Origin of the sequence: Nostoc favosum CHAB5714 (assembly GCF_020829495.1) — a bacterium.
GTDB classification, from domain to species: Bacteria; Cyanobacteriota; Cyanobacteriia; order Cyanobacteriales; family Nostocaceae; genus Nostoc; species Nostoc favosum.
This window is the reverse complement of sequence record NZ_JAIVFQ010000023.1, coordinates 1-93,397: the sequence shown is the minus strand read 5'-3', so window position 1 is coordinate 93,397 and position 93,397 is coordinate 1. Positions and strand designations below refer to the sequence as shown.

Genomic DNA, 93,397 nt, shown 5'->3' with positions numbered 1-93,397 from the left:
GCGCTTTCACCTCAGCACTTGAGGGGTAGGATTTACACCTACAAAGTCATTCAGTTTAGAGATAAAATCTCTAGGATAATCCTCCAAGACCTTTACAGGTTCTAGTTTCTATCCAACAAATCACACCCAACCGATTGAGTCTTGGCCACTGCGGTATTGATTTCCGATGACTATGCAGAATTTGTAACCAGTTAGCGCAGTGATGCGATCGCGCAAGCTAGACAGAACCTCTGTCCAAGTCAGGGGTTTCAAAAACACGCTGTTGGAGTAGAGGTAATCACATCCGTAGTCCCCGTAAATACACTCCAGGCGAGGAACAGGCAGAGTTTTACCCAACATTCTGATTTGATTCTGTTGCCACTCCAGTTTCAAGCAGTGTTGGTAGAGCGAGTTGGCTTGTTCAAGACTTAAGAAATCGGGATAGTAAGTGATGGGTAAAACTGGGGTTGATTCAGCAAATAAATTGAGTTGTTGCATGGTAGTTCTCTCAAATTTTGAAACTGCTGTTAGTTCTGTTCGGCTTTAAAAACCTCAACCAAAATACTTTCTGGATACAAACCAACTTTTCCAAATCTGGGGTCATGAATGCGTTCTATTTCTATGCCTTGTTTTCGACACAATGCACTTGCTTTTCTACCTTTAGTACCGGCTTCTTTTACCGATATTTCTAAACCTTGAAGATTGGCGAATCCAACAACACTGTATTTGTGACCGCATGGGGTATTTACCCTGTCTTGCTCAACTTCAACAGCTTTGAGTCTCGCTAAGATTTGAGTCTGTTGCTGTTGTTGTTGGAGTAAATGCTGTTCTTGCTCTGCCAAATGTTTAGCTAGAGCAGCAAGTAACTGTATTTGAGTCATCGCTGTTTCGCTATTTGAGGCGGGTTTTGTCCAACCCAATTTATCTTGAATCCATGCCCGAATGCCGATGGTGTTGAATGAACGGCATACTAATCGGGCTTGTTTAGTGCAGTATCGCCCTGCCTCGTAAGCGTAGTACTCTAGGATGATTGCGATCGCAGTGTCTGGGATACCACTGGTTCTCCAATCAGTTAGGTTCGCGGTATCAAAGCCATGTTGCATAAGCATTTGAGCCAGTTTGGAGGGTTCCAGGTTCGCGCTCTCTAATGCTTTACCGATAGCTTTATCACTAACCCCAGCAAGTCTTGCAGTTGCCCGAAGGCTAGCTTTCGCTTGACCATTAGCCTCAACTTCAATCTCTTGTTTTATCTGTTCGATTATTTCGGCAATTTCAATTTGTGACATAACTTTAATTGGGTGATAATTTTTGTTGTGTGATTAGAGAGACTTAAACATTTACTCGCACTAAACTTTTTTCCCCGACTAGTGAAAAATGATTAGATATAGTCGGTGATGGAGTTAAGGTTGGCGACATCAATTCAACAACGTAAAACCAAGAATTATTTACCAGCGCTATCCCCAAAATCAGCCGTTGCTTTGTTGCTTTATCGTGAGAACAGAACATCACTCTTTCGCCCAGAACAAAAGCAGATTTTTGCACGTTGAGGGTTTCTAACTGACCTGTGGAGATGATTTGATGCTGTGTTGCATGGAGTATTTCATTACCGCAATCAACGGAATAAAGCCAACATTCATGTTTCCATTGAATACCACAGCAATAGCCGAATGTTCTGGTGGTTCGGAGGTATACTCTCTCCAGTAAATTGACCTCAACAGGTGGAATTGTTCGACCCCAAGGTGGGGAGAGATACCAGCTTGTTTCAAGAGCAGTAATTAACTTAATCATGCGTTTTTCTGTTGTTGAGATAAAATTCTTTTGAGTCGCTCAAAGATAGGTGCAGCACATTGGGGAACAATGGTATTGCCTAGAGCCATCAACTGTTGTTTGTGTTGTCTTCTGATGCTTTGGTATTCTGCATAGAGTTGGCGATATTCTCGTTGGCTATTTGGCGTAAGCGCTGCAATTTCTCTACGACTGAGCCGACTGAAGCTGGGGATTGTGGCAGCGGCAAGCCAATCTGTAATTCCTGTGTAGGTAAGGAGACATTTGTCCAACCTTGTGGGAAGCCCATCATTGCCTCCACGAAATTTACACAGAGCGATACCTGCGGCACGCCCAAGGGCGAACGCTGGGAATTTAACTCAGTAGTGTGATAATCTCTGGAAGTCATCATCATCACCGCCGCCGACAGATGCAGCGTTTGTCCGCTTTTGTGTGTACTGACTCCAGGATGTTCCCCGTCTTGCGCTTTGGGAGTTGGTAGCAATAATCCAAACTCGTTCTCGCAAGTGGACGGCTCCCACCGAAGCTGCCGAAACAATTCCCCATTCAACATCAAACCCCAACGAGGTAAGCTGCCACAGTATGGAACGGAAAAATTGACTTCCCTCAGCAGTAATGAGTCCGGGTACGTTTTCCACAATCGCCCATCTTGATCGAACTTCGCAAAGGATTCTAAAGAATTCCCCGAACAGGTTGCGCTCGTCTTGGGATGCAAGGCGCTTTCCGGCGAGGCTGAAGGGAGGGCAGGGGAGTCCGGCGATGATACCGTCAATTTCTCTAACTCCGACTCGCAAAAGAGACTCAGTTGTAATGTCATGAATATCTGGAATAATTGGAATATGTGGAAAGCGCAGATTTAAAACTTGTTGGCAGTAAGAGTTAATCTCGCAAAATGCCACAGTTTCAAAACCACCGCTAATCAAGTGACCGAGGGTGAAGCCACCAATATCAGAACAAAGGTCAAGGACTTTTTGAGTTTCCAAGGGAGTGATTTGTTCTGTCATGTTTTTCTCCCTAACAAGTAATTAATTGCTTCTGGATCAAAAGAGGTGATACGTTTTTTAATTGATTGTGGTGGGTTATCAAAAAACTGCTTAAGATGCCATTTCCGAATCTGATAATGTCTAGCAGAGCGTTTTGTAGCTTTGAGCCATCCTCGTTTTACCCATCTTGTAACAGTTGAGAAATTCAATTGAAGAACTTGAGCAATTTCTTGACAAGAATAGTTATCAAGAGTGGGACGGGCTGAATAACCTAAGCTATTTAACTTCAGAGAAATTGCAATTGGTGTGCGTTGATATCCTCGTCTTTTTAAGATTGAAGCTATTTGTTTGACTGTATAGACTTCAGCTTTCGCCTCAATAATTGCTAGTTCTTCATCAGTCCATTTGATACTCATAATCTCACCTCCCCTATTGATGCAGATTTAGTATCAGAATATTCTTTGACAATCCGAGCGCTAATAGATTCAAAATCCACTTGAAAGATGTTCATATCTGTGACCATTTCCCCAGTGTTGTAGCGGTCTACTATGTGCTGTTTAATTGCGGATTGATTCAGCCCATCAGGGATATCGATGTGCGCTTCACTGATGATTTTTTCGACTATTGTGACAATGACTTTCATGGTTTTTATTCCTATCTGATTAATTCAGGATTCAGAAATAAAACTTCTTCTGAATCCTGACTTTCGATTTACACTGCCCCAGTCTTTACTGCCTGTAACTGTTGCATCCATGCCCTAATTGCTGCTAATTCATCAGCACCGTCAGCAACAGCATCAACAACCTGCTTCTGATAAGAAAATTCAGCATGATTGGGATATTCACACTTGTTTGAAGCCCAAGCCAAACACATGGTTTTGATTAGTTCATTAATCTGGTTAATATCAAGTAAACTTGGGCGGTCAACATCTTGAAATTGCAACCACTCTCTGACCAAATCAAGCGGATAATCAAGCAAAGTACGAATATTTTTTACTCGCAAGTCTTGTGTAGGTACTGCTTGAGGGACTACGCTAAGTTTTGGTGGAGTCAGTGGGGGTTCGGGAATCGAGTTTGAAGTTGCACCCAATAAAGATTGGATGTCACGAATGATAGTTGCCCAATTCAAATCTCTACTCCATTCCCTGTAAATCTTGGATTTGGTTGCAGCATCGTAAAGATTACAGAAAACCGTGTTCTCTTCGCCAGCATTAGCGACAATAATCAGTGCTTTGGAAAAATCTTGAATTAATGATGCAGCTAAAAGAAAGCTTTTAGCGAAGTTGGTTTCAATACCAGTTCTTATGATGTAAAGTTCATCAGCATTCACGACAATATCCAGCTTTAGGTTGTCCTTTCCTTTGAATTCTTTAGTTGTCAATCGCAGTTCTGACAGATACCCAGTTAACGCTCTTTGAGTCACGGGTATTTTCTTATCCTGGCTGATGTTGAACTTGTACCAAACGTAAGATTCCCCATCTACTTCCCCCTGGTTGACAAATAAATAGATAGGTTCGGGAGGGTTGCATAAACCTAGTTTGATTTCAGCAATCATGTTTTGTTGATCTGTGCAATAATTAGTGGTTTGTAAAACTAAAAATCCTCAGCAATCTCCAACAAAAAGCCGCATCCTGTGTTCTGTACTTGCACCAGTTCTTTATCCAGCAGTGTTTGAATGACTGAATTTGAAACTTTGCATTGGAGAGAGTGCAGAGGAACACAGCCACCGCAAAGCTGAATCGAACGGAGCAAATGATTGGCCCTACGGTCAAAATTGCTTGTAGAATTAGCCATTGTTTGCGCCTCTAGTTAGTATGGTTAACTGTCGGTTGAGAATGCTTATCTGTTGTTGATAAAAGTCAATCTCTGCGGTAATTTCGCGGAATAATTCTTCTGGCGTGAGCGGTTGGATTTGATCCTCTTGCAAGTACGATATTTCATCAGAATTCTTCTTAGGCATCAATACATAACGCCATCCTTCATCAAATTGTTCACCCAATTCTGTACCAGATGGGTAGTAGTAAAGTCCTAGAATCGTGCCTTGTTCTGTACGCTGATCCAAAGCAAAGCGAGGGTAGCCCCAGTGTTGGGGGATTGCGATTGTCGGTTGCATTGATTTAATGGAGGATTGGTGAATAAATAATTAGGGAAAGGGGGAAAGGGCAAAGGGGAAGGGAATGAATAAATTTCCCTTTAACCCTTCTCCTTTAACCTTTTCCCAGGCGAAGCCCAAGACTACGCCGTGACTAACTCCGCTCTCTCCAGCAGTCGTTGCAATTTATTGCCAGTTAGCTGTTCTAACGGTTGCTCTAAAAAATATTTATCAAAAATGGATTTGCCATCAGTAGACACATCCACCATCGACAGCGATCGCACTGCTTCCATTGCAGAATCACAGGCTATACGCTGGGTTTCGTCTGCTATGCGTGTGAACCACCAGCCGCCGTCAGTTTGCCCTACTTCACCTAGTTTGATGTCATTCTGGTAAATGCCGTCGTTGAGTATTTCAAACTCGTACTTTTCACATTCCGCGAAAATCTGCACCATGATTTCGTTACCAGTGGTCGCAGTTTCTTCAACCTCAGTTTGTGTGGGTACTGGTTCGTTGAGTGTTCCATCTTGGTGATGCCATTCAATGAAGCGGTTGCATCTTGCCCAGGTGTTAGCTCGGAATTTTTCAGTGCCGTTTACCATCACTACCCAAGGCTGGGTTAGATTATCGTCATGGCTGATGCTGGCTACCAGTTGATTACCAGCATAATATTCGTGATGGTCAAACGAGATTTCGACTATTGTGAGCGGTTCGGGAGCAACAGCTTGGGCTTGGGTTGCGATGTAGTCGTCGAGTTCGGCTTGAGCAAGGGCTTGGTTGTCTGGGGCAACAGAAGTGAGTTTCTGAATCTTGCTTGCCTGATATTCAGCGATCGCCTCCGGCGCGCGGGACGCGATCGCAGTAATCCAAGAATCTTTACAACGTTTGTCGCTTACTTCGACTGTGCAGCCCATCTCGCTGTAGATTTGCTTGAGACGGGCAATAGATTTCAGTTGCAGCTGTTGATGGCTGTAGATGATATAGGTCATAATTAAAATTCCCTGTACGAGTGTATGGGTTTTTCAAAAGGCGATCGCACGAAGTTTCTCAGGCTGTGGGCGGTCGTCTTTTGTTATGTACCTATATTACTATTTTGGTTAGTAAGAGTCAAGTAACATCCTGAATTTTCTGAGGTAATTTTACTAACGGGCATCCCAGAAAATCCTCAATTTTAATAGAAAGTGCTTGACATATACCTTCTAGCTTTTCAGTGGAAACTGTGGGTGCTGAGTTTCTTGGACTTGATTCTGGATATTCTCCGCGCTCCAAATGCTGAATTAATTGATAAGCACAACCAGCGCGTTTAGCCAGAGACTGCATAGACTCTGTACCTCGTAAAATTTTCAGTTTTCTGCCCAATTCCTTATTCCATCGAATAGACGCAATTAAGCTTTTATCGATAATCATTAATTCATTACCCAATTCACCAATTGCATTAGTAGACATGATACACTGATATTACTAATTTGATTAGTAAAAAAAGACAAAACTACCCAATTAAAGTATGACTGCGATCGCTCGTAGTCTTTGCAATGCAATCAAAAAGGAGGCGAATAGACAAAGAATGGTAAGCCTTCAAACCTTGCAAGGGATGTTTTACTAGAGGAGATGAACAATAACCCTAGTAAAAAACGTCGTAGAAAGGGCGAGGGTAATGGATCTATTCACTGGCGCACCATAACTAAAAACGGCATAAGGGGGAGGGAAGCGGGAGCATCTACTGGCGAACCATTACCAAGAAAGGCAGAGATTATCCCCAGGCTCACTATCACTACGAGTTTTGGAGCCAGGGGGATCGCAAGCGTCAAGTCGTCGAAGTATATTCCCAAGCGGTTGCTGAAGTGAGTTCAGGAGATGGAGCGGAAGAAGGCGGCGGTTAGGGAGATTTTGCAGGTGTTGGGGTCATGAAATCATCAAAGCAGAATTAGGGCAAACGCACGGTATTTTTGAAACCCTTACAGCATAAGGATATTGATGAAAAAATCGGCTAAATTGAGAAACGCCGAAATCCTTGCTATTAAAGGATTATTATCTTTGAGATACATTTGCCTTGATTTTAGCTACTATCGTAAATATACTGAATATTGCTAATATCAATCTGGAATCAGGTTCTGTATATTTGTAGCTTTGTATAGACACTACTTAGAATAACCGCTATGCACATTAGTATAACAGACGACTGGAAAAAACGTTTTCATGCGGCTTCTTGGTAGATTTTGATAGTTAGTTAAGGCTGACAGTAGAATAGCCAAAAAGTGAATACAACTTATTAAAAAGGTACTGTTTAGAGAAACAAGAGTTAAAACGACAGGTTATACGTTCTTTAAATTGTAGTTTAACTGTCCCTATCGAATTGAATCAGTAAGAAAACCTAAAATCGCTCAATTCCTAAAAAAAAATGAGGTGTTCTATGTCTTCTGTAATAAAGCCGAATGTTGACGAATTGCAAAAAGACGTTATCAATTTGCTACAGCATACCAGCAAACTCATGGAACGCGCTGGTAAGACGCTTTCAAATGCAAGCTCTCATAATCAGTATGTGGAATCTAAGAGGCTGTTTGAAAAGTCAGGAATGTTGTAAAAAAGCTCTCCCAGTATACGCTCTTGATAGATAACAAACAGCACTGAGAGAGTGGTATGAGTAAAGCTTACCCCAGCAACCTGAGTTGGGAGCAATATAAATTGATTAGTGACCTAATTCCGGAAGCGAAACTGGGTGGTCGAAAACGTGAAGTCGATATGTGGGCGGTTCTTAACGCGATTTTCTACATTTTGGTAGAAGGAGTCAGATGGCGATCGCTACCAGGAGATTTTCCCGCTTGGCAGACAGTGTACACATATTTCCGCAATTGGCGTAAAGACGGGACATGGCTACACATCCACGACAGCTTGCGAGAATGGACGAGAATTGAACACGAACGCCATCCGAGTCCATCAGAAGCGATAATCGACAGTCAAAGCGTTAAGAGTGCAGCGATGGTGAGTCAAGAAGTAGGCTTTGATGCGGGCAAGAAAATCAAAGGGCGCAAGCGATTTATGACAGTTGATACCTTGGGGTTAGTTTTACGGGTCTTGGTCACAGCTGCCAGTGTGGGTGAGCGTCAAGGGGGCAAACAAGTTCTCCAACGAGTCAAACAATCTAACACCCAGGTATCTCGTTTGACAACCCTCTGGGTAGATGGCGGCTTTGACGGTGAGGCGTTCATGCAGTGGGTAATGGATTTTTGCCGTTGGATTGTCCAGGTGGTTCTGCGACCTGAGCAAACCAAGGGCTTTGTATTGCTCAAAAAACGTTGGGTAGTGGAGCGTACTTTCGGTTGGCTGATGGGATGTCGGCGATTAGTTAGAGACTATGAGTTATTGCCCGAAACATCCGAGACGTTTATTTACCTTGCCATGATCCGGATCATGGTGAGGCGACTGGCATAAAATTTGACCCCTCAAAACTTTTCAAACACCCTCTAAGGGGTCGAGATTGGGAGGATGTGGAAGACACTGATTATTCCGATATTGAACAAGGCCGCTTATCACAAATCCTACAACAACTTCATCAAGTTCTAATTCAACCAATTGCCGATCTACTGCCCACAGAAGATACTGCCAAAGTTATCTTTATGCCTCAAGGATCTCTGTTTTTGATTCCCTTCCCAGCTCTGAAAGATTACTCGAATAAATATTTGATTGAAAAACACACAATTCTCACTGCTCCTTCAATTCAGGTATTGGAGTTAACACGCCAACAACAAGCAACAGTTCAGCAAGCTGCTCTTCAAGAGGTATTAGTGCTAGGAAATCCAACTATGCCACTTCATCTAAGACCTTTGCCAGGGGCAGAAGAGGAGGCAATAGCGATCGCAAACCTTCTTCAGACTCAAGCTATTACGGGAGGTGATGGCACTAAAGAGAGAATTGTAAATAAAATGTTACAAGCAAAAATTATTCATCTAGCCACTCACGGATTACTAGATAATGATCGGGGATTGGGTAGTGCGATCGCCCTAGCTCCTTCTGATAATGATAATGGTCTGCTTACTGCTGAAGAAATCTTAGACCTTAATCTAAAAGCGGAATTGGTAGTTCTCAGTGCCTGTGATACAGGACGGGGACGATTGACAGGAGATGGAGTGATTGGATTATCTCGATCCTTTATTTCTGCGGGTGTTCCTAGTGTGCTGGTATCTCTGTGGGCTATACCGGATGCGCCCACAGCGTCGTTAATGACTGAATTTTATCGTACTTGGCAACAGCAACCAGACAAAGCCGTTGCACTGCGTCAGGCAATGTTGGTAACGATGCAACAACACCCTAATCCAAGAGATTGGGCTGCTTTCATCATTATTGGTGAGGCGGAATAGGCTTTGCTAGATGGCGTTGCATAAATGCAATTTCTCTAGGGAATACCAAACCACCCTCCTGTATCTCCTCCGGCACAACAGTCTCCCTGACAACCGGAAAAATTTTCGTCTGCCAGTCGCTTAAACTCGTCTACAGCACTGATATCTTGTTCCTCATAGCCCGCAGGGTGAAAAATTCTGCCAATGTATTTTCCTTGTAAACGAATTTGTCCAATGACATAAATGTCGTCTCCAACGCTGTAAACGCCCTGACTAGCATTGCGGGAGTAAATTGCAATATAACCTCCATCATTGCCTTGATAGCGATTGACCGTTGGCAAAATACGCTCTTGGTAGCCAGGGGACGGATGATTGATGATACCTCCCTCACCTACATATACTCGAAAATCTTCAGGAAGCATCCTGTTTTCCCAATCGATATTGTTTACCATCTTATTTTTTTGAACTTAAGTAGAAGTCTTTAAAATTTGAGGACAGGGTGCTGAATTACACCATGACAATTGTAGTTAGCCAAATGGTAATAGTTGTCCGAAATAATACTTAATTTTTTTATAATTTTTATGCCGCATCAGATAGTATTCTAGATTTTTACTTTGGTTAGCAAAATAATTTATCTTTAAGAAGAAAACTATATCCTCAAGGATTAAACATGCAGTATGAATCGTCTGATAAAAATTTAATACGCATGAAAATCCCAAATCCTCAAGGTGCTTCAGGAAAATATTTTGAACAAATTTCTCATACTTGTGTGATGACTGGAATGCAAATCCGCAAGGGTGACATTATTGATGCAGTAACACCAATTTTTCAACCTCTTGAAGCAGATCGCTCTATTAGACCCGAAGTTTATATTGGGAAACAGCAGGGAGGACATGGAGGCGGTGGAGATATTTTCTTACAATTCGGGTATGTAATAGTTGGTCTACGCTTTCAAACTGTGAATTACTACGGACACGGAGCTATCAATTCCCTCAGCCTGATTTGGCGCAGGTGGTTGAATGGGCAGGTTACTAATGAAGAACTTATCAGCGAACCATTGATACCTCAACTGCCATCTTACGTTAAGACATTTGGCTCTGCTGAAAAGGTAGAAGTGTATGTACCTGATGAATACGTGGCAATAGGTATTTGTGGAAAAGCTTCCAGTTATCTGAACACTCTGTCTCTCATAGCTGGTAAACCTGCTTTTAATATATCTGCAATTGTACGAATGCAAGATATTAACGCTCTTGTACGAGTAAACCTCCAACAGATGGAGCAAAAACTAATTGACGAGCAAAGAGATGCAGATGAAGCAGCCGAATGCGATCGCCAACGCATTCAGCAAGAGTACCAACAAAAGCTGGCCGACCAAGATGCAACTAATTATCAGTTAAGTTGTGAGTTTTCAGGGGGAATGAGAAACGCTACAGATGGGTTGTCAGTGGTAACAATTAATAATGATGATTCCGAAGCCTTCGATGGTAAGCTCCGTTTGCTGTATTCAAATCGCAGTTGTATCCGAGCTAATTTTGAATTAAAAGAGCAAGCTAATTTTGCAATCCTTTACCTCAGCCATCTCTCTTCTGGAATGGGAGGTAGAAAAGGGTATTCACCAGTGAATATTGAGGTTAATAACAAGTGTATAGCTGCTAACCATGACCCCCGAAGTGATAATTCTACTGTTGATCGCTTTGAAATTACTTCCTATCTTCATGTCGGCAGTAACGAAATAACCATCACCCTTGGCGATTCCACGACACACTACTGGATAGAATGGCTGAAATTATTAATAAATTTAACTCCTAGTTTCTAAAGCCCGATTGGGGTAAGAGTACTGTCAGTAGACTGAAAAGTTTTGCGATTGCTCTGTGATGGATAACAGTGAACTACTTTAACCTATACCGCAACCAACCAATCGCACACCACAGACGTACACCCCCAAGCAAAGTTAACCCAAACCTGCCACTGCCCCAGATAAGCATTCCAGTAAGGCTCACCATCAGCAACGCCGACAGCCTCGCCAACTTTTGAGACTAATTCACTGTAGAAGTTCCCAGCGCTATTTAGCCCAAGCTGCATTTTCACCATCAGCCCCTTCCATCGTTGAATAGCAATATTTTCTGGGGTATGTGGTGCTGTGTCAATGACTGGTGTAGTTGTACTTATATTATTGCTGACTGACACCGAATCCCTTGAAAATGCTTCATCCCGATTTAACCACTGCCCAAAAATCGAATCACGCTCATCATAAGGGGCAACGAATTGGTAAACACACTCCCGATTTTCACGCTTACCCAACCGACCGATATAATCGAGTTTCAAATCAATTTTGGCAAGTAATTTCTGTGCGATCGCAATCGGGGTCAGTTTTTCCGAGACACTGACATTCAGGTAATTCTTGATAACGTGCCGATGCGTTACAGCCAGTGCCTTAAACTCCACCATCTTCTCGTCGCTGCCACGTAGCTGAACGTCTGGTGTAAGAAACTGCAATAGATTCAGATTTTCCAGTAACAACACAGCCGGCAATAGCTGCCCCTTGTTAAAGTCAGGTTTCCAAATCGAATTTTCCCCAGCTTCTAACTGTGCCTTAGCCCGTTTAGCATCACGGTTCGTCAGATGATAAATAAATCTTTCCCTGAGTGCTGCCCAAAACATTCTGTACCAGTTGTTTGAGGTTTTTGAGAACAGATACCCGACGTTTTTGCACTTCAGTACCAGAGTTGAGAAGATGCCAGAATACTTGGTCGCACTCGTCAATAATTATGACATCATTAGACCAGTCATTGGGATTGAAACGGGCAAGGCTATCCTGATGCAGTGAATCAACACACACCCCATATCCCAACAATGTGCCTGTTTGATTCGTATGGACTTCAGTAACATAGTTAACACCGAAGCGATTACACAATGCTTCGCCCAGTTGGATACGATGGGTGATAATTAACACCCTGCGTTCTTGGTCATGGGCTTTAGCCACCTCAGTTGCCAGCCATTCGGTTTTACCAGTGCCTTTGGGGGCTTTGAGTATGATAAGTTTTTCGCCTTCGGGAACAAGCAGATGACCCAAGAATCTTTGGTTAAGTGCGATTGACGGCGGGTAAGTCAGCAGGGTGAACAGTTTAATCTCCCATAATTCCAGTGCAACAGCTGTGTTGTAGAGCGCGTCAAAAGCTGACTGTCCTTTGGCAACGATAAAATCATCAACCCCTTTCTCTTGGCCAAAAGGTAAATCAATCACTCGCAGCGAACAGCCCTCATTTACCAGTAGCCGTCCCATGCGACTGATGGCGGTTCTGACTCGCTGGACTGTCTCAGGTTTATTGTCCTGGTCAAAACAAATGTTGACAAGTCTCCCCTCTGTTGCAAAATGCTTCAAGTCGGGAATCAGAGAGGGTTTACCAATAGCAGTACCGTACTCATCAGTAGGTGTGCGGTATCCAGCATTGACACCGGGAATTGCGATCGCAGCATAACCAGCAGTCAATAATGCCCCCGCTTTTTTGACACCTTCTACAATTGTCACTGGTACATTGTGCCGCCAAACCCAGTGCCAGAAACCCCCAGGATGCTGTAGGTCTTCTTCTGTGATGGGGATGCCGCTACGATTGGAGACTTTCACCCAGATGCGATTTGGTACTAAGAGGAAAAAAGTGCGTGTCTCTTCTCTGTATGGGTGTTCGTACTTGATGAATTTGTGGATCTTTTGGCGATCTCTTCGGGGGTGGTCGGGTTTGAAACAGCCCCACATCATTAGGGCGTAGTTGTTGAGCGGGTCAACGCCATTGCACCACCAGCCGCCTAGTTCGATGTGCTGGTATTTCTTCAAGTCCCTGTCTCTGAGCCGTCCATCATTGCGACGGGAGATTTTGGGACTGTAGAGCAGATATTCGTAAGGTGTTGTCCCGTAGAGCGATCGCGCATTCAGATGAAAGATTTCTTCGTCAACGCAACTATTGAGCCATTCTTGTAAATGTTTTGCTTGAGAATCGGTTTCGATTATATTCATATCCCCTCCAGTATTTTGAAGCAATGCAAAGCTTGGGGTATTGAGTCATACCGCCTTTTAGGTTAGTTACGTAGACACAGATCAAAGAAACGTAGTTTTCAGTTCAGCAATCAACAGGACTTGTATTGGTAGTTGTTTTTTTCGTCCTATTGACTGCTTTTTAACCGGACTAAATAGTACAAATGAACTAATGAACTGTCATTCTACATGATCACTGGACTTGTCAGAATCATCTCCCACCTCCGGTATGTGGTCGGAAAGTCAGATTAATCCGAGTGCTAACAACTTTGTTGGTCTTGGGAACCTGATGCAGATGTGTGGACTGACAGCCGGGGTGCATCACGAGCAAGCTGCCGTGTTCGAGCCAGAAATCCGTTGGTCTGCCGCCGATGGCTTTGATTTGGAATTTGCGACATGACCCCAGGCTTATGCTGTACGTTCGCTCATTTTGTCAGGGTGAGAGGAATTAATGTCTTCTTGGGAAAGGAATAGAGCGATCGCGCTCTGGTGCACCAAATTCCTTTAGTCTGTAAGATATGCTGTTGGAGAGGGGCATACGTATAGTGGTCAGCGAGCAGGTAAAAATTAATTCCGAAAGAATTGATGATATTCCCGTGATCATGGAATGGCTAAAAAAGATGGAAATAGCCAAGTTTATTGACCAAAAGCTGAGTCCACCTCATGGAAACCACAAAGGACTGAGCTACGGGCAATTGAGTGTATTGTTATTAACATATATAATTACCCAGTCAGACCATCGGTTGTCGGCTGTGGAACCCTGGGTAGAAGCACAGCGAAAGATTTTAGAGTTAAGTACGGGGTGGTCGATAGGGGAAAAAGATGCCAGTGATGACCGATTAGCAAGGGTAGTCGAAGAGTTAGGTAAGCAGTCAGAGGCAAGGCAGGAAATAGAAGTAAAGTTGGGACGGCATTTGATTCGTGCCTACGAATTACCTACTCTAGTAGCACGAACGGACACAAGTAGTTTTAGTGTGAATCATCAACAGGTAGATTCCCCAGAAGAAAGTCTACTGCGTTATGGCTATTCCAAAGACTTTCGCCCAGACTTGTTGCAATACCGTCAATTACTGGCAACCCTCGACCCAATGGGAATGCCATTGGTCAGCGCCACTCTCGCTGGGAATGGAGCCGATGACCCATTATATTTCCCCACTTTTAACTCCTCCTCAAGTGCTGCGATCGCAGCATCATCGATTTTCCGCTTTGCCCCTGGTGCTTTCTTGATTTCTAATAAGCCTGACAGCCCATCAGTTTTGTACTTCTGCAACCATCTTGTGACCGTTGAAGTATCTCGTGCCAAGCGTTTTCCGATTTCTTGCTGTTCCTTTACTTGTCCGCTTTTGATCCACCACAACATAATAAGTTTTTCTTTCTGGTTTCCCAAGTTGGCTGTTTGCAGACGTTTTTTTAGTTCTTCTTCGCTCTCTGCGATTTCAATCTCAAAAGGACGGCTCATGAGTATTCAAAGATGATTTGGGACTAACACAAGCGTTCATTTGTGATCGCAGCAGAGTTAATTGACAACAGAACTACTCGAACAGCAGATTATAAGAGGATTCCTCTTAATTCTATACACTGGCTAAAATGAGCGGTTGGTAAGGCTTCTAGAAATCTTTTCGATCTACTGAATTTATAAAGAAGGGGAAGGGGAAAAGGTAAAAACCTCGCCTGATGTTAAGCGAAATAATCCTTATTTATGAGGAAGGTAAAAACCTCGCCTGATGTTAAGCGACCTGTTCATCCCTTTCCCCTTTTCCCTTTAACCTTTTCCCCTCTTTTTTATTCATCCGCCAGTTGTACAAAATACCCAATTAAATTCTGACGACTGATGCCAATATTGCTGTTTTACCCAACATAATTTTTGCTTCAATGTAAGTGATGTGTGCGACAAGTTGCTAAAAGCATCTACGCACTCTGTACATTCTTCCAACAATGCTGTGTGCTAGCTCTGTGCATTTAATCGAAGCTATGGGGTGCAGGATATCTACATCAACAATTAAACTATAAGAAGGTGAAAAGAATTATTTTTAAGGTCTGTTAAGTGTGTGGTTCAATCCCTTATCAATTCTTAAATTTAGAATTGCTGCATTTTGCGACAATCTAGCTTAACTAACTCTAGTAAGATCAAGTATATTTTCTGTGTTACAAGTATCGACAATACAAGAAATTGCATCCTTGACTAAAGTTTCGATTTTTTCCTTACTAATTGAAGGCTCAGAAAAGATGAAGTTTAAAATCATTGTGCCTTGGAATGTTGTAATAGCAGCACCAAAAACACCACCAAAAACTGCCTGTGCAGGTACAAAACTAATCTCTTCAAGTTGAAATAAACCATAATCACTGGGAATGTCTATTCGACCAATATTGGTAACACATACTGTCACGGGTGCTTCATTTGGGCGAGACAGAAGAGACTCGTAAATTTTCTTAGACATCAATACTATATTAAAGATATCTTCACTGACTAAACGGACTTTTATTTGTTGTCTGACATCCCGCGCTAAATCCCAAAAATATGTATTTGTGTCTATGTTATGTAAGGTGGTGATAGCCGAAGCTAATATACCTAAGTTTTCCCGATTAACTTCTGGCTTGAAGCGTTTTCTCAAATCAACAGAAGAACTGCAACTCAGGCGTAAATTTGCTTGATTTTTACTTCTAATTTCTCTGGCTACTGCCAACATCATCGCTGCACATAAAGCACCCTGTACCGTTGTTCTTTCTTTTCGGCAAAGTTCTATCAATTGTGCAGTAATTTTTTTATTAAGCTTTTTTTGAACCATGTTACAACGACGTGATTTCGTAGGAACATACTTCTCAAACTTTAGAGTTTCAGGACGATGTAAACTCAGTATTAGTTTGAAGCGCAACAATAATAAAATGCCCTTTATTGCTGCAATTTTTCCTTGCATTGATTTTGGCATCAATTCTTGAATATCTGGAAGTGGATGTAAGCTAGAAATCTTCTCTTCTCTTTCACCGTCTACTATTTTCTGGCAGAAAGTCAAAATTTCTGAATGCAACTGAACAGCTGATAATCCATCTGATATTGCATGGTGCAATGTTGTCAATAAATAATTTAATTTCTCATCTGGAAAAGTAATTAATACTGTACGTAATAAACATTTATCGCTGCCAATAGGTTGATTCAATTCTTCCAAAACAACTTCTTGCCACTGCTCGCTAGACTGCTTAGAAACTACACGCAAAGGAATTTTTATTGCCCCCAAGTCAAAACGAAGACTATCTAAAGTACCGACAATACAAGAATTAAGGCGCGGATGACGAGTTTGAATTAAGTCAAGAGCCTGTCTAACTATTTCTTCTTTTAAGCCTCCCTTAACGCGGCTAATCGTTACTATATTCGAAGAACCAGCACAACGGTTTAAAATTTCCATGCTTTGCTCGTTTTGAGCAAGTTTTCTGTTGCCTGTCATGATTAGTTGACCTAAATTAAATAGTAAAATTTACAGGGAGGGCTTTTAAGCCACGTAAAACTACGTTTTTTCGCCACTCTAGTTTGTCTGAAGCTAACTTTAAATCAGGGAATTGTTGAATAAGTGTGTTAACTGCAATTTGCGCCTGAATACGTGCTAGCCCAGCTCCCAAGCAATAATGAATACCATCACCAAAAGCAACATGGGGATTGGGATCTCGATTAATATTTAAGCGATCGGGATCTGGAAATTGTTCTGGATCTCGGTTAGCAGCCCCCAAGCAAAGAACTACCTTTTCACCTGCTTGAATTGTTTGGTTACCTATTTCAAAGTTCACGGTAGCAATACGAGTTGTTATCTGAACTGGGCTATCGTAGCGAAGTATTTCTTCTACTGCACTTTGGATCATCGTCGGTTCCCTTTTGAGTTGTTCTATTTGGTCGGGATGATTTAACAATGCGAGCATTCCATTGCCGATGGTATTTACTGTGCTTTCTTCACCTGTTGTAAATAACATGATGCAAGTTGCTAATAGTTCCTCTTGACTTAGCTTGTCAGTTTGCTCTCTAGCTGTAATTAAGGCACTAATCAAGTCTGCTTGTGGCTGTTTTTCTCGTTTGGCAATAAGAGCGCGTAAATACTCCTGAAACGCTTCTGTAACCTCATTCATGGCTTCAAATTCTTCTAGTGAAACCAATGAGTCTAAGATACGGGCGAAAACATTAGACCACTGATTAAGCTGGTCTTGATCTTCTTGTGGTATTCCCAACAGCCTACTAATCACCGTGACAGGAAGTGGAATCGCAAAGTCGGCAATAATGTCCATACTCCCCTTGTGCCGAACTTTGTCAAGCAATTCATCCACTATCTCCTGAATACGGGGGCGCATACGCTCAACAACTACAGGAGAAAATACTTTAACTACCAAACTACGTAATCTGGTATGGTCTGGCGGGTCCATATAAAATAAAAGTTGGCTGGCAGTATGGGCAAGGGCATTCAGATTTTTCCCCTTGTCTTGCAGATATTTGTTTCTTTCTTGTATTGATTTTGGCTTGTCCTGACTGCGAACATAACCACTTCTCAAAATTGCTTTGACATCAGCATAGCGTGTAACGAGCCAACCACCTCCAACAAAGTTTTGATGTACGGGAGATTCTGAGCGGAGATGATGGTAAGCTGGATAAGGATTAATGTGAACCTTGGGGTCAAAAAGATTAAATTTAAATGCTTTTGTTGACCCTATTGTTTCGGTTTGATCAGTACTAATAACTTCTTTGTTCATGTTAGTAAATTATTTGATTTAGTCAATTTGCTTTTAAACAACAACTTTTTCAGATGTTGATGGCAACAGCTGAGATTTTACTGCTAAAAACTTTGCTAATGTTTCAATGTCGGGATACTCCCAGAAAAGAGTAATTTCCAGTTCACATCCAATCCATTGGGCTAATTCACCTGTCAGACTGACTGCCACTGCTGAATCTAAACCGTATCCAGTAAAAGGCTCTTGAATATCTATCTCATCAGGAGGAATTTTCAAGTATATGGAGAGATGAGAAATTAGCCAGGTTTGGATTTCTTTTTCTGTCAAAGTTGGCTTTAATGATTTCTGGTCAGCCTCAGATTTATTAATATCTGAATTAACAGTTGAATTTGGCACTTGTTCCCAAAGGTCTTCTACTTCTGCTTGAAGTTGCAGTAAGTCTGTTTGCTCAAAATTCGCAGTCCAATCTCCGACAACATCCAAACTTTCATCCAGAAACCCAACTCGACAAGCGTGACGCTGAATTTTACCACTAGAAGTTTTCGGGATACTCGCTGTCTTCAGTAGCACAATGGCATAAACTTGTAACTGGTGCTGCTCTGACACTGCCTGACGAATAGCCCTAACGACTTCATCGACATCCAACTGACGTAAGTAAGTACGCTCTATCTCTTGAGTAATAACTAGCTGCTCAATACCTTCTATCTCCACAGAAAATGCTGCCCCGCAATTTGCCCGCAGTGCTGGATGACTATTCTGGACTGTCAATTCAATATCCTGGGGATAATGATTTTGCCCTCGAATGATCATCATATCTTTAAGGCGACCTGTAACAAATAGTTCACCATCAAGCAAAAATCCTAAATCTCCAGTGCCTAGAAATGGTCCTTCTTTTGTGTCTTGCATTTGAGCATTGAATGTCTGTTGAGTCTCTTCGAGTTTCTTCCAATAGCCACCAGCCACACTCGGTCCTGCAACCCAAATTTCTCCTATTTGTCCATCCAGACAGCGAGTTAATGATTCTGGGTTAACAATGACAATTTTTTGGTCTAAGCTACTATGACCAACACCGACAATCGCCCTAACATCTTCTTCCTCGCTGGTAGTAGTCACAATTAGATTCTGCTTAAAAGCTTGGTCTTGGACAAAGCGAATCACTGGTGGCTCTTTTTTCAAACCCCCAGACACAATTAAGGTTGTTTCCGCCATTCCATAGCAAGGGTATAAAGCACTTCTTTTAAAACCACAATCTGCAAAGGTTGCTGAAAACCTCTCTATAGTTTCCGCCCGTACAGGTTCAGCACCATTGAAAGCCACTTCCCAACTACTCAAATCGAGGTGTTGGCGTTGTTCGGAAGTAATCTTGTCAACACACAAGTCATAAGCAAAATTAGGTCCACCGCTGGTAGTCGCTTGATAGTCGGAAATAGCTTTTAGCCAGCGAAAAGGCTTTTGTAGGAAAGACTGTGGCGACATCAGTGTAACTGAGAAATTACCATATACAGGCTGTAACACTCCACCAATTAACCCCATATCGTGGTAAGGAGGAAGCCAAATGACACCTCGACTGTTAGCTGTATGCTCAAAAGATTTATAAATTAAAGCAGAGTTATACAGTAGATTGTCATGATTCACCATCACCCCTTTTGGGTTTCCTGTCGTACTAGACGTGTACTGGAGAAGTGCCAGTGAGTCGTTATTAATTTCAGGCAAAAACCAATCATCTGCTAATTTCTCGGCAATATTATCAGTCGCTATACATTGTAAAGCTGCTAATTCTGGTTCTTCTTTGAATCTTTCTCCCAATTTAGTCATTACAGATGAGGTAGTGAGTGCAAAAGTTGCTTGTGCATCTTGTGCAATAGCTTGCAACCTTGTCATCCGCTGTTTACCTCGTGGTGGATACACAGGCACAACAGTTACACCTGCATACAACCCCCCAAAAAAAGCAGCAATGAATTCCAGTCCAGGTGGATAGAGAAGCAGCACTCTTTCTCCAAAAACTTTCATGCTTTGAAGCAATGCTGCAATTGCGCGTGCTTTTTGGTCTAATGTTTCATAAGTAAAGCTAACTTCTTCTGTTTCTCCATCTACCAAAAAGGTATACGGGACATGGTTTGTTTGTTGTTGCGCTCTATAGCGTAACAGGTTAACTAAAGTCGCTTCTTGCTCTGAATGTGGTGAAAACAAATCGTGATACATGCCTATGTTTGTACTTGAAGTAGTTACAAATTTTTGACAACTGTTCTCAAATAGTCTAATTCAGTTATTAATCAAAGAATTTCCGAAAAATTTACTGCTAATATTTAGCACTGTCTAATTTTCTTACTTAATTTTCCTTGACGAGCGTGCCATTCAGCCATAACTGTTTTCCTAATCTTTCTGAAATAGGGATATCTGGATTAATTACAATACCTTGAAGTAAGCTGATAAAGTCTTTCACAATTGTTTTAATTGTACTTTCAAAAAACAAATCGACATCGTATTCCATCTCGCCCCAAATGCCTTTTTTACTTTCTCCCATATGCAAAGTTAGATCCCGTCTTGCTCCCCTGAATGGTCTATTTTGTACCTGAACAGAAAGATGATCTGATAGTTTGACATTCTCAGTCAGTAAGGGAATTTCATTGTGGAAAAGTAGAAGCACTGGTAAAGGAAATGAGTGAACATTATCTCCTTTAGACAGAGGTACAGTTTTCAGAATATGTTTCAAGGGAAGAGCACTGTAAGCATGTGCTTCTAAAGTGGTTTTGCGAACAACAGCAAGTACCTCCCGGAATGTGGGATTGTCTTCTAAATTGGCTTTAATTGGAATCTGGTTAATAAAGCAACCAATCAGGGCTTGAAGCTCAGATTGATTGCGATTGGCAACGGTAGTGCCAATACAGAAGTTAAGCTGACCTGTATAATGGTGTACTAGTATCTGTAAAGCTGCTAATAAAAGCATGAATAAAGTACACCCTTCCTGTTTGCTGAGTGCTTTGAGTTGTGCTGATAACGCTTCAGATATTTGGAAGGGGTAGATTGCTGCTTTCAATCTTGGTACAGCAGGACGAGGCTTATCTGTTTTGATTTCAGGAACGACCAGATGTGGTGCAAGTTTTTGCTGCCAGTAGCTTTGTAGTTTTGTGAGTACATCTTTTTGCAGCCACTGACGCTGCCAGACAATAAAGTCTGCATACTGCATCGGTAATTCTGGAAGCGGCAAGGGTTGTCCTTGGGAGAAAGCTTGGTAGACTGCTGCGAGTTCCTGAAAAAAGATAACCATAGAGGTGCCATCTGTAATCAGGTGATGCACAGTAATGAGCAGAATGTGTTGATTTTCCAAGAGCTTCAGCAGTGTGGTTCGCACAAGTGGTCCCTGGACGATATCGAACGATTCTTGAGCTTCCTGTTGGGATAGCTGTTGCACTGCTATTTGCTGTTCTGGTTGAGAGAGCGATCGCAAATCCACCACCGACAATGGCAGATTCACCGTTAGATGAATGATTTGAGTGGGTTGCTCTGCGGCAATATCAAAAGTGGTTCGCAGAGCAGCGTGACGATGCACCAACTCATTAAAACTGCGTTCTAAGGCTGGAATGTCGAGTTCACCGATAAAGTGCAGGGTGAAGGGTAGATTGGCAAAGGGATTACTTGGGTCTAGTTTTACTTGCGACCAATATGACTCCTGAGCAAAGGATAAAGGCAAAGCAACAGCCGCTGTCCTCGTAGCCATCATGGGAGCATCATCAGATTCACTCTTAAGCAAAGGCAATTGGGACTGTAATTGTTGAGCCAGATCAATCAGGGTCATGTCTTCAAATAATACCTTGATTGACAACTCTAAAGCAAAGTCTTTTTTAATGCGGTTTACCAGTTGAATTAACATCAACGAGTCCAACCCCAAGGTATGGAGCGGTTGTTCAACATCTAGCTGGGATGGAGCCAATCCCAAGACTTTAGCAATCTGTTCTATCAAATATTCTTCAAGCAGTTGCTGCTGTTTTTCTGGGGATGCCGCAAGTTGTACTCGCCTTAACGAAATCGTCGATTCAGGGGCAATAACTTCAGGGATGGGTACGTCTATATTTGTGATTTGACTGATCAAAGAAGATTCATGTTCATCAGTTGAGAATGCAGTTTCCTGGTGATGTCGAACTAGAGCAGTGATTAGTTTTGGTAGGAGTTGCACTTCTAAGAGTGAAAATGATTCGCTTTGGGCAAGAAGCTGAACAATCTGTTCCGCCGAATCTCCCCGGTCAAGTAAACTAGAAATCAAAGAGCGATGAGGTAGTGGGGATAGATCGGGGGGTTGAGACGAGCGACTACTGCTGAACCAATAGTGTTGTCGCTCAAAAGGATAAGTCGGCAGTCGTAGGCGATCGCGGGGATAGTCACGATCAAATCCTGACCAATTTACAGGTACTCCTAAAACATAAAGTTGTGCCAAACTGGACAACAATTGTTGCCAGCTGGATTGCCCCGAACGTAAGCTTGGAACCCAAACCCCAACTCCTTCAGGCAGACAACGGATGCCCATTGACAATAGATGGGCTTTTGGTCCGATCTCGACAAATACCGTGACTCCTTGCTCGTGCATGGTTTGTATCCCTGTTGAAAACCTCACGGGTTCCTGGAAAATAGTCCTCCAATACTCAATGTTGGTCATTAAATCAGGAGACAGTTGCCCTGTGACACCAGAAATTATCGGAATTTGGGGAGAAGAAAGAGCAAAATCCATTTCTACCAATTCCATCAGAGGGGAATGATAGGGGTGGAATACACTCGGCCGAGTCGTTTTAATTCCTTCTGCTTTCAGACCAGCTATAACTGCATCAACTGCCTGTTGCTCACCGGAAATTGTAAGCATGGGTTCAGCAAAGATACCAATGAAAACTTTGTCAGCGTAGGGTTGAATTGCAGCTGCCACTCGCTCTTCATCTGCAAATACAATGCCTACCGTCCCTTTTTGGCTTTGAGATTGGACTTGCTGCTGTGCATCAATTACAAGTTTGAGTACGTCTTCCAGACTTAAAATACCGGCAACACAAGCAGCGGCATACTCTCCCAGGCTTATTCCCATCACGACCGTAGGTTCAATCCCCCAAGATTTCCACAACTCGCAAAGCGCTATTTGCAACGCAAATAATGCCGTGCGGTTGTCAATGCTATCGATGACAGTTTCCTCAGTTGCGGAGATATAAAGAATGTCGATAAGCGACTTTCCGAGCAACGGCTCGGCGATCGCATTACAGCGATCAAGAACTTGACGAAAGATGGGCGCTTGTTCGTACAGTTGACGATCCAGTTCTAGTTTTTCGTGAATTAAGCCGGTGAACAAAAACCCAATCTTCGGAACCTTCTTTGGCTTTACCAAACCACTTACCAACTCAGCGGATTGCCTAGATACAGCAAACGCCTCCAAACGTTCTGCAAATTGTGCTGTAGAGTTCCCAGTAACAGCCAGCCGATGGTTAAATGAGGTTCTGCCAGTATTAGCACTAAAACAAACATCGGCAATCGACACATCAGGATGATTAACTAAAAACTCGTAATAACTTTGGGCTAGCGATCGCAATGCTGTTTCAGTTTTGGCAGATAGGGTCAGGATATGTAGGGAGCGATTGACCAAAGAGGATTCTACGACTAAATCGGGTGCCGCTTCCATCACTATATGAGCATTTGTGCCGCCAAGACCGAAGGCACTCACGCCGGCGATCCAGGGGCGATCGCTCTTGTAAGCCTCCAAGCTTTGCTGCACTTGCAGAGGCAGTTTATCTAACGCCACATTCGGATTTGGCTGCTGAAAATGCAAGTTAGGCGGGATCTGTCCAAACTTAAGGGACAACGCTACTTTAATCAATCCAGCAATTCCACTGGCTGCCTCTAAGTGTCCGATATTAGTTTTGACAGAACCAACACGACATTTATCTCCAACAGAGCGATTTTCTCCCAAAACGGTTGCCAGGGCTTTGAGTTCGATCGCATCCCCCAATAAACTTCCAGTCCCTTGTGCTTCAACATATTGTACTGACCTTGGTAAAATTCCAGCATCTTGATAAGCTTGCCGCAGTAGTGCCTGTTGTGCTTGAAGATTGGGAGCAGCCAATCCATTACTGCGTCCATCTTGGTTGACTGCACTACCTTGGATGACTGCATAGATGGGATCAGAGTCTGCCAATGCTTGAGACAGCAACTTCAGCACTACAACACCAACTCCTTCACTACGAACGAAGCCATCCGCTTGAGCATCAAATGCTCTGCAACGTCCTGTAGCCGAGATCATCCCTGCATTTGTTAGGCTTGCTGTAAACTCAGGTAACAGCATGACATTCGCGCCGGCGGCTATTGCCAAACTAGATTCTTTCCTATACAAACTCTGACAGGCAAGATGAACTGCCACCAAAGAGGAGGAACAAGCCGTGTTAATTGACAAACTCGGCCCCGTCAAGTTAAGCACGTAGGAAATACGGTTAGCAGCAACACTGCTGAGATTACCAGTAACTGCATAGCTATTTGCAGTGCGTGCTTCTGCCATTATTTCGTAGTAATCAGAGCCAGCAATACCAACGAAAACTCCCGTTGCGCTTCCTGAGAGTTTTTGAGGGACTAACCCGGCATCTTCGAGGGCTTCCCAAGTAACTTCTAGTAACAGCCGTTGTTGAGGATCTATGCTGACAGCTTCTTGAGGGGAGATGCCAAAGAACTGCGGATCAAACTGATCCACTTGCTTTAAAAAACCACCTTGGATAAGTTTTCGCTGTGATGAAGTGGGGTCAGGGAGAAAGCAAGAATGCAATTTTTGGCGTTCGGAGGAAATAGGAGCGATAGCGTCAACTTGATTGCAGAGTAAATGCCAGAAAGTTTCAGGATTGATTGCACCTGGAAATCGGCATCCGATCCCAATAATGGCAATAGGTTCAATACCCATAAAATACTATATTAACTCCTATGAATATTAACAAACGCAATATTGAAAGACTATACTTTCAAAAATAAGAGCGCATCTGGAAGAAATGATGGGAGAGCGGGGACTATAGTGGTTTGTTGCTCAGTATTCGTCAGACCAGGGTTGTAACTAGTCGTTGCCGAGCCTGGACAGGTAAGAAGGTTAACATCGAGAGCGTGTACAGACTGCTCAGTTAGACTCAACTCAACACCAAGGGTTGCGCTAGCAATAGTACAGGCAAGTACTGATACTCTATATCGGGTATTAAAGAATGCCGCTAGTTTAGCCATGAATCTATTCAAATTTGATGCAAGTTTGTTAATGTTCTACTAAGAGCCTGTCAAGAAACAACTTTTACGATTTGCCACCTAAAAAGCTTACTAATAAAGCATTTATAACTAAAAAAAAGGAAGGTTTTTTCGTGACAAGCTCTAAGTAAATATATTTAGTAGTTTCTCTGTCTCCAGGAACTATACTGATATCATTATGCTTATAAAAACAACCTCTAGGAGGTAGACAAGTAGCACATAGGATGTTAATAACATTCTTTTTGATGGTTTTAATCCTTCAAAGGATACCGCCTCATCATCTCCTCAATCTCCACTGCCTCACCCTCCACCGTATAAACCACTCCCCCCGACATCGCAATCACAATCCTCTGTCTCCTTGCCCACTCGAACCAAGCAATCACACTAGATTTAACCTGTTGTGCCTCCGGTTTTCTCCCTGACCATCTGTGAAAGGTTAAGGTAATTGCACTTTTGTCAAGAGGGTGCAGGGAAAGTGGACAAATCCAGCCTGGAGACTGGCTTTCGGAGATATTTAACCACACCTAAGTCTTGATTCTCTGGGGCAGCGAAGTACTTAATCGGGTCATCCGCTTTGCCTTTCTCATTTGCGACACTAAAATGGTACAAACCACGAAAAATCATCTCTAAAGAAATGCGGTCAAATGGCAAAGCTAATTCATCAGCTACCGCATCTTCCAAGTCAACTAATACTGCATAAAAGAGCCAAGTTGCCCAGACTTGTAACTTGACACCATTAATAGAACCAGTCCACAAATAAGATAGTCCCAATAAACGTTTAACTACATAAAAAGCCTCTTCAATTCTCCATCTTCTTCGATATAAATCAGCCACCACGTAGGGAGGTAGTATTTGTGGATCGAGGATAGAAGTAATATAAGAATAGCTAGTTTTCCCAACTTTTATCTCGATTAAACGTAAAGTCAGTACTGGTGCGCCACCACGGCCAGTACCAAGTTGAATCAATCGGTCTTTAAGAGAATGGATCATAGCTAAAAATCTTTAGATATTTAATAGATGCTTGAATGGCACTAAGAAAAGCTGAAATACTTGCCTGGCAAGGGGTTTAGAAAACTAATAGTTTTAAGGTCGGGAATCAGAATAATCTGCAACTCTCAGTTTGCGATCGCTGCTTCATAGCCTACGTTTTTCCAAAGTGATGAAAGCCTTGTAAATAATACATTTGCGCTTTTCTTAGTGCCATTCAATAGATGCTTTAGCTTTTAAACGAGTAATAAAATGGACTTCTTGATTAATCTGACTTTTCCCGTTAAGTCTCGAAAAGCTTGCAGGTAAAGGATTTAAGAAACAGTACAGCAAATACGGTACAGTAATTGAAATCGGGTGCTAAAGGTAACAAGCAATGCTGGACTGGTGGGAGAAAAATTTTGCAACCTTAGAGCTAGGCGATCGCAGATTAAATGAGCGTGCAATGTCGATAGGCTATACGCTAAGTCAAGGATTCGGCAAAGCGCTGTCAGAAATATTCAGTAGTGGAATAGTACTCAAGAGAGCCTATGAGTTTTTGCCAATCCAAAAGTGCAATTTTCAAGCGTGATTGAGCCGCACTGTCAGATGACGGCGGAAAATGTTGCAGCACAAGACTTGGTGCTGTGTGTTGGAGACACAACTTTTCTTGATTATGGCAGTATTGTGGCTAAAAAAGAAGGTTATGGGCCAATTGGTAAGGGCGGTAACGGTTTAATATTACACAGTGCATTAGCTATAGAACCTAAGAATGGTCAGTCCCTTGGGTTATTGTGGCAAAAACTTTGGAATCGGGAGTCAAAGCCGAAACCACCAGAAAATGAAACCTCAACACAGAAGAAACAACGACAAGCTCAAGCTCGTAAAGAAGCTCGAAACCGACCTTTTGAACAAAAAGAATCCTACAAATGGGTAGAAGCACTCACCACTATAGAAAACCTTACAAGTAAGTACACACGAGTGGTTCATGTTTTCGACCGAGAAGGTGATATCACAGAAGTTTTCGATAAAGTTCGCCAACTTAAGCACACCGGAGTTCTTGTTCGCGCGGCTCATAACCGCAGTTTAGATCAAGAGAGCGAGCGTCTTTGGTCAAAGCTCCTTGCACAACCTATCAGTTTTGAACAGGAAATTGAATTACCTCAGACTGGACAACGTTCTGCCCGTAAAACCAAGTTGGCTGTACGATTTTGTCAGGTAAATCTCCGTACTCCCTATCGTTTTGATAACCGTGACCCTCTACCCGTATATGCTGTTTATGCCACAGAAATTGGTTGTCCCGAAGGTGAAACACCTGTAGAATGGATGTTGCTCACCACAGAAGTTGTTGCAGATATCCAGACAGCTTCTCTGATTTTACGCTGGTATACGTATCGTTGGCGGGTTGAAGAGTATCATAAAATTTTCAAGTCTGGATGTCAGGTGGAACGATACAGGCTTGCTGCTGAGGGTATGAAAACCTTAGTTGGCTTTTTGAGTGTAATTGCTGTAGAACTGTTGCAGTTGACTTATCTACACCGCACCCAGCCTTCAGCCCCCGCCATTGAAATTCTGAATCCTCTAGAACTCAAGATTTTAAAAGCTAAGTCTCCAAAACCACCCAAACTCCTCACAGTTAATTGGGCTGTCGAAGCGATCGCTCGTCTTGGCGGCTACCTAGAACATCGAAGCAAAACACCAATTGGTATCCAGGTACTGTGGCGAGGTTGGTTAAAATTGCATGACCTTTGTGAAGGTTGGCAGCTTGCAAAAGAGACTTAACGGGAAAAGTCAGCTTGATTAATCAGTTGCAGGACTTACGCAACTGGCACAGTGCGATCGCCAGTCAATAGTACATAAGTATTGGATTATCGAGAATGTGTTTGAGCGGCTTGGCTCGAATTAATAACAATAATTAATGATATATCTTGTTGTGCAAAATTTTATGAGAAAATTGATATAAGATGCATCAAAAAGTTGGTTAGTGATGAGATTTACTAAACTTAATTATTGTCAATATTTACTTAGTAGTCAAATTAACTATACAATGACTAATCTAGCAGAACATTTGTCAAATATTAGTCATGATAAAATAAATTATTATTTAAAAAATGAAAAATTAACTCCTCGTTTACTCTAGGATAATGTGAAAGATTTAATTATCGCTGACGAGGATGCTTATATTATATTTGATGATACAGTTTTAGATAAAAGATTTTTTGAGGAAATAGAAATAGTCCGAAGGCAATATAGTGGCAATGAACATGGCGTTGTTAGAGGAATAGGAATAGTAAGTTGCATATATGTTAATCCTAAAAATCTCAATTTTTGGGTAATAGATTATCGCATTTTAATCCAGATAATGATGGATTGACCAAGATTGACCATGTGAAAAATATGCTGCAAGGTCTTGTATATCAAAAGCTTCTACCTTTTGATACAGTGTTAATGGATACTTGGTATGCGGTCAATAATTTAATGCTTTATATAGATAGTCTAGATAAAGTTTATTATTGTCCTTTAAAGACTAATCGTTTAGTAGATGATAGTTTTGGTCAAGAAAAATATAAAAATATTCAATCTTTATCATGGAGTAATGGAGATTTAGAATGTGGTAAAATCATAAAAATCAAAGGTTTTCCTGCTGAGAAAAAAGTGAAACTTTTTCGGGTTACTATCTCTACCGATAGAACGGATTATATCGCAACTAACGATTTATCTCAAAGTTCTACTGATGTTACACAACAGGTGTGTAAAATCCGTTGGAAAATAGAGGAGTTTCATAGAGAAATAAAACAACTAACTGGTATTGAATCATGTCAATGCCGTAAAGCCCGTCTTCAAAGAAATCATATTGCTTGTGCTATGTTAGTTTGGCTAAGACTGAAAAGTTTAGCTTACCAAACAGGCCAAACTATTTATAAGCTCAAGCACAATTTGCTTTCTAATTATTTAATTGAGCAACTAAAACGTCCAGATATTGCTATGTCTTCTATGTAGTTTTTGGGCGCTCGGCGCGCTTCGCGCACCATTGCTTGTGCCAGTTGCGTAAGTCCTGAGTTGTTGTAAAAACTGGAAATGATAGAAACCTCTATCGAGTAAAATTAAAGTCTTGGCAGTCACTAAATTTAGTAATGTAGATTCAAAATTGGTGTCTGAAGCTGCCGGATTAGTGTGAAACCAAACCTCGACAGGTAAACGGGTAACCAAATCAATAACTGTCAGTAGACCGAAAACTTTTGGAATTTGACGAAAAAATGAGGGTTTCAGGCGATACTTTTGGGCTTTCCATGACGACCACAAGCGATCGCTCTATTCGTCCATCCAGAACAGAGGTGCTTGAAAGGTAGATTAGAAGCTGATTTGGGCAGATGGTGTTCCCAAGGTGAAATCAAGGGCTGATAAGGGTTCTGGAAAACTTTTCGGTCTACTGAGTGTGGGCTACTTGGCTGTTTTATGCCGTCTTGGTTGATTTGGGCGATGCTGTTGCTGATGAATTAGCTTTACCATTTGACCGCATTTCTTTGGAGATGATATTTCGTGGTTTGTACCATTTTAGTGTCGCAAATGAGAAAGGCAAAGCTGATGACCCGATCAAGTACTTTGCGGCCCCAGAGAATCAAGACTTAGGCGTGGTTAAATATCTCCGAAAGCCAGTCTCCAGGCTGGATTTATCCCCTTTTCCTGCACCCTCTTGACAAATGTGCAATTATCTTAACCTCTCACGGATGCCCTGAAACTGGGTTTCTCCAGAACGAATCGCACGTTACACGTATCTCGGCTCAATACCAATTATATCCGGCTGTCTCACGGGAGTAAAGTTAACTTGCCAGACTACTAATCTAAAGTCCAGTCTCTACGTAAGCCTTATTATCTCTATTGCCATTGGACGGAAACTCCCGAAGGTACATATCATAAAGTTCATCTGGATCAATCGGTAGTACTTGGGTCAATAAGGCAACCTCTGAGGGGTTAGGTTGTTGACCTCGGATAATTGCCTCAATTCGTTCTGACGCACCCGGTACTTCGGCATCGAGAAACGCTTCAAGAGCAGCAGCGCGATGCTCCCTGACTAACTGAACAATAATTTTATAGGTTACTTTTTTCTTGGTATTACGATTTTTATTTCCATCTAAGCTCCTTGAACCAGTAACAAGTTCTTGAATGATCTCACCTCCTTTCGCCGTTATTCGAGCTAAGTCATATAAACTAAGTTCTTCCATCCATACGAATACCTCTTCAACCGAGGTGATTAATCGAGTGGGTTCACGACCTAGCTGTTTTACCTGAGGAATTCGCAAATATTCCTCAAGTGAATAGCCGGCATTTAAGTAGATTTGCAAGTCACCAACTGTAGTGCCAATATAGGCAGCTAATCGTTGAGCACTGCTTTCACCTAAATTGCCCTTTCCATTCTCCCAATCAGACCAAGCAGAATGGGCTACTCCAGCTTTTTCAGCAATTTGTCGTACCTTTTGATCCCCTCTCAGCTTGATACACAGTTTTGATAAGCGCTCTCTGGCCTCTAATGTAAGCAAGATTTTAACAAAACCTAATAACTGTTCTTAAAATACCACTTATTAGCCAAAATGGCACGAACCTATCCCACTAATATAAAAATCTGGTAATCTATTTTTGACTTGAGTTGGGTGTATCAGTTGATGGCTGGACGTTTTGAGGGATTGAGCGAGCTAGAATGGAAGTTATTTGAGGACCTACATGTAGCAGGGGTTCTAAAAAACTTTGTGATAAAGCTGACTTTATCTTCTGCCTTTTTACCAAACCAAACCCAATCTTTGCAACACAACCGACCAGTGCCCTGATCAGCCCTCAGTTAACTTGACAATATTTATATACTATGTATTTTTTGTTATAAGTTTAAAATTAATTTACCAGGAAAATTTCTTGCAAAATCAGATGCATGGTGGTATGTTAAGAACATCATCAAATTTTGTTCAGATTATGATTACATCAAAAATCAGAGAACGCCTATCATAAGGTGTGTATTATGTTAAGAGGAGAGCAAAGGGAATGACAAATTGCTGAGAAAGCTAGACTAACATCGCACATTGTGCTTAGTCTGATGGAAAACATTAATGAGCTTTACTAAGTAACCATTCATATCCCCCCTCTTAAACAGCGATTTGAAGGGTAAGCGGAATGAGAGAAGGTGATATCACCTTGTGATCGAAAGTTATGACATGAGCAAAGTTGTCCCTTGGACTTACTTTGCTTTATGGACAGGTTTGAATCACGCTTAAAAGGGAACTGTAAGCCAAACTAACTTCATTCGTGCAGGTATCATAACTGATCCGCGTGCAATGACACTATGTCTCTCAAAAACGTTCGGGACTACTAAACGTCCTGTCCCAACCTCGGTGTCTTGCTAGCGACTGCTTAACGTTTTTTCCATTTTAACTTGCCAGTAATCACGAATCACGTTGATGTCTAAGTAGCGGGGGCTGAAGAACGAATTGAGGCAAGTATCCGAGCTAAACAACCCAATCCCCCATCGTTTGGCTTATTGATTCAAGTACTAGTGATTGATCCAGACGAACGTTAGGATATGTACCTTCGGGAGTTTCTGTCTAATGGCAATGGAGTTACTCAGGGTTGCACAGCAAATTATTAATGATGAAGCTGTGCGACTATTTACTCAAGAATGCGGAATACATTACCCTGTTATTTTTGAAAATAAATCCATAAAAATATACGTGCAAAGTCAAAGGGCAGCAAGAGTGCTTTCGTGGCAAAAGTGCTACCTTTTATCGAAACAGTGTATTAGCTGGAACTACCAGAAAGTTGAAATTTATTCCCCTCCCTACTATTGCTCACCAATTACCATCAACCCCCACGCAATTCTCAAAAAATACTGTGATTACCAAGACTCAGTTATGAATAAAGTACCACCAATTATTGCCAAAGCAGGAATTCAACTCGACAATCTAAAGCTATCCCAGTCTTTACTCCCGATTATCATCAGGTGGATTGAAAACCCTAACATCAAAGGCGCAATAGTTCGCATTTCTGACGAACGCCAGATAGTACTCACAGAAGCTAGTGCTGCATTGATCTCTGGCACCGACTTAGTTGGTGCAACTAAACGCAAACGCTCAGACTATTGGTATCTCAGTGATTTATCAGACATGCGCCGCGAAACTAAACAACGGGGCGATTCCCCATTTGAGTTCCGTTGGCGGGGGACTAATGAACAGCGATCTCAGTGGACTTTGTTCGTCAATCGGTACTACATAGTGTGTGACGAATTTAGTAACGTGTACCAGATTTCCGAGAATATAGGAGCCGAACAGATTATCCCACCCCCGACAATCTAGTACCAATCCCGTGGAAAAATCTGTAAAAAACGAGCAAACCTTGCTAGTTATCTGTTTCAGATGAGGGATTTTTCATTGAGGCGATTCATTAAGAGCGGGTTTTCTGATTAATGTTGACGATGCTGCAAACAACCCCTCATGAATGAGAAGGTTTGCTCGTTTTTTATAGCTTAATGCGTCCCCTTGGAATTCGCTGATTCGCGCTATGAGAAAAGCTTTGATTATAGGCTTTATGGCTGTTTTGAATTCTCAGAATTTTGAACTTGAGATTGATTTGGAGTAACAAGAAAATGTAGCTTTATTTCGGCGCTTTTCGGTTAACCGTGGTTTTTACGGTTAAGTGCAAGCTCTTAGGTAAGTAACTGATAGCCTATTTTATACACTCATCAAAAAGAACAATTACAGCTATGCTTGCAACAGCTCAACCAGTACTCCGGCGCTTCTGGTATCCAGTCATTCCCATCGAATTGCTACAGGGAAGACCGCAATCATTCACGCTCCTAGGCGAACCCCTCGTCCTCTGGCTTGATGCAGACGGCAAGCCATCTGTTGTCCGCGATCGCTGCTGTCATCGTTACACACCTTTGTCACAGGGTATTGTTGTTGATGGGAACATTCGCTGTCCCTACCACGGTTGGCAGTTTAACTCCAAAGGCTGCTGTGTCGTAGTGCCTCAGGCTCCTGACAGCCCGATTCCTGAGAATTATCGCGTCCAAAGTTTTCAATGCCAGGAGCGCTACGGCTACGCTTGGGTTTGCCTTGGGGACGGTCTTGATGAAATTCTCAACATTCCGGAGGCAAAAGACCCAAGCTACCGCCTGATCCACGCCTTTTACGAAACATGGCACTGTAGTGGTCTGCGGTTAATAGAAAACGTATGCGATCATGGACACTTTCACTTCGTCCACAACCAAACCTTAGCTGATCGCGAAAATCCAGTTTCCTCTCCCCATAACGTACTTGAAAAGACGGAGCGCGGCTTCTACTTCGAGTCAATTCTCTTTATGCACAACAATCCCCATATGGAAAAGAATGTGGGGAGTTCACAGAAAACCATGAAGATAATACGTAAAATTAACTGGTGCATGCCCTTTGGTTTGCATTTGCAAGAAATGATGGACGGTAAAGAATTAGTACAGGTGAGCATAACGTATGCAACGCCCATCAACGATTCCAGTTGCCAAATGGTACGCTTTTTGTTCCGCAACGACACCGAAGCTGAGGCCAAAGCAGCAGATATAATCACTCATGAGGGTTTGATATTCAGCGAAGATCGCGCAATCTTGGAAACAATAGATTACGATGTGCCTCTCGATTTGAACGAGGAGATACACATGGCGACCGATAAACCGGGCATACTGATGCGGCACAAGCTGGCAGCACTGCTGGCGAGCCACGGCGAAATTGAGCAACGGCGAACAGCAGCGTGAGCAATGGCTGATGCACAACTTATCCAGGCAATAAAAATTTTTGGCGTTGCTGATTGAGTTCTTGAATTTTGCCTCATGCAAAGGCGCGAAGAATCTACCTTGAGCCTTGGTCAAAAATATCAATTCATCCCGCCAATATGCAACGCGAAATTTTCTAGCGTGATTTAGAAGAAATAATCTAGGAGTAAAAGGAAAGTTGCAATCATGTTAGAGATAATTAATCGTTACGCTCACGGATTTGTGCTTATTCCGACAATTATAGCTTGTCGAAAAAAAGGTTTCTTTGATCTGTTACAAGAGCAAAACTCACTAACGTTGGAGAAAATAGCAAAGCGGCTGGGGGCAAATGAAGGACACCTTCAGGTTGCCGTGAAAATTATGCAATCTTTAAATTGGGTTGTGCAACAGGAGAACGGAGAGTATTCTCTAACCGACAAGGCCAAAATCTCTCAAAAACTTCCAGAAGAGATTCTCGACTTATATCACTTGGAAATAGAAGCATACTTGATGGGAGAACAACAGAAAAGTTGTCTGGGAAAGTGGATTGCCCTCTCCCGGCAAAGATGGAATGTTGAGAACCCAATTATAGCAGACTTTTTAGATGGAATTTTAGTTATACCTGTCTTACTTGCACTTAAAAAGAATAATTTGCTTAATGATCTGGAGGATAGACAAAAACCTTTATTTTCAAAATTAAGTCATTCGGTGCGTGAGGAATTATACGAACTATTTATTAGCAAAGGGTGGGCATCTTTAAAAGATGGTCAAATCTTCTTGACTGATGTGGGTCGTTTTATAGTAGAACGGTGTTTGATTACCGGAACAGTTGCTTCCTACAAACCGATGTTATCTCGTATATCTGATTTGTTGTTTGGTGACACTCAGGTTGTATTTTCTAGAGATACGTCAAGTAACGAAAGACATATTAATCGCACTCTAAATGTTGTAGCCAGTGGGTTTCAACATGAAAAGTTTTTCTCTGATGTAGATGAACTAATTCTTTCTCTTTTTAATCAGTTGCCTTATGAAGAACAGCCAAAATATGTTGTTGATATGGGCTGTGGAGATGGCAGTCTCTTAAAAAGAGTATATGAGACTATTCAATATAAATCTGCAAGAGGGACTGTGTTAGAGCAGTATCCCGTGCAGATGATTGGTGTGGATTATAATCAGGAAGCATTGGAGGTTACTAATCATACTCTAAGTAATATTCCCCACTTTGTTCTTCAAGGAGATATTGGGAATCCGGAAAAACTTATAGCAGATTTAATAAATTTGGGTATCCATGATCCAGAAAATATGCTTCACATCCGCTCATTTCTCGACCATGACCGCCCTTTTATTCCTTCTTTGGATACTGCCAGATTATCTACGCGTTCTGTGATACCTTATCAGGGGGTTTATGTTGATAGGAATGGCGGTTCTATTCCTCCTCATGTGATGGTACAAAGTCTGGTAGAACACTTAGAAAGGTGGGCATCAGTTATGACAAAACATGGATTAATTGTTTTGGAAGTACACTGTTTATCTCCAGAAGTCACCTACAAATTTTTAGACAAAAGCGAGAACCTACACTTTGATGCCTATCATGCATTTTCTATGCAGCATCTTATAGAGGCTGATGTTTTCCTTTTAGCTGCTGCCGAAGCTGGTTTATTCCCGAAAGTTGAATTTTCTAAAAGATATCCAAGAACATTTCCTTTTAGTCGCATTACATTAAATTGGTTTGAAAAACGAGCTTATACAATTCGTCACTCAAATTTAGAAGACCTGCTGGCTTTAAACAACTTAGAAGTAGAATGTTGGTCAGAACATTTACAGGCATCTCCACAGGAAATCCGGCGAAGAATTGAAGAATTACCAGATGCTCATTGTGTTTTAGAAATAGGCGATCGCATTGTTGGTGTAGTTTATTCTCAAAAAATTTCCAGTACTGATTTATTGAAAAACACGACTTGGAAAAATCTACCATCCTTATATACAAAGCAAGGGACAATAGTCCAACTTCTTGGTATAAATATCTTACCGGAAATGCAGCAGCAGGGATTGGGTGACCAATTGCTGGAGTTTATGCTTCAATGGTGTTCTTTAAAAGGTGGTATTGAGAGTGTTGTGGGTGTGACTCGGTGCAAAAACTATGTCAATCACTCCGATGGAAGCTTTGAAGAATATATTCAAAAACGTAACGACCAAGGACAACTTTTAGATCCAATTCTGCGCTTTCATGAAAGTCATGGTGCCACGATCACAGGTGTACTGACTAACTATCGCCCAGAAGACACAGATAATCAAGGAAAAGGCGTTTTAATCGAATATAAAATTCACCACCGTCCAATCTCTCAACATAGAATTTCGGAAGAGATTGAGATATCAGAGAAGAAAAATCAAATCAATCAGAATCAAACCTCAGCTTCAATTGTTGAAGAAACAATCTGTTTAGTCATGGGTCAGAAGCGCATGGCTTCTTTTTCTGCCAAACGTTCTTTGAAGGATATGGGTTTAGATTCACTGGATCTTCTGGAACTCAGCTCGCAACTTGGTCAGCGCTTTAGGGTGGAACTACCTCCCACTTTCTTCTTTCAATATCCTACGCCGTCAGCTATAAGCACTTATCTTCAGGAACAAGGGTTGCTTAAAGAAGAAAATCTTCAAACAATACAACAATCTGATGTTCAGGCTCATAAAGAACAAGAAAGTTTAGAGCAACCTGCTATTCACCAGGAAAAAATTCAGCAACAGCTCAATAGAACCTCAGAAATAATAACTTCTTCTATATTAGAAACAAGGTCTTCTGATTTCTCTTCATTCCCAACTGAAAACAATACCCAGGAAATTATCGCAATTATTGGCATGGGATGCCGCTTACCAAGTGGTGTGAATAGTACCGAAGAGTTTTGGTCGCTGTTGTGCGAAGGTACTGATGCTATCACCGAAGTTCCTAAAGAGCGTTGGGACATTGAACATTATTACGATCCCGATGGAAACCAAGCTGGAAAGATATTTAGTCAACATGGAGGTTTCCTGTCTCAGGTTGATCAATTTGATGCCCAGTTTTTCAGGATTGCTCCTAGAGAAGCTAATAATATGGACCCGCAGCAACGCATTTTAATGGAGGTGAGTTGGGAGGCGTTAGAAAATGCCGGATTAAACCCTGAAGCTTTAGCAGGAAGCCAGACAGGTGTTTTCGTTGCTATCTGTAACCATGATTACGGCTATGCACAGGTCAGACAAGAGGAGGGGGACAAAAACTGTAATGCCTACTTTGCCACCGGAACCAGTGCTTCGGTAGCATCAGGACGAGTGTCGTACTTTTTCGGTTTCACAGGTCCGGCAATTTCTGTAGATACCGCATGTTCATCATCACTTGTTGCCTTACATCTTGCTTGTCAAAGCTTGCAGAATAAAGAATGTCATATTGCTCTTGCCTCAGGGGTAAATCTTTTATTATCTACTGAGTCAAGCATTAGTTTTTCTCAGGCAGGAATGCTTTCACCAGATGGACGCTGCAAAACCTTTGACGCTTCTGCTAACGGGTATGTTCGCGGCGAAGGTTGTGGTGTTGTAGTTCTTAAGCGTCTGTCGCAAGCAATAACTGACAAAGATAATATCTTGGCTCTCGTGCGAGGGACAGCAGTTAATCAAGATGGTGCCAGTAACGGTTTAACAGCACCAAACCCATCAGCTCAGACTGCTGTAATCCGTAAAGCTTTATCTGTAGCTGGTGTACATCCCAATCAAGTTTCCTACGTCGAAGCTCATGGTACAGCGACTTCCTTGGGTGATCCTGTTGAGATCAATGGATTAGAAGCAGCTTACGGGCAAGACCGAGGAGCAGAAAATCCTTTAGCGATCGCCTCAGTTAAGACAAATATCGGACACGCGGAAGCTGCTTCTGGAATCGCTGGACTGATTAAAGTTGTCTTGTCGATGCAACACAAGTACATTCCCAAGCATCTTCATTTTCAGAATTTAAATCCGAACATAAAACTTGAGCGTACTCCCGCAGTGATTCCCACTGAAGGTATGGAATGGAAAACGAGCAAGTTATCAAAGCAGCGTCTAGCAGGAGTCAATTCATTTGGGATCAGCGGTACTAATGCTCATGTCATCTTGGAAGAAGCACCAACACCCGTGCAAAGGAAGGCAGAGATTGTTCCTCCCAAGAACGTATTAACCCTTTCTGCAAAAAGTGAGAAAGGTTTGCAGGAACTGGCACAAAAATATGAAACTTATTTGAATCGCCATGCTGGGACATCACTAGCAGATATTTGTTTCACAGCCTCCACGGGAAGAGCGCATTTTGAACACCGACTGGCAATTATTACTGAATCTACTGCACAGTTGCGCGAGCAGTTGAGTGCTTTCAGTAGCGAGTGGGAGACTAGCGGACTGGTGAGTGGTCGTATTATCGACAATATTCCCAAGATAGCGTTCTTATTCACAGGTCAAGGGTCACAGTATGTGGGTATGGCACAGCAACTTTACCAGACACAACCCATATTTCGTCAAGCATTGGAGCGCTGCGAAGAAATTCTGAGTTCATATTTAGAAATACCCCTTCTAAAAGTTTTGTATCCAGCAACGGGAGAAAATTCTCCCTTGGACTCCACAGCCTACACTCAACCTGCTTTATTTGCCATAGAATATGCCTTGGCTGAGTTATGGAAGTCTTGGGGTGTAACTCCTGACATTGTTATGGGTCATAGTGTCGGGGAATATGTTGCTGCAACTGTTGCAGGAGTATTCAGCTTAGAAGATGGTCTAAAGCTGATAGCTCAACGAGGGCGTTTAATGCAGACATTGCCTTCTGATGGAGAAATGGTAGCTATCTTGGCGGATGAGGAACGGGTTGCAACAGCGATCGCACCATTCGCAAAAGAAGTTTCCATCGCTGCAATTAACGGACCAGAAAATATTGTCATTTCTGGACGCTGTAGGGCAATACGTAATGTTGTGAGTACTTTAGAAGCAAGCGGGGTAAAGACGACTCCATTGCAGGTTTCCCATGCCTTCCACTCTCCTTTAATGGAACCTATGCTGGATGATTTTCGGCAGGTTATCGCCGATATCACCTTCTCACCTCCACAAATCAATTTAGTTTCCAACGTCACTGGAGAGCTAATCACAAATGAAATCACCACTCCTGAATATTGGTGTTATCACATAGGGCAGCCTGTAAAATTTGCTGCTAGTATGGAAACTCTTCATCGTGCGGGTTATGAAGTCTTTTTGGAGATTGGACCAAAACCAATTTTATTGCGGATGGGTCGTTCTTGCCTACCACAAGCCGCGGGAGCTTTACTTCCCAGCTTGCGTCCAGGATATTCGGATTGGCAACAAATTCTGGAGAGTTTAGCAGAATTATACGTCCGTGGAGTAGCCATAGACTGGTCTGGTTTTTGGCAGGACTATGCGCCACGTCGGGTGATGTTGCCAACTTATCCTTGGCAGCGAGAACGCTATTGGTATGAGATTTTTGACTCGCAACCAGAGAAGCTGGAACAACATTTCCAACAAGCAAGATCAAAGCAACAGGTACATCCTCTTTTGGGATACCGTTTGCGATCGCCCCAGCCGACTTGGAATCAGTCGTTCGCTCGGCAGAAACTCGCTTATCTCTATGATCATATCGTCCAAGGGGCTGCGGTTTATCCTGGAGCAGCTTATGTGGAAATGGCTTTGGCTATTGCATCAGAAACTTTTGGGGAAAAAGCTTACATTGTGGAAGAGATTGAATTTCACAAAGCACTCTTCTTACCTGAAAGTGATATACCAACCCTTCAGTGTATTTTAGATTCAAGTCAAGCAACTTTTGAAATTTACAGTAATGCCAAAGATACCCAGGAGTGGGTTCGACATACGACAGGCAAGCTCACCCAACAGCCCAACAACTTTGTCCCGGATATAGTTGTGCTGGATGAAATTCATAGCCGCTGCACTAAAGAAATTTCTCAGAGCAATTTATACCAACGTTTCCAAGAAATAGGCTTTAAATATGGTTCTTGCTTCCAAGGAATCGAGCGGCTTTGGAGCGGTAAAGGTGAAGCACTAGCTAAAATTAGAGTTCCCAATGCTATAGAGACAGAAGTCAAAGAATATCAATTGCATCCGGCTATCCTTGATGCTTGTTTTCAGGCTCTGCTCGCCACTTTATCTGTTAAGGGGACTTACTTGCCAGTGCAGATAGACCGAGTTCGGGTTTACGGTCGTCCCGGAATCCAATTTTGGAGTCATGCCACCCTGGTAGAGCAAAGCGCCACCCATATTAAAGGAGACATTAAACTACTGGATGAAGCCGGAAACGTGCTGGGAGAAATTCGGGGATTTTCTTGCCAGTTTCTGGAGGACAAGCAGGGAGGTCTAGATAAAGAGGATTACCTCTATGAATACCAGTGGAAGTTGAAAGCACGCTCAGGTCAAGAGTTAATTCGCCCCGCAGCTGATTATCTACCCTCGCCAGTACAAATTGCTCTTGACCTTCAATCCGAAGCAACTCGGTTAAGTATGCAATTAGGACGGAAGCATTACTACGAAGAGCTAAAACCACAAATTGACGTTTTGTCTGCTGTTTATATTCTCAAAGCCTTAAGTCAACTCGGTTGGCAACTTCAATTAAACCAGCGCGTCAGCGTGAATTCTTTGGCACAGGAATTAGGCGTAATATCCCAGCATAAGCGGCTTTTAGGTCAGATGCTGGAAATTCTTCAGGAGGAGGGCGTGCTGCGTCTTCTTTTAGATGACCAATGGGAGGTCTGCCACATACTGGAACTAAACGACCCTATTGAGACTTGGAAAAAGCTTTTAGCTCAATTTCCTGCCTATCAAGCGGAACTAACACTGTTGGGACGGTGCGGTCAGAAATTAGCACACGTGTTACAAGGAGAGGTTGACCCACTGCAACTCCTTTTTCCTGAAGGCTCTCAAACAACAACTGAGCATCTATATCAAGACTCTCCTACCTATCGCATATATAACTTGCTGGCTCAAAAAGTCGTTGTTAAGGCGCTAGAGTCTTTACCACAAGGACGAACAGTGCGGATTTTGGAAATTGGCGCAGGTACGGGCGCGATGACATCTTATGTGCTGCCAAAGCTACCGCAACAGTGGACGGAGTATGTATTTACTGACGTTTCCCAACAGTTTATGATCTCTGCAAAGCAGAAGTTTCGCGATTATTCTTTCGTTGAATACCGAACTTTAGATATTGAAGCAGATATTATAGCACAAGGATTTGAGCCGCATTCTTTTGATCTCATTCTGGCATCAGATGTACTGCACGCCACTGCTAATTTGCACTCTTCACTTGAGAATGTTAAACAGCTTCTGAACTCACGGGGATTATTGGTTTTGCTGGAGTTAACAAACCCTCCACGCTGGGCTGAACTGGTATCTGGATTGCTCAAAGGTTGGTGGCTATTTACTGATGTGGAATTACGCAGATCGCACCCATGTATTTCGGAAGCAAAATGGCGAGATGTACTAGAAGATGTTGGGTTTACTGAAGTTGCTGGTCTTTCAGATAGAGAAGCAACAGATCAGCCTTTACATACTGTTATTCTGGCTACTGATTCTAAACACAGCCAACCTTTTAAAGTTAATGGTGAAGGCAAGACAAAAATACGTCACGAACAAAAGGAACAACTCAAATCAGTTGCACCGACCAAGCCTGAAAAGCAAGGAAGTTGGCTGATTTTTGCCGACAGTGATGGAGTCGGACAACAGCTAGCACAAAAACTTAGAGAACTGCAACAAATCCCGGTGCTGATTTCGCCTGGAGAAGTTTACCAGCGCCTTGATACAAATGACTTCCAGCTTTGCCCGGAAAACTCAGAAGATTTGCAGCGACTTGTTGAGACTGTTGATGCAAACCAGCTAGCTGATGGCGGTGTGGTTCACCTCTGGAGTCTGGACACGCCAGATCCTGAGGAGATGACAACTACTTCCCTAGAGTCAGCGCAGACACGCAATTGTGTTAGTGTTGTGCACTTAATACAGGCTCTGACTAAAGCCAATTGGTCTAGCTCTCCCCGTTTGGTGCTAGTCACTCGTGGAACCCAAACAGTAGGAGGTTTAAAATCTGTCTCGGTTGCACAATCTCCTTTGTGGGGTTTGGGTCGTACGATCAATAACGAACACCCCAATCTTCGCTGTACTAGGGTGGATTTGAGTCCAGCCACTACAGAAGAGGAGATTCAGTCTCTCCTATTCGAGTTGTTAGCAGATGAGCAAGAAGATGAAATTGCGTTGCGGGACGAGTTTCGTTATGTACATCGGTTGATACCGATGTCGCCAGCTTCTTTGCGCCAAAATTCAAAATCCCTTGTCCAAAATCAACAACCCTTCCGCTTAGAAATTTCTACACCTGGAGTGTTGGACAATTTGATACTGCGGGCGATCTCACGTCAACAACCTGCAGATGCAGAAGTTGAGATTCAGGTTTGTGCCGCCGGGCTAAACTTCAAGGATGTCATGGCAGCAATGGGTATGCTCTCAGACGAAGCTTTAGAGGGGGGTTACTCAGGGCGATCGCTTGGTATAGAGTGTAGTGGAATTATTACTGCCATTGGCTCTAGTGTAAAAGGATTTAATATCGGGGATGAAGTCATTGCTTGTGCTTCTTATAGCTTTAGTACACATACAATGACAGATGCCCGTCTTGTAGTGCATAAGCCGGAACATCTGAGTTTTGAGTCAGCTGCTACAATTCCCACGACTTTTTTGACTGCCTACTATGCGATACACTACTTGGGACGCCTCCGTCAGGGTGAGCGGGTTCTCATTCATGGTGCTGCGGGTGGTGTAGGTCTTGCTGCCATTCAACTGGCTCAAGCTGTTGGCGCAGAAATTTTCGCCACAGTTGGCAGCCCGGAAAAACGGGAATTTTTAGAAGCGCTTGGTGTGAAGCACATAATGGACTCCCGATCTCTAGCATTTGCTGATGAAGTGATGGAACGCACAGGTGGTAAAGGCGTAGACATCGTTCTCAACTCTCTAGCAGGAGATGCCATTCCTAAGAGCATCTCTGTCTTGGGAGCTTATGGACGTTTCATAGAAATCGGCAAACGAGATATTTACGCAAACAGTAAAGTAGGACTACGACCTTTTGGGAATAATTTGTCGTTCTTTGCTGTGGATCTGGATCGGTTATTGCGAGAACGCCCTGATTTTGCTACCTCGTTACTGCGTGAAGTCATGCAACAGGTTAACGCGAAAATCCTTCACCCGCTTCCTCACCGAGTCTTCTCCATCTCACGGGTGGCAAATGCCTTCCGCCACATGGTGCAAGCTAAACACATTGGCAAAATTGTCGTGTCGCTGCAAGATGCAGATGTAGCAGTGGCTCCTTCATCTGAACAAACAGTCACATTTGCTGCCGATGTCAGCTACTTGATAACAGGCGGACTGGGTGGATTTGGTATAGCAGTGGCTCAGTGGCTGGTGGAGCAGGGTGCCCGACACTTGGTACTGATGAGTCGCACGGGTGCCTCCTCACCACAAGCCAAGGAAGCGGTAAAAACTTTGGAGCAAGCAGGTGTTCGTGTGATGATTGCCTTGGCAGACGTAACACAACAAGAGCAAGTCCAGGGCGTTCTTGCTGACATTCAGCAGTCTATGCCGCCGTTACGAGGCATTATTCACGCTGCAATGGTTCTAGATGATGCTGCTTTGGTTGAACTGAACCGAGAGCGCTTACATAAGGCGATCGCACCCAAGAGCATTGGAGCCTGGAATCTACATATCCACACTTTAAACACACCTTTAGATTTCTTCATCCTTTTTTCCTCGGTGACTTCTATTATTGGAAGTTCAAGACAGGGGAATTATGCAGCTGCCAATGCTTTTCTTGATGCACTAGCGCATTACCGCCACACTCAGGGTTTGCCAGCCTTAACAGTCAACTGGGGTAGAGTGGCTGATGTTGGTTATGTTGCTGAACGTACCGATGTCAATCGATATATGGAGCGGATTGGAACTAAACCCTTGCAATCTCAGCAAGCACTAAAGATACTGGCACAATTACTTCAACAACAGGTCGTCCAGATGGTGGTAGCACCGATGAACTGGGAGCAGTGGGGTGAGATTCATTCCTCTGCGGCATCAGGGCGATTTTCTCGTCTGATTAGCGAAAAAGCAGTTTTACGAAAAGCAAATGCCGACAATACCGAAAGAGATTCCCTCGAAAAAGGTCTGTTAGCTGCCTCTTCGGCAGAGCGCCAGCAAATGTTAGAATTGCGCGTCAGTGAAGAAGTAGCTAAAATACTAGGAACTTCTATCGCCAAGCTAGACATTAAACAGCCCTTGACGAATTTGGGACTTGATTCATTAATGGCAGTCGAGCTGAGTAATCGGCTTAAGAAAGAGCTAGGTGTAGACGTACCCACCATGAAACTCCTTGGGGGTACAAGTATTGCCCAATTGGCTCAAGAGCAAGTTCAGCAAGTGCCTTCAGGCAACTCCACTTCCAAAACACTATCACGCTCCTCTGTTAAGCGATCGGCAACCGAATGGATCGTTTGTCATACACCAAATCCGGATGCCCAACTGCGTCTATTCTGCTTCCCGTACAATGGGGGAAACTCCTCTGTATTTCGTTCCTGGTTAGATGAGTTGCCGTCAGATATAGAAGTCTGTGCTATTCAGATACCTGGGCAAGTGAACCGTCCCAACGAACAGCCATTTCATCAACTGGCTTCACTCACACAAAACTTGGCACAAGTTCTACTTCCTTATTTGGACAAACCAATCGCATTCTATGGTCATAGTCTGGGTGCATTGATCAGCTTTGAACTAGCCCGCCTACTGCGCCAAGAATATGATATAGTTCCGTATCACTTGTTTGTTGGCGCTTTTCATGCTCCGCAACTTCCAGATCCATTCCCATCCCTGACTCATATCTCTTTGGATAAGCTTTCTGATCCTACGTTTTTAGAGACTTTAGGTTATACAACAGATACATGGACTTCGTTTTTAAAAGATGGTGAGTTCATGAGATCGTTGCTACCAGTTCTAAAGACAGGAAACCAACTCCATAAGACTTATACTTACTCTCAAGATGAGCCACTGGATTGTCCCATTTCCGTATTTGGAGGTCTCCAGGATAAACTAGTGAACCAAAACCTTCTTGAGGCTTGGCGCGAGCAAACTCGCAGCGCCTTTAAGCTACACATGTTAAATGGCAATCATCTCTTCCTGCACAGCGATCAAAAACAGCTTTTGCAAGCGATATCTCAAGAACTGATGTCAATTCTGAGAAAATAACTAAAGTAGCAAAAATCGTAGCAGATCAAGAACATCTGTCAGAGGTTGAGCGTCTCAACCTCAGCCTCCAACTCGATGCTCAACTACTAGTACATCCAATCTTGGCTGTCTTAACCAATCACCTAAATCCTTACTTAATGCTTGAAAAGGAGATAAATAAATGATATTACTTGATGGTCCGAAAACTCCAGGTCCTATACAGATGCTTCAGTGGATTTTTGACCCTTTAGGTTACACAGAAGCTGCTAGTCAAAGCTATGGTGATATTTTTCTCGGAAAAGTCGGTTGGGATTATAGTCCCCATGTGTTTGTCAGCAATCCAAAAGCAATTGAACAGATTTTTACCAGTGAATCAAAACAGTTTTACCCTTTAACAGAATCATTCAAAAAATTTAGCAAGCCGATACTAGGAGAACACTCAATATCAGTTTTAGAGGGTGTTAACCACAAACGTCAGCGCCAATTATTGATGCCTTACTTTCATGGAGAACAAATAAAAAAGTATGGAATAGCAATCTGCAATATTACTGAAAAAATTATGAGTCAGTTAGAACCTGGGAAACCTTTCTCAGTACATGAACTCATGAAAGATATCAGTTTACAGGTTATTTTAGAAGTTGTATTTGGTTTGTACAAAGGAGAGCGTTATCAGCTTCTAAAAAAGCTACTAATTTCATGGTTAAATTATTTAGTTTCTCCAGTTCATGCTACTTTATTATTTTTTTCTTTCCTTCAAAAAGATTTAGGCTCTTGGAGTCCGTGGGGACGTTTTATTCGCCTAAAGAAACAACTTGATGAAGTTCTGTATAGTGAAATTCAAGAACGACGAAAACAAGTTGATTCTGAACATAATGACATTTTGACATTGTTGCTATCTGGTCGAGATGAAAAAGGTGAGGGGATGACAGATAAAGAGTTGCACGATACTTTATTAACACTATTAATTGCTGGATATGAAACAACCTCAGGGTCACTGGCTTGGGCTTTATACTGGATTCACCATATGCCAAACGTTTATAATAAACTGCTAAAAGAACTTGATTCTCTGGGTAACTCTCCAAATCTACTTTCCATTTCTCAACTTCCTTATCTCACTGCTATTAGTCAAGAAACTCTACGAATTTATCCAATTGCGCCGCTAAATCTTCCACACTTAGTAATAAAGCCTGCCAGACTAATGGACTATGAGTTAAAACCTGGTACAAAAGTGGTTATTGATATCTACCAAACTCATCACCGTGAAGATTTATATCCAAATCCCAAGCAGTTTAGACCAGAACGTTTCCTAGAAAAACAATTTTCGATCTATGAGTATTTGCCTTTTGGAGGGGGCAGTCGTCGCTGTATCGGCGCAGCATTAAGCCTATTTGAAATGAAGCTTGTATTAGCAACTATTCTGTCGCGCTATCAACTAACGCTACTTGATAAACAACCTGTGCAACCACGACGTCAAATATCTTTTATAGTGCCTGCTGGTGGTGTAAAAATGGCGGTAGTGGGGCAACGCTAGCCCTAAGAGCAACCAAGCAGTAGATAGAGCATTAACTGTTTGTGTAGGCAATTTACTCAAAATTTAATCATGAGAATTTTATGATGAAAGAATTTGAAAATAAAGTTGCGCTAGTGACAGGTGGCAATTCTGGCATTGGTCAAGCGACTGCTTTGGCTTTTGCTCGCAAGGGAGCATATGTAGTTATTGGCAGTCGTCGAGTTGAAGAAGGTGAACAAACGGTTCAACTTATCAAGGATGCTGGTAGTGAAGCTATCTTTGTTAAAACTGACGTGACTCAGGCGGCTGATGTTGAAAACTTAATCAATAAAACAGTTAAAGCTTATGGTCGTTTAGATTATGCCTTCAATAACGCTGGAGTTGAGGGAATAATCGGTCCGAGCATAGAGCAAAGTGAAGATAATTGGAATAACATCATCGATACTAATCTTAAAGGAATCTGGCTGTCGATGAAGTATGAAATTCTTCCAATGCTTAAGCAGGGTGGGGGAGCGATCGTTAACAATGCTTCTGTCGGGGGAGTGATCGGCATCATGTACGGTTCTATTTACTGTGCTAGCAAACATGGTGTAATTGGATTGACAAAAGCTGTTGCCTTAGAACAAGCTCAAACTGGTATCAGGATTAACGCTGTCTGTTCAGGTGCGATCGAAACACCAATGGCTAAACGTGCTTATAGTACTGAGGAATTCCACGCACACATGCTAGCAAAACATCCTATTGGACGTTTTGGTCAACCAGAAGAAGTGGCTAATGCCGTAATCTGGCTATGTTCAGATGGGGCAAGCTTTATCACTGGTCACCCTCTGCTCATTGATGGAGGTTTTACAGCTCAGTAACTTTGACATTCTCTGTTTGTAAACCAAGGAGAAACAATGATACAGAACCAATTTGTTGGAACTTGGCGATTGGTATCTTATGAACTCAGGGGTGCTGATGGTCAGCTTTCCTATCCATATGGACCAGATACGGTTGGGTATCTCATGTACTTACCAGACGGATATATGTCTGTAGTGATCATGTCTGCTAATCGCCCTAAGTTTGCTGCTTCTGATATTATGTCCGGGAACATAGAAGAGAGAGCTACTGCTGCTAAAACTTATATCTCCTATTGTGGTAAATATGAAATCCAAGGAAACAAAGTTATTCATCACATTGAAGCTAGCTTGTTTCCCAATTGGATTGCTGTAGACCAAGACCGTTTCTTTGAATTTACAGCCGAAAAATTGTCATTGAGCACAACGCCAATTTTGGTGAATGGTCAGCAGCAAACTGCTCATCTAATTTGGGAACACGTTTAATATTAAGTTCGGTTTTCCAGCATTCAATAAAAGTGCTACTGTACATCTACTAATGCACCTTTACAACAGGTTAAGACACAGATGAATTTGAAACAAGAAATAGGATTGTTAACTTCTCATCCACTCGCTATGGGATCCTTTACCAACTGGTTAAAGTTGCTTATTTATAACGGTGGTGTTGATAAAAAATATATACCTAAAGCGCTTTATATATCGCTAATAAGCTGCTTAGGAATTCCTTTGAGAATAATAGAAAGAGTTAAGTATAACAAAAATTTTGAAAAATTAGAAATTGAACATTCACCAATTTTTATACTTGGGCATTGGAGAAGTGGTACTACTTATCTTCACCATTTGATAAGTCAAGACCCAAATTTAGGATATGTATCAACAGGTCAAGCCTATGCTCCAGAGATGTTTTTAGCTCATCAAAAACTATTGAATTTTATTTCAAACAATTTTCGTCCTAAAACCAGATTAATGGATAATGTAGAATCTTCTAATATTCTTCCTGAAGAGGAAGAGTATGCAGTAGGAAATATTTCTCCTTATTCTTTTATTCATGGTGCAGTCTTTTCAAAAAACATAAGTAAATATTTCCAAGATGTTGTTTTGTTTCACCAAGTTTCTGAAGAAAGAAAGTTGCAATGGAAGAATTATTATATAAATGTTTTAAAGAAAGCAACTTTACACATGGATAGCAAAAGACTCGTTCTCAAAAATCCTCCTAATACAGCAAGAGTTCAACTCCTCTTGGAAGTGTTTCCTACAGCAAAATTTATTCATATTTATAGAAATCCATATATAGTCTATGCCTCAACAAAGCATTTATCTCAAAATATTTTACCAGCATTTGCATTACAGGAAATCAGTGAACAAGAATTGGATGAAAATATCTTAAAATTTTATCAACAGTTAATGCACAAGTTTTTTGCTGATCAAAGCCTCATTCCCGAAGAAAACTTAATAGAAATTAAGTATGAGGATTTTGTCGGTCATGAACTGGCACAACTTCAGAAAATATATGAACACCTCAATTTACCGAATTTTGAAAAAGCCGAAGAAAATTTTCAAAAATATATTGATGCTCATTCTAACTATGAAACAAATAAGTACTTATTTGATGAAGAGACAATAACAAAGGTATATGATGCGTGGAAATTTACTATTGATAAATGGCAATACAGCCCTCCTAAGTCATCTTGATAAAGAGTGGTAGAAAAAGAGTACTAAATAGTGGATGTAAAATGAGGCAACAACAACGGGGTGTAACAATATGGTTAACTGGTTTCAGTGGAGCAGGCAAAACCACTATCTGTCAATTTGTAGAAGAAAAACTACAAGCACAGGGATATAAAGTTGAAGTCCTAGACGGTGACGTAATGCGTCAGAACCTCTGCAATCAACTAGGTTTTAGCAAAGAGGATAGGGAAGAAAATATTCGGCGTATTGGCTTTGTAGCTCACCTTCTTACCAAAAATGATGTGATCGTTTTAGTTTCAGTTATCTCACCGTACCGCCATATTCGCCAACAAATGCGGCAGCTTATTGGAAATTTTATCGAAGTGTATGTCAATGCACCATTAGAAGTTTGCGAACGGCGAGACGTCAAAGGGTTATATAAAAAAGCCAGAACAGGGGAAATCAAGTGCTTCACTGGTATTGATGACCCTTACGAAGTACCACTTCACCCTGAAGTCGAATGTACAACTGAACGAGAAAGCATTGTACAAAGCGCAAATAAGGTTTTAAATAAGCTGGAGGAGTTGGGTTATATCGACAGAGTAAACGCACATTTTCTTTTTTAGAAGATGGTTGACAAACACGGGTCAGATAGGGAAACAGCCGATGCTCAATTCAGAAGGGGAGCAATGCGATTTTGTGGGATGATTCCAAATTGGGTGCGATGCCTTCGGCGGGCGCAGTTATCGCTAATTACATTATCAGTATAAATAAATATTAATTACGACAAGTATAGTAATAATATTTAGATAAGACAACTCACTAAGAAGGAGCGTTCAGTCTTTTTTTGTAGCCATAAAAAAAGGTAGAATTCCTGAGTACCAATACTTTTGAAACAGGAAACATATACTTTTATGGAAAAATAGATATATGCAAATGTTAATTTAAGTCTTTCAGTATTAGATTTTCAAGAGCATATTACGAAAGTTTTAGATTTGACGAATATCGAGGAATGGGATGGAGAAGTTGTTAAAGAAAGAGAAGAAAAAATTAGACAAGCTGCGTTAATTTTAGCAGGTCAATGCATAGCTATATTATTCTATAATCTATCTCAATCAGAGTTGGGTAATCAAACAGCCATTAGTTAAACAAAAGGATGGTGGCATCCCAAAACACAGAAACACGATTATAGAAAACGATAAATATTAACTATTGGAAATGTTTTAATGACTCTAAAATTACTATACGTGGTAAAAATAACAGAAAAAATAAACGAGAAAAATAAAGCCACAAATCAAGGGCTATTGAAAGTTTAATCCGGCTAGTGGTCAATTTAAGAATAAAGGGAAATAGTAAATTTTGGTAACAAGATAATGCAGAAATTATCCTACATCTGCGATGTCAATGGATGACTAAAAGTTGGAATAACAAAAGTTATTCCATCTTCACGTCTTTCATCAACCCTCAAGCATTTGGCTAAATTTTATACCTTAAACTGGGACTAAAAATTTTTATTGTAATAATAAATACTCCTCTTCCTATCTGTTGACGTAGACAGTTTAGTTAAATAAGCTTCAAGTGCTTGACTAGAAATCTTTTTGAGATATTTCAAAAAGATAAATTTTAGTACAAATTCTTTAATTAAAAGTTATTTAAATGACTTTTTGTCTCAGTGTGGAGATTAGCGTAGGCGCAGCCCGCCGTAGGCATCGCACCCAATTTGGAATCATCTCACAAAATCGCATTGCTCCCCCCGGTCGGCGGTTTATGCGAGAAATATGCTGCCTATAGCTTATGTTAAAAAGTTGTTAACGTCTTATTAACAGTTTTGGCACTTTGGTAGCGCTGCCTTAAAAAATAAATTAGCCGAGCCTGGAAAAGTTTCCCAAATAGCGCTTTTTAGCGAGATCGAATTCCCGTTAAAAATACGTTAATAACAGTTAAAAAGCAGTTAAGAAGCAATTTTTAACAGCATATTTGACATTAGTCAACCTGCTAATGATAGTTGCTATTGAAAATTAGCAAGTGATAAAGTTTACTAGGAATTAAATGATGTTATACATCAAATCAAGGAGAAACATGTATGGCTACCATTATTGGCACCACCGAAAGAAACGTCATAACAGGGACTGAAGAAAGTGACATTATATTTGCCGACGCTAATCCCGACGTTGTAAGTGGTGGACCTGGCAACGATATTATAGATGGCGGCGCTAATGACGACTTTCTGTTTGGCGAAGCTGGCGACGACTCTCTGTTTGCCGGCAATAGTGGTACTGCTTTCCTTAACGCTTTGTTTGGCGGTGATGGCAATGACGCTCTCTTTGGTAGCAATGCCGTAGACGTTTTGTTTGGGGGTGATGGCAATGACGCTCTGTTTGGCGAAGATAGTAACGACATTCTAAATGGCGGTGATGGGATCGATGTTCTGAGTGGCAGCGATGATAACGACATTCTAAATGGCGGGGATGGCCAAGACTTAATAAATGGTAACGACGGCAACGACGTTCTGAATGGCGGCAATGACAGCGACGTTATGTTTGGCGACGACGGCAACGACGTTCTGAATGGCGGCACTTTCAGAGACGCTCTGAGTGGCGGCAACGGCGACGACGTTGTGAATGGCGAAGACGGCGACGACGTTCTGTTTGGTAACGATGGCAACGACGTTCTGTTTGGTGGAAATGGCGTAGACGTTCTGAGTGGCGGGTTGGGCACAGATACTCTAGTGGGTGGTGCTGGTGCTGATACGTTTGTTTTCGGTATCCTAACAAAAGAGATTGACGAAATTAGAGACTTTACGGTTGCTGATGATACTATCAGTGTCTCTGCTCTTAGTTTCGGTGGTGGGTTAATAGCAGGTGCTGCTATTGAGTCCGATCAGTTCATAATTGGTGCAGCAGCGGGTGATTCTAGTGATAGGTTTATCTACGACAACACTAATGGTGCGCTGTTCTTTGATGTAGATGGTATAGGCGGGAGCGAACAATTCCGGTTTGGGACGTTATCGCCCGATCTTGCCTTGACCAGTAGTAACATTTTCGTTAATGACGCTGTCACAACCATACTTCCTCCAAACCCTCCATTCAATCTTGTTGTATCAGGTTAACCCGAATTTCTCACAAGCAATAAAAAATTGTTCTTCACAGGACTTACGCATTGACAGAAGTATCGTGATGTGCATTTAAGCTAGATTTCTGTGCTAGCTGTTCTAGGATCAAGTCGCAAGCTACTTGAAGAGATAAATTTCTCTGGACTTCGTACCAGTTTTCAATTAACTCTTGAGTTCGCATTAATTCTAGTTGCGTGAAAGCGCGGATAGCACAGTGTTGCGGGTCTTGGTTACAGCTGCCAATGTGGGTGAGCGTCAAGGGGGAAAGCAAGTTCTCAAACGGGTCAAACAGTCAAACAAGCAGGTATTTCGTTTGACGACCCTGTGGGTGGATGGCGGCTTTGACGGTGAACCGTTTATGCAGTGGGTGATAGACTTTTGTCGTTGGATTGTGCAGGTGGTTCTGCGACCGCAAGAAACCAAGGGCTTTGTATTGCTCAAAAAACGTTGGGTGGTTGAGCGTACTTTTGGTTGGCTAATCCCGGATTTCTCACCACATCTCTCAAAGCCTGCGCTTGTGCAGGGGAGCAGGGGAGCAGGGGAGCAGAGGAGCAGGGGAGAGTAAGTTCTTTCCCCTCTGCCCCTCTGCCCCTCTGCCCCTCTGCCCCTTCTTCCCCTTAAGCTTGTGAGAAATGCGGGTAATGGGGTGTCGGCGATTGGTCAGAGATTATGAGTTATTGCCCCAAACATCGGAGACGTTTATTTACCTTGCCATGATCCGGATCATGGTGAGGCGATTAGCATAAAATTTGACTACTCAAAACTTTTCAAACACCCTCTTAGATATAATCCGCAAATCTTATCGTCTGGCAACCTCTTTCAAAACTTCCTGTTGTCAAATACTCCTAAGATTAACTCGTTTTAAATGTTTAAAACCTTAGGCTAATTTATTCTTGCAAACATTAAGTATTTCTGTGCCAAAAAGTGAAAAGAAAATGGTATTGCACCCTTTTGCTATTGCTTTAAGTTTAAGCGGCTCAATAAATAATATACCTTTTGCAATAGCTAGGTTTGATCGATAATTTCTGTAAGTCCTACGGCTCTTGCGTTAATCAATTAGCCACTGCATTAATAAGTAAATTATCGAGGTGAACATAAAACTACCAAATAACATCGTCCATGTTACTGCCATAGTTATGAAATTTATCCACTTATTATGATGATGAAATCGTCGCGCCTGCCAAATAATTAGTGTGAGATTTGTAGAAAGAGAAAACGCGATTATATTAGCTAGCAATAACCAATGGTCTTCAGTTACGCCTTGCATCCAAGGTATTAATGAACCTCCATTTGCGCTATCAGGGCGAAAAGTCGGATCTCTTAACGGTGAAACTTGATAAGCAAAAAGACTAGTAGCTATCGTTAAAAACAGCAAAAATATCAAACTGAAAATAGAAAAGTGCCGAATCCGTTGAAAACTTGTCATACAATCTCCTGAAATTTCAGCTAGCGCTCGCCTGATGACTACAACCAAAGCTGCAACTAAGAGCAATGATATTGGTTATTTGGTTCATTTAATTTTTCAGACCGGATCTAATTCTAAAAGGTTTCAAAACTATTTATACAAATTCTTGTTTGAATGCTACGGAGTAAGGGACTACAGCTAGATTTTAAACACTAAGTAGACAATGTAAAAATAAGTTTCTCGGCTCAAAAACTCCATCTGACTGTGAAAACTGCGATAGCGGGTAGTCGGTGTGGAAGACGAATGTGCATCCATTCCTAAGCCTTGTGCCATCGATACAGCTCGCTTCATATGCAATGGATCGCTAACAATAATCAACTTGGTTAATTGGTGAGCATTCGCTACTTCTAAAGCATTTTTGAGGTTCTGGTGAGTTGTGCGAGATTGAGTTTCAGTGAAAATATCAGCAGCTTTTACCTGTTGCGCGAGTGCATAATTTTTTCCAACTATAGCTTCAGCTGGTTCATTACTCTCGCCAACTCCGCCAGTAAAAATGATTGGCATTACAAAGGTTATAAGTCAGCACAAGCCAGCGTATTACAGACGGCATCCGCGAATTTGAGCTTCTTCCTTGGCAGCCGACAGACATGGTTGCTGGTGATGGGGTGCTGAGTAAGGAAATCTGGGGATGGAGGAAGTAGCGATCGCTCTCAAAGCGGGGCGTAGACATCACCCAAATTATTGAACCTGCTGCAAGAATATCGATTGCCTATTGAATGACCCCCAAAAGTTGGTTTCAAAGATTTCCTTAGCTTGTTCTAAAGAAGTTTCTTCCAGCATACTGGCATGAATTTGTCCAGCATTATTAATTAGTAAATCAATACGATTAGTCCGTGTAAGCAACTGTTTGATACATGATTGCACTGAGTCATCAGAGGTAACATCGAGTGTCAACATTTCCACATCAACTGATGCTGGATGTGACTTGCGACTAGTACCGAAGACGGCGTAGATATAGCGAAGCTGTCACCAGGGGCAAGATAGCCTGAAAGTACTGCGGTGGATGACTTTCAGACTATAAGATTAAGAGACATACGAACACTAGTATTCTTAGACACATTTACCCCGTCTCAATTGGCAACCTGACATTAAGATCCAAACGAAAAGTACCATAGGGATTAACGTGACCCCAAATTAAAGGCGAAAGCGCCCGCAAATCTTCCAACTTCATCAACTTCATCCATTGGGGTTGGGACAAAACCTCCTGAATCATCAACGTATTTATATATACCAAAGATATCTGGAGTAAATGCAGAGATAACACAGCTAATTCTTGGTCGGACAAACGATTAGTAGCAATCTCCCCACCCTTGCCATAAAAAATAAAACTGTTAGCACTATTCCAGTTCTCAACCACGTTGAGTCCAGCATTTATCTCTTGCCGCAGTTCAACCGAATGCAGGTATTTACATAAAAATATAGTTTTTACAGCCTTGCCCAATTCCGCCAAGGCTTGATAAGTAGGGTGTAATAAATTACCCCTAGTAAAACGCTTTAAGATGGCTTCAGTTTCTGCCATACCCAAACGCAGAGCAGTAGCATACTTCACCATTTGGTCATATTGTTGGCGAATCAAATCCCAATTTATCGCACGAGTTAAAATCGGTTGCAAGTTTGGATAAGCATCATTATTTCCAGTTGACGGGCGGTATAATTTCTGAATATTTATACGTTTAAGACGCGGCATTAACTGAAAACCCAGTAAATGACAGAAAGCAAAAGCCACTTCATTTTGACCGTGACTATCTACATAATTTGTCTCCACTTTCATCTCAGTACAGTGGCGTAATAATCCTTCAATCATGGCTGCCACCTCAGAGGAAGAACAAGTTTTTAACTGTGAATAAATACAAACAGAATTCTTCTCAACGTGCCAATAAATCATCACACCCCTTCCACCATAACGGATGTGCCATTGGGTGATTAAATTTTGATCCCAAGCACCAAACTTTTTTGAGTCAGAAGCGCAAGCGGTTGTACCCTCTCCCCAAATAGTAGAAATTCTGGCAGTAAAAATTGCATTTGCAACACAGGCAATAGCATTGCGTAATTGTTCTTTCTGAATAAAATGTCGCTTGACATGGAGTAAATCTTGATAATTATCGCCTTTAATTTCATCACTTAAACGCTTTAATCCAGTATTCGTTCCTAAACCATATAAACAAAGTAGCAAGCGTTTTTGTAAAGTATAATCGCTTAAAACCTCTCTGGTTGATACACTCTGAAAGTGTTGGCTAAACTTAACTCGTAAATCAGTTTCTTTCAGAATATCTAAGAGGCTAGTCATGCGCCAACGTCTAGTAATTTCAGTTTTCAATCTTGTCAAATTAGTTGGTTCATTTTGAGGATTCAAAGGAGAAACACAAATTCGGCTTTTACCTGTAGTTTTAAGTGTGACTAATTTGTTCTTAGGTATTCCTGTATCCAATAAAGTTAATGATTGCTCCAAAGATTGCTGCAAATTAGCAATAAAAATTTCCACATCTGATGGTTGTTTCAAAGCTTGGAAATATTCTAATCTTTGAGCTTCAAAATCAGCAGGTAAATCTTCTTCAGGGTTTCTGTAACGATTAGCTCCTACAACCCATATTTCCTTGCATCTCAGCTTTTCTCTCAATGCTTGCAGCACACTCAACTCATAATTAATGCGATTAACTTTGATTTCGTCGTCTGCTCCAGTCTCTAATATAATTTCTTGCCAACCACTACGTAATACCCCCTCAATGGGTATATCTTCTCCTGCATCATAATAACGCTGTTTACTATCAGCATATTTTTTCAGTAAAGATATCGCTTGAATAACTGGACGATGAACTTCATTATTTGAACGGAATTCTAGCTTGTTTAAAATTAACGGTAAAATTCGGCGATAATATCCGCCATAAGAAGAGCGCATCACCGTATAAACTTTCTCACGGTAAGCATTCCCTGTAGATTTATATTCTTTCACTAAATTCTTGAGAGTTACCTCACTCACCACAGGAAAAATCACATCTTTGATTGTGCCATCAGGTGTTTTCAAAGAAGCTTCTGCCATTTGATATAGTAGATTATTCTTTCCATGAACCCGCTTAAAATCCTGAATAAGTTCTTTATCTACACGTTTTTCTGCGTTGGCACCTATGCGATGCACAATCTGGATGAGTAACTCTACTAAATTATCTATAACTTCTTGACTTCTGAGCCAACAAAAAGCTGTAAATAGTGTGTAACGGATATGTTCTGGGTGACGGCGTAAGTCACGAGAATGTTCAACAATTACCCGACTTTTATAAACTTGGAGAACTTTGGTGGGAATTTTTTTAAATAAGTTTGCTGGTAATTCTAATTGCTCAAAAATCTCTAATTTAGCAACTTCTTTTTGAAAACTTTCTACACCAATTCTCCCTGGGTCTGTTTTTAGTTCAGCCCATGTTAATATGGGAACGTCAGTGTTGATTTCTGAGCTTTTCGTGTTATTTAACTGTTGAGATAATTGGATATATCCCGGATTATTCAGTTGTTTATCATGATTTACTTGTGTGGTATCATTTAATTCCTGATCTGAAGCTTTCTCTTTCAAAAAATCATCTATCCACTTTTTAGATTGGTTAGATAACTGGGAAGTTATGTTCCTAAAAAATTTATATTCAAAATTTCTGATAGCAGAGCGAATGATGCGTTCTAATCTGGAATCAGTCGGTGGTTCAAGTTTTAAATTCCGTAGTCTCGCCACGGCTGCAAGTTTTAGCTGTTCAAACTTTAACTCATAAATTAGTGCTTGTTCAGCTAACCAATTAGTTAACTCTTTAGCATCAGTAACTTTGGTTTCTTGAAATCCAAAGAATTCTCTGATTTGAGCGCGATGATATTTTATGGAGCGTCCTTGCCAATCGTAATAAGAGTACTTTTGGGGGGAAATATCTAAAAGTTTGGCAACATAATCAACAACGCTTCTGGATATTTCTTGATTATTCTCTGGAAATCTGGCATAAATCTCAAAAAACTTAAGCAATATAGCAAAACCTAACCGATTTTCGTCATTTTTCTGATTTAGTAGTGCTAATTCAAGAGGGAGTAGCGTCCAATACTCTACTAATTCTTCTGGCTGCCAGGTTTTTTTCATTAAGTCTCACTCTTCAACCAAACAGTATTCTAGCTTCTTTGGGGTAGGAATCTTTAACTGAGATAAAATGCTGTTTCTTGGTGAAGAACATAGTGTAACTGATTGATTCTATATAATTGCCCTAAAGGTCAGCATATAGATCGGAATTAATCAGTATATTCAAGGCATGACGTGCGGCTGATTCTGATTTCTGTGTTCGCGGAGCGTCTCGTAGAGAGGTGACTTTAGCGTAACGTAAAGTTGTCTGAATGCTTTCATGTCCCATTAACGAGCATAATTCTTCAATACTGATTAATCCCACTCGTTCTGTAGCAAATGTATGTCGTAAATCGTGAATGCGAACTCCTTGAAGCTGCGGATACTTGTTGGTTGTCTCCCGCCAATAATCATGCAATGTATGGTAGCTGATTCTACTTACTTTTAGGGTGACTGGATGTTGTGCTGTAAACAAGGCATCTGTGTTTTTATGCCGTGAGTATTTGAAGTATTTAGCAAGTGCTGAAGCTGCATCATCACTGTAATAACACCAACGTTGTTTGTTACCTTTACCTAATACTTGAAATTTCTGGTTTTTGATATCTACAGAATCTATATTTAGGGCTAAAAGCTCCCCTATTCTACATCCTGTGCGATGTATTAAATAAACTATTGCACTAAAACGTAAGTCATCTTTTACGGCAGAATATAGTATATTTAGTTGTGATTGTGTTAGATATCTTATTGTATTGTCGCTTTTATGTTCGCCTTTCTATCTTTCAGGTAGACGTTGTTTTAGTCCCCGGATGGGGTTGGATTTTATATACCCTTGTTCTACTGCAAAGTTAAGCAAACTTTGTAGTATTGCTTGATGCTTGTGGTGTGTTGTGTATTTTAAATGACTAAGATTATTTAGATACTCGACTAATGTTTGCTTACTGATAATTTCTATTGACCAACTTCCATACTTTTGCAGTAAAAGTCCGAGGGTCAGTTCATAGGTTTCTCTAGTACTTAGTGCTAGACCAGGACGCTCTAAAAATTCGGTCGTGACAGTGGCTAAAGTTACAGCCGATTTCACGGTTGTTTCTGTATTCTCTCGCTTGGTTTTTTATTTATAAATTATATATCTTTTGAGCAGTTACTAACAGCTTTTTATGAATACTTTTAAAACTCCTCAGCCATCTGAATCCTTGTCCAGTTATGTGTCGCGGATCAGGAAGAAACTCAATTTAACTCAGTTTGAGTTGGCGGATGCTGCTGGTATACATGGACGCTCTGTCGGGAAAATTGAGCGGGGACTTACGGTTAAAATTAATCGCCGGACGCTTCAAGGTTTAGCGATCGCCCTTGGTGTACCCCAAGAGTATCTTTCTGCTGTGATCAAGGGTGAGGAAGTATCTCAGGTTAGAGGGGTTAAGTTTTGTCCCCAATGTTGGAATCCTGGCGCGGCGGTTGACCGTATGTGGAGTCACGTCAAAGCCAAATTTTGTTATCTCTGCGGTACACCGATTCGAGCAACTGCGCGAATTGCGGTGAGTTGGTGTTGTCTTTGAGACACCGATTTTGTCCAATCTGTGGCTGTGCTTATAAAACGCCCGTCAAAACCCAATGAGCAACTCTTTTTTCTCAAACCCATACTCCACAATGCTTTCAGGCTATCTTGCCCCTGGTGACAGCTTCGCTATATCTACGCCAGATGTACTATCAGAAGGTCAAAACCTGCAAGATGCTGGCGTGTTAGTTAACTATGACCTGCATTGGAACCCAGTACGTATGATTCAAAGGGCAGGACGCATTGACCGCTTAGGCACTGATTATGACGAGTTGTTTATCTACAACTGCTTTCCAGAACAGGGACTAGACGATTTATTAGGGCTAGTTAGAAGATTACAAGAGCGCATCGCTACCATTGACCGGGAAGTAGGGCTAGACGGTAGTGTACTAGGTGAAACTATTTCTGGTAAATCATTAGACGAACTGTACAAACTCAAGATGGCTGACACCGATGCAGAAAAACAAGCCATTTTAGAGGAACTAGAACAAGCATCTGATTTGGTATCCCTAGATGAGATGAGATTACCGTTACTAGAGTTTTTACAACAAGCAAGCAAGGAACTAATTGATGATATTCCCTTTGGTATTCATAGCACCTGGAATAAACCCATACCCCATCCCAACGTTCCTGATGGGGGAATATTCTTTGCTTTTCGGGTACAAGACAAGCACTTTTGGCATTTTTACCCACGCATTGATAATGCTATCTCCCTAGACCCTAATAGGTTGATTAGCGACAAACGCACCATCTTTAACTGGCTTAAATGCCAATCCTCAGATTTTCCCAAACCTGATGAATTACCACCAGTTGAGTTTGATAACCGCATTTTCCCTGTTTTAGAAAGAGCCATAGGCAATCTGTTTACATCTTTCCAGCAACAGCAGACGGCTAAAGGCATTAAGCCGCAAATGTCAAAGCTCCTGCAAAATATTCATCATGCCCTCACCCAGCCTGATTTATTTCAAAGTGAACCAATTGATGAAGAAACCAAAGAACGGGTCTTAAAGGTAATTACCACAGTTAATTCCCGTAGTTATGAACGAGATATTAAGGCAGTTTGGGAGAATTTCAAACAACATAAAAATATTAACTTACTCATTTTCGAGTTAGATGAATATTTTGTAGACACTGACCAATATGAGGAACTTGCAGATGACCAAGATATAAGACCTATCGAAATTATCCAGCAAAAAGACATCAAGTTAATTTGCTATGAGTGGTTTAAACCGGATTCTTAGAGGAAAAGTTAAGGATGCGATGTGCCAAGCAGTTATCTTTATTTGATGTAGACACCACCGGAGAATCACCACAGTTGCAAATCCCCGACATTCTCAAAATTATGGATTTGCAACAGGAACAGTTAGCCAGGAGTTTAGGTGATGGGCATCGGGTAATTCATGGTGTAGCGGGTTCAGGAAAAACCATGATTTTAGCCTACCGTTGTCAGCACCTTGCACAAGTCAGTAATAAACCAATTTTAGTGTTATGTTTCAATGTCTCTCTTGCTGCCAAACTTAGGCAAGTGGTTCAAGAAGACCCAAACAAAATTAGTCGCATCCGAGTAAGACACTTTCATGGCTGGTGCATGGATTTACTCAAAAAGTACAACATCCCCAAACCCGACTCTAGTAGTCTGCCAAGCAAAGTTTGCTAAGTAATACCTGTGATTGGTAAACTAGCTAAAAACAGGGAATAATATGGCAAAGAAGTACATCGTTGACTTGAGTGAAGATGAAGTTGCTCAACTGCAATCAATAATAAAGAAAGGTAAGCACAAGGCAAGAACTATAACCCGTGCAAACATTCTTTTGATGGCTGCTGAAGATGAAACAGACTCAGCGATCGCTGATAGAGTTAGAGTTCATGTTGCAACAGTACAACGGACACGAGAAAAATTTGTCATTGGTGGATTAGATTTTGCGCTAAAGGATGAACCACATCCACCAAAACCTCAAAAATTAGATGAAAAGCAAGAAGCATTTTTGATTGCAACGGCTTGTTCTAATCCGCCAGAGGGGAGAGTGCGTTGGACAATGCAATTATTAGCGGATCACTTAGTAAACCTTGGGATAATAGATTCAATTTCCGACGAAACAATACGTCAAACTCTAAAAAAAACGAGATTAAACCGTGGTTAAAAGAACAGTGGTGTATTCCCGAAGTTAACGCAGAGTATGTATTCAGAATGGAGGATGTTTTGGATTTGTACAATGAGTCATATAATCCGAAAAAATCTACAGTCTGTCTAGATGAACGTCCATATCAATTAGTAGAAGAAGTAAGACTTCCTTTGCCACCAGAACCAGATCAGCCTGAACGTTATGATTATGAGTATAAACGCAATGGAGTTGTAAATTTATTTGCATTTTTCGAGCCTTTAGCAGGGTGGAGACATATTGAAGTCACACAGCGTCGTACAAAAGTAGATTTGGCAAAACAATTAAAAGATTTAGTAGATGTTTATTACCCCCAAGCTGATGTGATTCGTTTAGTTGTTGATAATCTAAATATTCATACTCCAAGTGCATTATACGAGGTGTTTTCGCCACAAGAAGCACGTCGAATTATTCAAAAATTAGAGTTTCACTATACTCCTAAACACGCTTCTTGGTTAAATCAAGTAGAAATTGAGTTATCTGTTTTATCCCGTCAATGTTTAGAACGGCGTATTCCTAATGCAGAAACGTTAACTTCCGAAATCGCCGCTTGGGAGAAACAGCGTAATCAACAAAAAGCCAGTGTCTATTGGGGTTTTCAAACTAAAGATGCTCGTAGAAAAATGCAGCGCTTATATCCGAGTTTAACCTAGCAAAGTTGCCTTGGCAGACTACTAGCAGAGCGAGTGCAACAATTACACGAGCGAGATATCCCCTGGAACGAAATAGCAATTATTTACCGCTCCAACTTTATGGGCGATCGCATCTACAACGACTTCCAACAAGCCCAAATACCAATAGAGTGGGTAAACGCCAGCAGTGACAGCCGCAACTATCACCCGGACGAACAAAGCATCAAACTCATAACCATGCACTCCAGCAAAGGGCTAGAGTTCCCAGTGGTGCTTATTCCTGGTATTGGTTTTATGCCTGACCAGTACGGACACGGTACACCAGAAGAAGAAGCGCGACTATTGTATGTGGCGATGACACGGGCAATGGAGCAACTGATTTTGAGTTGCGATCGCTCATCAGAATTTACCAACCGCTTGGAGACGGTATTAGGTAAAGTGGCAGTAATTTGATTGTATTTATCCTTCATTCAAGCAATCGCTCTCCCCATTCTTAGAGGAAAAGTTAAGGATGCGTAGTTTACCAATCGCGCTCAAGCCTAAAAATAAGCAGTTTAACCAAGATAAGGATATTGTGGCGGTTTGATTTTCAATAATTCTGTCCAGTATTTTATAGCATTATGTTTCGTGGTTTCGATGTCACGCGATTTGTGAACTCTGCCTATTTCCATTAGAAAATATGTAAGTTTAAGAGCAGTAAGTAAGTTAATCAACCCTACCGCTTTAAAATTTTGTAAAAATAAGTGGAGCAGAATTTGTAATTTTTGTTTATGACGAAAATACATCCACCATTTCATTTGATGTATGGCGATACTGGTTTGATAAACTAATGTAGTTTCTACTTGGGTTAATTTATCTTTAGCTTGATAATAAAACTGCATTTCTTTGTCAAAATTACCTGCTTCTTGGGCTAAAGCAGCATCATCCGCTAATTGATAAGCCTGACTAATTAAGTTACCTGCCGTTTCTGCCTGCTGTTGAGTATAACCAAGTTTCATATATATAGTAGCTGCTGCTAATGCCAATTCTGTAAACTCCTCAGCATCATGTAACCAATATATTTGTGCTTGTAATTCCCCTAGTGTGGCTGCTAAAGTCTCATTCATAACTTTTCCTATAAAGCAATCTGGTAGTAATTGACCATAGCAGTATTTTAGGTGTTAGGCGATGCCTACTGCCTACGGCGGCAAGCTACGCGCCCCCCAATCAAGAGAGGAAATTAAGCAATTGCTCCTGTTGAATTTACCAGTCGTTTGGAGACAGCACTCTTCAAGGTCACAGTTAAAGCAGCATGATTCAAGCGAGGAAACTCTCTCCCTAACGTCTACATTTGTAGATAGTGTAGACAACAGGGCAAATGCACGGTATTTCTGAAACCCTTGTTGGATAAGGATATTGATGAAAAAATAGCCTAAATTATAAAACGCCCCAACCCAAGTATTAAAGCACTATTAGTTCAGGTAAAACAATTAGGGTTGTGTTGGAATAATCAACACTTAACCTGATTGCAAAGAGGGATTAAAGTTGCGCTGTTACACTTTGCTGTGATTCAAACGCGACAATCAGGGGAGTATATGCAGAACTTCAACTTCGAGCGCTTGCTATCAAGTCGCTTGAGACGGCGACAAGTGTTGATTGGAACTGGAGCCTTAACTGGTTTTGCGATCGCCAATCAATGGTCTAACAAAGTTCTCGCCCAACCCCGATTTTCTAATTATCCTTTTAGTCTGGGTGTTGCTTCTGGTGAACCACTTCCAGATAATGTAGTGCTGTGGACGCGTTTAGCCCCCGATCCGCTCAATGGTGGTGGGATGCCACCATATAATGTTCCAGTGCAGTGGCAGGTTGCTACCGACGAAAAGATGCGGCAAGTTGTCCGCAGTGGCACACAGATGGCTACTCCAGAATTTGGACACTCTGTTCATGTAGAAGTGCAAGGATTACAACCTGCACGATGGTACTGGTATCGCTTCAGAGTAGGTAATCAAGTCAGTCCTATTGGGCGGACTCGCACTGCTCCTAACCCGCGCGATCGCGTTGAGCGCTTCCGCTTTGCCTTCGCTTCCTGTCAAAACTGGCAAAGTGGTTATTATGCCGCCTACAAAAATATGGCTCAAGAGGATTTAGACTTAGTGGTTCATCTCGGTGATTATATTTATGAAGGCCCACCGAGTACAACTGCGCTGCGATCGCACGATGGCAATGGTGAGCCATTTACCTTGCAGGAGTACCGTAACCGTCACGCTCTGTACAAGACTGACCCACACCTACAAGCAACTCATGCTGCATTTCCTTGGCTAGTCACTTGGGACGACCACGAAGTTGACAATAATTGGGCAGACGAAATTCCTCAAGACCCCGAAGCACAGTCACGCTCGGTGTTCCTTGCCCGCCGTGCTGCTGCTTTTCAGGCATATTATGAACACATGCCACTGCGGGACTTCTCAAAGCCTAGAGGTCTTGATTTGCAGCTCTACCGACGGTTGACTTTTGGCGATCTCGTTGAATTCAACGTCCTAGATACCCGCCAGTACCGTACCAATCAACCCTGTGGTGACGGACGTAAGCCGCGATGCGCTCTTGCTACTGACCCAACTGCTACAATGACTGGTTCGGAGCAAGAGCGGTGGCTGTTTGAGGGACTGGATCGCTCTGGCGCACGCTGGAACGTCATTGCCCAACAGACTATCATGGCTCAGTTTGACTACGATACCGGAGCAGGAGAAGTCTTCAACCTTGACCAGTGGGATGGTTATGTTGCCTCTCGCAATCGCATTCTCGGTTTCATCCAGCAACGCCGCCCGTCGAACCCCGTAGTCATTACTGGTGACTGGCATTCTAGCTGGGTTAATGACCTGAAGGCTAACTTCGACGACCCCAACTCACAAACAGTAGCGACTGAGTTTGTTGGTACTTCGATCAGTTCAAGCTGTCCTTGGACATTCGACGTAGAAGCAGCATTGCCACAGAACCCGTGGGTGAAATATTTCAATGGTAGACTGCGCGGTTATGTTCGCTGCGATCTGAACCGCGAACGCTGGCGTACTGACTACCGACTGCTGCCTCAATCTCAACCTACTGAAATTACCGTGTCCAATCCAAATGCACCTGTCATTACAGCAGCTTCCTTCGAGTTGCCAAATCAGGGAGTTGTAGCAAAAGTTTAGTAGGTATCAAGCCGAGATGTTTGTAATTTCCTGCAATATGAGTTTAAAAAGCTTGATTTTTCGTTGTAAATAGAGGCTTTTTTGACTCTGATGTAGCGAATTATCAAAGGCAGACAGGATAAGGTTTTTCAGACCATCTTACAGGAAATCACAAGGGTTTCGGCTCAATGCCTTGTAGATTACACGATTAAGGAGCTTTTTGCTTACGCTTTATTGCGATCGCCACCGGAAAGGGCGGGTACGCCATCGCACATTTACTATTTATTTTCTAGTACATTACTAGCCAGTTGTAGCGTTCGCGCAGCGTCTCCAAGAGTTGCGATGACCGAGCGCTGTGGGTTGGCTGCTGAGTTCTACAGCGTTGGGTCAACTTAGGCGATTTGTGGCTGTTCTGTTCTGTTGATATCTCATTTAAACGGCAATTCAGAGACAAGTGATGCCAAATTGCCAGAACCTTTGAACATGGCGCTGTAATTTCAACTTTTACAAGCGAGGAAACCCCAGGCAGGCGTAGCCCGTCGCAGGCGATCGCACCCATTATTAAGGGAAGACTAACAGTAGGAGCGTAGCTTGCCGCCGTAGGCATCGCCCCTTAAGCTTTTGTTATACATAGATTTTAGATTTGACAGTAAAGTTGTTTATACCGCATTTAACAGTAATTTTTATGCACTAATACAGTGAAATACCTTATTAGCACATTGTTTTTGCAGGGAGAAGGCAGTAATCTTTATGTGCTAATAATGTGTTTTAACCTGAACTCAGGTTATGTTAAGCCTCCCCCATAACGAGTCCTTCGATCGTATGCGCTTGTACGATAGGTTCTAGTGCGTCAACGATCCGGCAGGCGAAGTGCTTTCGGTGTTCTACAGGGATAGTCTCGTAGTAAGACTGAGTAAACTGGAGATCGTGCCGCTTTGCGTTTTGGGCATCTGGAGCATCCACACCAAGCACTAGCGCTGGCCGCGATTTTTGGGATTGGTTGGCTGTACCCCGATGAATGGTCAGCGCTGACCGGACAGATATATCTCCACGCTTTGGGAGCTTCCTCACGGTGCGCTCCTGGTATCGGCCATAAAGAGATTTGGGCGGAAACATTTCGTGTTTGAAGCCAATTGGCCGATCCCACTGAGTACCGGGCGCTATCTCGAACGGCCCCATGTCCTCTTCGACATCCACCGTGGTCAAGTTGAAGGCAAGCGAGTTGAGCCTGCGTCCTGTCAGAGTGGCTTCGGGCGCCAGAAAGTCGCGGTGCCACGGCTGATTCATGGAGCCAGTCAGAGGCACGTCGAACCCAATCTCCACGATTTTATAGTCCTTAGAGAGAACTGCGGTTGACACTGCCACTACCCAAGGATGTGTCACGAGGTCGAGAAACCCCCTGATTCTCTCCGGGTGAATCTCTACGTAGTATCGGTTAGGCCCCCGCCCTACCGCCCCTCTAGGACGGGCGAGCGCTTCTGAGAAGAGAACCTCAATATCCTCACCGAGGCGATCTGCCCACGTCGGCTCAAATGCTCCTTTCAATCCAATAATCCCGTCGCCGTAGAGTCCGCCCATTATGGTGGCAGTATCGTACTGCTCATCGAGCGCGGTTGGGGAGATGTCTTCTGTTTTCTCGGCTTGGACGGTGTTAGTGTAGTCAAGGGCAACTTCGTGTGCGGCGGTATTCATCCCAATCTCATCCGTGAGAGCGTTTTAAAACAAGGTTATAACAGGGGTCATCGTGGGCGGGATTAGTGTTTAGTTTGCCCCTGGTGTCAACGACGCTATATTTGCCCCTAATTAGCTCTTGTTTAATCGTTTTTGCACTTACTTTTGTGCTTATGTATTCATAATAAGTATGGTTAAAACTTCTGTAAATTCGGTTCTTATCACCTAATAATATGATGATTACCGCACTTAAGTAGAACTAAAAAAAGATTACGGTTTACTCTAATTGCTCAGTTCGGTAAACCAGAATAAAAACTATTAAGACCAATAATAATCAACTAATTATTCTGCTGTTGAAGGGGATAGTGCAATTAGGCGAGCGCTTACATTCCCAAAACAACAACACCCAAGTTCTACTGGCTTAGTTATTTCCTCACATCTATCATTCGTTCAGGGTTGTACTGATTAAACAATCAGTTACAGCGCCCTCTGTTTACCACTAGGAGGAAATATCAGCGTTCGAGTTGGGTGTTGTTCTTAGTTGACCAGACAGATTGCAATATAACAGCGTTTTTACCTCTTACTAAATTGAACATCGGCTGTCAAATCTGCCTATGAAGCTATAGGGCTTCAATTAATAAGTTATCACTCTATTAAAAGAGGGGATTTACTTTGATACTAAACTTTACTTTTTCTAACTAAACGGTTGCCCCCAGCGCTCCCAGTTCTCTTTATTAAATGGACTGCGCCACTTCAAAATTAAACTCAATTCCAATTCTTGCCGTGCGCGTCGGTCTGTGGGGGTGTCCCACCAAAACGCGATGTTGACTGCTGTCTTCATCTCATAGCGATAATGCAAATCCTGATAGCTGGCGATGTAATCCTTGCAGGCGTGAATCCCTTTCCAGCGCTTGTTACTTCTGCAAGTTTCCCCTACATATAAAATCAGGCCAGCCGCAGAGTCAACAACAAAGTAAAGACACGCATCGCCGGGGCTATCAGCTGGCATCCTCCAAAAAGAGAGCGATCGCACTGACAACTGCAACGGATCAATCCGGTCAGGGTCGCAATGGTTGGGTGCAAGGTCAAACAATGCCGTCTGCTGTGGTGGTTTGCTCTCCCTCACCTTCTGCTGATAGTCCAAAATCTGAGATTTCCACTTCAGCAGGGCATCAGCACTCATCACCAGCCCCTCTGCTCTACGTGCTGGCGTGGGTTTCACTTCTGGAAATAGGTTTAGCTGATTGGGTTGCAAGGGTATTACGGGGAGCGTGCCGACTAGCTGATTATCCAAGAGAACTGACAATTAAGAGCATTTGCTTTTGGTGTCGCCAGAATAACGAAAGTGGTAGAGTATATAGCGATCGCTACGCTAAAAATGTTTTTAAAATATGGCTGACCAAAAAGATAAAGCTCAAGAAAAAAACCGCCTTGAACAGCTTCAAGATGAACAAGGCAACACTGATTCTAAACACTCAGGGGGGAATAGCGCTTCTGGCGGCAATTCAGGTGCAGGTAAATCTGGTACATCAAAAATTTCTGCCACTGGTACACCTGATGATATCGAAAAAATTGATCAGGATCAGGAGTAAAACTGACTCCGACGAGTCAAGGTTTAACTGAGTAACTCAACTCAACAATGGTGGATTGAATACCTTATTATTCAGTCCACATAAGCTTTCGCAACGCGATCATCAGAAGGCTGTCAAAGAATTATGGTCTTTGATATTCAATCCGCACTTGCTTAACGTCAAGCTCAGATTCTAAAAACGCGAGTTTTTCTACTTACTCAAGTTGCTAGTTACAAGAATGCCTATTCTAAGGTGAAGGCAAAGATAAAAGCTCTGAGTTTGAGCAAAAAACCTTTTATCGTGACGTCATGAATTGATTTTGGGAACATCTGAGTAACGCTACAAAAGTTTGAGAATTAGCTGCTCTGAAGTGAAATTAGCCAAAAATTTATGTAAAATTAATGTATTTGCAGCCAATGTAGCATTAAATTACATGCGTCCTGATTGTATCTTGGATTAATCTATTAAACTTTTCAATACTAAGGACAAAATTATGCCGTTTGTGCTGATTCGAGGGACTTTTGAACCAACCAGTGGGGTTCCCGATGGAGATTCAGTTCGGTTTCAGGCAGAGGATGATACATTGTTTGATAAGTTAGAGGGGCGAATTGAATTCAAAAATGGTGGACAAGTTCAGCTTCGCTACGAAGGTATAGATGCTCTTGAGAAAGCGGCAATTCAACCCTTTTCCTCAAATGCAACCAAACGGAATATCCAATTACTCGGTGGCAATCAATCCAGGTTACCCGGATATATCCTATCTAACAATGCTGACGGCAATGGACGTCCTGTTTGCTTTGTCTTTACTGGCGAGCCACCAGATTGGGACAACACCGGAAGAGGAGATGAACTTCAAGCAGACATGCTGCGTCAAAGCGTCAACTACAGGTTGCTCCAGGAGGGACATGTCTACCCGATGTTTTATGAAACCCTTTATAAAGAGTTGCGGGATGAGATGGTGGCTGCAACTGAGGAGGCACGAGCAGAAAATCGAGAAATTTGGTCTGCTGACCGCTCAATGGATGGATTTGAAGTAGATATTCCTCCTGACCTCTCAGCCTTACCACCTATCTTTCCTAAACTTTGGCGGCGGTTGCAATCGTTTTATCAACGTCCATCTAACCGCGATAAAGGAATTAAGGAGTTTATTCGAGAGTTATCCAGAGGAAAAGATCGGCTTTTTACCATTCCTGATCAACGTTCGATTAAGTTTTCTACTACGCTAAAAGTGGATGGGAACAAGATAAAAATGCTGTATAAACCTGAAGAGATGGTGTTTGAGTCGGATGTCCGCTTAGAGCGTCTGGCTGCTAGTATCACTACGTCCTCTGTCTTTGCATAAAAACCTTTTTCTAACGGGACTTAAACATTTTTGAGCAAGAATTAAGGCTGAACCCCCTCAACGCTTGTAAACGCAGTTCGCGGTAAGCGGCGACATATTGCGAGTTTAAAAATCGGATTTTCATGTTAATTGTTGTATTCCCAATCAGTCAAGTTGGGAAAAGCAGCTTTAACTTGCTCTAAAACTTGTTGTATTTCAGGTTTTGTTAATAGCATTATTATTGTTTAATAGAGAATATTAATTTAAATTTAAATTTTTTCTATCTAAAAATTTTACTTGCTGTGGCGTAGCAGATTTAATTTCATACATACCCGGAGTAAATCTCATGTGCCAAATATCAGCCCACATAAAGTTGACCCCGGCTGCGATCGCTGCCTTATAATCCTCGTCTCTATCTCCTATCATCCATGACTTAGTTAAATCAATTCCAAAATCAAATACAGCCTGATAAATCATCCCAGTCCCAGGTTTTCTATATCTGAATTTTTCCTCTAAGAAATTGTCACCTGTGTGATCAGCAAGTTTAACAGGGGTAAATATAGCGTAGCTGACACTAGGGGCAAAGTAGTACAATTTTACCTAGAACCGAGGTTTGTAGTATGCAAGTTACAGGACTGAAACCCTTGTTCTTTCGTTACAGCCTTCTCTAACAAGAAGCAAACAAGGCTTAGATGATTTATCAAAAAGCGACAGTTATAAAGCTTATACAGTAATACTTTCAGCTCATCTTGCCCCTGGTGTCAGCTACGCTATATTTACCCCAATTTGCGAATTCGAGGTGGCAGTAGTCAACTTGCAATGTCATTTGCTCACTTTTTGGGCGATTGCATCCATCTTAATACCCCAGTTGTGCGGATTGGGCAGCAAGAACAAACTGTTGCCGTGAGTTTAAAAACGGTTCAGGGACAGGTTGAAGTATTTGCCGACTGGATTGTTGTCACAATTCCCTGGAGTGTTTTGCGCCATTTGTCTATTGAAGTTCCGCTTATAGAGGCACAACGAGAGGCGATCGCTCACTTGCCCTATGGGATATCGGTTAAGACTTTACTTCAGTACTCCAACCGTTTCTGGCAGCAATCCAGTTGGGGGTTAGTCGTGGCAGAAACACCTTATCAAACGGTCTGGGAATCTACCCTAACTCAGACAGGTGAAGCGGGAATTCTTGCTTGTACAAGCAGTGGGACACCTAGCCGAAATGTTGTTGGACACTCCGTTGAGTTAGCACAACAAACAGTATCCACGCTTAAGCCAAATGCTCCCAAAGCGTTCGCAACTGCAACTCATGACTGGAGTGCTGATCCTTGGTCACAGGGATCTTACTGCTATTTCGTTCCTAGAGACTTGAAAAGCTGGCGCTCTGATTTACCCTACTCTGCCGGAGGAGTCATTTTTGCAGGAGAACATACCGCTCCCGTTGAATATTGTGGCTATATGGAGGGAGCAATTCGCAGTGGACAACGAGCAGCAAAGCAAATTCTAGCTTTCGCTATGACATGAAACGCAGATTTTTCACACTTTTTTACAGATTATTACGGTAAACATTTAAAAGTCAAGGAATGTACGCTTAGATGTAAATCTTTGCAATGGCTGAGTTTTAGTCATCACTGACAAGTGGGGATAGTGCAGTTAGGCGTTGCTTATATATATTCCCAAAATAACAACACCCAAGCTCTACTCACTTAGTTATTTCCTCACATCCATCATCCGTTCAGGGTTGTACTGATTAAGGCCTACTGAGCAATCAGTTACAGCGCCCTCTGTTTACCACTAGGAGGAAATATCAGCGTTCGAGTTGGGTGTTGTTGTTACTTGATGGGACAGATTGCAATACAACAGCGTCTTTACCTCTTACTAAATTGAACAAACAGGCTGTCAAATCTGTCTATGAAGCTATAGGGCCTCAATTAATAAGTTATCACTCTATTAAAAGAGCGGATTTACTTTGATACTAAACTTTACTTTTTCTAACTAAACGGTTGCCCCCAGCGCTCCCAGTTCTCCTTGTTAAATGGACTGCGCCACTTCAAAATCAGACTCCTGCTACAACCATTACTGTAAAAATCAAAGAAGGGTTCTATGAAAGAAACAATAAAACCTTTTAAAAAAATCGCCATATTTGATATGTTGTCAGGAGAGAATTCCGAAATAATTTGTTCTGACAAATCAAAAATTTCTGCTCAAGTTACTAAATGGGTAAATAGAGCTATCAGCAACGGTGCAGATTCGTGTTATATAAGATTATATGAGGCAAATAGAGAAATTATAGATATAATTATTGAGAATCTATCCTACAAAGAATTGCCAATTATTTTACCATTTTCTCTAAATTATAAATCTTCTTTAGTTAGTGCTTTTCATTTTAGAGAAAAAGACCAAATTAAAATGCCAGAGGCAAAAAGCAATAGTATACTGTTTGGAAAATCATGTCACTCATTAAAATCTATAAAAGAGGCAGAGGATGAAGGATTAGACTATGTATTTTTTTCACCTATTTTTGCGACCCCAACTCATCCAGAAGCAAAAGGTATTGGTCTAGATATGCTCACTAAAGCTTGCAAATCAACACAAATGAAAGTTTTTGCTCTTGGGGGAATTAACGAAAAAAATTATCAAAAATGTCTTGATGCTGGTGCGTCTGGTGTTGCAGCAATTAGTATGTTTAAAAAATAAAATATTTTTCCTTGATGCCTTTTTCTTAGCGCTATTAGCATTTGCATAGCCCCAGCAGAGATTACCCTTCCAGTGCTTGTTAGAGCGGTACGTCTCATCCACATACAGCACAAGAGAAGCCGCCGAGTCAACGTGTGAATCAAGGCTGTACCATTAGTAGTTTTATCTTCAAGCTTCGATGTAGATGAAATAATTGTGCAGAAGGAAACTAGGAATATCGGTTACTTCTTCGATACTTGTAATGGGGGTAATGGTGCAGTAGAAGCCATTTTCACAGATTTTCCCAAGTTTGCAGCCGCAGCTTATGCTTTAGCTAGTGAATGTGGTTGTGACATGGGTTGTCCAAGATGCTTACATTCAACTGCTTGTCCTGGGCAAAATGAACCACTGCTCAAGGATGTAGGTTTGTTCTTGTTAGAGGTTATTAGCCAAGCTACACTCAATTCTTAAAATTCAAGTTCAATTTTTGGTGGTTAATTCATGCTAAATACCAGAGGCAGCACTTGCTCAGAATGCAACAACCTGCGACCCTATGTCACAAACCTGGATGTCACGACGAGAGACAATTTGCAACTCGTGAGGGTAACGCGGACGCGGATCGTTCACCAACCAGATTGGAGGAACCATCGTGGTTTCATAGTAATCAATCTGATGCAAAACCCCAGGATTATTTTTGAGTTCTACCACTGTCCCCGGCAGATACTCAAATATTTCATCCCAATCAATAGCCGAATCGACGTTCATCACACTCAACCTGTTTAATACCTGAATTACTTACTTACCCATACCAGCCAGACCTTGACCATTTTTTGAATTCAAAATTCAAAATTCAAAATGTACGCATTAAGAAGAAGATTTATTTTGAATTGATCAATTCTGGGTACAAGCCCCCACTGAACGAAGTTCAGTGGTCTTCAATCAGTGGTGGGTTCAAGCCCCAAAAGAATTGCAATTTTGAATTGATAATTTTGAATTTTGAATTGTTTTGACCTTGCATTGTTAACCTGGCAAATAAAACATTAGCGAAATAGCTGGTGGGTATATCAACCGTGCTTTTAATTAGCAATAGAAATCACTCCGATCAAGTACCACTTCACCGTAACCTGGCACCCAGGCAACCCAGGTCACTGGGGATTCCTGGCAGAGCAACTTGGCTTCCTCAAAAGCATAGTCACTGGGTGGTTGGAGCAACTTTACCTAGGTATCTCGGTTGTACGTGATGTGGCAGACGGGGTTCCAACCTGAAGTGATCTGGTTTGCCAGAGTCGGGGCGGTCGAATTAACCGAAACTGTTTGATGGGACATAGGCTTTCTGTGTCTGTAATCTATTAAAACTTGCAAGCATTACTCTCTTCAACTAGACCAGAAAGAGTAAAATAAATAATTTCTGTATCTATATTTACAAAATTGGGGGTAAATAGCTCAATCACCTTGAATAAATTAACAAATCCTGACATAAGAGATAATAAATCCTGATTTATTGCTTCTGATGCTGTTCAAAATTCTGGTTATCCTGCATACTCTGGAAGCTACCATCTGGACGGGTGGGCATTTGCTGCTTGCCGTTAAGTCCTATACTGGCAGTCAGTAACAAATAATTTACTGCTAGCAGAAACATAAATTTGTGACTGATAACAAACCAACCGATTACGCCGCAATTATCCGTGCCGCCAACCAAACTGTTCCAGAACCCCCGGAATGGCTAAGTGCAGGTAAATACGTTTACTCGCCGGAATATGGAGTTGGCGAGGTAATGGCAGTATTAGGAAAACGGTTGATTGTTAAGTTCGTTGAAGAGGTTAAGCCAACTCAATTTGGGGATTGGGAAGAAGCGATCGCTTTGGGATCAATTAAAACAAGTAACGCCAACTTAGTTTCTTCCACAACATTCCTTGAAGAGAACAACGCCGCAATCACAACAACTGCGGAGCAGATTCAACAAATCCCCCAGGTAGTATTTCAGTCTTTTTGACAGTTGTGAAGGAGGGAATGGGGCAGCAGAAGCTATTTTCTCCGACTTCACAAAATTTGCTGCTGTATCTTATGCTTTAGCAGCCGAATGTGATTGTGAAACTGGTTGTCCAAGATGCTTACATTCAACGGCTTGTCCACAGCATAATGAACCATTGCATAAAGATGTGGGTTTGTTTTTACTGGATGCAATTAGCCCTTAGCGGTGCAGAATACCGAAAACCCATATTGAACTAGGCACAAAGCTTCTTGAATTCTCTTTGCTTAAATAATACCAACCTCATCAGTTTCCGTATAATACATGGGAACTCTCTACAAGAACCGGGATCACCCTTGGTATGTTGAAAGCAATCGCACTAACGACCTCTATGAAAAATCTAGCTCTACTATCTGCTACAGCCCTCACTACCACGTTTGGCTTAGTTTTTGGAACAATGCAAACCGCCTCTGCTTTAGATTGGAACTGGAATTATTCTGGTACTGGTATAGAAGCGAACGGAACTTTCACTACTAATGACACCCCTAACGAATTAGGTTATTACTTAATTTCTGGAATTACTGGGATACGTAATGGTGAAACAATTACTGGTTTACAACCCGCAGGGACTCCAATCCCAGGAAACGAACCTTTTAATGTTGATAATTTAATTAGTCTTAATAGTCAACAGTTAACGGGTGATGGTTTTGGTTATTCCACATCAGCAGGAAACTTTGTGAGTCCTTTTTTTGCTACTTTCTTGCCGACACCGGGTTATTTAGAGGTTTTTTCTGCACCACCGTTGACACCAGGTTTTGAAAATTTGGGAACAGAAGATAGTGAATTACCCATTAGGTTTTCTGCAACTATAATCAGTGTCCCTGAACCCACATCTATTGTGAGTTTACTTGCTCTCGGCACTTTTAGCACACATTTAGTATTGAAACGTAAAAAGCTATCTAAATTAACTGATAATAAGCTCGAAAAAGTTTCCTAAAACCATCAGCGAACGCAGAAAAGATGGCAATAAGTTAACACAAGCAACCTTAAGGAATACTTGTCAAAGCTAAATATGGGCATAAACTGGCGTACAGTCCAGAATTTTCTCAAATAATTCCTGCCAATACTGTTTAGCAACTTCTGGTTTGTTTTCTAACCCCTTGAGAATCGAAGTACCTGAACCGAATGGCACGAAGATTCATGTGAAACCTTGTCAGGGCATGGTGTAGGCTGAGTGTGTTTCAGACAATTGAATGCGAGTGCATCAAGGAGTTCAACATCTTCTTAATTCCCCAATACCTGCAACCCCACATTCTTTCATCTAGGAATACCAGGGATTTAGGCATCACCATGCCATTCGGCCATGCCCATAGAAAGCTATCTCAATCAATCATTGGAGGTAAATGAAGTTTCAGACTATGCAGCAGGTTGTTCTAAATTAAGCTTGACAACTTTGTTCTTTTCTTGCTCAGTTTTTGGCAGTGTCAGATTCAAGATACCGTCTTTATAATCTGCGGTGACATTGGTATTTTGAATCCGAGCAGATAGAGGAATTACACGTTTGAACTTACCGTAGTAGAATTCACTTTTTGTAGTGCCATTGTTTTCGGTTTGAGTTTGGGACTTGCGCTCACCACTGATGTGAACAGCATCTTGGGTGACTTGAATATCTAAGTCTTTAGTTTCAAGTCCTAGCAGTTCTAGTTTGAGATGAATCGCATCATCAGTGTCTTGCAACTCAGCAGTCGGAACTCTGATAAAGCCTTTTTCAAGCCGTGCAGATAGTACTCTGGTATCTCCAAATAAGCCGTTGATGTGACGTTCTAAAGCGTTCAATTATTGCCAGGGGTTGTAACGAACTACTGTCATAACTCTTTCTCAGAAAAATTCAGTTCTTGTTTAATTGGTTTTTGCACTTGGTTGTGTGCTTATGTATTTATAATAAGTATGGTTAAAACTAGTGTAAATTCGGCTATCACCAAGTAATTGATGATTACCGTACAAAATTAAGCAGTAAAAAAGATTACGGTTTACTCGAATTTTGAGGTTCGGTAAACCCGAATAATAACTATTAATACCAATAATAATCAACTAATTATTCTGCTGTTGAAGGGGATAGTGCAGTCAGGCGTTGCTTATATTTCCAAAACAACAATCACACTCGCTTTACTCGCTTCGCCGTCGCACTATTCAATAAGTATTTCGATTTAGTCATCGGGAAACTGCCAAGATGAAATACTTTCTACATCTTTGCTACTGCATTGAATACAAGTAACATCAAATGCTGAATCCATCCACTCATAATCGCAAGCACGACAATGACAAAAAATATTATTACGGTTGGCATCTTTTATACCCTGATGCCATTGATATAGTTGGTCAGGATTTTGAAAAGGTAAATTATCAGACATTTTAATCACCACTAAACACCCTACTTAAACGGCTGCCCCCACCGCTCCCAATTTTCCTTGTTGAACGGCGATCGCCACTTCTGAATCATTGCCTGTTCTAAAGTTTGCCGTGTGCGTCGGTCTACCGGAGCATCCCACCAAAAACCAATATTAACCGCCGTCTCTATCTGATAGCGATAATGTAAGTCTCGGTAACTGCTGATGTAATCTTTACCTAGCGTGGCAAAACTTACTAGAGAAGAGTAGAAATCCTGTAATCTTGACCTTGTAGCGAAATAATGGTGCAAAAACTTGGCAAGAAAAAGTCTAAAACCAGAGGCAACATCGTTTGAAGTATTCGATTGTGTTCAAAAAAAATGCCCTTCGTGCGGTCAAGCAATGTGGAATGAATATAATAATCCTCGACATATAAGAACATTAAATGGGGTAGTAGAACTACAGCTAAAAATTCGTCGATGTCAAAATAAGTCATGTCTGCGGTACAAAAAAGCATATCGACCAGAGCAAGAAGGTTCCCTAGCTCTACCACAAAACGAATTTGGTTTGGATGTGATTGCTTATATAGGAGCATTACGCTACCAGGAACATAGAAGTGTTCCCCAAATACACACTCACCTTGAATTAAAGGGTATATGTATAAGTCAACGAACGGTCACGCACCTAATTGACAGATATGATGAGTTACTTTCTTTGTGGCTAAAAGACCATAAAAGGTTAAAAGCAATATTTAAAAATCAAGGACGGGTGATATTAGCTATTGATGGGATGCAGCCCGAAATTGGACATGAGGTATTATGGGTAATTCGAGATTGCTTATCAGGAGAAATAATACTAGCTAAAACCTTATTATCATCAAGGAATGAAGATTTAGCGGCATTATTATTAGAAGTAACTAATACCCTAAATGTACCAATTGATGGAGTTGTTAGTGATGGACAACAATCAATTCGCAAAGCTGTTGGGTTAGCATTACCTAGTATTGCTCATGGTTTATGTCATTACCATTACCTGAAAGAAGCAATTAAACCCATATATGAGGCGGATAGACATGCAAAAAAGGAATTGAAAAAAAAAGTTAGAGGATTACGAGACATTGAACGTAGTGTTGTCAATGAAGATAAGGATTTGGCAACTATTATTGAAGATTATTGCTCGGCAGTGCGTAGTTCTATAACCAATGATGGTCATCCACCGTTAGAGGCATCTGGATTAAAGTTACAAGAAAATTTGACGTTGATAGAGCAAAGCTTAGAGCGGATGGAAAAAAAAGTGCTTTACCACCACCTTTAGTCAACCTAAAACACCTGATAGCTAAGGGGTTATCTGCAACGGCATCTTTATTTTCACCTGTTAGAGTTGCATATCAGTGGGTTGATAAAGCTAGTAATATTCTCAATAATAAAATAGGTCTTGATGCTGGTTAAGTCAAACAAAGTTATCAGCAACTGTTAACAGAAATGTCCCAACAAAAGCAGAAAGCTGGGACACTTAATACCGCAATCGATAACTTTATAAAAACCACTCATAACTACTGGTCTGGACTTTTTCATTGTTATGAAATTGAAGATTTTCCCAGAACTAATAATGACTTAGAACATGCTTTTGGTATGCTACGTCATCATCAACGTCGTTGTACCGGTCGTAAGGTTGCCCCCTCATCCCTCGTTATTCGTGGTTCTGTCAAACTTGCCTGTGCGATAGCTACTAAGCTTCATTCTTTTACCGCATCTGATTTAGCACAAGTTGATATTCATACTTGGCTCGAATTACGCTCTCAATTGCAAAAACATCACAAAGCCAGAATTGAACAATATCGATTTCGCAGAGACCCCAAGGGTTACTTGGCTAATTTAGAGAGTCGTCTTCTCTAGTAAGTTTTACCACACTAGGATAAATTAACTTTTATTTCCTCTCCTCTAAATGTTTGTAATAATTACTATAAATACTATAGGACTAATATTTGATTTCTGAAAAAACTAGAAATGGTAGTATCTGGTGGAGGAGTTACCAATTCTCCAAAACTCAGAGCTAAATTAGCAGCTTGTACGCGATGATTACTGATCAGCAGTGTTGTTAGTGCTGTGGCAGACAGGAGTATTAACTTTATCCGTTTCATTGCCATAGTTTCTACAAAAGCAATAGTTAAAGTTATTTCGTAACAAGCTCTAAAGCACAGATTAAGTTTTGCCGCTCTAAATAATCATGATTGTAACTTTGATTTCTAACTTCGATAATACACTTATCAGCTTGATAAATCAAGTATTATGCCGTATTTTTACTTATAAAATTAAAATTAAATATACATCATAGTAAGATCAGAAAAGAAATGATTTATCTTTTGATCCGATTGAATTTTTATTCGGACATTTTAACCTTACTGAAAACCTTAACTTTTCATACGTGCAAGTTATTCTTTGCTCTCAAGTTTCCTGTTTCATAACTGCGACCTTGCAACAATCGCCTCATGTGACCATTTTTCAGCGTTGGTGACAGGCACGGCGGAACTTTCACCCTCGTGATCCGCTTTCATTTCTACACCTGAAACTGAATTTTCAACTAACAACGAAGTGGGATTACCCTGTTCTACCTGCCCCTGTGTTTGATTAGCGATCGCAGAATTTAAAGAAAATTCATTTTTAGCGACGGACGCGGCGGAAAAAGTGCCTTCATGACAGTCCCTCTGTTGAACGCCACAGTCCTGGTTTTCAGCCAACAACAAAGCAGATTCACCCTGTACACCATCTACAAGCGCCAGCGTCGTGCAGTCCATTGCCATAGGCAAGTCTTTCTCCTTCTCTGACACGCCTCGAACAATCCGAGGCGACGCGACCTCCAAGGGAGCGATCGCCGTTTCCCCCTCACGCGAATTTCCTGTAAGCGTGTCAGAGACACAGTTCACGAACTCAAATGATGAGTTCGTGAACTGTTCTTGAGCAGTTCGTGAGGTTTCCTGAAACCCTTGCTCTGTATGATTTTCACCTGAAATAGATGCTTTATACAAAGCACCCATTTCTTCACAGCCAGCATCTTTCTCTGAATCCCCAGCATTTGGTTCTTGTTTTTCAGCATTGGCTTTTTCCCAAAATTCCTTCATCCGGCTACCATGCAAATTCTTCACCATCCAGCTAGCCGTTTCCCTGCCATCTTGAATCGACTTGTCGGGTTTGAAAATGAACAGACCACTGTCAGAGAGAATTTTCTTCGCAGAGATAAAAGTACTGTACCCCAAAGCAGGAGTCAAAGGCATCCACCGAGAACCATAAGGATCAGCCGTCCAGCACTCCTGCCATAGCTGATTAATGGAGGGTTTTTGCTGGGAAGCCCACAACATATCTTCAATTGGAATAATCACATGAAGTCTTTTGTATGGTGACTGTGGTTTAGTGGCAGCAGCCTTTTTGGGCTTGGGTCTTGTAATAGTTGTGGTCATTTTACAATCTCCTGTTTATGTTGACGCACGGAAATTTCCCTCGCTGCGATGCGGGGCTTGGTTTGATATTTATCGGTCTAAAAAGTTATCAGTACATTTAGCAGTACAACTAGCTACATTGTTATAATCGTGCTGTTGTCTACCGTTTGCGGCGGAGGCACTTTTCATAGGGTGATTGCACAGTTTTTAACTAAGCAATCGCTCTAATCAACAACTTCACCTACTTTTTTTCCGGTTGCCAGAATCGCAACTCATCTCGGAAATACCTATCAGTTTTTTTCGATTGCTCCTTCCAACAATCCCAGGCCACCACCAGTTCTTCTCCCAAATCCTCTACCACCTCACCCCTCTCTACATACAAAGTGCGGTAGGGGTCAGCATGAGACACGATAGAACCAACACTAATGGTGTCTGGTTGAGAGGATGCATTCTGGAGGGCAGCAATTAAATTAGTCTCTTGGGTAGTCAATTCCGCCCAATAGTCTTGTTTGATTACCTCATACTCTTGGGCAACATTCCAAAACTCCTGCCAAGTACACCCAGGCTGTGCAAGCACCCGCCGAATATCACTAACTGCTTGGGGCAACATTTCCAATTGCTCGGCTCGATATGCGATCGCAACTGGTGTAGGTTCACTCCCCAGAATGATTGCCGCAGCTTCCAAGGCTTGGGTGTTGTTCATCGCACTGGCAAGGTTTTTCAACGCCATACCCATCAGCCGCAGACATTCTTGGGCATTTTCTTTGGGTGGTTCTTGGGCTAGCGATCGCAGGTCAATGGTTTTCTCTAATGCCTGTTTTACCTGCTTGTTCAACGCTTTGGTCGCTTGCTGGGTCATGGTATTTCCCCACTGTTGAGAAGGGCGCTGCTCAACCGCGTTTTCCAAATCTTGAATACGCTGCTTGAGTTGCTGATTCTCAGCCTCCAGCTTTCTCAACCCCTCCATTTCATCCAGCCGTTGCTGTAACTGGATGTTTTGTTCTTTCTGCTGCTTGTACAGGTTTTGCAAAGATTGGATTTGCTCATGTACCTGGGCTTCAGCTTTAGCAGTGGCTTCTGACTGTAGCCCAATTCTCAATTCTTGTTGTAAGCGCTCTAACTCAAGCTTGTGTTGCTCTTTGAGTGCAGCGATCGCCTCAGAGTATTGTGGTGGATAACTTGGCTCTGTAGGGAATGGGACACTGTGGGCATCTAAATCAGCATTGTTGATCAACAACCTCTCCCCATCAGCAAAGGTGACAATCTGCTGCCAGTGATTTGGAGCCGAAGCCTCAATGGTTCCCTCTTCTCCATACCTTGGATGTGACTGTTGTGAAACTGTGACAATGGCTTTTTGAGGAACCACTGGTTCCTGAATTTTGGGAACCATTGGTTCCTGAATAGATTGCTTTTTGCGTGGAAGTTGAGGAACCACAATATTTGCAGCAGCTGCAAAGTCTGATTCACCAGGGGAGGGGTTATCTTTCAGAGCCAGAGATACAGCAGCTTTAAGCTTTTCTGGTTCCTTGACTAAGCGAAGTAAAGGACGAGCCTGACGCTCGTTTTTAATATGTCCCCCCAATTCGCCAACTGTGTCTATGACCTTTTTGCCTCCTAGCAGTTGGTTGATTCGTCGGTATCCACCCCAGGCGTATAATTCACGCTGGCAGTATTCTGAAAAGTTTTTATATCCAGCTTGCAGGTAAAGCTGCTGTTCTCTCATCTGGAGGATTTCATCTAGCGCTTGCCATTCAAATCGGTCGATGGCGGTAAAGGTTTCCTGGATGCTGGTGTTGAGATTGCTGTAATCGAGTGTGCATAGTGCAGAAAGATTTGATATTGTTTGTGTAGTCATGAACTTACAAAATGGTTCGTGAAACTACCCTCCCCAGCGATTGTTTTCGACGCACGCGCTGGGGGGTTTTATTTTGTCATGACATTTAGACTAACATAGTATGTACGAGATGAATTACAAAAAACTAAACCCGCCTAATTGTCGGCGGGCTTTTCTTTGATGCTGTCTAAAATACGATCGCGCATTTGCCTGAGAGACTCGTTTTCCTCTCTCAGGCGGCCAATTCCCCCAAGAGTTGCTGCTTGAGTAAAGCAATCTCACCTCCGAGTTCTTTCTTCAGTTCTGCTTTGAGTTCTTCTCTTAGCCCCTTTCTTAGCTCTTCTAACTCATCATTTCGGGCTAGTACTCCCAAGTAACTGTCAATCAAATCCAAAAGTACCTCAGAGGCGTTTTTCCCCTCCTCCTTGACTTTATTCATAAAAGCTTCTTTCTTGTCAGTGCTAATTCGTACCATTATTCGATTGTCTGCACTCATATATTATCCCTATTAATACATTCACCATCCTCAAGCTATCAGTCTCCTCAAGTCATGACAAGTGTACTAACAATATAGCCTTGTGACTGCAATTTCTTAACTGTTTTTGTTAACACAAGTGTATTGACAATGTGCATCAAATTGTTTATACTTAGTTTAGACACAAAAACAAAAGACGACCGCCCCAGTCTCGCAAACCAAGCGATCGCCCTTTGACCCTTTACAGGAATCTATATTATGACGCAATCCGTTTGCACACATCAAGCACCTTCAAGCTTTAAGCTTAATCAAATAGTCACATTTGCAGATGCTCCTTCCAAAGATGAGCAAGCCCTCGCCCAAGCAGAACTGTACAGCCACCTCGAAACTCAAGCCGAAGCTGTAGCCCCAACCCAAGACCCTCTGACATCTCGCGATCGCCGCATCATTGGCGAGATTATTCAGGTGAAACCCGAATCAGTTCGCACCATCTGGATCGAAGGCGGAATCACAGTATGGGTGCAGTTTGTGGAAGGCGGACGATTAGCCTTTGACCGGGACTGGTTCACAAAAAGAGTTGCAGAAGTGAAAGCGACTCTACCAGAAACCCCACGGGAACGGAATCGGCGACTGGAAACTGAACTCAAAGATGCAAGACTCTTTTCGGTTTGTACCACGGGGAAATTGATTATTTGGTATTCGGCACGAAAGTCTACCGAAATAGGCATTTTGTAGGCAACGTTTGGTGTGACGGACAAGAGTGGTATTCCAACCCCAGGAAGTATGGTTTGGATCGGGTTGCTCAAACGGCAGTTGGAGCGATAGCACTTTTAGGAGTTCGACCAGCAGTAGCTTAGTTGTTGCAAGTGAGAAAGGCGATTGCACACCAAAAGAATCGCAATCGCCAACGAGGTTAATCTCGAATAAACACAATCATGACACAAAGTACAGCAAGTAACCCTGCACTTCTTGATCCGGGTTTAGGTGACTGCCTAGAAAAAATTCTCTTACCTCCAACCGACCCCAACGCAGAGGTCATGAGAATTTCTGGCTACAAACTGGTTTACGTTAATGGAGCTTGCCCCAGAAATTATCGAGTATACAAAGCTGATTCAATGATTGGGGTGATATTTCAGCATATTACCCACTGGTCTAACGGTGTGGATTCTCTTCGATACGCCGAGCCGGTTGATGCAGCAGTTGGGTTGGATGAATTTATGAAGGTGGCAAGGATATCAAAAGCAACTACAGAACAGCAACCCTCAGAAGAAGAGTTATTGGATAAAGAATTTGATTCGCTGACAATTGAGGATTGGGAGCGGTTAAAGAGATACATTCCACAAGTGAAAGGTTTGGTTGCAGTGTGAGGAAACGGGTGGGCAGGAAGACCCACCTATGTAGGAAGGAGCAAACTTAAATTTTATCCAAATAGAACAACATAACTCATCGAATATACCAATGTCACCCATAGAAATCCTACAAGAATTCAACTCGTGCTACTTGAAGATTCAGGTAATCGCCCAAAACGAAAATTGGCTTTTGCTGATTGCTGATAAAAAGATTGACCCAGAAGCTGCAACTCATGTAGGCGATGTTCTCCATTACTTGGGTGAGGCAATGGGGTGTGTAGAAGAAATCGTTGAGGTCAAGTTTAATCAGGAGACAGAGTAATGAAACTCTATGCAACAAGTATTCCTCCAGCTTTGCCAACTTGGGCAACTGTTATATCGAATAATGCAGGTTTGATTGAAGTTGAAATCAATGATGAATCCCCTGACTTTCATTCAATCATTGAAGAATTCTCTACTGAAATTGAACCGGGAATTGTTGGTGTAAAGGCTGAGGAGCTATGTAATCAACTCAGCATTGAAATGGTTGATACTAGCGAAGAAAATTGACAACCAAAATTTAGTAAACCCAAACAAAATGAAATTCACCACTGTATCTGTTAGTTACTCCAGAAAATTCAATCTTGGTGATTACGAATCACTAGAAGTAGGCTGCTCTCTCTGGGCGCAAGTCGAAGATGGGGAAGACGCTGATGGAGTGACACAATTTCTCTATCTGCAAGCCAAAGCTTCAGTTAAACTTGCCGCAATGCCTGTTTTGAAAGCTTCAGAGTTTCAGATAAATAAAGCTAAGTCTAGCAAAAAAGTATCTGGTGATATTAATGAAAGTGATTGGTAAAGTGAGAGGAGGCAGACAATGCAAGAACTGATCAAAGCTTTAATCAAGGCAAAGGCAGAGTTTAATCCGATTCAAAAAGACGGGACTAATCCTCACTACAAGCGCAAATATGCAACCTTAGATGCTGTATTAGATGCTGTCACTCCTGCGCTTGGTAAACATGGATTAGTAATAATTCAAACCACCGAAATCTTTGAAGGTAAAACCGTGCTACGGACTCATATTTTTCATGAATCTGGGGAGAGTATCACCAGCACATATCCTTTGCCTGAGATTAGTGATTCCCAGAAATTGGGTGCAGCTTTGACCTACGCGCGTCGTTATGCAGTCTGTGCAATTTTATCAGTTACAGCAGATGAAGATGATGATGCTGAAGGCGCTGGTACTCCTAAAAAAACTGAGCAACCGCAGAATAATATTAGACCTCGCAAAGAGAATCAACAGTACAGAATTCAGCCAACAAAACAAGCTGTAACTCCGCCATCAATCAACCCAAAAGATTTGCGAGTCAAAGAAGTTCGCACACTTTTAAATTATCCGTTGGACTTGGTGAAAGAATGGCTGCATTCTCGAAATGTTACGAGTCCGAGTGAGCTTGATTCTCTTCAGATTGACGAATTAGTAAAGACCATGTGTTTGGCTTGGGCTGGTAATAAGTTTAGACACCCGAATCATGCTGTTAACTCTTATCAGAAGCATGTAGTTGACGCTGTAGCGCGAGGGGTAGATGAAACAACAGCAATCAGCGACTGGATGGAGGGAGCGCTTGCACAATTGCCTGAACTGAATTGAAGCAATCATATCTTCTCATAACACCAATAGGAAAAATATCATGCCGAAGAAAAAATCCACTTACCCCGCCCCTGCTGACCATTCCTCATTGTGCCTACAGTATCTCCGCCGTTGCGGTGGCAGCGCTCGATTATGCACTATAAATTTTAGTCTGGGGGTGATTCAAACGTTAGTTAATCGTAAGCTGGTAAAAGTGACAAATACAGGTGCAGGATTTTTTGTGGAGTTAGACGAAGCAAAATGAAAACCCATAAAATGACTCATAAATCATCTTTGCCTTCAAACACTTGTAATAAATTAGTTCTTCGTCGGACTCGAAAAAGATTTAGCCCCAAAATTTTTATCGATCGCACCATAGAAACAACTGCAATTGTCTCTGTGCTGATTACTGGGTTTTCGGGAGTTGGAGCAATGGGGTGCTGGGGAATGGAGATTATCGAGACTAATAATCCCAACATAATCATCTCTGGTTGGCAGCAACAGAAAAATATTTGCCTGGGTGCAATGCTGGTAAGCTTTTCCGCTTTCTTGGGCAGTTCTCTAGTCGGAGCAAGTTTCAGTATTCAACGAGATAAATTTTAGGGAGAGAAACAGTAATGGAAATCAAGTTAACCACATCAGAGATTCGGACTATCTTGCAAGGTTGTCAATATACGTTGCAGCTTGTGGGGAGCAGTAAGGATTATCGCAGGCTTCAGTCGTCCTCCTTCCTTTTCTACATCAAATGATGTGGTGCTAAATGATGCGTTCAATGTTTTAGAAGAAATAGTGGATGCAATTGATGGTGTACAACAGGCAACTCAACAGTAAACAGAAAGAATTTAAATTAAGAGGAGAAAAAAATGACATTAACTTTAGATAACCAGTCTCAAATCAGAGAATCTTCCTTAACTCAAGCATTACGGCAAATACAGCAGTTGAATTCCAAGATTCAGGAGTTAGAGCAACAGCATCAAGATTACGTGCGTTCGCAACAGAATTTGATTCCAGCCATCGCCGAAATCTGTGTTTCTCCAATGCAGGAAATAGAGGCGCTGCGAATTCTGATTTATCGGGGAGAAGCAGCTTGTCGGCGGTACTTGCGCTCGGTGCTTGTCAAACAAAGAGAAGGCTTCTTGAAGATATGAATTCAGGAGTCAGGTGACATCTAAAAGTCTGTTTCAATAAACTTTTTAGGTGAAGCTCGCGCATTCTTGAAAAAAAGGCTGTTTAAAGTTGAGAGGCAACAGGATATGATAGTACATATATATTACTGCATCTCACTAAAGACAATTTATCAAACAGAATTCAGGAGTCAGGAGTCAGAATTCATTCTGAATTCTGACCGAAAAAGCGGATGAATAACCGGCGTTTTTGCACCCCCACAAAACAAGAAAATTTGGTGGTCAACAATAAAGTCGCGGGTCTGAATCCCCGACTAATAGCGCCGGCGGCAAGCGAGTCAGACGCTCAAGGATTCGCTTGCCGCCGGCGCTATCGAGCGTCTTGATTCTGACTTCTGAATTCTTCTTCAATTCCAGTAATTTGAAAAATGATTAAAATTTATGACTCGATTTATTCATGACCAATTTGCGAAGGATTATTTGGAAGAATTACTGAAACCTTATGGAGAAGTGCAAGCTCCAAGTCGTGTAGCAGGAGAAGTTCGACAAATTGATGTTTTATTTTCTCCTTCAGTAGGACAAAACACTAATTTAGAAGTTTTAGGGCTTCTAGGAAGGTTTGCAGAAACACCCGCAATATTAGAACCATATCGAAATGCTGCATCAAGTGATGAAATTTGTGATTGTCTGTTAAAACTTTTAGAAGTCAGGGGTAGATTACAACGAGAAGCAAACCGAAATGAGACTTTTGTTCAAGAGTCAGAAATTCCTAAACTATGGATTTTGACTCCCACTGCATCTGCAAACTTATTATCTAGTTTTAGGGCAATACCAACAAATGATTGGTTGCCGGGAGTACATTTTCTGGCAGATGCTCTCAGGACAGCTATCGTCGCTATCCATCAGCTACCAGTTATTCCTGAAACTTTGTGGTTAAGAATACTGGGTAGAGGGAAAGTACAAGGGCAAGCAATTGATGAGCTACAAGTAATGCCAGCAAATCATCCCTTTCGGAAAGCAACGCTAGAATTAGTCTACAATCTCCGCCAGAATTTAAGAGTCAATCAAAATTTAGAACCAGATGATCAGGAGTTAATTATGCGATTGGAACCACTTTATCAGCAAGACCGTGAAAGAGCTGTACAGGAAGGACAGACACAAGGAATCAAGCAAGGGGAACAGCGTTTAGTTATACGATTATTAAATCGCCGCTTTGGTGAGATAGACTTATCATTAATTGAACGTGTTCAAGAATTACCTGTTGAACAAATAGAAGGTTTGGCAGAGGCATTATTAGATTTCTCGTCCTTGACTGATTTAGAAACTTGGTTAAACCAACAATAAGGATAAAACCAATTCGCAATGGCCAACTCTTGGAGACGCTAAAAGCGAACGCCCCTCTGCGAATTGGTTTAACCTTTTTCCTAAACCAAATTCTGAGTTCAAAATGCAAAACCCGAGCAGTATTGGAATCTGATTTGATTATGTAATTTTTTTCACAACCGTTTTGCTCTATTTATCTATCTAAGTTTTATCCAAGTATGGAGCAAAAATATATGATATATATATTTTCAGCAAAATGCCCCCAGTGGTTACAACACCGGAGGACTACTCCCACCATAGACTTTACCTAAAGTAGGAGCGATCGCATCATGACACAAAAGATTGGCATTGAACCAATGCATCCAAAAGAATTCAAAAAAATTTATGATGTCCCAATATATTTGATGCATAAACTCACTGGATATCCAGAGCAAACGATTACTCATTGGTTGGCAGATGAAAGGAGCTCAAGATATCAAAAACCAAAACCTGCTGTTCTTAACCATTTTGGAGCTATCCATAAAATATTATCAGCTAACTAATGTCAGGGTGACATAAAAACGTCACACAGACACTACCCGTCCTTGCACGGGTTTTTTATTATTAAATTATCGATGTCAATTCACAGCCAAATAACAGACTACAAACTGTCAGAGTTAAATCAATACGGTTGAAGCTAGTGCCTAAATTTGGTAGGTCTTAATTAAAAATCTATTAACTACTATTTAGCAATGGACTAATGATGAAGGAGTGGAGAAATAGACTGTTTGATTCCCAAAAACGAGAAACCGATTCACATCTAATTGAATTACCGCTATCTGTGGCCGAGGGAACGCGGATTTTGGGAATATGTCATCGCACTTGGAAACGATGGCATGAATTAGCAATGTCTGTACCTGAATATAAACAGCAGCATATAGAAATGGTTGAAAAAATATCTGACGCTAATTCAGCACCACCTATAGTTCGCTATCAGGTTTGGGTAACAGGAAAGATCGGTGAAATTTTCACTAATCTACCTCATGGCATTACTAAAAAATGGATAGTTCAAGACTGCTTACAAAAGACTCTCAAAGAGTTCACTGTTGAACAATATCAACGAGAGCAGTCACAAGTTCCTAAGTCTGAATAAATACATAGAGTCTTAGTACAGTAAAAAGGAGAAGAGGGATTTATTGCTCTAAAAAAGTGAACTGCTGATTTTTTAACTCTTACAGGCTACTACATCGACAACATAAGCAAAAATAGCTTTTCGCCCTCAATGACAAACTACATTTGTTCTGCCGACTTTTCTTGAAAAGAGCTGAAATAGCCGCCTAGTAACCCCATCACAAATCATCAATTGGAGTAATACTAGAATAATACAAGTCTCAAATAGTTACAGCATAAGAATTCGGCAAAACGTTAGCAAATAAAATGAACCAAGTTTAGCTTCCAGACCCCGGATTTTCATACACACTTTTTTCAATGGGGGAGCAAGTGTAGTACCAATCAAATAGCTACAAGTGTCCATATATACGGAGAAGAGATAATGTGTACAGGAAAGAGACTCATACAAAAACAACTCTTGATGGTGCAACTGAAACAATAGAAAGAGAAGAAAGAAATTCGTCTGGTTTGTTAGAATTTTGTGCAGCTATCATCACAATTACTCTTTCAATAATTACAGCCACGTTAGTTTTACAAACTTTAAACCATGACAGTAGTACTAGAGGATTGGATAAGCCAATCAATCAATCTCAAAACTCAATGTGAAAAGATACGGGGAGCAACTATAAGTGACCGCACTTGGCGCAATTGGGAGCGCCTTGCTGGTGCAGTTTATCCGCAGGGAAAGAAGGTGAGCGATCGCTCATACACATCGGAACAATCACAGTTGTTGTTGTGCTTGGCGTGGTATCGCAAGGGAGCGCCCCGTGAGAAAATCACATATCGGAGTTTAAGAAACTACTGGCAAAGTAACGAGTACAAAGTAGAAGAGGTATTTAATGCTTTTTGTGAAACAATAAATTCTCCCCAAGATAAACAACCCGACATACCAGCCCCTAAACTCATAGCGTTATCAAGCGTGAAAAGGTCATGTGACGAAATTATGAACCGTTGCATTTCTAGAAATTGTTGGGCTTCATGGAAACAGTTTTTGGGGATACCGAAGTATGAACGTTATGTCGAAGAGGGTAAGGCATCAATACTGGTGTATATGGCCTGTTGGCGGCATGATCACCCAACCCAAAGGTTTCCAAGCATTCGGGAACTAATGGTGATGATGAGAACTTGGACACGACGAGCAATGAATTTGGAGACAGCTTCAAGTTCTAAGATGTGGCACGCTTGGCGGATGCGGGGATGTATAGGACGCGACTTACCGAAATATCTAGCGGCTTATGGTTATAAGGTTTCACCCCGGACTCTATATAAGTGGGGAGGATTCAGTAAACGAAGGCACTACTCGGTTTCGGAATTATCAAATTGGACTAAATTAGCGCAAAAGAAATATGGCACGTAAAAGTACAGACTTAACAGTCCCCTCCACAGAATCCGCATCAATAGAGCCTCAAACAAGAAGCATAGTCAGAGGTAAGAATGAACAAACTATTTCTGTGACCACAGCCTTTGCCGTTGTACTTGAGAGTTTAGAGATTGCTTTTGATGATGATTTGCGACTAGCGATTTTTGAGCGGCTAGTACGTGATCACAAACTAATTCAATCTCAGGCATCAGAGGAGTTACAAATTGCCCAAGCAATGGAGCAAACTCGCCTTGAGGCTATGGAAAAGGCTAGAGAGCAGGGGAAACAAATTGCAAGATCCCAAATGGCAGAGAAGAAAAAGAAACAATTGGCTCTTATTCAAAAGCAGTTCATTGATGTGGAACTCTCACAGTTATTAGATAGTTGTGACTACCTGGGGTATGAAGCCATGAAACAGACTGTTAATACTTTTGCCAATCGTGTTGGTGTTTCATTAGAGTGGAGGGATTTGGAAGATGGACGATTCGAGTGCATACCCTACATCGCCTGAAGTTCAAGATTTTATTAATTCAGTAAATAAGGGGCGAGGATTTACTGACATTACCAAAATCATTAGTGAGGAAGTACAACGCCAACTCGAAAACCAACTGGTGGAATTCGAGCAAGCGATCGCACAATCGAACCTGGCTGCAATAGAGGTGATGTCCCAGGAATTGCAGAGGATAAAGGAGGAATCAGCGACACTAAGTGGAGTGATGGAGAGATTAACTAAAGCCGTCGCTCCTGACATTCCTTTCTCCGAAGATGAAGTTGTCAGTTTTCAACAAGCGATTAACAATCTAGAAAAGTACGGCAGTATTATCCCATCTAGTGCTGATATTGCTGCTGCCCGGTTGAGACTACAAAACAACCATGCTTGGTCGTTGGTTTGGCAGTCTGTCGCCAAAATGCTCATTAAAAAATTGGAGAAAAAGTTTTGCAAACAGCCCACTTCCACCGCGCCTACTGGTGCTACGAAAAGGACTTAGGAATCGCCAAGATTCATTATCAGCCACTAGGAATACTCGCACTGTTATTTGAAAACGGGATACCTCAAGTTAATGTCAATTTCCTAGACAAGAAAGAATTCTCTTATTACTGGCAGAAGTACAAAAAAGCCGGAGTCACTTTGAATCTAGGAGTACAAATTGACCGTGATGTTGAACTAACTAGGGTAATTGAGAAGGAGAATGTTTTTAAGTTTCCTGAGATTAATCTGGAAATCAAGCTAGAGAATAATGTACGCTTCTTCCGTCCTCTAAATGCTGAGTGGCAAGAATTTGAAGATGATGTGTTTGTAGAGTATCAACCTTGTAATTCATTAATTGATGTTAGATAATCATGGTCAAACCAACAACCTCAAAACCAGAACCAGCAAAAAATACTGGGCTAAACCTTTCAGACTTAAACGGCGACATCAGCAAAGCCCTAATCCCAAGAGATTCTCATTTTGGTTTGGATTCCGCGATTTGGGAAAATGCCCAACGCATTGCTGATATGTTGCCTGTTAATTTCAAGGTATTTGGCGACCTCACCGAAGAAGACGTAGCTTCCGCCCTTGAAAAAGCCAAGGGTGCAGAGTTCCAAGCTAAAAACTGGGCAGAATATTCAACAGCTATTAGTCGCTACCTCAAATCCTTTTACAAGGTAACAGAAAAGCAGGCTGAAGTTAGTGAGAATGTAGGCGAGTCCAGAGTCGCTCATGCTGAACTGGAAAAAAACCTCTCCACTAATCTAGCCAATCTGGAGTCGAAATTCCGAGAGATAGTTGGTGGAAGTCGTTCATCTATTGCATCAGCACAGGACGATTTAGGAATCAGCCTGGGGCGAATTGCGTCACAGTATTCAGAAACACTTGCTAAAAAGCAAGCGAAGCTGACGGCTGAAACTACTAAGAAAGAGCCTACACCCTATGAAGAACAAACTACATCTTTGGTTGATAAATTCCGTCAACTGAGGGAAGCGCGTTATTCTGGTACTCCACTTGGAATTACACAGCGTATTAAATCAGCAAACAGCTAACAGGAGGGAACAATGTCACAAGTCTGCAAACTCCTGATCTGGATATGCGGCTTTTTAATTGCTAGTGCAGCAGCACAATTAATTAGTCTACTGCCCTGGTCTTTCCTAGTTATTGGTGTGGCATCAGTAATTACTTATACCTTGGGTAAAGCTGATAACTCCATGCTCTTACAAATCATCGCTGTTGGGTTAACTTTTGGGTGGTGCAAATGCTATTTCATTGGCTAAAAATTGGGGGTAGCGGGTTAGCGGCTCTAGTCTTAACTTCTTGTGTTAATCCCAAGGACTTAAAGTTTTTCATCTCTGGTAATATTAGTGCGATCGCGCTTGCTTCTTTTGCTGGTGTTGAACTGCGAAAACTAGAAAAATTCTACTCGGACAAAGAGCGCGAAGAAGATATGCTTGCTGCCATGAAAGATACTCAAGCCGAGGAGCAATTGCAATTCCTCTCCTCTGCTGCCGAAAGGAAACGCTCTTTTGAAGAGGCGGATAAGCAAACCGAAAGACAACTCAAACTCTTGCAACAAACAGCACCGTTATTCAGCGATGTTCTTAATGTTACCGGACGCAACGGTGCTGTCGAACGCATGGCTTTAGGTATGTTGCAAAATGGAGAATCTCTGGGGAACGTGTTGTTAGCTACCAGTGAAGCAGAAATGCAACTTGAAACTGCCAAACTCGCTGCTCAATTCAATACAAGACAATTAGAACTGCAAACACAATTGGGGGTAGATCTGGCGAAGCTGTCACCAAGTGCAAACTAAACCGTTTAGTTTAAAAACAGAGCATAACTATATACGTTTTTCTTTGAGTCAGGTGATCATTATCGCTTCTTGTGCGATCGTGTTAAGA

General features: G+C 41.8%; 92 protein-coding genes and 13 pseudogenes. 57 read left to right on the top strand and 48 right to left on the bottom strand.

Features of this window, described 5'->3' with window-relative positions:
* Nucleotides 1–120: 120 nt before the first annotated feature.
* The 12 genes from LC586_RS17290 to LC586_RS17235 all read right to left on the bottom strand — a co-directional run bounded on the left by LC586_RS17290 (nucleotide 121) and on the right by LC586_RS17235 (nucleotide 6,284).
* Complete coding sequence (locus LC586_RS17290) at nucleotides 121–477, bottom strand: alpha-ketoglutarate-dependent dioxygenase AlkB family protein (RefSeq protein ID WP_229485986.1); 357 nt, start codon at nucleotides 475–477, stop codon at nucleotides 121–123.
* Between the two features lie 29 nt (nucleotides 478–506).
* Nucleotides 507–1,265 carry a hypothetical protein gene (locus LC586_RS17285; protein WP_229485985.1) on the bottom strand — a complete coding sequence of 253 codons (759 nt, stop codon included), beginning with the start codon at nucleotides 1,263–1,265 and terminating at the stop codon, nucleotides 507–509.
* 43 nt (nucleotides 1,266–1,308) lie between these two features.
* Entirely contained in the window at nucleotides 1,309–1,767 is a 459-nt protein-coding gene (locus LC586_RS17280; protein ID WP_229485984.1) for a DUF1392 domain-containing protein, read from the bottom strand.
* Nucleotides 1,764–2,036: a hypothetical protein gene (locus LC586_RS17275; protein WP_229485983.1), complete on the bottom strand. Its 273-nt coding sequence runs from the start codon at nucleotides 2,034–2,036 to the stop codon at nucleotides 1,764–1,766. Before LC586_RS17275 ends, LC586_RS17280 begins: the two co-directional genes overlap by 4 nt.
* Nucleotides 2,037–2,123: 87 nt before the next feature.
* Nucleotides 2,124–2,768, bottom strand: a complete 645-nt coding sequence (locus LC586_RS17270) for a DNA cytosine methyltransferase (RefSeq protein WP_229485982.1) — start codon at nucleotides 2,766–2,768, stop codon at nucleotides 2,124–2,126.
* Nucleotides 2,765–3,163 (bottom strand): helix-turn-helix domain-containing protein, encoded by a 399-nt coding sequence (locus LC586_RS17265; protein WP_229485981.1) that lies wholly within the window; start codon nucleotides 3,161–3,163, stop codon nucleotides 2,765–2,767. The genes LC586_RS17270 and LC586_RS17265 overlap by 4 nt, the downstream gene beginning before the upstream one ends.
* Entirely contained in the window at nucleotides 3,160–3,390 is a 231-nt protein-coding gene (locus LC586_RS17260; protein ID WP_229485980.1) for a hypothetical protein, read from the bottom strand. Before LC586_RS17260 ends, LC586_RS17265 begins: the two co-directional genes overlap by 4 nt.
* Nucleotides 3,391–3,458: 68 nt before the next feature.
* On the bottom strand, nucleotides 3,459–4,301 hold the full coding sequence (locus LC586_RS17255; RefSeq protein ID WP_229485979.1) for a hypothetical protein: 843 nt from the start codon (nucleotides 4,299–4,301) through the stop codon (nucleotides 3,459–3,461).
* Between the two features lie 38 nt (nucleotides 4,302–4,339).
* Entirely contained in the window at nucleotides 4,340–4,540 is a 201-nt protein-coding gene (locus tag LC586_RS17250) for a hypothetical protein (RefSeq protein WP_229485978.1), read from the bottom strand.
* The gene (locus LC586_RS17245; RefSeq protein ID WP_229485977.1) at nucleotides 4,533–4,859 is read right to left on the bottom strand and encodes a hypothetical protein; all 327 of its coding nucleotides are present in this window, start codon (nucleotides 4,857–4,859) and stop codon (nucleotides 4,533–4,535) included. The genes LC586_RS17250 and LC586_RS17245 overlap by 8 nt, the downstream gene beginning before the upstream one ends.
* 122 nt (nucleotides 4,860–4,981) lie before the next feature.
* Nucleotides 4,982–5,827: a hypothetical protein gene (locus tag LC586_RS17240; RefSeq protein WP_229485976.1), complete on the bottom strand. Its 846-nt coding sequence runs from the start codon at nucleotides 5,825–5,827 to the stop codon at nucleotides 4,982–4,984.
* A 118-nt stretch (nucleotides 5,828–5,945) separates the two neighbouring features.
* Complete coding sequence (locus LC586_RS17235) at nucleotides 5,946–6,284, bottom strand: helix-turn-helix transcriptional regulator (RefSeq protein WP_229485975.1); 339 nt, start codon at nucleotides 6,282–6,284, stop codon at nucleotides 5,946–5,948.
* 964 nt (nucleotides 6,285–7,248) lie between these two features.
* Between LC586_RS17235 and LC586_RS17230 the strand changes: the two genes are divergently transcribed.
* The 3 genes from LC586_RS17230 to LC586_RS17220 are packed head-to-tail and all read left to right on the top strand — an operon-like array spanning nucleotide 7,249 to nucleotide 9,193.
* A complete protein-coding gene (locus tag LC586_RS17230) occupies nucleotides 7,249–7,419 on the top strand; it encodes a hypothetical protein (RefSeq protein WP_229485974.1) in 171 nt (56 codons plus the stop codon).
* Nucleotides 7,420–7,475: 56 nt separating this feature from the next.
* Nucleotides 7,476–8,267 (top strand): IS5 family transposase, encoded by a 792-nt coding sequence (locus LC586_RS17225; protein WP_229485973.1) that lies wholly within the window; start codon nucleotides 7,476–7,478, stop codon nucleotides 8,265–8,267.
* Nucleotides 8,268–8,323: 56 nt separating this feature from the next.
* Nucleotides 8,324–9,193 carry a CHAT domain-containing protein gene (locus LC586_RS17220; protein WP_309143382.1) on the top strand — a complete coding sequence of 290 codons (870 nt, stop codon included), beginning with the start codon at nucleotides 8,324–8,326 and terminating at the stop codon, nucleotides 9,191–9,193.
* Nucleotides 9,194–9,228: 35 nt separating this feature from the next.
* Here LC586_RS17220 and LC586_RS17215 read toward each other — a convergent pair whose 3' ends face one another.
* Nucleotides 9,229–9,624 carry a hypothetical protein gene (locus LC586_RS17215; protein ID WP_229485972.1) on the bottom strand — a complete coding sequence of 132 codons (396 nt, stop codon included), beginning with the start codon at nucleotides 9,622–9,624 and terminating at the stop codon, nucleotides 9,229–9,231.
* Nucleotides 9,625–9,842: 218 nt separating this feature from the next.
* Between LC586_RS17215 and LC586_RS17210 the strand changes: the two genes are divergently transcribed.
* Nucleotides 9,843–10,988 carry a hypothetical protein gene (locus tag LC586_RS17210; RefSeq protein ID WP_229485971.1) on the top strand — a complete coding sequence of 382 codons (1,146 nt, stop codon included), beginning with the start codon at nucleotides 9,843–9,845 and terminating at the stop codon, nucleotides 10,986–10,988.
* Between the two features lie 83 nt (nucleotides 10,989–11,071).
* Here the strand turns inward: LC586_RS17210 and LC586_RS41155 are convergent, their stop codons facing one another.
* The 3 genes from LC586_RS41155 to LC586_RS17200 form a co-directional block, all read right to left on the bottom strand.
* The gene (locus LC586_RS41155) at nucleotides 11,072–11,833 is read right to left on the bottom strand and encodes a hypothetical protein (RefSeq protein ID WP_306423262.1); all 762 of its coding nucleotides are present in this window, start codon (nucleotides 11,831–11,833) and stop codon (nucleotides 11,072–11,074) included.
* The gene (locus LC586_RS17205) at nucleotides 11,781–13,184 is read right to left on the bottom strand and encodes a DUF3854 domain-containing protein (protein ID WP_306423261.1); all 1,404 of its coding nucleotides are present in this window, start codon (nucleotides 13,182–13,184) and stop codon (nucleotides 11,781–11,783) included. The genes LC586_RS41155 and LC586_RS17205 overlap by 53 nt, the downstream gene beginning before the upstream one ends.
* Nucleotides 13,185–13,413: 229 nt before the next feature.
* The gene (locus LC586_RS17200) at nucleotides 13,414–13,575 is read right to left on the bottom strand and encodes an alpha-ketoglutarate-dependent dioxygenase AlkB (RefSeq protein WP_229485990.1); all 162 of its coding nucleotides are present in this window, start codon (nucleotides 13,573–13,575) and stop codon (nucleotides 13,414–13,416) included.
* A 145-nt stretch (nucleotides 13,576–13,720) separates the two neighbouring features.
* On the opposite strand from LC586_RS17200, the pseudogene LC586_RS42685 reads away from it, so the two are divergent.
* Nucleotides 13,721–14,362, top strand: a pseudogene (locus LC586_RS42685) (IS1634 family transposase); the annotation flags it as partial.
* Nucleotides 14,363–15,310: 948 nt separating this feature from the next.
* Here LC586_RS42685 and LC586_RS17190 read toward each other — a convergent pair.
* The 5 genes and pseudogenes from LC586_RS17190 to LC586_RS17170 form a co-directional block, all read right to left on the bottom strand.
* Entirely contained in the window at nucleotides 15,311–16,642 is a 1,332-nt protein-coding gene (locus LC586_RS17190; protein WP_229485969.1) for a phthiocerol/phthiodiolone dimycocerosyl transferase family protein, read from the bottom strand.
* 16 nt (nucleotides 16,643–16,658) lie between these two features.
* The gene (locus tag LC586_RS17185; protein ID WP_229485968.1) at nucleotides 16,659–17,927 is read right to left on the bottom strand and encodes a cytochrome P450; all 1,269 of its coding nucleotides are present in this window, start codon (nucleotides 17,925–17,927) and stop codon (nucleotides 16,659–16,661) included.
* A 33-nt stretch (nucleotides 17,928–17,960) separates the two neighbouring features.
* Nucleotides 17,961–20,108, bottom strand: coding sequence for an AMP-binding protein (locus tag LC586_RS17180; RefSeq protein ID WP_229485967.1), 2,148 nt, complete (start codon nucleotides 20,106–20,108; stop codon nucleotides 17,961–17,963).
* A gap of 127 nt (nucleotides 20,109–20,235) precedes the next feature.
* Nucleotides 20,236–24,819, bottom strand: coding sequence for a type I polyketide synthase (locus LC586_RS17175; protein ID WP_229485966.1), 4,584 nt, complete (start codon nucleotides 24,817–24,819; stop codon nucleotides 20,236–20,238).
* 794 nt (nucleotides 24,820–25,613) lie between these two features.
* Nucleotides 25,614–26,126, bottom strand: a pseudogene (locus LC586_RS17170) (transposase); the annotation flags it as partial.
* A gap of 382 nt (nucleotides 26,127–26,508) precedes the next feature.
* Between LC586_RS17170 and LC586_RS17160 the strand changes: the two are divergent.
* Together LC586_RS17160 and LC586_RS17155 are read left to right on the top strand one after the other, a co-directional pair.
* Nucleotides 26,509–27,893: pseudogene (locus LC586_RS17160) on the top strand (IS4 family transposase).
* A 205-nt stretch (nucleotides 27,894–28,098) separates the two neighbouring features.
* Nucleotides 28,099–29,111: pseudogene (locus LC586_RS17155) on the top strand (IS701 family transposase).
* Nucleotides 29,112–29,168: 57 nt separating this feature from the next.
* Here the strand turns inward: LC586_RS17155 and LC586_RS17150 are convergent.
* A pseudogene (locus LC586_RS17150) lies at nucleotides 29,169–29,333 on the bottom strand (IS4 family transposase); the annotation flags it as partial.
* 44 nt (nucleotides 29,334–29,377) lie between these two features.
* Complete coding sequence (locus LC586_RS40690) at nucleotides 29,378–29,506, bottom strand: hypothetical protein (protein WP_267921694.1); 129 nt, start codon at nucleotides 29,504–29,506, stop codon at nucleotides 29,378–29,380.
* Between the two features lie 39 nt (nucleotides 29,507–29,545).
* Here LC586_RS40690 and LC586_RS17145 point away from each other — a divergent pair.
* Nucleotides 29,546–29,797, top strand: a pseudogene (locus tag LC586_RS17145) (IS4 family transposase); the annotation flags it as partial.
* A 156-nt stretch (nucleotides 29,798–29,953) separates the two neighbouring features.
* Here LC586_RS17145 and LC586_RS17140 read toward each other — a convergent pair.
* Nucleotides 29,954–30,649, bottom strand: coding sequence for a helix-turn-helix domain-containing protein (locus LC586_RS17140; RefSeq protein WP_229485964.1), 696 nt, complete (start codon nucleotides 30,647–30,649; stop codon nucleotides 29,954–29,956).
* Between the two features lie 1,059 nt (nucleotides 30,650–31,708).
* Between LC586_RS17140 and LC586_RS17135 the strand changes: the two genes are divergently transcribed.
* From LC586_RS17135 to LC586_RS17090, 11 genes and pseudogenes are all read left to right on the top strand, one after another.
* Nucleotides 31,709–32,446 carry a hypothetical protein gene (locus LC586_RS17135; protein ID WP_229485963.1) on the top strand — a complete coding sequence of 246 codons (738 nt, stop codon included), beginning with the start codon at nucleotides 31,709–31,711 and terminating at the stop codon, nucleotides 32,444–32,446.
* A gap of 407 nt (nucleotides 32,447–32,853) precedes the next feature.
* Nucleotides 32,854–33,876, top strand: a complete 1,023-nt coding sequence (locus tag LC586_RS17130) for an aromatic ring-hydroxylating dioxygenase subunit alpha (protein ID WP_229485962.1) — start codon at nucleotides 32,854–32,856, stop codon at nucleotides 33,874–33,876.
* A gap of 204 nt (nucleotides 33,877–34,080) precedes the next feature.
* On the top strand, nucleotides 34,081–45,135 hold the full coding sequence (locus tag LC586_RS17125; RefSeq protein WP_229485961.1) for a type I polyketide synthase: 11,055 nt from the start codon (nucleotides 34,081–34,083) through the stop codon (nucleotides 45,133–45,135).
* Between the two features lie 160 nt (nucleotides 45,136–45,295).
* Complete coding sequence (locus tag LC586_RS17120; protein ID WP_229485960.1) at nucleotides 45,296–46,645, top strand: cytochrome P450; 1,350 nt, start codon at nucleotides 45,296–45,298, stop codon at nucleotides 46,643–46,645.
* A gap of 83 nt (nucleotides 46,646–46,728) precedes the next feature.
* Nucleotides 46,729–47,484, top strand: coding sequence for an SDR family oxidoreductase (locus LC586_RS17115; protein WP_229485988.1), 756 nt, complete (start codon nucleotides 46,729–46,731; stop codon nucleotides 47,482–47,484).
* Nucleotides 47,485–47,520: 36 nt separating this feature from the next.
* Nucleotides 47,521–47,946 carry a lipocalin-like domain-containing protein gene (locus LC586_RS17110; RefSeq protein WP_229485959.1) on the top strand — a complete coding sequence of 142 codons (426 nt, stop codon included), beginning with the start codon at nucleotides 47,521–47,523 and terminating at the stop codon, nucleotides 47,944–47,946.
* Between the two features lie 81 nt (nucleotides 47,947–48,027).
* Nucleotides 48,028–49,152: a sulfotransferase family protein gene (locus LC586_RS17105; protein WP_229485958.1), complete on the top strand. Its 1,125-nt coding sequence runs from the start codon at nucleotides 48,028–48,030 to the stop codon at nucleotides 49,150–49,152.
* A gap of 41 nt (nucleotides 49,153–49,193) precedes the next feature.
* Entirely contained in the window at nucleotides 49,194–49,754 is a 561-nt protein-coding gene (gene cysC / locus LC586_RS17100; RefSeq protein ID WP_229485957.1) for an adenylyl-sulfate kinase, read from the top strand.
* A gap of 300 nt (nucleotides 49,755–50,054) precedes the next feature.
* Nucleotides 50,055–50,429: pseudogene (locus LC586_RS17095) on the top strand (ISLre2-like element ISCst1 family transposase); the annotation flags it as partial.
* Nucleotides 50,423–50,608: pseudogene (locus tag LC586_RS42680) on the top strand (ISLre2-like element ISCst1 family transposase); the annotation flags it as partial. The pseudogenes LC586_RS17095 and LC586_RS42680, both read left to right, overlap by 7 nt.
* 603 nt (nucleotides 50,609–51,211) lie before the next feature.
* Nucleotides 51,212–52,237 (top strand): calcium-binding protein, encoded by a 1,026-nt coding sequence (locus LC586_RS17090; RefSeq protein WP_369010528.1) that lies wholly within the window; start codon nucleotides 51,212–51,214, stop codon nucleotides 52,235–52,237.
* A gap of 43 nt (nucleotides 52,238–52,280) precedes the next feature.
* Here the strand turns inward: LC586_RS17090 and LC586_RS17085 are convergent.
* Nucleotides 52,281–52,451: pseudogene (locus LC586_RS17085) on the bottom strand (IS701 family transposase); the annotation flags it as partial.
* Between the two features lie 3 nt (nucleotides 52,452–52,454).
* On the opposite strand from LC586_RS17085, the pseudogene LC586_RS17080 reads away from it, so the two are divergent.
* Nucleotides 52,455–52,715 (top strand): annotated as a pseudogene (locus tag LC586_RS17080) (transposase); the annotation flags it as partial.
* A 175-nt stretch (nucleotides 52,716–52,890) separates the two neighbouring features.
* A pseudogene (locus tag LC586_RS17075) lies at nucleotides 52,891–52,986 on the top strand (IS5/IS1182 family transposase); the annotation flags it as partial.
* 302 nt (nucleotides 52,987–53,288) lie between these two features.
* Here LC586_RS17075 and LC586_RS17070 read toward each other — a convergent pair.
* The 7 genes from LC586_RS17070 to LC586_RS41145 form a co-directional block, all read right to left on the bottom strand.
* The gene (locus LC586_RS17070) at nucleotides 53,289–53,666 is read right to left on the bottom strand and encodes a hypothetical protein (RefSeq protein WP_229485954.1); all 378 of its coding nucleotides are present in this window, start codon (nucleotides 53,664–53,666) and stop codon (nucleotides 53,289–53,291) included.
* 177 nt (nucleotides 53,667–53,843) lie between these two features.
* The gene (locus tag LC586_RS17065; protein WP_229485953.1) at nucleotides 53,844–54,209 is read right to left on the bottom strand and encodes a YdcF family protein; all 366 of its coding nucleotides are present in this window, start codon (nucleotides 54,207–54,209) and stop codon (nucleotides 53,844–53,846) included.
* Complete coding sequence (locus LC586_RS17060) at nucleotides 54,172–54,375, bottom strand: hypothetical protein (protein WP_229485952.1); 204 nt, start codon at nucleotides 54,373–54,375, stop codon at nucleotides 54,172–54,174. Before LC586_RS17060 ends, LC586_RS17065 begins: the two co-directional genes overlap by 38 nt.
* Before the next feature lie 8 nt (nucleotides 54,376–54,383).
* On the bottom strand, nucleotides 54,384–54,608 hold the full coding sequence (locus LC586_RS17055) for an SDR family NAD(P)-dependent oxidoreductase (RefSeq protein WP_309143381.1): 225 nt from the start codon (nucleotides 54,606–54,608) through the stop codon (nucleotides 54,384–54,386).
* 157 nt (nucleotides 54,609–54,765) lie between these two features.
* Nucleotides 54,766–57,810, bottom strand: coding sequence for a Tn3 family transposase (locus LC586_RS17050; RefSeq protein WP_229485950.1), 3,045 nt, complete (start codon nucleotides 57,808–57,810; stop codon nucleotides 54,766–54,768).
* Between the two features lie 121 nt (nucleotides 57,811–57,931).
* Nucleotides 57,932–58,531 (bottom strand): tyrosine-type recombinase/integrase, encoded by a 600-nt coding sequence (locus LC586_RS41150; protein WP_309143385.1) that lies wholly within the window; start codon nucleotides 58,529–58,531, stop codon nucleotides 57,932–57,934.
* A 27-nt stretch (nucleotides 58,532–58,558) separates the two neighbouring features.
* On the bottom strand, nucleotides 58,559–58,867 hold the full coding sequence (locus LC586_RS41145; protein WP_309143380.1) for a site-specific integrase: 309 nt from the start codon (nucleotides 58,865–58,867) through the stop codon (nucleotides 58,559–58,561).
* A 76-nt stretch (nucleotides 58,868–58,943) separates the two neighbouring features.
* On the opposite strand from LC586_RS41145, the gene LC586_RS41915 reads away from it, so the two are divergent.
* The 6 genes from LC586_RS41915 (at nucleotide 58,944) to LC586_RS40685 (ending at nucleotide 62,585) form a co-directional block, all read left to right on the top strand.
* Complete coding sequence (locus tag LC586_RS41915) at nucleotides 58,944–59,342, top strand: helix-turn-helix domain-containing protein (RefSeq protein WP_369010527.1); 399 nt, start codon at nucleotides 58,944–58,946, stop codon at nucleotides 59,340–59,342.
* Nucleotides 59,330–59,401 carry a hypothetical protein gene (locus tag LC586_RS42675; protein WP_438822912.1) on the top strand — a complete coding sequence of 24 codons (72 nt, stop codon included), beginning with the start codon at nucleotides 59,330–59,332 and terminating at the stop codon, nucleotides 59,399–59,401. The genes LC586_RS41915 and LC586_RS42675 overlap by 13 nt, the downstream gene beginning before the upstream one ends.
* Nucleotides 59,402–59,433: 32 nt before the next feature.
* Entirely contained in the window at nucleotides 59,434–60,582 is a 1,149-nt protein-coding gene (locus tag LC586_RS17030; RefSeq protein WP_229485948.1) for a helicase-related protein, read from the top strand.
* A 14-nt stretch (nucleotides 60,583–60,596) separates the two neighbouring features.
* Nucleotides 60,597–60,998: a UvrD-helicase domain-containing protein gene (locus tag LC586_RS17025; protein ID WP_229485947.1), complete on the top strand. Its 402-nt coding sequence runs from the start codon at nucleotides 60,597–60,599 to the stop codon at nucleotides 60,996–60,998.
* Nucleotides 60,999–61,041: 43 nt separating this feature from the next.
* A protein-coding gene (locus LC586_RS17020; RefSeq protein WP_438822911.1) for an IS630 family transposase occupies nucleotides 61,042–62,153 on the top strand; the annotation gives its coding sequence in 2 pieces (ribosomal slippage) (nucleotides 61,042–61,462 and nucleotides 61,462–62,153; 1,113 coding nt in all).
* Between the two features lie 33 nt (nucleotides 62,154–62,186).
* Nucleotides 62,187–62,585, top strand: coding sequence for a 3'-5' exonuclease (locus tag LC586_RS40685; protein WP_229485945.1), 399 nt, complete (start codon nucleotides 62,187–62,189; stop codon nucleotides 62,583–62,585).
* 101 nt (nucleotides 62,586–62,686) lie between these two features.
* On the opposite strand, the gene LC586_RS17010 is transcribed toward LC586_RS40685, so the two are convergent.
* A complete protein-coding gene (locus LC586_RS17010) occupies nucleotides 62,687–63,238 on the bottom strand; it encodes a hypothetical protein (protein WP_229485944.1) in 552 nt (183 codons plus the stop codon).
* 468 nt (nucleotides 63,239–63,706) lie between these two features.
* Here LC586_RS17010 and LC586_RS17005 point away from each other — a divergent pair, with 468 nt between their 5' ends.
* On the top strand, nucleotides 63,707–65,299 hold the full coding sequence (locus LC586_RS17005; RefSeq protein WP_229485943.1) for an alkaline phosphatase D family protein: 1,593 nt from the start codon (nucleotides 63,707–63,709) through the stop codon (nucleotides 65,297–65,299).
* Between the two features lie 268 nt (nucleotides 65,300–65,567).
* Here the strand turns inward: LC586_RS17005 and LC586_RS17000 are convergent, their stop codons facing one another.
* The 3 genes from LC586_RS17000 to LC586_RS16990 form a co-directional block, all read right to left on the bottom strand.
* Nucleotides 65,568–65,885: a hypothetical protein gene (locus tag LC586_RS17000; protein WP_229485942.1), complete on the bottom strand. Its 318-nt coding sequence runs from the start codon at nucleotides 65,883–65,885 to the stop codon at nucleotides 65,568–65,570.
* Nucleotides 65,886–66,067: 182 nt separating this feature from the next.
* The gene (locus LC586_RS16995) at nucleotides 66,068–66,970 is read right to left on the bottom strand and encodes a phytanoyl-CoA dioxygenase family protein (protein WP_229485941.1); all 903 of its coding nucleotides are present in this window, start codon (nucleotides 66,968–66,970) and stop codon (nucleotides 66,068–66,070) included.
* Nucleotides 66,971–67,643: 673 nt separating this feature from the next.
* On the bottom strand, nucleotides 67,644–68,132 hold the full coding sequence (locus LC586_RS16990; RefSeq protein ID WP_229485987.1) for a GIY-YIG nuclease family protein: 489 nt from the start codon (nucleotides 68,130–68,132) through the stop codon (nucleotides 67,644–67,646).
* Between the two features lie 208 nt (nucleotides 68,133–68,340).
* On the opposite strand from LC586_RS16990, the gene LC586_RS16985 reads away from it, so the two are divergent.
* Nucleotides 68,341–68,541 carry a hypothetical protein gene (locus LC586_RS16985; protein WP_229485940.1) on the top strand — a complete coding sequence of 67 codons (201 nt, stop codon included), beginning with the start codon at nucleotides 68,341–68,343 and terminating at the stop codon, nucleotides 68,539–68,541.
* Between the two features lie 221 nt (nucleotides 68,542–68,762).
* Here LC586_RS16985 and LC586_RS42670 read toward each other — a convergent pair.
* A pseudogene (locus LC586_RS42670) lies at nucleotides 68,763–68,855 on the bottom strand (IS982 family transposase); the annotation flags it as partial.
* Nucleotides 68,856–69,013: 158 nt separating this feature from the next.
* On the opposite strand from LC586_RS42670, the gene LC586_RS16980 reads away from it, so the two are divergent.
* Nucleotides 69,014–69,862 carry a thermonuclease family protein gene (locus LC586_RS16980; protein WP_229485939.1) on the top strand — a complete coding sequence of 283 codons (849 nt, stop codon included), beginning with the start codon at nucleotides 69,014–69,016 and terminating at the stop codon, nucleotides 69,860–69,862.
* A 237-nt stretch (nucleotides 69,863–70,099) separates the two neighbouring features.
* Here the strand turns inward: LC586_RS16980 and LC586_RS16975 are convergent, their stop codons facing one another.
* Nucleotides 70,100–70,435 (bottom strand): HAD hydrolase-like protein, encoded by a 336-nt coding sequence (locus tag LC586_RS16975; protein WP_229485938.1) that lies wholly within the window; start codon nucleotides 70,433–70,435, stop codon nucleotides 70,100–70,102.
* Between the two features lie 192 nt (nucleotides 70,436–70,627).
* On the opposite strand from LC586_RS16975, the gene LC586_RS16970 reads away from it, so the two are divergent.
* From LC586_RS16970 to LC586_RS16960, 3 genes are all read left to right on the top strand, one after another.
* A complete protein-coding gene (locus LC586_RS16970; RefSeq protein WP_267921691.1) occupies nucleotides 70,628–71,359 on the top strand; it encodes a flavin monoamine oxidase family protein in 732 nt (243 codons plus the stop codon).
* A 579-nt stretch (nucleotides 71,360–71,938) separates the two neighbouring features.
* Nucleotides 71,939–72,532, top strand: a complete 594-nt coding sequence (locus LC586_RS16965; protein WP_229485936.1) for a thiamine phosphate synthase — start codon at nucleotides 71,939–71,941, stop codon at nucleotides 72,530–72,532.
* Nucleotides 72,533–72,670: 138 nt separating this feature from the next.
* Nucleotides 72,671–72,982 (top strand): Zn-binding domain-containing protein, encoded by a 312-nt coding sequence (locus LC586_RS16960; RefSeq protein WP_309143383.1) that lies wholly within the window; start codon nucleotides 72,671–72,673, stop codon nucleotides 72,980–72,982.
* 57 nt (nucleotides 72,983–73,039) lie between these two features.
* Here the strand turns inward: LC586_RS16960 and LC586_RS16955 are convergent, their stop codons facing one another.
* Nucleotides 73,040–73,276 (bottom strand): hypothetical protein, encoded by a 237-nt coding sequence (locus LC586_RS16955; RefSeq protein ID WP_229485934.1) that lies wholly within the window; start codon nucleotides 73,274–73,276, stop codon nucleotides 73,040–73,042.
* Between the two features lie 733 nt (nucleotides 73,277–74,009).
* Nucleotides 74,010–74,150 (bottom strand): hypothetical protein, encoded by a 141-nt coding sequence (locus LC586_RS16950; RefSeq protein WP_229485933.1) that lies wholly within the window; start codon nucleotides 74,148–74,150, stop codon nucleotides 74,010–74,012.
* Nucleotides 74,151–74,156: 6 nt separating this feature from the next.
* On the opposite strand from LC586_RS16950, the gene LC586_RS16945 reads away from it, so the two are divergent.
* From LC586_RS16945 to LC586_RS16940, 3 genes are all read left to right on the top strand, one after another.
* Nucleotides 74,157–74,504, top strand: coding sequence for a hypothetical protein (locus LC586_RS16945; protein ID WP_229485932.1), 348 nt, complete (start codon nucleotides 74,157–74,159; stop codon nucleotides 74,502–74,504).
* A 34-nt stretch (nucleotides 74,505–74,538) separates the two neighbouring features.
* A complete protein-coding gene (locus LC586_RS41910; RefSeq protein ID WP_369010529.1) occupies nucleotides 74,539–74,706 on the top strand; it encodes a hypothetical protein in 168 nt (55 codons plus the stop codon).
* Between the two features lie 165 nt (nucleotides 74,707–74,871).
* On the top strand, nucleotides 74,872–75,477 hold the full coding sequence (locus LC586_RS16940; RefSeq protein WP_229485931.1) for a PEP-CTERM sorting domain-containing protein: 606 nt from the start codon (nucleotides 74,872–74,874) through the stop codon (nucleotides 75,475–75,477).
* Nucleotides 75,478–75,546: 69 nt separating this feature from the next.
* On the opposite strand, the gene LC586_RS40680 is transcribed toward LC586_RS16940, so the two are convergent.
* The 4 genes from LC586_RS40680 to LC586_RS16925 all read right to left on the bottom strand — a co-directional run bounded on the left by LC586_RS40680 (nucleotide 75,547) and on the right by LC586_RS16925 (nucleotide 77,178).
* Entirely contained in the window at nucleotides 75,547–75,672 is a 126-nt protein-coding gene (locus LC586_RS40680) for a hypothetical protein (protein ID WP_267921690.1), read from the bottom strand.
* 224 nt (nucleotides 75,673–75,896) lie between these two features.
* Entirely contained in the window at nucleotides 75,897–76,316 is a 420-nt protein-coding gene (locus tag LC586_RS16935) for an Hsp20/alpha crystallin family protein (protein WP_229485930.1), read from the bottom strand.
* Between the two features lie 371 nt (nucleotides 76,317–76,687).
* On the bottom strand, nucleotides 76,688–76,891 hold the full coding sequence (locus LC586_RS16930; RefSeq protein WP_229485929.1) for a hydrogenase maturation nickel metallochaperone HypA: 204 nt from the start codon (nucleotides 76,889–76,891) through the stop codon (nucleotides 76,688–76,690).
* Nucleotides 76,892–76,911: 20 nt separating this feature from the next.
* Nucleotides 76,912–77,178 (bottom strand): hypothetical protein, encoded by a 267-nt coding sequence (locus LC586_RS16925; RefSeq protein WP_306423259.1) that lies wholly within the window; start codon nucleotides 77,176–77,178, stop codon nucleotides 76,912–76,914.
* A 91-nt stretch (nucleotides 77,179–77,269) separates the two neighbouring features.
* Between LC586_RS16925 and LC586_RS16920 the strand changes: the two are divergent.
* Nucleotides 77,270–78,762, top strand: a pseudogene (locus LC586_RS16920) (ISNCY family transposase).
* Nucleotides 78,763–78,836: 74 nt separating this feature from the next.
* Here the strand turns inward: LC586_RS16920 and LC586_RS16915 are convergent.
* From LC586_RS16915 to LC586_RS16900, 4 genes are all read right to left on the bottom strand, one after another.
* Nucleotides 78,837–79,007, bottom strand: a complete 171-nt coding sequence (locus tag LC586_RS16915) for a hypothetical protein (protein WP_229485928.1) — start codon at nucleotides 79,005–79,007, stop codon at nucleotides 78,837–78,839.
* Nucleotides 79,008–79,325: 318 nt separating this feature from the next.
* The gene (locus LC586_RS16910) at nucleotides 79,326–80,321 is read right to left on the bottom strand and encodes a hypothetical protein (protein ID WP_229485927.1); all 996 of its coding nucleotides are present in this window, start codon (nucleotides 80,319–80,321) and stop codon (nucleotides 79,326–79,328) included.
* 220 nt (nucleotides 80,322–80,541) lie between these two features.
* Entirely contained in the window at nucleotides 80,542–82,155 is a 1,614-nt protein-coding gene (locus tag LC586_RS16905) for a hypothetical protein (protein ID WP_229485926.1), read from the bottom strand.
* A 211-nt stretch (nucleotides 82,156–82,366) separates the two neighbouring features.
* Nucleotides 82,367–82,630, bottom strand: coding sequence for a hypothetical protein (locus LC586_RS16900; RefSeq protein WP_229485925.1), 264 nt, complete (start codon nucleotides 82,628–82,630; stop codon nucleotides 82,367–82,369).
* A gap of 237 nt (nucleotides 82,631–82,867) precedes the next feature.
* Here LC586_RS16900 and LC586_RS16895 point away from each other — a divergent pair, with 237 nt between their 5' ends.
* The 20 genes from LC586_RS16895 (at nucleotide 82,868) to LC586_RS16800 (ending at nucleotide 93,309) form a co-directional block, all read left to right on the top strand.
* Nucleotides 82,868–83,344 carry a hypothetical protein gene (locus tag LC586_RS16895; protein WP_229485924.1) on the top strand — a complete coding sequence of 159 codons (477 nt, stop codon included), beginning with the start codon at nucleotides 82,868–82,870 and terminating at the stop codon, nucleotides 83,342–83,344.
* A gap of 200 nt (nucleotides 83,345–83,544) precedes the next feature.
* Nucleotides 83,545–83,976, top strand: a complete 432-nt coding sequence (locus LC586_RS16890) for a hypothetical protein (RefSeq protein ID WP_229485923.1) — start codon at nucleotides 83,545–83,547, stop codon at nucleotides 83,974–83,976.
* Nucleotides 83,977–84,067: 91 nt separating this feature from the next.
* Complete coding sequence (locus tag LC586_RS16885; RefSeq protein WP_229485922.1) at nucleotides 84,068–84,280, top strand: hypothetical protein; 213 nt, start codon at nucleotides 84,068–84,070, stop codon at nucleotides 84,278–84,280.
* Nucleotides 84,280–84,507, top strand: a complete 228-nt coding sequence (locus LC586_RS16880) for a hypothetical protein (RefSeq protein ID WP_229485921.1) — start codon at nucleotides 84,280–84,282, stop codon at nucleotides 84,505–84,507. Before LC586_RS16885 ends, LC586_RS16880 begins: the two co-directional genes overlap by 1 nt.
* 28 nt (nucleotides 84,508–84,535) lie before the next feature.
* A complete protein-coding gene (locus tag LC586_RS16875; protein ID WP_229485920.1) occupies nucleotides 84,536–84,796 on the top strand; it encodes a hypothetical protein in 261 nt (86 codons plus the stop codon).
* Nucleotides 84,797–84,814: 18 nt separating this feature from the next.
* On the top strand, nucleotides 84,815–85,588 hold the full coding sequence (locus tag LC586_RS16870; RefSeq protein ID WP_229485919.1) for an ERF family protein: 774 nt from the start codon (nucleotides 84,815–84,817) through the stop codon (nucleotides 85,586–85,588).
* A 40-nt stretch (nucleotides 85,589–85,628) separates the two neighbouring features.
* Entirely contained in the window at nucleotides 85,629–85,832 is a 204-nt protein-coding gene (locus tag LC586_RS16865; protein ID WP_229485918.1) for a hypothetical protein, read from the top strand.
* Entirely contained in the window at nucleotides 85,829–86,170 is a 342-nt protein-coding gene (locus tag LC586_RS16860) for a hypothetical protein (RefSeq protein ID WP_229485917.1), read from the top strand. The genes LC586_RS16865 and LC586_RS16860 overlap by 4 nt, the downstream gene beginning before the upstream one ends.
* Nucleotides 86,171–86,251: 81 nt before the next feature.
* A complete protein-coding gene (locus LC586_RS16855) occupies nucleotides 86,252–86,398 on the top strand; it encodes a hypothetical protein (protein ID WP_229485916.1) in 147 nt (48 codons plus the stop codon).
* Nucleotides 86,399–86,430: 32 nt separating this feature from the next.
* Nucleotides 86,431–86,715, top strand: coding sequence for a hypothetical protein (locus LC586_RS16850; protein ID WP_229485915.1), 285 nt, complete (start codon nucleotides 86,431–86,433; stop codon nucleotides 86,713–86,715).
* Between the two features lie 417 nt (nucleotides 86,716–87,132).
* Nucleotides 87,133–88,035, top strand: a complete 903-nt coding sequence (locus tag LC586_RS16845; RefSeq protein WP_229485914.1) for a DUF4351 domain-containing protein — start codon at nucleotides 87,133–87,135, stop codon at nucleotides 88,033–88,035.
* A 308-nt stretch (nucleotides 88,036–88,343) separates the two neighbouring features.
* On the top strand, nucleotides 88,344–88,556 hold the full coding sequence (locus LC586_RS16840) for a hypothetical protein (protein WP_229485913.1): 213 nt from the start codon (nucleotides 88,344–88,346) through the stop codon (nucleotides 88,554–88,556).
* Between the two features lie 197 nt (nucleotides 88,557–88,753).
* Entirely contained in the window at nucleotides 88,754–89,146 is a 393-nt protein-coding gene (locus LC586_RS16835) for a hypothetical protein (protein ID WP_229485912.1), read from the top strand.
* Nucleotides 89,147–89,710: 564 nt separating this feature from the next.
* A complete protein-coding gene (locus LC586_RS16830; RefSeq protein ID WP_229485911.1) occupies nucleotides 89,711–90,520 on the top strand; it encodes a hypothetical protein in 810 nt (269 codons plus the stop codon).
* A complete protein-coding gene (locus LC586_RS16825; protein ID WP_229485910.1) occupies nucleotides 90,510–91,034 on the top strand; it encodes a hypothetical protein in 525 nt (174 codons plus the stop codon). Before LC586_RS16830 ends, LC586_RS16825 begins: the two co-directional genes overlap by 11 nt.
* On the top strand, nucleotides 91,000–91,512 hold the full coding sequence (locus tag LC586_RS16820) for a hypothetical protein (protein WP_229485909.1): 513 nt from the start codon (nucleotides 91,000–91,002) through the stop codon (nucleotides 91,510–91,512). Before LC586_RS16825 ends, LC586_RS16820 begins: the two co-directional genes overlap by 35 nt.
* Entirely contained in the window at nucleotides 91,461–91,862 is a 402-nt protein-coding gene (locus LC586_RS16815; RefSeq protein WP_229485908.1) for a hypothetical protein, read from the top strand. The genes LC586_RS16820 and LC586_RS16815 overlap by 52 nt, the downstream gene beginning before the upstream one ends.
* A 2-nt stretch (nucleotides 91,863–91,864) precedes the next feature.
* Nucleotides 91,865–92,545, top strand: coding sequence for a hypothetical protein (locus LC586_RS16810; RefSeq protein ID WP_229485907.1), 681 nt, complete (start codon nucleotides 91,865–91,867; stop codon nucleotides 92,543–92,545).
* Between the two features lie 12 nt (nucleotides 92,546–92,557).
* Nucleotides 92,558–92,773, top strand: coding sequence for a hypothetical protein (locus tag LC586_RS16805; protein ID WP_229485906.1), 216 nt, complete (start codon nucleotides 92,558–92,560; stop codon nucleotides 92,771–92,773).
* Nucleotides 92,755–93,309 carry a hypothetical protein gene (locus LC586_RS16800; protein ID WP_229485905.1) on the top strand — a complete coding sequence of 185 codons (555 nt, stop codon included), beginning with the start codon at nucleotides 92,755–92,757 and terminating at the stop codon, nucleotides 93,307–93,309. Before LC586_RS16805 ends, LC586_RS16800 begins: the two co-directional genes overlap by 19 nt.
* Nucleotides 93,310–93,397: the final 88 nt, after the last annotated feature.

Bases quoted from the DNA above. Each gene is read 5' to 3' on its own strand.
- LC586_RS16965 (WP_229485936.1), top strand. From the start codon at position 71,939: ATGAAAGAAACAATAAAACCTTTTAAAAAAATCGCCATATTTGATATG.
- LC586_RS17175 (WP_229485966.1), bottom strand. From the start codon at position 24,819: ATGGGTATTGAACCTATTGCCATTATTGGGATCGGATGCCGATTTCCA.
- LC586_RS16995 (WP_229485941.1), bottom strand. From the start codon at position 66,970: ATGAATACCGCCGCACACGAAGTTGCCCTTGACTACACTAACACCGTC.
- LC586_RS16830 (WP_229485911.1), top strand. From the start codon at position 89,711: ATGACAGTAGTACTAGAGGATTGGATAAGCCAATCAATCAATCTCAAA.
- LC586_RS16880 (WP_229485921.1), top strand. From the start codon at position 84,280: ATGAAACTCTATGCAACAAGTATTCCTCCAGCTTTGCCAACTTGGGCA.
- LC586_RS17090 (WP_369010528.1), top strand. From the start codon at position 51,212: ATGGCTACCATTATTGGCACCACCGAAAGAAACGTCATAACAGGGACT.
- LC586_RS16875 (WP_229485920.1), top strand. From the start codon at position 84,536: ATGAAATTCACCACTGTATCTGTTAGTTACTCCAGAAAATTCAATCTT.
- LC586_RS17245 (WP_229485977.1), bottom strand. From the start codon at position 4,859: ATGCAACCGACAATCGCAATCCCCCAACACTGGGGCTACCCTCGCTTT.
- LC586_RS17215 (WP_229485972.1), bottom strand. From the start codon at position 9,624: ATGGTAAACAATATCGATTGGGAAAACAGGATGCTTCCTGAAGATTTT.
- LC586_RS17270 (WP_229485982.1), bottom strand. From the start codon at position 2,768: ATGACAGAACAAATCACTCCCTTGGAAACTCAAAAAGTCCTTGACCTT.
- LC586_RS16885 (WP_229485922.1), top strand. From the start codon at position 84,068: ATGTCACCCATAGAAATCCTACAAGAATTCAACTCGTGCTACTTGAAG.
- LC586_RS17135 (WP_229485963.1), top strand. From the start codon at position 31,709: ATGGAGTTACTCAGGGTTGCACAGCAAATTATTAATGATGAAGCTGTG.
- LC586_RS17050 (WP_229485950.1), bottom strand. From the start codon at position 57,810: ATGAAAAAAACCTGGCAGCCAGAAGAATTAGTAGAGTATTGGACGCTA.
- LC586_RS41155 (WP_306423262.1), bottom strand. From the start codon at position 11,833: ATGTTTTGGGCAGCACTCAGGGAAAGATTTATTTATCATCTGACGAAC.
- LC586_RS16835 (WP_229485912.1), top strand. From the start codon at position 88,754: ATGATGAAGGAGTGGAGAAATAGACTGTTTGATTCCCAAAAACGAGAA.
- LC586_RS17030 (WP_229485948.1), top strand. From the start codon at position 59,434: ATGCTTTCAGGCTATCTTGCCCCTGGTGACAGCTTCGCTATATCTACG.
- LC586_RS16825 (WP_229485910.1), top strand. From the start codon at position 90,510: ATGGCACGTAAAAGTACAGACTTAACAGTCCCCTCCACAGAATCCGCA.
- LC586_RS16820 (WP_229485909.1), top strand. From the start codon at position 91,000: ATGGACGATTCGAGTGCATACCCTACATCGCCTGAAGTTCAAGATTTT.
- LC586_RS16840 (WP_229485913.1), top strand. From the start codon at position 88,344: ATGACACAAAAGATTGGCATTGAACCAATGCATCCAAAAGAATTCAAA.
- LC586_RS17125 (WP_229485961.1), top strand. From the start codon at position 34,081: ATGTTAGAGATAATTAATCGTTACGCTCACGGATTTGTGCTTATTCCG.
- LC586_RS16940 (WP_229485931.1), top strand. From the start codon at position 74,872: ATGAAAAATCTAGCTCTACTATCTGCTACAGCCCTCACTACCACGTTT.
- LC586_RS17005 (WP_229485943.1), top strand. From the start codon at position 63,707: ATGCAGAACTTCAACTTCGAGCGCTTGCTATCAAGTCGCTTGAGACGG.
- LC586_RS17010 (WP_229485944.1), bottom strand. From the start codon at position 63,238: ATGAATGAGACTTTAGCAGCCACACTAGGGGAATTACAAGCACAAATA.
- LC586_RS16915 (WP_229485928.1), bottom strand. From the start codon at position 79,007: ATGAAACGGATAAAGTTAATACTCCTGTCTGCCACAGCACTAACAACA.
- LC586_RS17070 (WP_229485954.1), bottom strand. From the start codon at position 53,666: ATGACAAGTTTTCAACGGATTCGGCACTTTTCTATTTTCAGTTTGATA.
- LC586_RS17240 (WP_229485976.1), bottom strand. From the start codon at position 5,827: ATGACCTATATCATCTACAGCCATCAACAGCTGCAACTGAAATCTATT.
- LC586_RS17260 (WP_229485980.1), bottom strand. From the start codon at position 3,390: ATGAAAGTCATTGTCACAATAGTCGAAAAAATCATCAGTGAAGCGCAC.
- LC586_RS16955 (WP_229485934.1), bottom strand. From the start codon at position 73,276: ATGAACGTCGATTCGGCTATTGATTGGGATGAAATATTTGAGTATCTG.
- LC586_RS16980 (WP_229485939.1), top strand. From the start codon at position 69,014: ATGCCGTTTGTGCTGATTCGAGGGACTTTTGAACCAACCAGTGGGGTT.
- LC586_RS17060 (WP_229485952.1), bottom strand. From the start codon at position 54,375: ATGTCTACGCCCCGCTTTGAGAGCGATCGCTACTTCCTCCATCCCCAG.
- LC586_RS16860 (WP_229485917.1), top strand. From the start codon at position 85,829: ATGAAAACCCATAAAATGACTCATAAATCATCTTTGCCTTCAAACACT.
- LC586_RS16985 (WP_229485940.1), top strand. From the start codon at position 68,341: ATGGCTGACCAAAAAGATAAAGCTCAAGAAAAAAACCGCCTTGAACAG.
- LC586_RS17290 (WP_229485986.1), bottom strand. From the start codon at position 477: ATGCAACAACTCAATTTATTTGCTGAATCAACCCCAGTTTTACCCATC.
- LC586_RS17185 (WP_229485968.1), bottom strand. From the start codon at position 17,927: ATGAACAAAGAAGTTATTAGTACTGATCAAACCGAAACAATAGGGTCA.
- LC586_RS16805 (WP_229485906.1), top strand. From the start codon at position 92,558: ATGTCACAAGTCTGCAAACTCCTGATCTGGATATGCGGCTTTTTAATT.
- LC586_RS17120 (WP_229485960.1), top strand. From the start codon at position 45,296: ATGATATTACTTGATGGTCCGAAAACTCCAGGTCCTATACAGATGCTT.
- LC586_RS16800 (WP_229485905.1), top strand. From the start codon at position 92,755: ATGCTATTTCATTGGCTAAAAATTGGGGGTAGCGGGTTAGCGGCTCTA.
- LC586_RS17250 (WP_229485978.1), bottom strand. From the start codon at position 4,540: ATGGCTAATTCTACAAGCAATTTTGACCGTAGGGCCAATCATTTGCTC.
- LC586_RS17105 (WP_229485958.1), top strand. From the start codon at position 48,028: ATGAATTTGAAACAAGAAATAGGATTGTTAACTTCTCATCCACTCGCT.
- LC586_RS17180 (WP_229485967.1), bottom strand. From the start codon at position 20,108: ATGTATCACGATTTGTTTTCACCACATTCAGAGCAAGAAGCGACTTTA.
- LC586_RS16890 (WP_229485923.1), top strand. From the start codon at position 83,545: ATGACACAAAGTACAGCAAGTAACCCTGCACTTCTTGATCCGGGTTTA.
- LC586_RS16850 (WP_229485915.1), top strand. From the start codon at position 86,431: ATGACATTAACTTTAGATAACCAGTCTCAAATCAGAGAATCTTCCTTA.
- LC586_RS16895 (WP_229485924.1), top strand. From the start codon at position 82,868: ATGACGCAATCCGTTTGCACACATCAAGCACCTTCAAGCTTTAAGCTT.
- LC586_RS16930 (WP_229485929.1), bottom strand. From the start codon at position 76,891: ATGTCTGATAATTTACCTTTTCAAAATCCTGACCAACTATATCAATGG.
- LC586_RS17230 (WP_229485974.1), top strand. From the start codon at position 7,249: ATGTCTTCTGTAATAAAGCCGAATGTTGACGAATTGCAAAAAGACGTT.
- LC586_RS17280 (WP_229485984.1), bottom strand. From the start codon at position 1,767: ATGATTAAGTTAATTACTGCTCTTGAAACAAGCTGGTATCTCTCCCCA.
- LC586_RS17255 (WP_229485979.1), bottom strand. From the start codon at position 4,301: ATGATTGCTGAAATCAAACTAGGTTTATGCAACCCTCCCGAACCTATC.
- LC586_RS17225 (WP_229485973.1), top strand. From the start codon at position 7,476: ATGAGTAAAGCTTACCCCAGCAACCTGAGTTGGGAGCAATATAAATTG.
- LC586_RS16810 (WP_229485907.1), top strand. From the start codon at position 91,865: ATGGTCAAACCAACAACCTCAAAACCAGAACCAGCAAAAAATACTGGG.
- LC586_RS16900 (WP_229485925.1), bottom strand. From the start codon at position 82,630: ATGAGTGCAGACAATCGAATAATGGTACGAATTAGCACTGACAAGAAA.
- cysC (WP_229485957.1), top strand. From the start codon at position 49,194: ATGAGGCAACAACAACGGGGTGTAACAATATGGTTAACTGGTTTCAGT.
- LC586_RS17065 (WP_229485953.1), bottom strand. From the start codon at position 54,209: ATGCCAATCATTTTTACTGGCGGAGTTGGCGAGAGTAATGAACCAGCT.
- LC586_RS17110 (WP_229485959.1), top strand. From the start codon at position 47,521: ATGATACAGAACCAATTTGTTGGAACTTGGCGATTGGTATCTTATGAA.
- LC586_RS16950 (WP_229485933.1), bottom strand. From the start codon at position 74,150: ATGTTTCTGCTAGCAGTAAATTATTTGTTACTGACTGCCAGTATAGGA.
- LC586_RS16905 (WP_229485926.1), bottom strand. From the start codon at position 82,155: ATGACTACACAAACAATATCAAATCTTTCTGCACTATGCACACTCGAT.
- LC586_RS17205 (WP_306423261.1), bottom strand. From the start codon at position 13,184: ATGAATATAATCGAAACCGATTCTCAAGCAAAACATTTACAAGAATGG.
- LC586_RS16990 (WP_229485987.1), bottom strand. From the start codon at position 68,132: ATGAGTGCTGATGCCCTGCTGAAGTGGAAATCTCAGATTTTGGACTAT.
- LC586_RS16870 (WP_229485919.1), top strand. From the start codon at position 84,815: ATGCAAGAACTGATCAAAGCTTTAATCAAGGCAAAGGCAGAGTTTAAT.
- LC586_RS17025 (WP_229485947.1), top strand. From the start codon at position 60,597: ATGCGATGTGCCAAGCAGTTATCTTTATTTGATGTAGACACCACCGGA.
- LC586_RS17235 (WP_229485975.1), bottom strand. From the start codon at position 6,284: ATGTCTACTAATGCAATTGGTGAATTGGGTAATGAATTAATGATTATC.
- LC586_RS16845 (WP_229485914.1), top strand. From the start codon at position 87,133: ATGACTCGATTTATTCATGACCAATTTGCGAAGGATTATTTGGAAGAA.
- LC586_RS17190 (WP_229485969.1), bottom strand. From the start codon at position 16,642: ATGACAGGCAACAGAAAACTTGCTCAAAACGAGCAAAGCATGGAAATT.
- LC586_RS17000 (WP_229485942.1), bottom strand. From the start codon at position 65,885: ATGCCTACGGCGGCAAGCTACGCTCCTACTGTTAGTCTTCCCTTAATA.
- LC586_RS17210 (WP_229485971.1), top strand. From the start codon at position 9,843: ATGCAGTATGAATCGTCTGATAAAAATTTAATACGCATGAAAATCCCA.
- LC586_RS41915 (WP_369010527.1), top strand. From the start codon at position 58,944: ATGAATACTTTTAAAACTCCTCAGCCATCTGAATCCTTGTCCAGTTAT.
- LC586_RS17130 (WP_229485962.1), top strand. From the start codon at position 32,854: ATGCTTGCAACAGCTCAACCAGTACTCCGGCGCTTCTGGTATCCAGTC.
- LC586_RS16910 (WP_229485927.1), bottom strand. From the start codon at position 80,321: ATGACCACAACTATTACAAGACCCAAGCCCAAAAAGGCTGCTGCCACT.
- LC586_RS17285 (WP_229485985.1), bottom strand. From the start codon at position 1,265: ATGTCACAAATTGAAATTGCCGAAATAATCGAACAGATAAAACAAGAG.
- LC586_RS17265 (WP_229485981.1), bottom strand. From the start codon at position 3,163: ATGAGTATCAAATGGACTGATGAAGAACTAGCAATTATTGAGGCGAAA.
- LC586_RS17115 (WP_229485988.1), top strand. From the start codon at position 46,729: ATGAAAGAATTTGAAAATAAAGTTGCGCTAGTGACAGGTGGCAATTCT.
- LC586_RS16865 (WP_229485918.1), top strand. From the start codon at position 85,629: ATGCCGAAGAAAAAATCCACTTACCCCGCCCCTGCTGACCATTCCTCA.